Raw genomic sequence first — 89,149 nt, forward strand, 5'->3', positions numbered from 1 at the left:
CCGAACGAACGGCCGCCACGGTCACCGCGGTCGTCACGGTTGAACCCGCCACGCTCGCGGTCACCGCGCTCGCCGCGGTCCCGGTTGTTGTACGCCGGGCGCTCGCTGCGGGCGTCGCGGTAGGACGGGGCGCGCTCCTCGGTCACCGGCTGCTCGGCCTCGGCGGCGGCGACCGCCGCGACGGGGGCCTCGGCGGCGTCGGCCTCGACGGCCGGCTCCTCGTCCTCGATGCCCAGCTCGGCCCGCTCGCGGGCGGCCCGGGCGGACAGCCGGTCGGCCTCCTCGCGCAGCTCGGTCGCGCGGCGCTGGGCGCGCTCCAGCTCACGGGTGAGCTCGGCGACCTCGCGCTCGGCGGCACCGGCAATGCCGGAGGCGCTCTCGGCCTGGACCTCGACCAGCGAGCGGGCGCCGGTGATCCGGGCCACCTCGGCGTCGAAGGCGTGGTCGAGGATGTGGCGCGAGGCGTCCACGCCCGCGTCCTCCATCAGCCGGAACACGCCGCGGCGCTGGTGCGGCAGCACCAGGGTGACGACGATGCCGGAGCGGCCGGCCCGGGCGGTGCGGCCGGAGCGGTGCAGGTAGTCCTTGTGGTCGCCGGCCGGGTCGACGTTCAGCACCAGGTCGATGCCGTCGACGTGGATGCCGCGGGCGGCGACGTCGGTGGCGACGACCACGTTGAGGTAGCCGTCCTTGAAGTCGCCGAGGACCCGGGTACGGGCGCCCTGGGTCATGCCGCCGTGCAGCGCGTCGGCCTTCACCCCGGCTTCCATCAGCTGCTGGGCGACCCGGTCCGCGCCCATCTGGGTGCGGACGAAGATGATGGTGCGGCCCTTGCGGGCGGCGATCGCGTTGGTGATCGGCGCCTTGTCCTTGGGCTTCACGACCAGGATGTGGTGGGTCATGGTGGTCACGGCGCCGGCCGACGGGTCGACCTCGTGGGTGACCGGGTTCTTCAGGTAGCGCTTGACCAGGCTGTCGATCTCGTTCTCCAGGGTGGCGGAGAACAGCAGGCGCTGGCCGCCGGCCGGCACCAGGTCGAGGATCTCGGTGACCTCGGGCAGGAAGCCCATGTCGGCCATCTGGTCGGCCTCGTCCAGGACGGCGATCTCGACCTCGTCCATCTTGGCGGAGCCGCGGTTGATCAGGTCGCGCAGGCGGCCGGGGGTGGCCACCAGGACGTCGACGCCGCGCTCCAGCGCGTAGATCTGGTTCGACATCGAGGTGCCGCCGCAGACCACCTTGAGGCGCAGGCCGAGCACCGAGCCGAACGGCTCCAGCGCGTCGGCGACCTGCATGGCCAGCTCGCGGGTCGGGACCAGGATCAGGCCGCGCGGGTGCTTCGCCTTGGTGCGCTCGCCGTCGGCGAGGCGGGTCAGCAGCGGGAGGCCGAAGCTCAGGGTCTTGCCGGAGCCGGTGCGGCCGCGGCCCAGCACGTCCTTGCCGGCCAGCGCGTCCGGGATGGTCGCGGCCTGGATCGGGAACGGGGTGGTGACGCCGCGCTTGGCGAGGGCCCGGACCACGTCGTCGTGCAGACCGAGGTCGCCGAAGGTGACGGTGGGCTCGGTGTCGGTGTCCGCGTCGGTGTCGTCCGCGGCGTCGGTGTCCGCGTCGAGGTCGCTGTCGACGTCGGTCAGCTCGGCGAGCTCCGCGTCCAGCGTGTCGGTGTCGGTGTCGGTGTCGAGGGAGTCGGCGTCGGACCCGTTCGCGGGCATGGCGAAGCGGGCGTCGTCAACGAGAGACATGCAAAACCTTCCGGAAGTGGCACGCGCCAAAGTCCGGGGGTCTGTTGAAAAACCGCCTCTATGCGGTCAGCCACGGATCGCCGGAACGCGCCAAGGGCGCTCAAAGGTGTATGAGGAGCGCCAGCCAAATAGGATCAAACGAACGATCTACCACCATAGGGGAACCTGGGGATCAGAGGCAAATCCGCTGGTCAGCACCTCGAACGAAGGGCCGATCGGCCCTCCGGGCTTCCCCCGCCCGCTCAGTGCGCCGAGGGCGACTCGCTCGGCCCCTCCGAACCCGCACCACTGGGCGTCGCCGACGGCCCGGCCGAGTGCGCGGGCGCCGACGGGCTGCCCTGCGGGCTCGGCGAGCCGCCCGTCCCACCGCCACCGCTGCCGCCGCCGCTGCCGACGGGCTGACTGGACGGGGCCGAGACCGGCGCGCTCGCCGTCCCGGACGGGGCCGCGCCGCTCACCGACGCCGCCGGCACCTGCACGGGCGCACCCGGCACGCCCTGCGACACCGGCGGCGGCGTGGACCCCGGCGCCGGGGCCCCGGCGGCCGACGACGCGCCCGGTGACGCGCCGTCAAGGCTCAACGCCCCGCCGTGCTCCCCGTGCTGGACGGTCTGCCGCACGCCCTGCCCGCCGCCCGGCCGGGCACTCGCCGGCGCCCCCGTCCCGGACGGCTTCACCTCCGTCCTCCCGCCCGGGGCGTCCGCGCCCACCGCCATGCACCCGCTCAGCCCGAGCACGGCCAGCGCCGCCGCCACCGAACCCGCCGTCGTCCGCCGCCGGCGCACCGGCCAACCCACCACCATCGAGCCACCTCCCGCACGACCCGCCCGGGGCCGCCACCGTTCCCGGTGCCCAACGCGCGTCCGCCCCGCCTGGACACGGGTACCACCCCACCCGCTCCCACTCCCGCCCCACGCCCCCCACGCGCCCCGTCCTCCCCGCCCCGCTCCCCCGCTCCCCGCCCGCCGGACACGCCGCCGTCCCGCGGATGATCTGGCGCGCCGTCAGCGGAACTCCGACAATGGGGGGCGTGGAGATGACCCGGGACGAGTTCGAGGCACTGGTGTCCGACGCGCTGGACCAGATTCCGTCGCAACTGGCCGCGATGATGGACAACGTCGCGGTCTTCGTCGAGGACGAACCCGACCCCGCCACCCCCGACCTGCTCGGCCTCTACGAGGGCATCCCCCTCACCGAACGCGGCGAGTGGTACGCCGGCGTCCTCCCCGACCGGATCATGGTCTACCGGGGCCCCACCCTCCGCCACTGCGACACCCGCGAACAGGCCGTCGACGAGATCCGCACCACCGTGATCCACGAGGTCGCCCACCACTTCGGCTTCGACGACGACGAACTCCACGAACTCGGCTGGTCCTGACCTCCCCCTCGCCCTCCCCTCGCCCACCCGACGTCCGCCACCCCGCCCCGCCGCGCCGACCACCGGAAACCGTTTTGGCGTTCCCGCCCGGCATCCCATATGCTTCTCGACGTCCCCGAACGCCGGATGATCCGGCCGGAAGGGCCGCAAGCCCTCATCGTCTAGTGGCCCAGGACGCCGCCCTTTCAAGGCGGTAGCACGGGTTCGAATCCCGTTGGGGGTACGCAGTACCGTAGTAAGGTCCTGTGCGGAGCAATCCGCACGAGGTCCCGTGGAGCAGTTGGTTAGCTCGCCACCCTGTCAAGGTGGAGGTCGCGGGTTCAAGTCCCGTCGGGATCGCTCGTCTCGCAAGAGGCGGTGCAGTACGGCCAGGTAGCTCAGTTGGTACGAGCGTCCGCCTGAAAAGCGGAAGGTCGCCGGTTCGACCCCGGCCCTGGCCACATAGCCTGACCAGGCATGATGCCCTCGAAGCAGCTCGCTTCGGGGGCATTTTTGTGCCGGTTGACGCCAACGCTGACGCCAACGGCCCCGAATCGCGGCGAATCCGGGCAGCTCAGCCGGGCTACCCGGAGGCCGAGGCAGCGTGACGCCAATCACAATCCTTCGACTTCGACCATGGTGCCGTCAGGGCCGTACGTGAACATCCGGGGTGGCCCCATCCGGCTGATGATGGCCCGCATCGCGGCTTCCTTCTCCTCCGGAGTCGGCCCGTCGGGATCGGCGAGACGGAAGCCCAGGAGGACCACCTCGTACGGATCCATGTCTTCTGGCTCCGGCATACCCTCCAGCACGAATCCGAAGAAGAACCGCAGTGCCTCCTCTCCCAGGTCGAGGGGATGGAACGGCAGCGGATAGGGCCCCTTGGCCGGCCAGCCCGGCACCGGTTCCACCGGGTGCTCCCCAGCCCAGAAGGGCGCCTCGAACGGCAGCGGCTCGCCGATGTTCTCCATCACTCCGCTGTCCGGCGAGAGGCTGAGCGAGCGGACCAGTTGCCCGTCCTCCCAGACCGCGAAGGCCAGGAAGTCCACCACGCTGTGCATCCAGTGCACGACCAGGCGGCGTCCCGCGCTCGCGTCGATCAGGTGCTGAGGCAGCCGCGAGGGGTAGTCGCCCACCCAGTGCCGGTCGCAGACGATGTCGACCCCGGGGAAGCTGCCAAGGTAGGCGGTCCCGTCGGGCGGGTACGTCGCGTCGCCGAGCTCGCACCTGGCCGACTCCGCGACCTCCCACCCGGGGTAGAGACGGCCGACCAGCTCAGCCGTCCGCTCCGGATCCACTTCCGCCGGCAACCGGAGCGGGCCGGACGAGGCCGGATCCATGTAGACGAGCAGCCCGGTCTTGGCTCCCACGTGTCGACCTCTCCTCAGAGCGATGGCCCCCGGTCTGAGGGCAGGCCGCAAACTACCAACCGCGTAAGACACCGGTGCCCGGCAAGACCTGGGTCTTGCCGGGCACCGGACGAACTGATGAGCCAGAGCGCGAGGCTAGGAGAGCGCCTCCCCGAGACGGCTCAGGGCCTTGAGGCGCTCGGCGAGGGAAGCGTGCGCGTAGACCTTCATGGTCACGCCGACGTCGCTGTGGCCGGCGATCTCCCGCACGATGTGCGGGGGCACGCCGAGGTCGAGCAGCAGGGTGATGCAGGTGTGGCGGAGGTCGTGGAAGCGGAGGTCGTCCAGGCCGAGGCGACCGCGGACCGCGTGCCAGCTGCGGCGCAGGTTGTCCGGCTCGTACGGGGTGCCGATCCGGGACGGGAAGACGAGGTCGTTCTCCTGCCAGCCCATTCCGGCGGCGGCGCGCTCGACGGCCTGACGTTCCCTGTGGTCGACCAGGGCGGCGAGGACCGGTGCGGGCAGCGGCAGGGTGCGCTCGGAGGACAGCGTCTTGGGCAGGACGAGCCGCAGCTCGCCGTCGACCCGCTGGAGGTTGGTGCTCACCGTGAGGGTGCCGCGCTCCAGGTCGACCGAGCTCCAGCGAAGGCCGAGCAACTCGCCCCGGCGCATGCCGAGCATCAGCGCGAGCACATACAGGGTGTGCAGGCGATGGCCGCTCAGCTCCTTGAGCACGAGCTTGGCCTGAGCAGTGGTCAGGCCCTTGCCGATCCGGTAGTCGGGTGCGGGGACCTTCACGAGCTTGGCCACGTTCTTGTGGATCAGTTCCTCTCGGACGGCGTGCTCCAGCGCGTTGCGGAGCACGGCGTGCACGGACTGGATCATCCGCGCAGACAGCAGCCGCTTGCAGCACTCGCCTGCGGCACAGCAGATCGGCTTGGGCCGCTGCGTATCCCAGCCGCCCTTGCAGCACTGGCACTCGGCGCGCACCCGGTTCAGCCAGACGCGGACCTCCTGGGCGCGCAGGTCGCGCAGCCGCTTGGTGCCGAGGCCGGGTATGAGGTGGACGCGGACCACGCTCTCGTAGCCCTGGTAGGTCTTGGGCCGGCGGTTGGGCAAGACCTCCTCGGCGAGCCAGTAGTTGAGGTACTGGCCGACGTTGGAGTCGGTGTCGGGCAGCGGGATGCCGTTGATGGCGTCGGCCTGCAGCTCGACGAGGGCGTTGTGGACCTCGTCCCAGGTCTTGCCGTAGATGGAGACCCGCTTGCGGAGGCCGGAGGTGGTGATCACGTACGCCCGGCCGTGGTAGCGGCCGTCCTTGCGCAGGGTGATGCTGCCCGCGCCGTTGGGGTTGCGCTTGGCCATCAGGCCGCCACCTCCGCGAGCTCGGCGACGAACGTACGGACGGCGGCGGCCGGGACGCGGCGGGAACGGCCGATGGTCACCGAGGGCAGGCGGCGGGTGCGGATGAGGTCGTAGACGGTGGAGCGGCCGAGCTGGAGCTGGGCCATGACGTCCGGGATGGTCAGCAGGAGCTGCTCGTGCGGGGCCATGGAGCCAGCCACATCCGCCGGAGCGGCGACGGGGATCGAGACGAGGACCGAACCGCCGAGGGCGCCAGCGGCTTCGGCGGAGGTGAGCGGCGGCTTCTTCGCCGGGACCTTCGGCGAACTAGGGATCGGGAGTGTCATGCTGGGGACAGGACCCTTCTGTTGACGGGCGCGCGAGCGCCCCAGGTGCTGAGGGATCTGGCCCGGCAGGGGCGAAGGTTTGACGACTGGACGCTTCTGCCGGGAGCAGGGGGAGAAGTCCCAACCGGCCCGATGCGGGACGGCAGGTGACTGGGAAGAAGCTGTCGGCCCGAAGGCGACACCGGGAAGTGGTCACCGGCGACAGCGTTGATGGACCGTCAGGTCGGTCTGTGGGCCGCGACGGCAGCGGGCACGGCGGCAGCAGCGGCAAGACGGCCAGGGACCGCCTCGACTTGGGCCAGGTCGGCGGCAGCCTGGTCGGCGGTACGGCGGAGCGTGGACAGCACGCGGTTCCTTCCTCGGTGGCTGGCGGGCTGCAACCCTGCACCGTGGTCGATCGTCGTGGATGGGCGGTCGCGCGGTTGGTGGCCGCGTGGGGTGTGACGTTAGCTCTGGATTCCGGCCGCGCCAAATGGCCGGCGAGCTCGGTGAGCACAGTAGGAACGGTCCGGCCGTTTACCTAAAAAGATCTTGGCCGGAGCCTCGTGGGCAGTCTGCAACAGCCAGCGCAGAGACCCCGTCCGGTCACTCGTCGGTATGGACCGGCTCGGTCGGCATCTTGCCGCCCTTGAGGAACTCCTGGACCAGTGGGGTCGGAGCGTATCTGCGGTACTCGAAGGAGAGGCCGATCGCGATCTTCCCACGCAGCCGCTTGCGGTTGTGGGGGAAGTCCTGGCAGTACTTCTCGGCGGCGGCCAGGGCCTTGGTCGTGAACTCGGCGCCCTGCGCGGTCGTCCGGTACCCGAAGATCACGTGGTCGGCGAGCTGCTGCATGATCTTCTCCTCGGGTGAGGTCGACGGGCCGAGGAAGTCCTCCAGGGTCAGGTCGAAGACCTTGGCGAAGCCGATCGCCTCGTCGAGGTTGATCCGTCGGCGGGGTTCGCCGCTCTCGATGCGCCAGACCGAGGACTGGTTGATCGGGTAGCCGGCCTCGGTCATGCGCTTGGCCAGCTCGCCGGTGCTCCAGCCGCGGAGCTCGCGCTCCAGCCGGACCCGTTCGGCGGCGTTCTCCTCGCTCAGGCCGGCGACAGCGGCTTCACCGGTCGAACCGCCCTCCGGCTCCTCCCGCACCAGTGCGCCGGAGGGGGCCTCCGCGGCCTTGTCCTGTCCGGGCATTCGATTCACCTCGCATCTAGTTCCGAGGCGACTTGCATAACGGCCGCCGGGGTGCCATAGTCATGCATAGCGAAACGCATGTCAAGTCGAACCGCATCGCGGGAGGCTGCCTGCGCCTCGCCCCGAAAAGACCGAAGGCCCCCGGTGCTACCAACACCGAGGGCCTGAAAGGTCCCAAAACCGCCCATCCATGACGATCGACCACGGTGCAGGGTTGCAGCCCATGCGCACCGAGGAAGGACCAGCGTGCTCCAGCGTACGGCGTCGCCCCTGTGCGGCGCACCTGCCTCGCGCCCGTTCGCCCCGCAGGCGGGGCGGTAGGCCATGGCGCGTATCCGCACCATCAAGCCCGAGTACCCCGTCTCGGAGGACCTCGCCTCGGTCTCCCTGACTGCCGAGCGCACGTTCGTCTGCCTGCTCACCCAGGCCGACGACGAGGGACGCCAGCGCGACAACGCGGCCGTCCTCAACGGCGCGCTCTGGTCGCTGCGGCCCGAGCACACCGCGCTCGACACCGAGGACGAGCTGCACCAGCTCGCCGAGACCGGCCTGATCTGCCGTTACACCGGCTGCGACGGCCGCCAGTACCTGCACATCGCCAAGTGGCACGAGCACCAGAAGATCTCCCACCCCACCGCCTCGCGCCTGCCCGCCTGCCTCGTCCACGAGAGCGCGGGCTGGTGCGGCAAGTGCAAGGCGAAGGGCCAGGGCTGCGTGCGTCCGGCTCCGGAGAACTTCCGGAGCCTTCCGGAACCGCTCGCGACCCTCGCGGAGACCGTCCCCGCCCAGCGGCCCTTCCCGGCCGTCGCCGAGTCCGCCCCCGCCGTGGCCCTGTCCGCTCCGGACCCGGCTGCTTCGAGCGAAAGTACAGGTCAGTCGGCTGCTCCGGAGCTCCTCCGGAGGACTCCGGAGAACGTCGTGCCTGGACCATGGACCTTGGACCATGGATCTACCCCTGAAGGGGGCGGCTCCGCCGCGCCCACCCCGGCACCCTCGTCGGCAGCACCCGAGCGGGACGATCCGGTCCTGGTCGCCGCGCCCACCGGCGAGCCGTCGGTGAACGCGGGCGACCTGGTGGCCGAGTACGTCGCCACCTGCCCGAAGCCGGTACCGGCCAACGTGCGGGGGCACCTCGGCAAGGTCATCAAGGGCCTGCTCGACGGCGGTACCAGTGCCGACGACATCCGCGCCGGGCTGCGGCTGTACGCGGCGAAACCGATGAGCCCGAGCGTGCTGCCGAGCATGGTCCACGAGGCGATCAACGCCCAGCCCGCCGGGGCCACCCGCGCCGGGCACAGCGCCGCCCGCGCGCCCTACCAGCCCTTCGCCAACCCCGCCGACGCCCGCGCCTACTACGAGGGGAACCTGTGACCAGCCTGCCCAACCCCCGCCGCGCGGACGAGCGTCGCGAGCCGCAGCCGGCCTCCGGCGCCGTCCTGCGCCTGGAGCGACTCCTGGCCGCCAAGGGCATCGACCCCGACCGGCCGCTGGCCGACACCGACCAGCCGTCCACCGCGCTGGAGCTCGCCGACCGACGCATCCCGCCGCGCTACCGCCTCGCCGAAGCCGACCACCCCGAGGTGGCGACCTGGGTCCAGCAGGTCACCCTGGCCTGCCGACCCGGCCCCGGCGGCACCCCGGGCATCGCCCAGGGCCCATCGCTCCTGATCGCCGGACCCACCGGCTCGGGCAAGACCCACCAGGCGTACGGGGCGATCCGCAGCCTGCTCGCGGCCGGTGTGCGACTGCGGTGGGCGAAGATCACCGCCACCGAGCTGTACGCCTCCCAGCGGCCCCGCCAGGGCATCGACACCGAGCGCGAACTGCGCGAGTTGATGGCCAGCCCGCTGCTGTTCCTCGACGACATCGGCGCCGCGAAGGCGTCCGAGTGGACCGAGGAGCTGACCCTGCGGCTGGTCAACCACCGCTACGAGTACATGCTCCCGACGCTCTTCACCACCAACCTGCCGCTCGGCGAGATCAAGGCCGCCCTCGGCGACCGCACCGCCTCCCGCCTCGCGGAGATGTGCGAGCGCGCCATCCTCACCGGCACCGACCGCCGCCGGAGAAGCGCCGCCTGAGGCCGTTCAGCTTCTGAACGGCCTGGCCGGACCCCCCCCCACACACACACACCTCACCCCATCGTTGCCTCGCCGCATCGCCGCATCGCCGTGCCCGCGCGCGGCGAGGCCACCCCTGGAGCACCACACGTGACCACCGTTGCGATCCCCCCTACCCCCACGCCGTCCGTCCGGGCCACGCTCTTCGACCGCCTCGCCGTCGGTTTGCTCGGCGCCCTCGGCTTCGTCCTGTCCTACGACGCACTGCGGCAGATGGCCGCCGCGACCCACGTCCGCGGCCCGCTCACCTACCTGTTCCCGATCATCATCGACGGGTTCATCGCCTACGGCGTGCGCGCCCTGCTCGTCCTGCGCGACGCCCGCCGGCCCGCCCGCGCCTACGCCTGGACCCTCTTCGCCACAGCGACCGCCACCAGCGTCTGGGCCAACGCCCTGCACGCCGTCCGCCTCAACCAGATGCCCACCGCCGGAAGCGGACTCAGGCTCAGCGACACCGTCGTCGGCGTCCTTTCCACCCTCGCCCCGCTCGCCCTTGCCGGGGCCGTCCACCTCTACATCCTCATCGCCCGCCACGGTGAGCAGAACGACCCGTCGAACGCCACGACCTCCACCGATCCGGTGGTCTCCGGCCACCACGCGGAGTCCCGGCCGGAGCAGGCGGAGGACCGCAGCGACGACAATGCGCTGTTGACGCTGCTGTCCGCGGCCGGTCTTCTGCCCGACGAGTGGAGCGGCGCACTCCCCACTCCCCAGTCGGCAGAAGTCGACGACCAGCCGAACGGCACTCGTGACGCCACAGCCGACGAGCAGGCCGAACCCGCCGAGCCGTCCGACGAACCCCACGTCGAGAAGCCTGCCGCCACCACGCAGGGCAAGCCGATCGGCCGCCCGCCGGGGGCATCCATGGAGCAACTGGTGGAGGTCGGCCTCCAGGCTGCCATCGCCCACGGCCGACTCACCCGCGCGATCGTCGAACAGGGCATCCGGGAAGCCGGCCTGCCGCTCGGCAGTACCCGCTTCACGGAGCTGATGAAGAGGCTCCGCCTCGCATGGGACGCCGAGCACGGCCCTCAGGACCCCGGAACCAACTGACCGCCCGCCCGCCTATTCGGCCAACCGATGCGGTCGGCCGGACACCGGCTTCTGCCGACTCGCACACGCGGTCGGCAGAAGTCCACCGCCCCGGTCACCTCACCCGGCAGAACTCGCCCGCGCCGCCAACCGCCCCTCCCACGCGCCGGTCCACACCCGGCTCGTTCTACCCGGCACGCCGTCCACGCCCGCGAAGTCCAGCGCGGCCGAACCGGCAGCCCGGAAGTCTCCCACCCGTACAGCCACCACCACCGGAAGCATCCCCGTGAACACCACCCGCCAGCCCTTCAACGACCAGCACGGCAGCCCTGTAAGCTCCCTGGGCCGCAACCGAGTTGACCACCTCCAGGCCAACAGCGGAGCAAGCGAGTGCGTCCGGACCCCTGATCGGGGTCCGGACGCGAACGCCCCCGCCCAAGGGGGCGTGGACGGGCCGGTGCTGCCGAGGGCGGCAGCACCGGGGCTTCACCGCGAGGGCGCGGCGAAGCAGGAGGAGACGCACGCCGCCGAGCCGTCCACCTCCGCCCGCCCGGCCGATCGTGCTGAGCGCGCCAGCGTCCACCGCCCCAAGCGCCGCCGCCGCGACGACGAGAACCCGATGCTCGCCAAGGTCTCCTTCCGCGTCAGCCCCGAGACGAAGCAGGAGATCGAGCGACGGGCCGCCTCCGAGAACCTGACCGTCGCGCACTACCTCGCCCGCAAGGCCCTCACCGACGCAGACCCGGGGCCGGGAGGTCGAGACGAGAGCCTGGACGAGGCGATCGACGAGCTGCGGCTGGTGCGGCGCCAGTCCGCCGGCGCGGCCAGCAACCTCAACCAGCTCGCCCGCGACTACAACTCGGGCATCGACCTGCTGCCCGCCGCCGTCCGGGACGCCGCCGACGCCGTCCGTGCCGCGTTCGACGCGGGCCGCCTGGTCATCGCGGACATCGACCGGGTGGCGATGGAGCTGGCGAAGGCGAAGCACCGTTGATCAGCAAGGCCGTCCACGGCAACAACACCCTCGGCGCGCTCCGCTACCTGTACGGCCCGGGCTGGGCGAACGAGCACACCGACCCCCATCTCGTGGCCTCCTGGGATGGCTTCGCCCCCGACCCCGGTCGCGACCCGCACTCCACCCTCGCGCAGCTCCGCGACGGCCTCGACCTGCACGTCGTCCAGTACGGCCGCAAGATCAAGAACCACGTCTACCACCGCATGGTCCGCGCCGACCCGACCGACCGGATCCTCACCGACGACGACTGGGCCACAGTCGCCCGCCGCATAGTGGCCGCCGCCGGCATCGCCCCCGACAGCGACCCGGACGGCTGCCGCTGGATCGCGGTCCGCCACGCCGACGACCACATCCACATCCTCGCCACCACCGTCCGTGCCGACCTCACTCAGGCCCGCCTGCGCGGCGATCAGTACCGCGTCGAAGCCGAACTCACCACGTTTGAAAGGCAGTACAGGCTCAAAGACCTGTCCGACACCCGTACTCGGGACTACCGGGCCTCGATCCCCAAGCGCGCCACGGGCCCGGAGCTGCGCAAGGCCCAGCGCCAGGGCAAGGAGACCAGCGACCGCGACCGGCTGCGCACCGCGGTGCGCCGGGCCTTGGCCGGGGCCGCGAGCGAGGAGGAGTTCGCCGCCAGCCTCGCCGCCCAGGGCGTGCTGCTGGGCGTGCGGCGGGCGCCGTCCGGGGACGTGACCGGCTACAAGTTCGCCCTCCACACCGGCGACGGCACCGCACCGGTGTGGTTCTCGGGCAGCAAGCTCGCCGCCGACCTCACCCGCCCGCAGATCCAGACCCGCTTCACCACTGGCACCGACTTGCCCACCACCAGCTCACCGGTCGCGGCCCGGTACCGGGCCAGCACCACCGTCGACCACACCGTCCGCACCCTCGACGACGCCCCGGACACCGCCCAGGTCGCCGCCGTGGTCAGCGGCGGCATCGAAGCGCTCGACGCCCTCGCCCTCACCAGCCCCGTTCTGTCCCGCAAGGAGATCAACCACGCCGCCCGAGCCCTCGAATACACCGCCATCGCCCGCACCCGCGCCGCCCGTGCCGACCTGCGGGCGATGCGCTCCGCCGCCCGCGAACTCCTCTACACCGGCCCCATCGGCGGCCGAGGCGAAGAGGGCGCGGCCACGGCCACGATCCTGTCCAGCCTGATCCTCCTCGCCGTCGTCGTCGCCAAGTGGCATGCCGCCCAAGGCCATCACCACCAGGCCGACGCCGCCCGCACAGCGGCGATTCACCTGCGCACCGCCTACGGCAGGCACGCCGCCAAGCCGCTCGCCCACCTCTCCCTCGAAGGCGAACGCCTTCCCGGGGAAGTCCGGGACCGGCAGGCGGCAGCGCTCCGCCACGCGCTACCGGCCGACCAGGCCGCGCGGGTGCTCGCCGACAAGGACGGCTGGGCAGCCCTCGCCGCCACCCTCGCCGAAGCCGAAGCAGCAGGACACGACCCCAACGCCCTGCTCGCCCACGCCACCGGGCGGCGCGAACTCGCCAGCGTCGACTCCGCCGCCGCGGTGCTCACCTGGCGCATCCGCCGCGACACCGCCCTCCCCGCCCCCGGACGAGCGGTCACGCCCGAGGACCGCCGCGCGAACGCGGCACTGTCCAGGAGCGCCACCGGCCGCACCACCACTACACCTGCCCCAACACACCAGCCCCACAGCTCTCCTGGCCCTTCGGGAACCGTCCCGACCTCGACAGCCGCACTCCCACCCACCACCTCACAGCCGGCCATCCACCGGCGCTGACCCCTCCTGTAAGGAGCTTCACCACCTTGGCCCAGTCCGACTACCGCACCGACGTCATGGACCTGCTGTTCGACGCGGACTTCAAGTACCGCCCCGACACCAACACCTGGTCCCACAGCGACGGTCGCCCCTTCACCAGGAAGGAGCAGGCCACCGTCCTCGGCGCCACCCGGGAGGAGTTCGAAACGTTCTGCTGGCTGCGGGACCGCAAGATAGAACGCGACCGCGAGATGGCCCACGCCACCCAGGCCGTCATCGCCCTCCTGCACCGGTACTTCGCCGTGCTCCCGGCGGGCAGCACGGCCGCCGACGCCACCGCCGTCATGACCGAGCAAGACCGCACCGAGTACGAGCGCCTGCTCGACATCGTCGCCCCGGACGGCTGGCTCCTCGCACCCAGCGAGGAGTGACCTTCACCGGCACCCTGGCCCGGCAACTCCATGGCCAGGGTGTCGATGTGATGTCTTCAGCGGCGGTCGGGAACTTCCCGACCGCCGCTCGTCTTGTGGTCCCTGCATCACGCCACCAGCACGGGAAAGGACCACATGACCGACCACGACCCCGACTTCCACAACCCTGAGCCCCAGCACCCCGTCGTCCGCGCTGTCCCACACCCTGGTGAACTCGACGCCCGCGGCATCCCCCTCACCTGCGCCCACTGCCACGCCCGCCGCGACTGACTCCTGCTCAACGTCCTCCACCAGGTCTTCGTCCGCTGCCGCTGCGCACACGAGTGGGAGGAATCCGACCTCACCCTCGCCTACTTCGACCAGCACTACACCGAGCCCGAACACGAGTGGGACGACTTCGACACCGCCATGCGCGCACTCGCCTTCGACGGACTCCTCGCCGGGACGATCTGGCCGACAGACTGCTGACGAGAACACCAGAGGCGGATGCTCCGGCTGACTCGCTCGTCGGCCGGAGCGCCGCCTACGCCGGGGGGAGCGCCTTCGCTACGACCTCCTGAATCCGCGAGCGTACTTCGGGGTTGGCAGTTGCCAGAGCCGTCGCGCCGGAGACGATGAGGGACCACATCGCGGTCTGCGCCAAGGCGGGGTGGCGTGCGATGGGAGGAATCAGGGGGACCAGCCAGGCCGCGGCGAACCACAGGGCGGCCGGGACGACCCTGGCCCGTGCACGAGACACGAGGCCGGGAGCGGCGGCAGGTGGAGGAGCTGTCGCCAGCAGCGCAGCCCGGTCACCGTGTGCGACCAGCAGCATGCCTCGCACCAGGGACTCGACCACGGCTGTCACCTCTGCTTCGGACCTCGCTCTCACCAGGTCAGCTTTCAACAACCGGATGCCTTCGGCGATGCGGTCGGCCTCGACACGCAAATCCCTGCGAAGCTGTCCGTCCGCGGCATCGGTCCGATCGATGAGGGCGAGACAGCGAGCGGCGTCGACTGCAAGTGCCTCCACAGCCTCGGCCCATCGGCGGCAAGCAGCCGACGAGCGCCACGTGCTGCGCTCGTTGTGGATCCGGTGGGCGACCCAAACGATCCGGACGACCAGGGCGTCGTACGAATGGCACTCCTGACTGACCTTTCGCCGATGCACAATCAGGCGCCATATCAGTAAGGGAAGTTCGACGACGATGACGGTCAAGAGCGCGGCGCGGCCGATCTGCGGAAACAACCACGGTGACACCCACTGCTTCGGCGCTCTGAACACCATGACCCAGGTGAAGGTGGTCAGGCCGGTGGCCAAGGCGACGGCGATCCGGGCCGTGAGAACCCGGTACCGGACACTGGGCAGCCACAGCGCAGCTCCGAACGTCCAGACCAAGGCGACGATCAAGGCCGAGGCGCGCGCGTTGCCTCCCATCACGACGAGCAACGGCGGCAGGGCGATCGGGACGAGCCAGGGCGACAGCCACTGGTGGTAGAGCCGGTGACCGACCGCGACACGTTTCTCGATCGCCGTTCGGATCGGGGAGAAAGTATCCCGGTCGGAGGCCGAGGAGCCCACCAACGGGACCAGGGCCCGCGCCATCCTCATCACCGAGACCAGTTCCTGGCTGCGGCGCCGCGTCACCGCCCTCCCTGTCGCCCAGCTTCCCGTGGTTGCCCGGACAGTGGTCCAGCTCATCTGATCTCCTTCATCCTCGAACAGCCGCATGACTCTACGGCGCAGGTGCGCCCGGGCATCTTGGTGGACGAACTGCAGGTCGGCGCTGTCGCGAATCGCCGTCCCCGTGGTGCTCGCGCCGGTAGGCTCTCTGCATGGTGACTGCTGAACCGAAGGTGTCGCTCACGGGCATCAAGCCGACCGGAGAACCGCACCTCGGCAACTACATCGGGGCCATCAAGCCGGCCCTGGAGCTGGCCGGCGGGGCCGAGTCGATCTACTTCATCGCCGACTACCACGCGCTGACGTCGGTACGCGATCCGGAGTTGCTCGGCCGCTGGACCCGTTCGGTGGCAGCCACCTGGCTCGCGGCGGGGCTGGACCCCGAGCGCACGATCTTCTACCGCCAGTCCGACGTTCCGGAGATCTTCGAACTCCACTGGGTGCTCTCGTGCTTCAGCGCCAAGGGACTGATGAACCGTGCCCACGCTTACAAGGCGGCGCGGGACCGCAACCGCGAGGCCGGGGTCGAGGATTTGGACGCTGGGGTCAACATGGGGCTGTTCAACTACCCCGTGCTGATGGCCGTGGACATTCTGATCATGGAGGCGGACCTCGTCCCGGTCGGCAAGGACCAGTTGCAGCACGTGGAGTATGCGGCGGACATCGCCGGCGCGTTCAACGCCGTCTACGGAGACGCCTTCCGGCTGAAGATCCCGAAGGCCGTCGTACCGACCGAGGACAGCGGCCGCACCCTGCCCGGTACCGACGGCCGGAAGATGAGCAAGTCGTACGGCAACACGATCCCGCTGTTCGCGCCGGAGGCGGAGCTGCGGAAGACCGTGCGCCGGATTCCGACGGACAGCACGCCAGTTGAGGCGCCCAAGGACGCCGACTCCTCTGCGGTGTTCCAGCTGCTCTCCCACTTCGCCGATCCGGCGACGACGGCCGAGGTCCGCGCGCGGCTGGAAGCCGGGGGCATGGGCTGGGGCGAGCTGAAGGACAAGCTGTACGTCGTCCTGAACGAGCAGCTGGGCCCGCTGCGCGAGCGGTACGACGCGCTGATGCAGCCGGGCAGCGAGTTGGAGGAGCTGCTGGCGATCGGCGCGGCCAAGGCGCGCAGGCGGGCCCAGCCGGTGCTGGAGCAGGTGCGGAAGGCGATCGGGATCGGCGGCTGATCCCCCGGTCTGTCAGCTTCTGGAAGCCACGGCCCGGGCGACCTGGTCGGCTGCGTGCCAGGCGGTGGTCCACTTGCCCGGCAGGCAGACGATCAGGTTCTCGACCTGCCCCCAGCCGGCAGGCGGATGACGGAGATCGACCACGACCGCCGACGGGTCGGGTCCGGTGCCCACCGGCTCCGCGACCTGGCCCCATTGCAGACGGACCCGCTCTGCGGGCAGACCCGGCCACCGCGCCGACAGAGCCGCCGCGATCCGGTAGTGCTCGACGGCGTCCTCAGCAGGACCGCCGGGACGGCCGGGAAGTGCGACACGGAGTTCGTCGCGCTGAGGGCTTACGGCGAGCAGGTCACCGTCGAGCCAGTAGGTGAGCGGGAGTCGGGGAACCGGTCCCTCCAGGACGCCGTACGGCAGGTTGCTGATCGCCAACGGGTGCTGGATGCCGAGCAGGTCGAGCAGATGAACCGTGCGGTGGCCGACCGCCAGTACGAGGGTGTCGGGCCGGTAGTACCCGGTATCCGTGCTCCACAGGACCACTTCGGTCCCGGAGAGGACCGGCGCGCACGAGGCCGGACGGGCGAAGCCGACCCCACGGGTCGCGGCGTGCGCGATGGTCTTGGAGTGCACGGCGGCCACGTCCACCGAGAGGTCGGGCAGGGCGAAGGCGGCGGCAGGGGCAACGGACGGCTGAACTCCGTAGCCGTCCAGTTCTGCGGCGGACAGCGGCCGTGCGGGGATCCCGAGGTCGGACCACGCCTGCGCGTAGCGCTCGACTTCGCCGGGCGAGCCGAAGAGGGCCAAGCCCGGCGCGAGTCGGACGTCCTCGTCGATCAGACCGGACCAGCGGGAGCGGTGCTGCCAGCAGGCGGCCGCAACCTCGGGGAGCACGGGGGCGTAGACGGCTCCCGAGTGGAGTTGGCCGAAGTTCTGCAGGGACGCGCCGACGGCGCCGTCGCCGTGGCAGCGGACGTGGTGCCCTTCCTCGGCCAGCCGGGTGGCGGCGGTGAGTCCGGCGAAGCCGGTGCCGAGAACGACGGTGTCAGGGGTACTGCTCATCGTCTTCCTTCGATCGGGCGGGCTGATCACCCACGATGACGGTCCGGGCGCGGGGCATGTCCAGGTACCTCTCGAAGGCGCGGACGAGCCGCTCGGGCGCACCGTGGTGGTCCACCCCGGCGCGGATACGGGGCGGCAGGAGCGCGAGCCGTTCGCGGCTGGCACGCCGGTGCGCGGTGGGGCTGTTCCGGCCCACCGTGTGGGAGAGGACGAGTGAGCCCAGCGCGCCGGGCAAGCCGGCGATCCCGCGGTGGACGTACGGTTGCGGATCACCTCCTCGAACGACCCACAGCGAGCGTCGCGCCGGGTGGTGGCCGATGGCATGCAGAGCTACCGCGGCAGCCTCGTAGGTGCAGCTGTTGCCGACGACCGCGCCCGGTTGGTCTCCGGACCGGTCGGGCTTGGCGGTGCCGACGAGCTGGGGCAGCAGAACGAGGTCGACGCATTCCAACCGCGCGTAGTGGACAGCCTGTTGGCGCTTGGCCCTGCCGTAGGGCGTCTGGAAACCCAGCGGCGCCAGCGCGGCCGTCGTACCTGCGGCCAGGACCCGGACCGCATGTCCCTCGGCGGCCAGCAGCCGACGGGTTCGTACCGTGAAGGTGGTGGCGGCAGAGATCGACCGTCGCATCGAGGCGACGCTCGTCCGGTCGAGGACGAGATCGACGAGGACGACCTCCCCCGCACCACCCAGCAGGTCCAGCAGCTGGTCCTGCACCGATGCCCACTGGGCAGCCGTAGTCAGGTCCGCGCAGACCCAGCCGTCCGGAGGCGAGTCGTCGGCAGGGCTTCGGGAAACGCCGATGACTCGGTGCCCCTGCGCGCGGAGCACCGGCAGGAGGTGCCGACCGAGACGGCCGGCACCTCCCAGCACGACGAACGTCTGACCTGCGGTCACCGGCCGCACTCCCGCCAGATCCTGGCGAAGGTGGAGAACGTCTCGGCGAACCGGTGTTTGGCCAGCTCCCACCCGGCGGCCTCCTGTCGCCTGCGCCGGAATGCCGCCCGTGCCTGGTCGATCTCCACCATGGTCCAGCCGCTGCTGAGTTCGATCGCCGAGAGCAGGGGACGCTGGCTGGCCTCGTCGTCGGCGAGGACGCGGGCGGCGATCTCCTCGTCCGCCATGCCGAGGTGGATGCCCGAGGCGGGGATGCTCTTAGACATCTTGGGGTAGCCGCTCAGGCCCTCCAGGACGCGGAAGTAGAGCGCCCCGAGCTGGACCTGCCAGCCGAGGCTCAGCTCGCCGGCCTCCCGCTGCCGGTCGAGGACGAGTCGGGACAGCTCGGTGAAGTAGCTCTCCTCCAGACCGGAGAGCATCAACACGCGGGCGGCGCCCTCCTCGGCGGGGCCGAGGATGTCCGCGACGGTGTAGAGCGCGTCCACGGTGAGGCCGACCTCGCTCCCGAGCAGACCGTGGTCCTGGTAGAGCTCGACCAGGTCCTCGTGGTGGTCGAGGAAGTCCTGGCGGCTGAGGAACCGGGCGATGCGCCCGCACCGCACGAGGTTGGCGGTGTCGGTGTGCGAGCGCATCCGGACCGGCGCGAACTCGGCCTGCGAGTCCAGGCCGATCGCCCGCATGAAGCTGAACATCTGGTCGCGGACGGCGGTGAGCTGGTTCCATGGCACGTTGCGGGAGTTCCACGCGCCCAGCTCGGAGACGACCACGGTCATCGGCACCCGCAGGTGGCGCTGCAGCTCGATCACTCCGAGCATCACCGACAGGGTGCCGGCGGTCGGGGCGTTGGTCGGTCCGAATCCGGTCACGACGGCCAGCGGGCGGTCGGAGTCGAGGGGGAGGACGTCCTGCAGCCGGTCGTGGTGGGTGAACCGGCGGGTGAGGGGGCCGAGCGTCCTGCCGACCCAGTTCTCGTTGACGGGCAGCGGTTGCGGAGTCATCGGAGGCCTTTCGAGGCGGCGGTGCGGAGACGGGGAAGGAGCCGCTCGGCGCGGCCGTCCAGGCGGGCCTCCCGGACCAGTTGGAGGGCCTCGTCGTCAGCGACTCCCGGACGCGCGGTGGCGAGGATCGCGGCGGCGTTGCGCTCGACCAGGTTCGTGACGGCCGGGTCGCCGTCCGGGCGGAGGGACTCGACCAGGGCTGCCGCGTTGGTGGCGTGGTCGGTGCGGTGCCTCACGGCCCGCCGCCACGGACCGGTAGCACTGTCGCTGTGCTGACTGACGAGTTGGACAGCTCCGTGTTGCAGTACCGCGCTGGTGCTCGTCCCGAACGAGGCGAGTTCGTCGATCCGTTGCCCGGGCCCGATCCAGGTCGTGACGACCCGGCCGCGGGCGATGTCCGGGCGCGCCGAATGGATGCCCGACGCGGCGGTCCGCACGTCGTCGTGGGCCAGCCCGTGGAGGAACGCGTCGGCCGAAACGGCCAGGGTCGCGGCCGGCATGAAGAAGCTCATCGGGCTGAGGAAGTCGAACCGGCCGTCGTAGCGGGCCGCGTAACGCGGGCAGAAGGACGCGTAGTCGACGAAGGCGATGCCGTACGTGGCCGTGAACTCGGGGATGCGGGCGGGATCGGTCAGCGAGGGCAAGCCGAGCGCGGCCAGGACGTCGGACGCGCCCGAGACGGCCGAGACCGACGACGAGGTGCCCTTGACGACGTTCGCACCGCTGGCGGCGGCCAGCAGAGCGGCGGCCGTGGAGACGTTGAACGTCTTGAAGGTCTCCTTCCCGCTGCCCGAGACGGTCACCGTGCCGTCCGGCACGACCACCGGATCGGCCAGGAACTCGGCGAGCGTGTCGTCGAACGCGACGACCTCGGCCCAGACCTGGGTGAGCAGGGCCGGGGTGAGGCCGTCGCCGTCGAGCAGGCGGCGGGCCCAGTCGCGCCAGCTCTCGTCGGCCTCGTCCCCCTCACCGCGAAGGGCCTCCGCGAACTGCTGCGTGTCCACCGAGCAGGAGCCGTCGGAGGCTCCGGGAGGGGTGGTCGTCCTGCGAACCTGACGTGGGATGAAGGGATTTGACTGTACATCTGAGCGTGATGCGGGATGGAACATGGTGCGGCCTCCAGTTCGTTCGTACCGGTGGGCACTGTTGCCACGGACATCACAGCGGGCCTAGCGTGATCGCTGTATCACTCCGAGTTGTCGAGGCCGTTCGCTGTCCCGCTCAACGTGACTTCAACATCCGCTTACACACGGGATCGCCGACCTCGGACCTAGGCTCGGAATCATGCTGACGAACCGTGAGCTGGTGGGGAACTTGAGCAGGGACCGATCGGGCTGGCGGCCCGAGAAACTGCGGGAGATGCGAGAAGCCCACGGGCTCACCCTGGAGGCGGCCGGCGAACGCCTCCGTGAGACCGCGCGCCGCGCAGGACTCTCCGCGCCCGCCGCCAACTTCCAGACGCTGTGGCAGCACGAACAGGGCGAAGTCTTTCCCGGGCCGCACTACCGGCGCGCGTACTGCCTGCTCTACCGGGCGACCGAGCCAGAGCTCGGCTTCCGCAAGGCACTCCCGGCCGAGCAAGTCGATCATCAAGTCGCCGACTCCAAAGAGCAGCTGGAGAGCGAGCACGTCCAGGCCGTCACCCGGGCGCTCAAGCACCTGGTGCCCACTTCGGCGAAGGGCGGCATCCAGGGTGCCCAACAGCGAATCCTCGATGCCTGGCGCCGCCGGCACACCGGTGGCGACCCGAACCAGCCCTCACTCCTGCTGATCGGTGGATTCGCTGGAAGCGGTAAGTACGAATTCGCCAAGTTCATATCCCAGTTGACCGGTTGGCCGCTCCTCGACAAGGACCCGCTCACCCGGCCGTTGGTGGAGCGCCTGCTGACCGAGCTCGGTTGCGACCCCAACGACCGGCAGTCCGAGACCTACCGGACCGAGGTCCGGCCGCTGGAGTACCAGTGCCTCATGGAGTCGATCCTCGCCAACGTCGAGTGCGGCATCTCCACCGTAGCCACCGCCCCGTTCATCAGCGAGATGACCGATCCGGTGTGGATGCGGCGCCTGACCAACCGCTGTGCGGCGCACCAGGTGGAGGTCACGCCGATCTGGCTGGAGTGCGACGCGGACTCCATGCGCGAGTACATAGCCTTCCGTTCCGCCGCCCGTGACGCCTGGAAGCTCAGCAACTGGACGGACTACGTCGAGGGGATCGACCTCGACCTCCGCCCAGTCGTCCCGCACCTCGTCGTCGACAACCGCTACGGATCGGCCATCGCGGTCGCCGACCAAGCCCGATACGCCCTGGGAGTGGCACGCGCATGAAGACCGGGATCATCCTGTACGGACCGCCGGCCAGCGGCAAGGACACCATCACCGCAGCCCTCATCGAGCAGGACCCACGGCTGGCCCAGTTCGCGCGGCTCAAGATCGGCGGCGGCCGCAGCCAGGGCTACCGGATGGGCACCCCCGACCAACTCCACCAGCTCGAAGCCAGCGGTGGCGTCATCTACCGCAACGACCGCTACAACAACATCTACCTGATCGACCGGCCGGGCCTCGACGCCGTCTTCGCCGCCGGTCGAACCCCGATCATCCACCTCGGCCAGATCGCCGGCATCGGCGCACTCACGACGGGCTACCCGGCATCCTGGCTCACCGTGCAGCTCTCGTGCCCACGGCACGTGACCGAGCAGCGGTCCGCCCTGCGCGGCGACACCGACACTCCAGCCCGCCTCGCCGCCTGGGACGCCACCGAAGCCGACGTCCTGGCCCACCCCTCCGTAGGGTGGGACCTCCGTCTGCGGACTGACCGGCAGTCGATCGAGGAGTCCGCGCAGGTCATCATCGAGGCGCTGAAGCCAGCCGATGAGCTGGCCTTCTAACGGTGTTCGTGGAGACGGGCCAGTGCGTCCACCAGGCTGAGTTCCGCATCCCGCGCGCCCTCCCAACGGAGAAGGGCCTCGGCCGCGCCGCGCATCGGCTCACCCGGCAGCCCGCACTCCTCCAGCAGTTCGGCGGCCTCCGCCAGTTCAGGCGCCCAACGCCAGGCCCGGCCAGCGGTCTTGGGGATGTAGCCGGTCTCCACCAGGTAGCTCCCCGAACGACCGGAGGCGATCTCCAGCAGCTCGTCCTCGACACCGTGGTCGGCCGCCAGCGCGTACGACAGCGCCGCAAGCACCCGGGACGCCTTCTGATAGCTCGTGTACGAGAGCTTGAGCGCGCTGGCCTGTCCGAGCTCGGCTCCAAGGACACGGGCGCGCACATCGGTACCGGCGAAGAGCTGCACCACCTGGTCGACCGCCTGCTCAGGGCCGGACAGGAACAGGCGAGGCTGCTTGCCGCCACGCGGAGGCGAACCCACCACCGAGCCGTCCACGACCGTCGCTTCAGGCAGCGCCGACGCGATCCGCTTGACCCGTTCCGGGGTCACGGCGTTCGCTTCGACGTAGACCCCTCCGTAGCCGTGCTCCGCGACCTCGGCGGCAAGCTGCTCGGCAGCGGCAGGTGGGCAGACGGAGAGCAGGATCTCGCACCGCGGAACCAACTCGCCGAGGCTCGGAACCTCGGTGAGGCCGGCCTCGACCGCGCGACTCCGGGTGGCCTCGCTCCGACCCGCCGAGCACCAGAGGACAGTCGTCCCTGCCTGGCGGATCTGCGCTGCGACCGCTGCACCCATGCTGCCCGGGTGCAGCATTCCGACCACCGGCCGACCGCTGTTCATGCGCGAACCCCGTTCATCCCCAGCAACAACTCGATGGCTTCGCCGGCGTCCGAGACGACGTGATCCGCTTCGACAGCGTTGCCGTTACCACCGGACACCCAGATCGTCCTCAGACCGGCAGCCCGCCCACCGGCCACGTCCTTCTCGGGGCTGTCGCCGACCATCCACCCGCCGGAGAGCCCGTCCACTCCCAGAAGGCGGGCCGCCTCGGTGAAGATGCCGATCTCCGGCTTGCGGATGCCGACCTCCTCCGAGACGCACACGGCGTCCACCCTCCGATCGATCCCGGTCCTCGCGAGCTTGGCCCGCTGTATGTCGCCGGCACCGTTGGTCACGACCGCCAACCGCCAACCGGCCGCGCGCAGCTCCTCCAGGCCGGACAGAACCGCGGGTGGACAGGTCACGGCGGCTGCCATGCCGCTGCAGTAGTGCTGCCACAACTCCTCGGTCGGAGCGGAGAGGGCGAACTCGCTGCGCAGGCGGTCGAAGTCGCTGCGGTAGGCACGCTCGTACATCGCGTCCAGCAGCCACTCCTCGACGTCCTCGGCGAAGCCGAGATCGGAGCAGAAGCTGCGGACGCACGCCCGGAACCCCTGCGTGCGATCGACGAGGGTGTCGTCCAGATCGAAGAAGGCCAGTCGCTGCACGGCGGCAACTCTACTGTGGGCAAGGACGGTTATTCGGGTCTGGAGCAACGATGCCCTTCCCGGAGGAGCGCCGGGAACTGGGGCGGCTTTCGGCACGAACGTTTCCTGATTCTCCGATGCGGCCAATGCGTCGGCTGGTACTGCCGCTGGCGTAGTCTGCCGTAGGAGGTCCTGGCCGGCCTGGTCGGGCGGACCGCCGATTGGCTGAGCATGGTCGAGAACAGCCGGATCGAACTCGACCGCCTTACGGTCATCAGGTCACTCGCGGATGCACTCAACGTCCAACTCTGCGATCTGCTGGCCGAACCGTCGATCCTCGACGGAGCCGCCGACTCCCAGGGCGGGGCGGTCGCGAAGCTCCGCGGACCGCAGCACCATCCGCGAGTTCCTCGCCGAGGCGAACAGGGCCGCGCAGCGCCTCGGCCACGACGCCAACCACATGTGGACCGCCTTCGGCCCCACCAACGTGGCCATCCACTGGATCTCGACCGCGATGGAACTCGGCGACATCCAGATCGCCGCCGACCAGGGCCCCCGCGTGGACTCCTCGACCCTCCCACTCGAACGCCGCGTCCGGCACACGCTCGAAATCGCCCGCGCCTACAGCGCGCAGAACCGCATGGACGAGGCGCTCGCCCTCGTCCTGGATGCCGAGGAACTGGCCCCCGAGCAAGTCCGCTACCACTTCATCCCGCGACACCTCATCACCGCCTGGGTTCGCCAACAACGCGGCAAGCCGAGCCACTTGCTCGCTGGCGTCGCCCAACGGCTCAGCATCGTCGCCTGACCGCAGCGGACGACTACAGTCGTTGCCATGAGCGACTCCCAGCCCCAAGAGGTCGTGGCCCAACCCCGCACCGCCGCCGGCGTCCTCTTCTTCGACGAGAGCGACCGCGTCCTCCTCGTGAAGCCGACCTACAAGCCCGGTTGGGAGATCCCCGGCGGCTACCTGCACGCGGGCGAGACCCCGAGCGAAGGCGCCGCCCGAGAGGTCAAGGAGGAACTCGGCATCACCCCGCCAATCGGCCGACTCCTTGTCGCCGACTGGGCACCGCACCCCACCGAAGGCGACAAGCTCCTCTTCGTCTTCGACGGCGGAATCCTCCCGGCCCACGAACTCGACCACATCGCCGTCGACCAGGTGGAGATCGGGAAGTACGCCTTCCACCCCAGCGACCAGTTCGACGAGTTCCTCATCCCGCGCCTCGCCCGGCGCGTCCACGCCGCCTGCGTCGCCAGGAAGCAGTCCGAGACGGTCTACCTGGAACACGGAGCGACCCGCCCGTAGGCCGCCATCTGGTGCAAGTAGTGCCAGAGAAGCAGGCTCGCTAGCTTCCCCTCGTTGTCCAGGCTCAGCACCGAGTCTGCCTCGCAAGTCCGCCTTGGCCTTTTCCCAAGATCGCATTGGTCGCTCAGGCTAACCTCTCTCGTAAACGGACGACTGGGCCGACAGCCCAGGCAGTCGTCTCCTAGGCAGCGGCAGGAAGCGGAGAGCAGTGGCGACTACGGTGCACGAGGTCCTGAAGACGATCCGCGAGACCTCGAAGGACAACTATGAACTCGGTAGTCGCTTCGAGCAGCTCATGGTCAAGTTCCTACGCACCGATCCCCAGTGGAAAGAGCAGTTCAGCCAGGTCTGGCGGTGGGCTGACTGGCCCGGAGCCGCGTCGAACAAGAAGGACCTCGGCATCGACCTCGTCGCACAAGACCGGGAGACCGGCGGTTTCTGCGCGATCCAGTGTAAGTTCTACGAACCCCAGCACACTGTCCAGAAGCCGGACATCGATTCGTTCCTCTCAGCCTCGAGCAAGGGCGACTTCAGCCGTCGGATGATCATCTCGACGACTGAGAAGTGGGGCCCCAACGCAGAGGAAATCATGAGGGGGCAGCAACCTCCGGTCACTCGTCTCGGTCTGTCCGACATCGCAGCGAGCCCGATCGACTGGTTCTTCCCGTCTCCCGGGCCGACCTTCGTTGCGGACCTGAAGCTGCACGACAAGAAGTCGCCGCGACCGCATCAGCGGGAGGCAATCGACGCCGTGTTCGCCGGCTTCACTGGCAACGATCGCGGCAGGCTGATCATGGCCTGCGGCACGGGGAAGACCTTCACCAGTTTGAAGATCGCCGAGCGCCTGCAGCGAGAGCGGGCGGCGGCAGGTCACGAGCACAGCACCATACTGTTCCTGGTTCCGTCGATTGCCTTGCTGTCGCAGACCCTCCGTGAGTGGTCCTCGGAGAGCGAGGTCACACTGCGTCCCTTCGCGGTCTGCTCCGACACGAAGGTCGGCAAGCAGCAGGTCGTCAACGACAACGCGGACATGGCCACACACGACCTGGCGTTGCCGGCCACGACCGACCCAGGCAAGCTGATCAAGCAGATGGCCAGCGTGGCGACCGGTCCGGGGCTGACCGTCGTGTTCTCGACCTACCAGTCGATTGACACGATCGCCGAAGCGCAGGAGAACGGTCTCGGTAGGTTCGACCTGATCCTCTGCGACGAGGCTCACCGCACGACGGGAGTCACCCTCGCTGGCGCGGATGAGTCGGCGTTCGTGCGCGTCCACGACGACACATATCTGGGCAGCGACCGCCGCCTCTACATGACAGCGACACCCCGCATCTACAGCGAGGAAACCCAGCAGCAGGCGAAGGAGTCGAGTGCTGCTGTCGTTTCCATGGACCGCGAGGACCTCTACGGTCCAGAGTTCCACCGCCTCGGCTTCGGCAAGGCCGTGGAGCAGAATCTGCTCACCGACTACAAGGTCCTGATCCTCACGGTCGACGAGGGTGTCGTCGCCAAGACCCTTCAGGAAGGCTTCGCGGGCGGCGCCCCCGAGCTGGACCTGGACGATGCCGCGAAGATCATCGGCTGCTGGAACGCCATGGCCAAGCGCACCGGCACGTTCACCGACGGCACCGGCTTCGGCACCGATGAAGCCCCGATGAAGCGCGCCGTCGCGTTCGCTCGCTCCATCGCCGACTCGAAACTCATCGCCGAGAACTTCAACGCGATCGTCGAAGCCTACGACGACGCGGACGACGAGGTGCTCCACTGCGAGGTGGACCACGTCGACGGCACCTTCAACACCCTGCTCCGCAACCAGAAGTTGGACTGGCTCAAGCAGGACCCAGGGCCGGCTAACGCCCGGATCCTGTCCAACGCGCGATGCCTCTCCGAGGGAGTCGACGTCCCCGACCTCGACGCGGTGCTCTTCCTGCACCCGCGCAACTCGGTGGTCGATGTCGTGCAGTCAGTTGGCCGTGTCATGCGCCGGGCCAACGGCAAGAAGTACGGCTACATCATTCTGCCGGTCGCCGTCCCTGCCGGTACGTCACCGGAGAAGGCCCTGGCGGACAACCAGCGCTTCCGTACCGTGTGGCAGGTGCTCCAGGCTCTGCGCGCCCACGATGACCGGTTCAACGCGACAGTCAACCAGATCAGGCTCAACCAGGAGGCGCCGCAGAACATCGGCATCGGCCACGTTGGCCCTGGCGACGAGCAGATCGGCGACCAGGACGGATCCACCACTTCCGCGGACGCCCAGAACGCGCAGCAGCAGGAATCCCAGGCGGCTCAGTACATCCAGGAGGCCCTGCTCAAGGTCGAAGACTGGCGCCAAGCCATCTACGCCCGCATCGTCGAGAAGGTCGGCGAGCGCACGTACTGGGAGAAGTGGGCAAAGGACGTCGCGTCGATCGCGCAGGCGCACGTCACTCGGATCAAGGCCGCGCTGAAGCTCAGCGACAAGCGGGCCGCGTTCGAGGAGTTCCTCGACGAACTTCGGGCGACGATAAACCCCGGTGTCACCGAGTCCGATGCGATCGACATGCTTGCCCAGCATATCGTGACCAAGCCCGTGTTCGACGCACTGTTCGGTAGTTACGCGTTCACTGAGCACAACCCTGTCTCGCAGGCCATGCAGAAGATGCTTGACCAGCTCGGCGACCAGGGGCTGGAGGCAGAGAGCAAGGACCTGGCCGGCTTCTACGATTCGGTGCGGGTACGCGCCGAGGGCATCGACAACCATGCCGGCCGCCAGCAGGTCATCGTTGAGCTCTACGACAAGTTCTTCAAGACCGCCCTGCCGAAGACCGCTGACGCGCTTGGAATCGTCTACACCCCGGTCGAGGTGGTCGACTTCATCATCCGCTCCACGGAACAGGCACTGGTCAAGCACTTCGGTCGCTCGCTGACGGGCGAAGGGGTACATATTATCGACCCGTTTGTGGGGACTGGCACCTTCCCGGTACGCCTTCTGCAGTCTGGGCTCATCAAACCCGAAGACCTGCTGCGCAAGTACACTAGCGAGCTGCACGCAAATGAGATCGTCCTGCTCGCTTACTACATCGCTGCCGTCAACATCGAAGCGGCATTCCATGACCTCACCAACGGTAGCGACTATCAGCCGTTCGAAGGCATCGTTCTGACCGACACGTTTCAGCTCGCCGAAGGCGGGGCCGCGAAGCTCGATGGCATGGACGTGTTGGAGGGGAACAGCGAACGGGCGAAGAAGCAAAAGACCCAGCCAATCATGGTCGTCGTCGGCAACCCGCCGTATTCGGTGGGACAGGACAGCCAGAACGACGACAACCAGAATCTCAAGTACGAGACACTCGACACTCGAATTAAGGACACGTATGCCGCGTATTCCACGGCAACCTCTGTCCGCACTCTGTACGACTCGTACATCAGGGCAATTCGCTGGGCATCAGACCGAATCAGCCATGAAGGGATCGTCGCCTACGTCTCCAATGGCGGGTATATCGAAGGCAACACTTACGACGGCCTGCGCAAGGCTCTCGCCGACGAATTCGATGCCATCTACTGCTACAACCTCCGCGGAAATCAGCGGACGGCCGGCGAGCAGGCGCGGCGAGAGGGTGGGAAGATCTTTGGATCCGGGAGCCGCAATACTGTTGCCGTCCTGATCCTTGTCAAGGGTAGCAAGGTCGCTTCCCCCGGCGGACTCCACTACCGGGATATTGGCGACTACCTGAGCCGCGAGGATAAGCTCCAGATCTTGGCGCGGCAGAGCCTCGACACGGTCGAATGGCAGTCAATCGTTCCCAACGCCGACGGGGACTGGATCGACCAGAGGAACGAGGATTTCTCCGGCTATCAATCCCTCGTTGCGGGCAAGGGGGATCCCGCTCCCGCAATTTTCTCGACCCACTCACTCGGCCTCGGAACAAATCGCGACGCCTGGGTGTACAACTATTCCGCCCAGCGAGTCGCCGAGAATGTCGAATCGACAATCGAGTTCTACAACGAGCAGGTAGACGGATTTTCCCAGCACTGCACTGCCCATGGAATCATCGATCCGAAGGCTGCCGACGCAGAGAAGTTCATCGACCGCGACGAAAAGAAGATCAGCTGGTCTTCGAGCCTGATCCCCAAGGTTGCACGCGGGAAGAAGATCTCGTTCTCTTCGGATCGAATCGCGCCCAGCACCTACCGGCCATTTAACCGACAGATGGTCTACTTCGACCCGGACCTGAACCACAGGCCCGGAAAGCTGCCGCTGATGTTCCCGACTCCCCAGCAGGAGAACTACGGCTTCTACATCAACGGCTTCCATGCAACCGCCGAATTCGCACTGCTGGCGACCGACGGCATTCCCTGCCTTGACGTATTCGGCAAGGGCGGATACTTCTTTCCGCGCTACACCTTCCGAGAGGTCAGCGCAGGTGACGACCTGTTCACCGCTGCCGACGATGAGGCCACCGAAGGCTTTGAACGGGCAGAGAACGTTACTGATGCGGCACTGTCCTCATACCGCAAGGCCTACGGCGACGATAGCATCTCTCGGGATGACATCTTCTTCTACACATACGCCCTGCTCCACTCCCCGACTTATCGTGAGAAGTATGCAGCAGATTTGAAGAAATCCCTGCCGCGTATCCCCATGGCCCAGGACTTCTTTGGTTTCGCTGCGGCTGGACGTTCGCTCTTCACTCTCCACCTCGGCTATGAGCACGTCGAGCCGTACCCCGGCATCATCGAGAAGATCTCGGGCGCAACCTCGGCAACCTCACCGAGCGAGCTGTACCGAGTCGGCAAGAAGATGAAGTTCCCCCGCTTGAAGGGCCAGCTCGACCGCACCACCATCATCTTCAACCCCCGGGTTACCCTCACCAATATCCCGGAGGAGGCATACCGTTACCAACTCGGCGCCCGGTCAGCGATCGAGTGGCTCATGGACCGGTACTGGCTGAAGACGGACAAGGACTCGGGGATCGTCAACGACCCGAACGACTGGTCCGACGACCCTCGCTACATCGTCGACCTGATCAAGCGCATCGTCACGGTCAGCCTTGAGACGATGAAGATCGTCGATGCGCTCCCGCCACTCGACATCGTCGAGTAGCGGGAGCGCTGATCCCTCACCCGTTCCGGTCGGCGTTCTGTCGAGGCTGCGGGCCCGCCAGAGCGTCGACCGGTCACACCCCGGTTGACGCCAACAGTGACGCCAACCGACGCGGCCAGCGGCGGTCGGCAACGGCCTTCCGCGGACGGCAGAAGCTCTCAAACTGGGTCATATCACCACCCCGGCTTGGCCTGAAAAGCGGAAGGTCGCCGGTTCGACCCCGGCCCTGGCCACCGTTCGACAGAGAGGCCCCGGAGCGCAGGCTCCGGGGCCTCTCGCGCTGCCCAGACCGTCCGGCCTCCGCCGCTCCGGGGCAGGCTGCGGGGAGAGCGTGGTGCCTTCACTTCCGGGCCTACCCTGGAACCGTCGATCGGCCCGTCCGTGAGGAGCCCTCGTGAACCCGGAGCACTTCGCCCTGTTGGAGGAGGCCCGTCGGAGCCTGCCGGAGGGCTTCAAGGTGGAGCTCTCGGGGGACACCCTCGTGATGACGGTGGGCCCCTCGGGCATCCACCAGCGCAACCTGCTGGTGGTCCGGAGGCAGTTCGACGCGCACGCGCCGCTGGAGTTGCTACCCAGCGAGAACACCGACCTGGTCTCGCCGAACGCGGGCAAGAGCCGCAACCCGGACCTGACCTACCTGCCGGACGAGGCACTGGAGACGTCGGAGAACCAGGTGCCGGCCGAACTCGCGGCGATCGCGGTCGAGTTGGTGTCGCCTTCGAACCCGGAGAACGACTGGGTGGGGAAAGTCCGCGACTACCCGTTGATGGGCATCCCGCTGTACCTGCTGGTCGACGCCCGACAGCGGACCGTCACCCTCTTCAGTCGGCCCGACGGTACGAGGTACCACCGCCGCGAGGACATCGAGTTCGGCGAGACGCTGTCCATCCCCGAGCCGTTCGGCTTCGACCTGGTCACGCGCGACCTGCTGCCGTACTGACCCCACCCCGGCTCGGCCTGAAAAGTCATGTGCCCGCCTCTCGTGGCGTCCGGGCAGGGTCGCGTTCGGCCGGAGCCTCCTCCCGGGGAGGGCGGCTTCCCGGGGCGATCGCGACCGCGCGCGCCCTGGCGGGGCGGCGGTTCGATCAGGGCGGCCAGGCCGTCGAGGACGCGGGGGAGGCCGAACTGGCAGGCGTGGTCGGCGTGGTGGGCGCCGCCCTGGGCCTGGCCGGCGGCGGTGCCGACGCGGGTGGCGACGGCTTCGTCTCGCTCGGCCACCCGGACGCCGGCATGAACGTGGTCCTCCCGCGCCGGGGCCTGGAGGTGCTGCCGGCGGGGCTCCGCGACCAGCGCGCGGACGGGCTGATCCCGGCGTTCACCGTGGACGACGCGGCCGGCACCGAGGCCCGGTTGCGGGGGGCCGGGGTGGAGACCACCCTGCCGCTGCTCGACGAGCCGTGGGGCGAGCGGCTGTTCCAGGTCACCGACCCGAACGGGGTGACCGTGCAGTTCACCGAGTGGCGGGCCACCGCCGCGGCGTGACGGGGAGGGCAGGACGGCGCGGTGCCCCCGGAGCGGCCTTCGCTCCGGGGGCACCGGCGAGCGGGGAGGACGGACGCCGGCCGGTCAGGCGTTCGGGAGGGAGCCGGCGACCGCCTGCCGGGCGAACTCCACCACGTGGGCGCGCAGGTCGATGTCGGGGTCGGCGCCGACCAGCAGCCGGGCCATCCGGGGCACCGCGACCGGCCAGGCGGCCAGGCCGATCAGGCTGAGCAAACAGGCCCCGACCCGGGGGGACGCCTCGGTGCCGAAGGTCTCGGCGAGCGCGGCGACCTTCCGCTCGTAGTGGGTGGAGCGCCGCGCCTCGCCGGGCAGGGCGTCGTCGCGGTAGTGCAGGCCCTCCCAGAGGAAGAGCCGCACCAGGGCGGGGTTGGCCCGGTGGAAGTCGTACACCCGGCCCACGTACTCGGCGGGGTCGTCGCCGGGCTGGAGCGGGACGGCTTCGGCGAGTTCGTCCAGGGCCCGGGCGACGACCTGGTCGAAGAGTCTCTGCTTGCTGCCGAAGTAGCCGTAGATGCGCTCCTTGTTGACGCCGGCCAGTTCCGCGATGCGGTCCACGCGGGCGCCGGCGATGCCGTGGGCTGCGAACTCTTCCGTGGCGGCGGCGAGCAGCCGTTGCTTGGTGGAGGGCGGGTCCTGGGTCATGCCGACAGCGTAGGGCGCGAGGTCGCCACCCTCCAACCAACTGGATAGTTGACTGCCAACCAATCGGTTGGATACCTTCGGGCCACCCCCGGTCCGACCTCCGGACCCCGCACGCTCCACCGACCGCCCACCGACCGGACAGGAAGTGCACCATGCCGACCACCGCGACCACCGCCACCGCGACCACCGCCGCCACCGCTACGGAGCCGCCGCGCCCCGCGCTCCCCTCCGTCCACGTCCGCGCCCTGATCACCTGGCTGGCCGTCTACCCGGCGATCACGCTCGTCCAGGTCCTGCTCGGCCCCTCGCTGGCGGGCCTGGCCGTGCCGCTGCGGGTGCTGGTCCTGACCGGGCTGGTCGTCCCCGCCGTGGTGTACCTGTTCGTCCCGGTGCTGCTGAAGGCCCGCGCGGCCCTGCTGCGGCGGCGGTGAGCGCGTCCGACGGCGGTAAGCGCGTCCGGCTGCGGTGAACGCGTCCGGCGGCGGGACGGCCGCTACCGCCGGCGCATCGCCTTGCGGGTGTTGCGCACCCGCCGGTGCATCCGCTGGACGTTGGCCAGGGTGTGCACCCGGCCGGCCACGGTCAGCCGGTACTTGAGGCGCAGGAAGGACGGGAGGGCGTCGATCCGGTCGGCCCCTATCGCGCTGACCAGCCGGGTGACGTGGCGGTGGTAGGCGTAGCGGTACTCCTGGTCGCCGTCTGGGACGGTCCAGAAGAACATCGGGATCTCCTCGACCAGGGTGTTGTGGTCGTAGGCCCGCAGGTGCTCGCGGAAGACGGGTTCCGGCCGGTCGAGCAGCCAGGCGCGGACGAGTTCGATGGAGCGGACCCGGTCGGCGAGGCCGCGCGGGTCGGTGCGGCGCTGGGTGATCGAGCTGTCGCCGTCCTCGCGGATCCGCCAGTGGTAGACCGGCTCGGACAGCACGTCGACGCTCTCGGCCAGGAAGTGGTGCGGGACGCTGACCGGGGCGTCCTCGTAGAGCATGCCCTCGGGGTAGTCCAGGCCGGCGGCGGCGTAGAAGGAGCGCCGGTAGACCTTGTTCCAGGCGGTGCGGTCGGTGACCAGGCCGGGCAGTTCGCTGACGTGGGTGCGCAGCCGGGTCTCGGCGAACGGGCGGACGTGGACGTGCGAGGGCTCCAGCCCGGCGGTGCGCAGCCGCAGCACGTTGCCGGTGGCGAAGTCGGAGCCGGTGGCGTCCAGGGTGTCGACCATCAGCCGGTAGGCGTCCGGCGGCACCACGTCGTCGCTGTCGACGAAGGCCAGGTAGCGGGTGCCGGGCGCGAGGTGGCGGACGCCGGTGTTGCGGGCGGCGCCGAGCCCCTGGTTCTCCTGCCGGACCAGTCGGAACCGCGGGTCGCGGGCGGCGTACCGCTCGGCGATGGCGGCGCTGGTGTCGGTGGAGCCGTCGTCGACCATGACGCACTCGAGGTCGCTGAAGGTCTGGTCGGCGATCGAGTCCAGGCAGGCGGCGAGGTAGCGCTCGACGTTGTACACCGGGACGACGACGGAGAGGCGGGGTGCCATCGGCTGCACGGCCTTTCGGAACGGGCACCCTGATTGGCCGACCGGAGTGCCGCCGGGCGCGAACGCGCGAAGCGTATCCGGTCCCGACGACGTTGCGGGGAACGCCAGATGGCGCGGAAGTGGCGGAGGAGTTCGCTCCGATTCTGCGCCCGCGGCACGCCCGCGAGGAGGAGGGCGGAGGAGCGCGACAGAACGGACGGCAGAGCGGAGGGCAGCACCGACCGACCGGACGGAGGGCGCCGCGACGGGCAGCCGAACAACCGAGCGCCGCTGCCCACCCCCGTGGGGCAACGGCGCCCGAGCATCCGGATGCCGATCCTGCCGACCGAGTCCACGGTGTGTCAACTATCGTGGATTTTTCAACGACGGCCCGGAGCGTCGGACGGTCGACCGCCGCGGTTCGGGCGCCGATTCCCCAACGATCGTGCAGAACAGGACGGACGAGGGATACGCCCGGGGGTAAGGAGCCTCTATGATCCGGCACATGCCCCAGGAAACCCCCCGCGCCGAAGTCCCGGACTTCGCCAGCCGCTTCCGGCGCCTGATAGCGGTGATCTACCCCAAGGACCTCGGCCGTCCCTGGCGGGACAGTGAGATCGCCGAAGGCACCGGCCTGAGCGGCACGTACATCGGCAACCTGCGCAAGGGCTCCCAGAAACCGAGCCTGGAGAACGCCGTCCGGATCGCCCGGTTCTTCGGCGTCCCGCTCGACTACTTCTCCGATTCGGAGACCGCCCGCGCGGTGGAGCAGGACCTGCGCAAGATCGAGGCGCTGCGGGACGCCAGGGTCGAGCGGATCGCCATGCGGGCGGCCGGGCTGCCGCCGGAGATGCAGGACGCCGCACTCACTATTGTGGAGCAGTTGCGGCGGGCCGTGGGCCTGACCGACGGGCAGCCGGACGAGGCCGGCCCGGTGACGTGACGGAGCGCCAGCAGGTGCCGCTGGGACACTGGCGGCTGCCGGAAGGGGTCGACGTGCGGGGTGTGGGAAGCGGACTGGGCCGGACCCGGCGCCGGATGCGGGCGGTCGCGCGCGACCTGCGCCTGCCGCCGCTGAGCACCGTCGAGGAGCTGTGCGACGCGGTCTCCGCGCACCTGGGGCGTCCGATCCGGATCGCCCCGCGCCGGATGCGGGTCGGCGAGCCCTCCGGTTTCGTCGAGCGCCTGCCCGTCGAGGACGTCGTCCACGTCGAGCAGGAGACCTCCGGACTGCACCGGGCGCACATCGTCTGCCACGAACTGGCCCACCTGCTGTGCGGCCACCTGACCGAGCCCGCGCTGCTCGACCCGGACACCGCCCGGGTCGAACTGCCCACCATCGACCCGGAGATGCTCCGGCTGGTGCTCGGCCGCTCGCACTACGACGACGCCGCCGAGGAGGAGGCCGAGGTGCTCGGCGCCGAGCTGATGCGCCTCCTGGTGCTCGCCCCGGGCGCCGGCACCACCTCGCAGCTCGCCCCCGCGTTGGAGCACCGCAAAGGACAGCATGTCTGAACTGCCGTACAACCTGGTCTACTTGGGTATCGGCAGCGCCGCCTGGCTGGTCGCCGCACTGAAGCTGCGGGCCTGGCGGCGCGACCCGTCGTTCGGGCTGCTGGTGGTCGCCCTGGCGATCGCCTCCCCGGCCACCGCCTTCCTGCTGGCCTCCCCGCTGCTGTACCGGGCGGTCGGGCACCTCACCGGCGTCGGCAACCTGGCCACCCTGTTCGTCTACCTCGGCATCGTCGGCTTCTCCGCCGCCGCCGTGGTCCTCGCCCTGGTCTGGACCCCGCCCGAGGAGCGCGCCGGCGCCCTGATCTGGGCGCCGCTGGACGACCGGCTGCGGCAGCTGGTGCGCCGCCGCGCCGCGGTGTTCGCCGCGCTCGTCCCCGTCCTGGCCGCGCTCTTCCTGGCCGGCGGCCCGTACCGGCCCGAGACCCCGCTCACCTTCGACACCACCTTCGCCCCGCGCACCGCCACCGCGCTGTTCCTGGCGCTCTACCAGGGCCTGTTCGCCTACGCGCTGATCGACATCGGCCGGGTCTGCCTCGGCCACGCCGCCCGGCTCCCCGAGGGCTGGCTGCGCCGCGGCATCCGGCTGCTCGCCCTCGGCGCGCTCACCGCCTGCGGCTACGTGCTGTGCAAGCTCGCCGCGATCGCCCTCGCCTACGCGGGCGTCGGCGGCGCCGAGTGGCTCAGCACCGCCCTCGGCCCGGCCTTCGCCGCCCTCGGCGCGATCGGCATCACCTGCGGTTTCGCCGGCCCGGCCGGCGCCGCCTGGGCCGCCCGCCGCCGCGACTTCCGCGCCCTGCGCCCGCTCTGGGACCTGGTCTACCGCGCCGACCGCCGCCTCGCCCTGGAGGGCCCGCCCTCCCCCGCCTGGCGCGAACGCGCCGCCCTGCGCGACCTGGAGTGGCGCACCACCCGGCGCGGGCTGGAGATCCGCGACGGCCAGCTGACGCTCCGTCCGTTCGTCGACCCCGCCGCCGTGGACGCCGCGCGGCGGCTGGCCCGCCGGGCCTCGCTCGCCCGGAGCCACCGGGACGCCCTGGTGGTCGCCGCCGCGCTGCGCTCCGCCGTCGCCGCCCTGGCCGCCGGCACCCCGCCCCGCCCCCGCGAGGAGCAGGCCGCCCTGCCCGGCCTGGACACCGACCCGGCCGAGGAGCGCGCCCACCTGGTGCTGGTCGCCTGCTACCTGCGCTCCCCGCTGCTCGACCGGGCCCTGGAACCCCTCCCGTGACCACCCCGCCGCCACCGGCCCGGGACGCCTTCGCCGCCCTGGTCCTGCACCGGCGCCCGCAGCGCGCCCGGGTCGGCCTGACGCTCGGCTTCGTCCGCACCTTCGCCGTCCCCGAGATCGCCGAAGTCCTTTCCGGCACCGGGAAGTTGGCGTCCGCACCGAAGGCCCGGGCGAAGGCCACCGGCGCCATGATGTTCGCCCTGATCGGCCACGGCGTGGACAGCCCGGCCGGACGGGAGACCGTCGCCGCGCTCGCCGCGCTGCACCGCCTCCCCGGCGTGGACGCGGAGCTGATGCGCTACGTGCTGGCCTGCTTCACCGTCTGCCCGGTCACGTACGCGGCCGGGACCGCCGCCGAACGCGAGGCCGCCGCCGCCTTCGCCGCCGCGCTCGCCGGAGCACTCGGCCTGCCGCCGCTCCCCGGGCCCACCCTGGCCGAGACCGCCGCCTGGATGCGGGAGTTCGAAACCGCCCGGTTCGCCCCCAGCGAGGCCGGCCGGCGGCTCTGGCGGGCCGTCGCCCCGGTCTTCGCCGCCCGCCTCCCCGGCCCGCTCGCCCGCCACGCCCCCGCCTTCGCCGCGGCCCTCCTCGACCCCCCGCTGCGCGCCGCCTTCGCCGTCCCCCGCCCGCCCCTGCCGCTGCGCGCGGCCGCCCGGCTCGCCTTCCGCCTGCTGCGCTGACGGGACGGCACGCGCGCAGGCGCCCGGCAGCGGGCCGGGCAGCACCGCGCGGTCGCTCAGCGGCGCGGGCCGTGCACCCGGCGGTAGCTCCAGGCCAGCAGGCCGAGCAGGATCAGGCCGGACAGGATCAGGCTCGACCCGGTCGCCCAGCCGGCCAGCGGCAGCGAGGGCACCAGCCCGGCGACGACGCCCGCGGCGATCAGGCCGAGTCCGGCCAGGACCGAGCCGGCGATCCGCCAGCCGGAGGCGACGCTCGCCTCGACGCCCTGCATGGCCTTGACCCGGACCGGCTCCACGAAGCGGGCGAAGGCGGGCACCGCGCGGGCGACCAGGACCATGCCGGCCAGCAGGAGCAGCATCCCGGGGCCGGGCAGCACCAGCAGCACCACGCCCACCACGATCAGGACCGCGCCGACCACCGCGAAGAGCACCCGGGCCACCGGGTGGACCTCCGTCGGATCCGCTTCGAATCCCGGCCGCTGCTGCTGGTTCATCAGGCCACCCTAACCGGACGGCCCGCGGTTCCCGGTGCCCCGACACCGCCCCCGGCCGCCCGGGCACGCGTCGGGACACGCGTCGGGGCGCTCCCGCCCGGCCGAACGGACGGCCGGTCGTCCGGTCGTCCGTTCATCCGGGAGAAGCGCCCCGACGGCGGGTCACATCCCGTTCTTGCGGATCGGGGTGTACTCGGCCAGCTTGGAGATCGGCTCCTCGTGCGAGACGCAGCCCTGGCTGCCGGAGTCCTCCAGGATGATCGCCCGGGTGTGCGCCGCGTCCGCCCAGCCGCCGAACAGCACCACGTGCTGCTCGTGGTCGCCGCTGGTGTGGTGGACGACCAGGGCGTCGCCCGGCTGGAGGTCCTTGCGGGCGATGTGGTGGGCGATGCCGGCCGACTCGCTGATCAGCGGGCCGGTGGTGGTGCCGGGGCCGGGCAGGCCCCAGGCGGCGGAGAGGAAGCCGGAGCAGTCGACCCGGTAGCCGTTGGTGACGGCGCCCTGGCTGTAGCCGAGCCTGCGCTTGACCCGCTCCATCGCCCGCTCGACCATCGCCTTGCGCTCGTCGGAGACCCCGTCCAGCTTGGGCTGGGCCTTGGCGCCGCCGCCCTCGCCGTTGCGCGGGTGCCGGTGGTCGGACCAGGCGTCCCAGCTGTTGCCGTTGACGATCCTGGTCTTCCAGTCGCCGGTCGAGCGGTCCTTGAGCTTCGGGCCGTCGTGCTTGCCGCCGGGGCCGCTGACGATCCCGGAGCCGTCGTTGCCGCTGGTGTCGTGGCCGCCGCTGCCGCCCGTCCCGCCACCGCCGCCGTCGGTCCCGGTGTGCGGCGAGGAGGGCTGCCCGGTGTGGCCGCCGCCGCCTCCGCCGCCGCCGCCCTTGCCCCGGTCGGCGCTGTCGATCCCGGTGCCGGGCGACTTGGGCCCGGTCTCCTCGGAGTGCTTGCGCTTGAGGTCCTCGGCGATCTTCCGCTCGACCTCCTCGTACGAGGCGATCAGCTGCCTGATCTTGGCCGCGTCCTCGGCCAGCTCCTCGGTGAGCTTCTCCTTGGTCTTCATCAGGGCCTCGGCCCGCGCGTTGATGGCCTGCACGTCGCGGGCCACCTCCGCCAGGATCGGGCCGGCCCCGAGGACGCCCATGATCCCGCCCGAGAACACGTCGGTGGCGGCCGCCTTCGCGACGGTCGCCTTGATGTGGCCGAGCTGCCCGGCCATCTCCTGCATCCGCTGGTTGACCTGTGTGAAGTCCTGCTGGATCTTCAGCAGTTCGCCCGGCTGGAAGCCGAACTCGTTCCCCGCCATCGTGTTGTTCCCCCTGTGGTCGGCCCGGCCCGTAGCGGCCGGGCCCGGTGCGGTGCGGTCGGTCGACGCCCGGTCGGCGCTACAGGACGTTGGCGAGCTGCTTGACCGAGTCGCCGAGCTGCCCGAGCTCGTCCGCGACGGAGTTCAGCTCGCGGACCCGGCCCTGCGCGTGCGAGACGAAGGCGTCTGCGGCCGCACCGTGCCAGGTCAGCCCGCCGAGCACCGCGCTGACCTCGCGGCCGAGGCCGTCGACCTGCTTGCCCAGCTCGGCCAGCTCCTGGGCGATCTTGTTCAGCTCGGCGTCGGCGTCGCCGAACATCTTGCCGAGCGCCCAGTGCGCGATCTCGGCCGGAGCCATGACGATGTCCTCGCCGACCTTGACCACGTCACCGGCGAGGTGCTTGACGTCTCCCCACAGATCCATGACCGTCCCCCTGTTTCCCCGTGGATTCCCCGAAAGCCTGTTCCCCCAAGGCTAGTCAGTGCGGGCCCCCGGGGAAACGGGCGGGTACGGGGTGGAAGCGGGCGGGTGCCGGCGGAACCGGCGCGGCGGCCGGGCGGCGGCGGGCCGGGCGCGGGCGGCGGCGGGCCGGGCGCGGGCGGCGACGGGCCGGGCGCGGGCGGCGGCGGGCCGGGCCGGCTGTTCGCGGTCCGGCCGCCGGGCCTGTGACACTGGATGTGCTCGAAAACCGAGGTGCGCCCCGGCCCCCACTTTTTGCAACCTAGAGGGATGCCCGCAGTGAGTTCTCCCGTAGCCCCGCAGCCCGCCCCCACGTTCGCGGAGCTGGCCGCCCGGCTGCCCGGCGTGATGCTGCGCGACGCGCAGCGCCTCGGCCGCCGCCTGGAGGGCACCCGCAAGGTCAGGTCGGCCGAGGGCCGGCAGCAGGTGCTGACCGAGCTGGCCTCCGACTTCGACCGCTCCGAGTCCCGGGTGGCCGCCCGCCGGGCGGCGGTGCCGGTGATCCGGTACCCGCAGGAGCTGCCGGTCGCGCAGAAGAAGGACGAGATCCTGGCCGCCGTCCGCGACCACCAGGTGGTGATCGTGGCGGGCGAGACCGGCTCCGGCAAGACCACCCAGATCCCGAAGGTCTGCCTGGAGCTGGGCCGCGGCGTCCAGGGCCTGATCGGCCACACCCAGCCGCGCCGGATCGCCGCCCGCACGGTCGCCGAGCGGGTCGCCGAGGAGCTGGACACCCCGCTGGGCGGGGCGGTCGGCTGGAAGGTCCGGTTCACCGACCAGGCCGGCCAGGACACCCTGGTGAAGCTGATGACGGACGGCATCCTACTGGCCGAGATCCAGACCGACCGGGACCTGCGCCAGTACGACACCCTGATCATCGACGAGGCGCACGAGCGCAGCCTGAACATCGACTTCCTGCTCGGCTACCTCAAGCAGCTGCTGCCCCGCCGCCCCGACCTCAAGGTGGTCATCACCTCCGCCACCATCGACCCGGAGCGCTTCGCGGCGCACTTCGACGGCGCCCCGATCATCGAGGTCTCCGGCCGCACCTACCCGGTCGAGGTCCGCTACCGGCCCCTCGTGGAGGACGACGAGCCGGACTCCGACGACGCGGACGACAACGACCGGGACCGCGACCGGGACCAGATCCAGGGCATCTGCGACGCCGTCGAGGAGCTCCAGGCCGAGGGGCCCGGCGACATCCTGGTGTTCCTCTCCGGCGAGCGCGAGATCCGCGACACCGCCGACGCGCTGACCAAGCTGAGACTCCGGTCCACCGAGGTCCTGCCGCTCTACGCCCGGCTCTCCTCGGCCGAGCAGCACCGGGTCTTCCAGCGCTCCTCGCAGCGCCGGGTGGTGCTGGCCACCAACGTCGCCGAGACCTCGCTGACCGTCCCCGGCATCAAGTACGTGATCGACCCGGGCACCGCCCGGATCTCCCGCTACAGCCACCGCACCAAGGTGCAGCGGCTGCCGATCGAGGCGGTCAGCCAGGCCAGCGCCAACCAGCGCAAGGGCCGCTGCGGCCGCACCTCGGACGGCATCTGCATCCGGCTGTACTCGGAGGAGGACTTCCTCTCCCGCCCCGAGTTCACCGACGCCGAGATCCTGCGCACCAACCTGGCCTCGGTGATCCTGCAGATGACCGCGGCCGGCCTGGGCGACATCGCCGCCTTCCCGTTCCTCGACCCGCCGGACTCCCGGAACATCAAGGACGGCGTCAACCTGCTGCACGAGCTGGGCGCCCTCGACCCGGAGGAGAAGGACCACCGCAAGCGGCTGACCGAGCTGGGCCGCAAGCTCGCCCAGCTCCCGGTCGACCCGCGGATGGCCCGGATGGTGCTGGAGGCCGACCGCCTCGGCTGCGTCCGCGACGTGATGGTGATCGCCGCCGCGCTCTCCATCCAGGACCCGCGCGAGCGCCCGGCCGAGAAGCGCCAGGCCGCCGACGAACGGCACCGCCGCTTCCAGTCGGAGACCTCCGACTTCCTGTCCTACCTGTCGATCTGGCGCTACGTGCGGGAGCAGCAGAAGGAGCTGTCCTCCTCGGCGTTCCGCCGGATGTGCAAGTCCGAGTTCCTCAACTACCTGCGGATACGGGAGTGGCAGGACGTCTACGTCCAGCTGCGCACCATCGCCAAGCAGCTCGGCGTGACCATCGACGAGCCCCTCGACGACGCCGAGCCGGACGCGGACCGGATCCACCAGGCGCTGCTGTCGGGCCTGCTCTCCCACCTGGGCCTGTTCGACGCGGAGAAGCGCGAGTACGCGGGCGCCCGCGGCGCCCGGTTCGCGGTGTTCCCGGGCTCGGGGCTGTTCAAGAAGCCGCCGCGCTGGGTGATGTCGGCCGAGCTGGTGGAGACCTCCCGGCTGTGGGCGCGGATCAACGCGAAGATCGAGCCGGAGTGGGTGGAGCCGCTGGCGGCGCACCTGATCAAGCGCAGCTACAGCGAGCCGCACTGGGAGAAGAAGGCCGGCGCGGTGCTGGCGTACGAGAAGGTCACGCTGTACGGCCTGCCGGTCGTCGCCCAGCGGAAGGTCAACTACGGCCGGATCGACCCCCAGCTGTGCCGGGAGCTGTTCATCCGCTCGGCGCTGGTGGAGGGCGACTGGGAGACCCACCACCGGTTCTTCGCGGAGAACCGCAAGCTGCTCGACGAGGTCGAGGAGCTGGAGAACCGGGCCCGCCGCCGGGACATCCTGGTGGACGACCAGACCCTGTTCGACTTCTACGACGCCCGGCTGCCCGAGGACGTGGTCTCCGGGCGGCACTTCGACGCCTGGTGGAAGAAGGCCCGCCGCGAGCAGCCCGACCTGCTCAACTTCGAGAAGTCGATGCTGATCAACGACTCGGCGGACGGCGTCACCGAGGCCGACTACCCGGACTTCTGGCAGCAGGGCAAGCTGCGCCTCCCGCTGACGTACCAGTTCGAGCCGGGCAGCGACGCGGACGGCGTGACGGTGCACATCCCGCTGGCGGTGCTCAACCAGGTGGTGTCGGAGGGCTTCGACTGGCAGATCCCGGGCCTGCGCGCCGAGCTGGTGACGGCCTGGATCCGCTCGCTGCCGAAGGCGGTGCGCCGCAACTTCGTCCCGGCCCCGGACTACGCCCGGGCCGCGATGCGCGAACTGACCGACCGGCAGGAGCCGTTGCTGCCGACGCTGGAGCGGGTGCTGCACCGGATGTCGGGCCTGCCGGTCCCGCCGGAGGCGTGGGACGAGGAGCGCGTCCCGGACCACCTGAAGGTGACCTTCCGGGTGGTGGACGGCAAGCGGAAGCTCGCCGAGTCCAAGGACCTGGAGGAGCTGCGGCTCGCGCTCCGGCCGAAGCTGTCCGCGACGCTCTCCAGCGCCGCCTCCGGCCGGGGCATCGAGCGCACCGGCCTGACCGCCTGGCCGGATGACCTGCCGGTCCTCCAGCGCACCTTCGAGCAGCGTTCCCGGGGCCACTCGCTGCGCGCCTACCCGGCGCTGGTGGACGAGGGCGCCTCGGTGGGCATCAAGCTGTTCGACACCCCGGAGGCCCAGCAGCGGGCGATGTGGGCGGGCACCCGCCGGCTGCTGATGCTCCGGGTGAACTCCCCGGCCAAGTCGATCCAGGGCCGGCTGGGCAACCAGGCCAAGCTCGCCCTGTCGTACAACCCGCACGGGTCGGTCCCGGCCCTGTTCGAGGACGTCGTGGCGGCGGCGACCGACCGCCTGATGGAGCTCAACGGCGGGGTGGTCTGGGAGGCGGAGGCGTTCGGGGCGCTGTACGACAAGGTCCGGGCGGACCTGTACGAGCTGTCGGCGGACACCACGCTGAAGACGGCGTCGGCGCTGATCGCCTTCCACAAGGCGTCGACCCGGCTGAAGTCGGTCTCCAGCCCGGTGCTGCTGTCCGCGGTGAACGACGTCCGGCTGCACCTGGCCTCGCTGGTGCACCCGGGCTTCGTGGCCGACACCGGCTGGCAGCGGCTGGGCGACCTGAAGCGCTACCTGCTGGCGGTGGACCGCCGCCTGGAGGCGCTGCCCAACCACCCGCAGCGGGACCTGCAGAACCTGGTGAAGGTCCAGGCGGTGCAGCAGGCGTACGGGGAGCTGCTGGCGCAGGTGCCGGCGGGCCGGGAGCCGTCGCCGGAGATCAGGGCGGTGCGCTGGATGATCGAGGAGCTGCGGGTGAGCTTCTTCGCCCAGGGGTTGGGCACGCCGAGCCCGGTGTCGGAGAAGCGCATCCTCAAGGCGATGGAGGCCGCCGCGGCGACCCTCTGAGGCGGGTCGGGAGCCGGCTCCGGGGGCCCTCGGAGCCGGTTCGACCTGGGGGGTCGCCATGCAGTACAGTCTGTCTTGTTCGCAGGCGAGAGCAGGCGGGCAAGGATCAGAACACTGGTCCCGTGGAGCAGTTGGTTAGCTCGCCACCCTGTCAAGGTGGAGGTCGCGGGTTCAAGTCCCGTCGGGATCGCAGTAGCGTAAGGCCCGGAACCGTATGGTTCCGGGCCTTATCGCGTTTCCGGAGCCCGGCGCAAGGCGCACGACTGTGACGACCGTCACTGAACGGCTTTTGAGATGCCACTTCGGGAGCATCTCCACAAAGCGCCCTGATTTAATATATAAAATTGCACTGCCTTTCCGGGCTACGCCCCCCCTGCGATGATCATCCGAAAGGGAATGCCGGATTCCGCCCGGCACCCCTTCCGGAGCACCCGCACCCCCTCCCCCGCCCGCCCCACGGACCGGCCCCGGACACGCCGGAGGGCCGCCCCTTCCGACCCGGCGGAGTCGGAAGGCGGCGGCCCTCAAGCTGTCGGTCGCGCCCCGACCCGGCGGAGTCGGGGGGCTGCCGGTACGAACGGGGGGATCAGACCTCGGTGCGCTGGGCCGGAATACCGGCCAGCAGGGCACGCACCTCCGCCTCGCGGTAGCGGCGGTGGCCGCCGAGAGTCCGGATCGACGTGAGCTTGCCTGCCTTGGCCCAGCGGGTCACGGTCTTCGGGTCCACACGAAACATCGTGGCGACCTCTGCCGGCGTCAGCAGGGGCTCGGCGTCAGGGGTACGAGCGGTCATGAGCGGCCTCCTCGGGAGAACCGAACCAGGGCGGTTCTATCCTTCAAATTCTGCACCTTGGCCCCCGATGCCCGAAATGGCACGGACGGGCCGAGTCGGTTATAGGACGAACGGCTTGTCCTGGTGTCTACAACTACACCATCCGTCCAGCCCCATCGGCCAAACCGCCAAAATTGACCCCTCACGGGTTCAAGAGCGACGGAAGGCCCCGGACCACCCCATAGCGGACAGTCACGCAGCGGTGACGTCCGGTCACGGTGCGGCACGCCTGAGTGAGCTTGGGCTGGTTGTCCCATTTTGGCATATAGGTCTGAGTTCGCGTCAACGGTGAGTAGTATCACGTTCCGTGGGGATTGACCCGATCCGGGACCATGGTCCCGGTAACCGCGCCAATGGTATGGACCATCCTCCCTTGGACGCCGGAGTTCGGCCAGAGGCAATTTTCTGACGCCCCGTCACCTCCCCCGTCCGCCCCGCGCCCACACCGTCCCCGCGCCACCCGGACCCGCCCGAACCCGCCCGGACCCGCTCAGGACGCCTGCCGCAGCGCCAGCACCCGCCGCCAGCGCGCCGTCAGCTCCTCGTAGGCCCGCAGCGCCGCCGCGGTGTCCCCGGCCCGCAGGGCGCCCAGCCCGTCCGCCAGTTCGCCCACCGAACGCTCCTCGGCCAGCGCCCGCGGACCCAGCAGCCGGGCCAGGCCGCCGTAGTCCAGCTCGACCAGCGAGCGCGGGTGGAACTCCTCCAGCCAGCGCCCGACCTCCTCCGCGCCGTCCGCCAGCGGCCCGCCCGGCGCCCGCCCCCGGCCTTCGGCCGGGGACGCCCCCTTCCGCAGCAGCCGGTAGGCCCGGGCCACCCGGCGGCGGGCCTGCACCATCGGCGTCAGGTAGAACAGCGCGGCCGGCTCCGGCCGCTCGCCCTCCCCCGACGAGCCGTACTCCCCCGCCGGCACGTGCCGGCGGTCCTCCTCGCCGAACGGCAGGAACCAGCGCAGCGGCACCTCCCAGCGGCTGGAGGCGATCCACGGCCGGGCGTCGGGGTGCTCCTGCTGCCACCGCGCCCGGTCCGCCTCCGCGGCCGTCCGCAGGGCCGGCGGCAGCACGGTGTCCACCAGGTGCGCGGGCAGCGTCCGCTGCAGCTCCTGGAGCGCCAGCCAGCTGCGCAGCCGGGTCGTCCAGGGGCAGACGTAGACCACCCCGTCCAGCGCCCGCACGAAGGCCCGCCCGTCCTCCCGGGCGGGCAGCGGACGGGGCGTCAGGGCCGCCAGGCCCGCCAGCGCGGCCCGCTGCTCGGCCAGCGCCGCCGCGGTCACCGGCCGCCCCGGCCCCTCGGCGTCGGGGCCGTGCTCGGCGGCGTACGCCTGCCAGCGGGCGCGGTCGGGCTCGGGGAAGGCGGCCAGCGGCTCGTAGACCCGCAGCTGCGCGGTGTACGGAGGAAGCACGGTCGTGCGCCAGACGGTCACGCCCGGCATCGTCGCACGCGCCCGCGGGAACCGTCAGGGTGTCGCGGGGACGGCTTCGGTCGTTGTCCTCCGGGGGCCCCCGAAGGGCGGATTCGAAGGTGTTCCCGAGACTAGGCTTCCACTCAGACGCCCGCACCACCGCCGCGGGCCATCCTTACTGGAGTCACCACCGTGACCGACGTACACACCACGCACACCGCACCAGGCGTGCTGAGCCGGGTCTTCGGCACCGACCGGGACGGCGAGGGGCACGAGCAGGTCGTGCTCTGCCACGACCGCTCCTCCGGCCTCAAGGCGATCATCGCCATCCACTCCACCGCCCTCGGCCCGGCCCTGGGCGGCACCCGCTTCTTCCCGTACGGCACCGAGGAGGAGGCGCTCCAGGACGCGCTGAACCTCTCCCGCGGGATGAGCTACAAGAACGCCCTCGCCGGGCTCGACCTCGGCGGCGGCAAGGCCGTGATCATCGGTGATCCCGAGAAGGTCAAGAACGAGGCGCTGCTGCGCGCCTACGGGCGCTTCGTGCAGTCCCTGCGCGGCCGCTACATCACCGCCTGCGACGTGGGCACCTACGTGCGGGACATGGACGTGGTGGCCCGGGAGACCGAGTTCGTCACCGGCCGCTCGCCCGAGCACGGCGGCGCCGGCGACTCCTCGATCCTGACCGCCTTCGGCGTCTTCCAGGGCATGCGCGCCTCGGCCCGGGCCCGCTGGGGCCGGCCCACCCTGCGCGGCAAGCGGGTCGGCGTGGCCGGCGTCGGCAAGGTCGGCCACCACCTGGTGGGCCACCTGGTCGCGGACGGCGCCACCGTGGTCGTCACCGACGTCTCCGAGGCCGCCGTGAACCGGGTCCGGGCCACCCACCCGGAGGTCGAGGTGGTGGCCGACGCCGGCGCCCTGCTGGCCTCCGCGCTGGACGTCTACGCCCCCTGCGCGCTCGGCGGCGCGCTCACCGACGACACCGTCGCCGCGCTGGGCGCGGCCGGCACCGCGGTCGTCTGCGGCGCGGCCAACAACCAGCTCTCCCACCCGGGCGTCGAGAAGGACCTCGCCGACCGCGGCATCCTGTACGCGCCCGACTACCTGGTGAACTCCGGCGGCGTGATCCAGGTCGCCGACGAGATCGAGGGCTTCAACTTCGACCGGGCCAAGACCAAGGCGACGGGGATCTTCGACACCGCCCTGGAGATCTTCACCCGGGCCGCCGCCGACGGCGTCCCGCCCGCGGTGGCCGCCGACCGGCTCGCCGAGAAGCGGATGCGGGAGATCAGCGCGCTGCGCTCGGTGCTGCTCCCGAAGGCCCGCCGGGGCTGACCCGGACCGCCCGTGCGCGCGGGGCCGGCGCCGCCCGGCCCCGCGCATCACGATGTGGAACCGGATTCTCAGTCCGTCCCCCGATCGGGCGATACCGCGCCCCCTTCGGGGGATAATCTCTGCAGGAACGACGGGACCGGCCCTGGGTCGGACAGCCTGCGAAAGCCCCGTAATTCCCCTCTGACCTGGGCGGACCTGGTTCGGGGGAGTTCGGGTGCGCGCCACGTCACACCGGCGACGTACCGTCCGGCGGCGGAAACAGGTACCGTTAATGCTCCAAGGGACGGTCTCCCACTTCGGGCGGGCCGGACCTGATCATCAACACGTGTCAGACTCGGGGCCGTGAGCCCCACCGTTGAGGGGGTCGACCCATGGGGCGCGGCCGGGCCAAGGCCAAGCAGACGAAGGTCGCCCGCGAGCTGAAGTACAACAGCGGCGGGTTCGACGCAAACCGTCTGTCGAATGAGCTGGGTGTATCTCCGTCGACCGCGATCGAGCCTGAGCCGATCGAGGACGACGACGAGGACGACCCCTACGCGGCGTACGCGGACAAGTACAACCACGACGACGAGGAAGAGGACACCCCTCCGGCTCGTCGTCGCGCGTAACGCCCTCCGACCCGGCCGGTCCGAGCGCTCCCCGTGAGCGCCGGGCCGGTTTTCGGCGTCCCGCCGCGGCGCACCGAGGCGGCAGGGCGCCGCGGCGCGGGGCGGGCAGGGCGTGCGAAGGGGCCCCACCGCGGCGTGCGGCGGGGCCCCTCACCGTGCCTCGGGTCAGAACGACTCGTAGGAGTTGTACAGCGCGGCGCCGCCGTCGTGCTCGTCGGTGCGCTCGACCACGTCGCCCAGCAGCCAGGCCTCCACGTCGCGGTCCTCCAGGACGGCGAGGACCGCGTCGACCGACTCCGGCGGGACGACGGCGACCATGCCGACGCCCATGTTCAGGGTCTTCTCGATCTCCAGGGTCTGCATCGCGCCGACCTTGGCGACGGTGCGGAACACCGGCAGCGGCGACCAGGTGCCGCGGTCGAGGCGGGCGTGCAGGCCGTCCGGGATGACCCGGGCCAGGTTGGCGGCCAGGCCGCCGCCGGTGACGTGCGAGAAGGCGTGGACCTCGGTGGCCCGGGTCAGCGCCAGGCAGTCCAGCGAGTAGATCCGCGTCGGCTCCAGCAGTTCCTCGCCCAGGGTCCGGCCGAACTCCTCGACCCGGCGGTCCAGCGACCAGCCGGCCCGCTCCAGCAGCACGTGCCGCACCAGCGAGTAGCCGTTGGAGTGCAGGCCGGAGGCGGCCATCGCGATCACCACGTCGCCCGCCCGGACCCGGTCCGGGCCGAGCAGCGCGTCGGCCTCGACCACGCCGGTGCCGGCGCCCGCGACGTCGTACTCGTCCGGGCCGAGCAGGCCCGGGTGCTCGGCGGTCTCGCCGCCGACCAGCGCGCAGCCGGCCAGCGTGCAGCCCTCGGCGATGCCCTTGACGATCGCGGCGACCCGCTCCGGGACGACCTTGCCGACGCAGATGTAGTCGGTCATGAACAGCGGTTCGGCGCCGCACACCACCAGGTCGTCGACGACCATGGCGACCAGGTCGTGGCCGATGGTGTCGTGCTTGTCCATGGCCTGAGCGACGGCGACCTTGGTGCCGACGCCGTCGGTGGCGGTGGCCAGCAGCGGGCGCTCGTAGCGCTTGAAGGCGGAGGCGTCGAACAGTCCGGCGAAGCCGCCGAGCCCGCCGACCACCTCGGGCCGGTTGCTCTTCCTCACCCACTGCTTCATCAGCTCGACGGCACGGTCGCCGGCCTCGATGTCGACACCCGCGGCGGCGTAGGTCGCCCCGGTCTCGTTGCTGGTCACCTGGTGTGGCCCTTTCGAAGTGGTGGTGCTGCCTCCCCGGCCGGGGCCGGGACGGGGTGCCCCCGGCGTCCGGCGCCGGGGGCGGTGCGCGCGGTTACGGGCGGCGCAGCGCGTCCGCCGCGCCGGCGCCGCCCAGCAGCGACTGCACGCCGTCGAGGTCGCTGGTCTGCTTGCCGCCGCGGACGGGCTGCTTGGCCTGGCCGCCGGCGATCTCCGCCTCCAGCAGCAGCTTGCCGAGCAGCGCCGGGTCGGGCAGCTCCATCGGGTACTCGCCGTCGAAGCAGGCCCGGCAGAGCTGGTCCTTGGGCTGCTTGGTGGCCTCGATCATCCCGTCGATCGAGATGTAGGCCAGCGAGTCGGCGCCCAGCGAGCGGCCGATCTCCTCGACCGAGAGGCCGTTGGCGATCAGCTCGGCGCGGGTGGCGAAGTCGATGCCGAAGAAGCACGGCCACTTCACCGGCGGGGAGGAGATCCGGATGTGAACCTCGGCGGCGCCGGCCTCGCGCAGCATCCGCACCAGCGCGCGCTGGGTGTTGCCGCGGACGATCGAGTCGTCCACGACCACCAGGCGCTTGCCCCGGATGACTTCCTTGAGCGGGTTGAGCTTGAGCCGGATGCCGAGCTGGCGGATGGTCTGGTTGGGCTGGATGAAGGTGCGGCCCACGTAGGCGTTCTTCACCAGGCCGGAGCCGAACGGGATGCCGCTGGCCTCCGCGTACCCGATCGCGGCGGGGGTGCCGGACTCGGGCGTGGCTATCACCAGGTCGGCCTCGACCGGGGCCTCGGCGGCCAGCTTGCGGCCCATCTCCACCCGGGAGAGGTGCACGTTGCGGCCGGCGATGGTGGTGTCCGGGCGGGCCAGGTAGACGTACTCGAAGACGCAGCCCTTGGGCTTGGCCTCGGCGAAGCGCGAGGTGCGCATGCCGTTCTCGTCGATGGCGATCAGCTCGCCGGGCTCCACCTCGCGGATGAAGCTGGCGCCGACGATGTCGAGGGCGGAGGTCTCGGAGGCGACCACCCAGCCGCGCTCGATCCGGCCGAGCACCAGCGGGCGGATGCCCTGCGGGTCGCGGGCGGCGTAGAGGGTGTGCTCGTCCATGAAGACCAGCGAGAAGGCGCCCTTCACCCCGGGGAGGACCTTGCGGGCCGTCTCCTCGATGGTGAGGTCCGGGTGGCCGGCCAGCAGGGCGGTCAGCAGGTCGGTGTCGTTGGTGGCCGCGGTCCGGCCGGAGCGGGAGACGTGCTCCTCGCCCGGCAGTCCGGCGACCATCGCCGCGAGTTCGGCGGTGTTGACCAGGTTTCCGTTGTGGCCGAGGGCCAGCGAGCCGTGGACGGTCGCGCGGAAGGTCGGCTGGGCGTTCTCCCAGACCGAGGACCCGGTGGTCGAGTAGCGGGCATGTCCGACGGCGATGTGCCCGTGCAGCGACCCCAGGGAGGTCTCGTCGAAGACCTGGGAGACGAGTCCCATGTCCTTGAAGACGAGAATCTGGGAGCCGTTGCTCACTGCGATGCCCGCGGATTCCTGTCCGCGGTGCTGCAGGGCATAGAGGCCGAAGTACGTGAGCTTCGCGACTTCCTCGCCGGGGGCCCAGACCCCGAAGACGCCGCAAGCGTCCTGGGGGCCCTTCTCGCCGGGGAGCAGGTCGTGATTGAGTCGTCCGTCACCACGTGGCACGTCTCCGAGTCTAGGGCAGCCCGGGCGAACGGCCTGATGGCAGCCTCCTGGTACGCGCGTAGATACCGCCTCTTACCAGCTTTCCGCACAGCGGGTGGCCGCCTTCACGCCCTTGTCATCAGGCTTTCGCACAGTGGACGGGCGGCCGAACGTGAGCCTGCTCACGCTGGGTGATCGCGGGGCGGGCGGGGGGCCGCGGAGGGTCGGTCGGCGGCGGGGGCGGGCGCTCAGGCGGCGGGCAGCAGCAGCCGCCAGGAGGCCGGGCGGACCGTCCAGGTGCGGTGGCGGACCGGGCCGACCGGGCAGCCGTCCGCCTCGTAGCCGAAGCCGCGCCCGGCGACGGTGAGCCGGTCGGTCCGGTGGCGCAGCGGGCTGCCGTCGAGGTCCAGGGCGAGTTCCATGGCGCCGTCGACCACGGCCACCCGCAGGTGGCGCACCCGCTGGTGCACGTCGGCCAGCAGTCGGCCGTCGGCCTCGATGCGCAGTTCCTCCGGGCCGGTGGGGCTCGCCTGCTCGGTCGCAGCCAATTTCGCCCATAGCGAACGCCAGCCGCCCTCCCCCGCCCGTCGGCCGTGCGGGCCCCCGCGGCCCGGGCGGCCCGGGCCGGTGAAGCGCACCTCGGCGAGCACCACGCCGCCGCCGTCGTCGAGCAGCAGGTCCAGCCGGCGGGCGGTGCCGGCCAGCACCGCGCGGGCCGCCGCCACCGGCTCGGCGGGCACCCCGAGCAGCCGGGCGGTGGCGGTGGCCACCGGGCCGCCGACCGGGACCAGCCCGACCGGGTCGGCGTCCAACTCCCGCTGCCGGTGCAGGGCCTGGAGCACCCGCTGGAGCGCCTGGTCGGAGCCGATCACCACGGCCCGGCGCCGGCCCCGGTGGGCGAGCACCCGGTCCAGCTCGGACGGGCTCTCGGGCAGCGCGACCTTGACGTCGGCGCCGCCGCACAGCACGTCCTTGGCGATCCGCACCGATTCGCCGTCGGCCTCCCGGGCCGACGGATCGAGCAGCACCAGCAGCGGCCCGGGGCGCTCGGCGCCCCCCGGGGGGCGGGATACGGGCGTGGACAGCGACGACACGACCGGTCCTTCCTCAGGTAATCTCTCGGTGCAACAGCCCCTTGCGCCATTGCGCCAGGGGCTTCGTCCATCTCGGGCCAGACTGCGGTCTACGCAGGATGCCCCAACCGGAAGGGGTGTACGCCTGTGCCGGCACTCGTGCTCGTTGGCGCCCAGTGGGGAGACGAGGGCAAGGGGAAGGCCACCGACCTCCTCGGCGGCTCCGTCGACTACGTCGTCCGCTACCAGGGCGGCAACAACGCCGGACACACGGTGGTCATCGGCGACCAGAAGTACGCCCTGCACCTGCTGCCCTCCGGCATCCTCAGCCCGAACGTGGTGCCGGTGATCGGCAACGGCGTGGTGATCGACCCGGGCGTGCTGCTCTCCGAGCTCAAGGGCCTGGACGAGCGCGGCATCGACACCTCGAAGCTGCTGATCTCGGGCAACGCCCACCTGATCACCCCGTACCACCGGACGCTGGACAAGGTCACCGAGCGCTTCCTCGGCAAGCGCCGGATCGGCACCACCGGCCGCGGCATCGGCCCGGCCTACGCCGACAAGATCAACCGGGTCGGCATCCGGGTCCAGGACCTGTTCGACGAGTCGATCCTGCGCCAGAAGATCGAGGCGGCGCTGCACGACAAGAACCAGCTGCTGGTCAAGCTCTACAACCGGCGCGCGATCCCGGCCGAGCTGGTGCTCGAGGAGTACCTGGGCTACGCCGACAGGATCAAGCCGTACCTGGCCGACACCACCCTCGTCCTGGACGAGGCGCTGAAGGCCGGCAAGGTCGTCCTGCTGGAGGGCGGCCAGGGCACCCTGCTGGACGTGGACCACGGCACGTACCCGTTCGTCACCTCGTCGAACCCGACCTCGGGCGGCGCGTGCACCGGCTCCGGCATCGGCCCGACCAAGATTGACCGGGTCATCGGCATCCTGAAGGCGTACACCACCCGCGTCGGCTCGGGCCCGTTCCCGACCGAGCTGCTGGACGCCGACGGCGACGCGCTGCGCCGGATCGGCGGCGAGCGCGGCGTCACCACCGGGCGCGACCGGCGCTGCGGCTGGTTCGACGCGGTGATCGCCCGCTACGCGACCCGGGTCAACGGCCTGACCGACTTCTTCCTCACCAAGCTGGACGTGCTGACCGGCTGGGAGCAGATCCCGGTCTGCGTGGCGTACGAGATCGACGGCCGGCGGGTCGAGGAACTCCCGTACAACCAGTCGGACTTCCACCACGCGAAGCCGGTCTACGAGAACCTGCCCGGCTGGAGCGAGGACATCTCGAAGGCGCAGACCTTCGCCGACCTGCCGAAGAACGCGCAGGCGTACGTGAAGGCGCTGGAGGAGATGTCCGGCGCCCCGATCTCGGCGATCGGCGTCGGCCCCGGCCGGACCGAGACCATCCAGATCAACTCCTTCCTGTAGGACGCGCGCGAGAGGCCCGGCACCCCGTTCGGACGGGGGTGCCGGGCCTCTCGCGCGCGGTGGCGGCCGGACGGGCCGTCAGTAGATGGCGGCGGAGACGACCGCCGCCACGGCCAGGTTGGTGGAGGCGGTCACCCAGACCGCCGGGTGCGGCTCGCGGTCGACCAGCAGCTCGCCGAGCCGGCCGGGCGTCACCAGGTCCAGCACCCAGAACGAGACGGCCATCAGCACCAGGCCGAACAGGCCGAACACGGCCGCCGCGGCCAGGCCCTTGGCGAACTCCTGGTAGGTCGACATCACCGCGGTGAACACGATCGCGCCGATCGCCAGCAGCGCCGAGCTGAGCACCACGGCGGCGTTCCGGTTGCGCTCGATCCAGATCTGCCGGCGCAGCTCGCCGGGCGTCAGCAGGTCGACCAGCAGCACGCCGAGCAGCAGCAGGACCAGCCCGACCGCACCGTACGCGGACGCGTATCCCAGCTGGTGAAGGATGTCGTTCATGCGTCCCGCCCCTCCTGCCTGTCCGGCCGCCGGCCCCGTGCCGAGGACCGGCACAACATAGCGCACGGGGCGGGCGGCCGGACGGGGCCGAGGCTCAGTCGTTGTGCTCGACCAGGCGGTCCAGGCAGACCGCGACGGCGATCATCAGCGGGACGTCGACGCCGTCCTCGATCTCCACGCCGTAGGTGTCGCGGATCCGGAACCACTTGCGGGAGACCTGGGCGAGCCGGTGGCCGTCGCCCTTGACGGTGTACTCCTTGTCGATCAGGTCGCCGTGGACCTCGTACTCGCCGCCGTTCTCCAGCTCCACCTGGTACTTGTCGTGGAACGGGGTGAACAGCTTCTTGCGGACGGTCGCCACCACGTCCCCGTCCGCGTTCTCGATCTTCATCGCGTCGCGGACGGTCAGCACCTTCTCCCGGATGGTGGCGACCGTGTTGCCCGCGGTGTCCCGCAGCTCGAAGGTGTCGCGCATCCGCAGCACCTTGCCGTCCACCAGGAACGCCTTCTCGCCGTGCTCGTCCTCGACCCAGTAGTCGTCGCCGACCGCGAAGAGGCGCTCCTTGACCACGAACTTCCGACCCATGTCCCCGACTCCTCGTCTGGTGCCCGCCGACCCGCCGTCGGGCGGCACCCGACATGGTGCCACCGGCCGCTACGCCAGGTCCCACAACAGGCGGTAGTAGGCGAGCCGCTCGGCGTCCGGCGCGACGCCGTACGCCTCCAGCAGCGGACGCTCCCAGCCCGGGCCGTAGTTCCACACCGTGCTCCAGGTGGCCACCGCCAGGTCCGCCCAGCGGTCGGCCGTGCCGAGGGCGCCCAGGTCGACGTGGCCCGAGGGGCGGCCGTCCGCGCCGACCAGGGTGTTGGGCGCGCAGGCGTCGCCGTGGCAGACCACCTCGACGTCCACCGGCGGCGGGTCGGCGAGCACCGCCAGCGCCCGCTCCGCGGTGCCGTGGTGGCGCAGGTCCGGGTGCCAGTCGGCCGGGTCGCGGCGCAGCGCGGCGGCGCGGGCCACCCGGCCCGGCGCGGACCAGTCGTACGGGCAGCCGGCCACCGGCAGCGCCTCGTGGAAGGCCCGCAGGCCCGCGCCGACCGCCCGGACGGCCGTCGCCGGGTCCCGCTTCCAGACCTCGTCCACGGCCGACCGCCCCGGCAGCCCCGCCGTCAGCAGCCAGTGGCCGCCCGCGGCCTCGCCGCCGCCCAGCGCGAGCACCTCCGGGACGGTGGTGAACCGCCGCGCCCAGCCCAGCCGTTCGGCCTCCACCGCGAGGTCCGCCGGGCTGCCGGCCGGCGCCCACTTCACGAACCGCCGCCCCGGCCCGTCGCCGAGCCGGAACGTCAGGCCGTGCAGCTCGTTGCGCCACACCGCGACGACCGGTTCACCGGCCGCCAACTCGGCCACGGCGGGCGGTACTTCGACGTCGTCCCCGGGTACGTAGGCGATCATCCGGCCATTGTCGCGCGCGGGCGGCGCGGCGTCACCCGGGTTCCGGCCGGGAACCGGCGCGGGGCGCCGGACGTACCTACCGGCACGAGGAACGGGGGAACCACGTGTCCGAAACGACCGGCGGACCCGTCGGAGCGGGCGCAGCGGGCGCACCGGGCGCACCGGGCGCACCGGGCGAGCTGCTCGGCACCGGCCGCACCGCAGACGTCTTCGCGCTGCCCGACGGGCGGGTGCTGCGCCGCTACCGCGCCGGGGCCGACGCGTGGGCCGACGCGCGGGGCGAGGCCGACCTGATGGCCCACCTCGCCCGGCACGGCTACCCCGTACCGGCCGCGTGGCCCGGCGAGCGGTCCACCGACCTGCTGATGGAACGGCTCGACGGCCCCACCATGGCGCGGGCCGTCACCACCGGCGCCCTCGCCCCCGACGCCGCCGGCCGGATGCTCGCCGACCTGCTGCGCCGCCTGCACGCCGTCCCGCCCCGCACCGCCGCCCGCCCCGGCGACCGGGTGCTCCACCTCGACCTGCACCCCGAGAACGTCCTGCTCACCCCGCGCGGACCGGTCGTCATCGACTGGGCCACCGCCACCGAGGGCGACCCCGGCCTGGACACCGCGATGAGCGCCGTCGTCCTCGCCCAGGCCCTGCTCGGCATGCCCGCGCACACCGCCGCCGCCCCCGCCGTCCTCGTCCCCCTCCTGCGCGGCCTCCCCCCGCTCGCCGACCACCACCTCACCGCCGCCCGCGCCCGCCGCGCCGCCGACCCGGTGCTCGACGCCGCGGACCACGGACGGCTGGACGCGGCCGTCGCCCTGGTCCGCGCCTGCGCGGCGAAGGCGGCGGCCGACGCCTGACCGGCGCCTGACCGGCGCCTGACCGGCGGCCGGACGGTCAGACCGGGGAGCGCTCCTGCGGGAGCGGGGCCCGGGACTCCGGCTCCACCGGGACCGGCGCCGCGGCTCCCGCCGGGTCGGCCGGGGAACGGCGCCCGGGCGGGTCGGCGGCCCGCACCTGTTCCAGGGCCCGGTCCAGGCCGCGGCGCAGCACCGGCGCGAGCGGCCTCTCGACCAGCCGGTGCACCAGCCAGGCGACCACCAGCATCGCCGCGGTGACCGTCCCGACCGCCGGCCACGGGCCCATCCCGCTGCGGTGCAGCCAGCGCAGCGCCGTCCAGCCGATGGCTTCGTGCAGCAGGTACAGCGGGTAGGTGAGCGCTCCGGCGACGGTCAGCCAGCGCCACTGGATCCGCGCGGTCCACCCGAGCGCGACCGCCAGCACCGCCAGGTACGCGAGGGTGACCAGCAGGGCCACCGGCCAGTGTTCGAGGCGCAGGCCGGCGGCGTCCAGCGGCGCGACCCGCGCGTCGCCCAGCGAGGGCTGCACCTCCGCCTGGTGGCGCAGCCCGTTCTCGACCGACAGCGCCCAGTTGAACCCGACGATGCCCCACAGCAGCAGGTTCGGACCGAACCTGTGCATCAGGTACATCGCCATTCCGGCCACGAAGAACGAGGAGTACTCCGACATGCCGAGGGAGTCGACGAGGGGGGTCGACCACGCCGAGGCCGCGGTCCACAGCACGCAGAAGACGACGACCCTGCGGTACGTCAGCCCGCGCCACACCAGCGGGGCGAACAGCAGGTAGAAGCGCATCTCCACCCACAGCGTCCAGTAGACCGCGTCCACGCTGTCCAGGTTCAGCCCGAGGTGGAACATGGTCAGGTTGGCCAGCACCGCGTCCACGGTCAGCGGCTTGCGCCGGGTCGGCCACAGCGCCAGGAACGCCGTGGTCGTGAGCACCGCGAACCAGTAGGCCGGGTACAGCCGGACCACCCGGGAGCGGACGAAGTCCCCGAGGCCGCGCCCCAGGAGCTCATGCAGATCACGAAGCCGCTGATGACGAAGAACAGGCACACCCCGGTCCAGGTGTACGCGCCGAGTTCCGCGTAGCCGTGGAACACCTCCACCGCCGGCCGCTCCCAGGCGCTCTCCGCCGGCTTCGTGCCCCCGCCGTAGCCCACGTAGTGGTGGAAGAGCACCATCAGCGCGGCGACCAGCCGCAGTCCGTCCAGGGCCGCCAGCCGGCCCCGGGATCGCGGTTCCCGGGGCGGGTCGCCGCCCGGGCGACGCAGGAGAAGTTCCACCGGTCATCCTTCCGGGACGCTGCCAGGAGTGGAACTCCGGCGCCGGTCAACGCGCAGCCCACCGGTCGTGCCCCGCACGACCCTCCCCCGCAGGATGACCCGCCACCGACCGGACCGCCGTGGTCCACGTCTCCTGACACCGGATCCTGACGACAGTTTTCCGAAGCCTTTACCGGCCGCCGGCGCCCTCGCCCGAGCTGGTGGGCAGGGGCGGACGGCTGAACACCGGCGGCAAGGACCTGTCGCCGGCCGACTTCCGCGGCAAGTTCGCGATCGTGGGCTTCTGGACTCTCTGCTACTAGGGATCGGTCCGTGGCAACTGTCGCTGCCGGCCGAAGTGCGCAGGCGGAAGGATCGCCCCTCGGGGTGACACCGGGGCGACCGGGCAGAGTCCCCCGCTCGGAGTTGATAAGTTCAATTAGCCGTCGTCGGCACGTATCAACTCCAGAGGAGGAAGTTCGTGGCAGGCAGGGGCAGGCCCAGCCGCAGCACGGTGTACCAGCGGCTGAGCGGGGCCCTGGCCGAGCTGAACGAACGCTTCGGCGGGCTGCCCAGCCCCCAGGAGGCCCAGGAGGTCTGGGACGACATCTGGCACCAGGAAGCGCACCACTCGACTGCGCTCGAAGGCAACACCCTCGTCCTTCGCGAGGTCGAGGCGCTACTCGACCGGGGCCGGGCTGTCGGCGCCAAGCCGCTGAAGGAGTACAACGAGGTCCGGGGCTACGCGGATGCCGCCCGCTGGGTCTACGGGCAAGCCCTCGAACCGGACGCGTGGCACGACGGACGGCTGATCACGCTCGGCGAGGTCCGCCACATCCACCACGTCACCATGTCGCCGGTCTGGAACGTCGCACCTCATCCGGAAGCCACCGATAGGGAGGGCCCTGGCAGCTTCCGGGAGCACGACATCCACCCGTTCGCGGAGGGGATGACGCCTCCGAAGTGGCCGCTCGTTCCCGCTCACGTCGAGCAGTGGGTCAGCGAGGTCTGCGCCTTCGGCAAGCAGATCGAGGGCGGTGAGGAACTGGACCGGCCGCTCCCGGAAGTACTGGCCGGGATCCACAACCGGTTCGAGCGCATCCATCCGTTCCTCGATGGCAACGGGCGAACAGGACGGCTGGTGATGAACCTGGTTCTCGTCCGCCTGGGCTATCCGCCGATCATCATCCTCAAACGGCAGCGGGAGGCTTACCTGGCCGCCTTGCGCCGCGCGGACGCGGGTGACTACGGAGCCCTCGGCGAGCTGATCGCCCGGGCCATGGAGGACAACCTCAACCGCTTCATCGTGCCGAACGTGGCCGGCCCCGCGCGGCTGGTTCCGCTTGCCGCGCTCGTGGACGCGGAGCACTCCCTGGCCGCACTGCGGCAGGCGGCCCAGCGGGGTCGGCTCAACGCCGTGCAGGGGCCGGACGGGGTGTGGCGCTCGTCCCGCAAGTCCGTAGCCGCCTACAAGGCCGGCAAGCACCGGCGCAGGCCCAAGTCCGACGGTGTCTGAGCGCAGGAGCGGATTGCTTCCCGACCCGATGGGGTTGGATGCAGGTATGGCTTCTCGTGCACGTGTCCGCGCCCCCGAGCTGGTGGGCGCCGGTGGATGGCTCAACACAGGCGGCAAGGATCTGTCCCTGGCAGACTTCCGAGGTCGCATTCTGGTACTGGACTTCTGGACCTTCTGCTGCATCAACTGCCTCCACGTCCTGGACGAGCTCCGGGAGTTGGAGGAGCGGCACCGGGACACCGTGGTGATCGTCGGCGTGCACTCGCCGAAGTTCGTCCACGAGGCCGACCACCGGGCGGTGGTGGACGCGGTGGCGCGGTACGAGGTGCACCATCCGGTGCTGGACGATCCGGAGCTGGTGACGTGGAAGCAGTACGCGGTGCGGGCCTGGCCGACGCTGGTGGTGATCGACCCGGAGGGGTACGTGGTCGCGCAGCACGCCGGGGAGGGGCACGCGCACGCGATCGCGAAGCTGGTGGAGGAGCTGGAGGCCGAGCACGCGGCGAAGGGGACGCTGCGGCGCGGCGACGGGCCGTACGTGGCGCCCGAGCCGGAGGCGGGGGACCTGCGCTTCCCGGGGAAGGCGGTGCGGCTGCCGGACGGGCACTACCTGGTCGCGGACTCGGGGCACCACGCGCTGGTGGAGCTGGCCGAGGACGGCGAGCGGGTGGTGCGGCGGATCGGTGACGGCGTGCGCGGGCTGGTGGACGGGGTCGAGCCGCGGTTCAGCGAGCCGCAGGGGCTGGCGCTGGTGCCGGCGGGCCTCGACCTGGGCTACGACGTGGTGGTGGCCGACACCGTCAACCACGTGCTGCGCGGCGTCCGGCTGGCGGACGGCCGGGTGACCACGCTGGCCGGCACCGGGAGGCAGTGGTGGCAGGGCTCGCCGACCGCGGGCCCGGCCCGCGAGGTGGAGCTGTCCTCGCCGTGGGACGTCGCGTTCTTCGACGGCCGGGTGTGGATCGCGATGGCGGGCGTGCACCAGCTGTGGTCGTTCGACCCGGCGGTCGGGACGGTCGCCGTCGCGGCGGGCACCACCAACGAGGGCCTGGTGGATGGCCCGGCCGCGGAGGCGTGGTTCGCCCAGCCGTCCGGCCTGGCGGTGTCCGCGGACGGCGAGCGGCTGTGGGTGGCGGACTCGGAGACCTCCGCGCTGCGCTGGGTCTCGCGTGGAACCGGCGAGGTGCGCACCGCCGTCGGCACCGGCCTGTTCGACTTCGGGCACCGGGACGGCGCGGCCGGGCAGGCGCTGCTCCAGCACCCGCTGGGCGTCACCGTGCTCCCGGACGGTTCGGTGGCCGTCAGCGACACCTACAACCACGCGCTGCGCCGCTACGACCCGGCGACCGGCGAGGTCAGCACGCTGGCCACCGACCTGCGCGAGCCGTCCGGCGCGGTGGTGGTGGACGGGGACATCGTGGTGGTGGAGTCCGCCCGGCACCGGCTGACCAGGCTGCGGCTGCCCGAGGAGGCGGTCCGGGTCGAGGCCGTCGCGCACCGCACCCGGCGGGCCGCCACCGAGGTCGCTCCGGGCGCGTTCCGGCTGGACGTGGTGTTCTCCGCGCCGTCCGGCCAGAAGCTGGACGAGCGCTACGGCCCGTCCACCCGGCTGCTGGTCAGCGCGACGCCGCCGGAGCTGCTGGTGTCGGGCGCGGGCGCGGACAGCGCGCTCGGCCGCGAGCTGGTGCTCTCCGGCGAGGTGGCCGAGGGCGTGCTGCACGTCTCGGCGATGGCGGCGTCCTGCGACGACGACCCGGCGGTCGAGTACCCGGCCTGCCACGTGCACCAGCAGGACTGGGGCGTGCCGGTGAAGCTGGTGGCGGGCGGCGCGAGCCGGCTGCCGCTGGTGCTGGCCGGGATGGAGTGAGACGCGGACGGGGGCGGGCCGTCGGCCCGCCCCCGTCGTCCGGGATGCCGTTCAGCCCTCCAGGAACGCCTTGATCGCGCTCGCCAGGTAGTGCGGGTCCTCCGCGCCGCACAGCTCGCGGGCGGAGTGCATGGACAGCGCCGCGATGCCGCAGTCGACGGTGGTGATGCCGAGCCGGGCCGCGGTGATCGGGCCGATCGTGGTGCCGCAGGGCATCGCGTTGTTGGAGACGAAGGACTGCCACGGCACGCCGGCCTTCTCGCAGGCGGCGGCGAACACCGCCCGGCCGACCCCGTCGGTGGCGTACCGGTTGTTGACGTTGACCTTGAGGATCGGGCCGCCGTTGGGCATCGGGTGGTGGCCGGGCTCGTGCCGCTCGCTGTAGTTGGGGTGCACCGCGTGGCCCATGTCGGAGGAGAGGCAGACGGTGCCGGCCAGCGCCCGGGCGCGGTCCTCCAGGGTGCCGCCACGGGCGTGGCAGGAGCGCTCCAGCACGTTCCCCAGCAGCGGGCTCTGCGCGCCGGTGTCGGACTCGCTGCCGGTCTCCTCGTGGTCGAACGCGGCCAGCACCGGGATGCACGGCAGGTCCGCGCCGGCCTCGGCGACGGCGGCCAGCGCGGCGGTGGCGGCGTGCACGGACAGCTGGTTGTCCAGCCGCGGCCCGGCCAGCAGTTCGCGGTCGCGGCCCAGGTAGGCGGGCGGCTGCACGTCGTGCGCCATCAGGTCCCAGCCGGCCACGTCGGCGGCGTCCAGCCCGGCCTTCCCGGCGACGTACTCCAGCAGGGCGCCCTCGGTGGTGCCGCCGATCCCCCAGATCGGCGTCAGGTGGCGCTGGCGGTCGAGCTTGAGGCCGTCGTTGACCCCGCGGTCGAGGTGGATGGCCAGCTGCGGCACCCGCAGCAGCGGCTCGTCCAGGTGCACCAGGCGGGTGGTGCCGTCGCGCAGCGCGAGCCGGCCGGAGATCCCGAGGTCCCGGTCGAGCCAGGTGTTGAGCGGGACGCCGCCGTAGATCTCCACGGCGACCTGCCGCCAGCCGGCCGAGCTGGTGTCCGGGACCGGCTTGACCCGCAGGTTCGGCGAGTCGGTGTGGGTGCCGACCACCCGGTACGGGGTCGCGGCCGTCGCGTTCGGCGGCACGTACCAGGCCATCAGGGCGCCGCCGCGCACCAGGTAGCGGCCCCCGCCGTCGCCGTCCCACGCGTCCGTCTCGTTGACCCGGCGGAAGCCGACCCGCTCCAGCCGCTCGGCCGCGCTCGCCACCGCGTGGTACGGCGAGGGGGAGGCCGCGAGGAAGGCGATGAGGTCGTCCGTGTGCTTCCGGTCGAAGTGGGCCGTTCGGGCGACGGTCGACATTTTGCTCCTGGGTAGAGGGCGGGGCGGGCCTGGTGGGGTTGCCGGTCCGCACCATGAGCATATGCCCGTACACGGACAGGGCCGCGGGAAGTCCGCAACGGTGACACAACAGTGAACGGGCCGCGACCCGGCGCCGCTTCCGGGGTGCTCCGGGGCGGCTCGGAGCGGCCCCGGAGCGCCCCGGGAGCGACTCCGCGCGCCCCCGGAGCGGACGACGCCGCGGGGCCCGGTGGAGTACCGGGCCCCGCGGCGTGAGGGTGGGTCGGGCGGTCCTGTGGCGGGCGCCGGGTCAGAACGCCTCTTCGGCCAGCTCCATCAGCTCGTTGTCGATGTGCTCGGCGATCTGGCGCTGCGCGGCGGTGGTCGGCAGCACGGTGCGGGCGAAGTGCTTGGCCGCGGCGACCTTGCCGCGGTAGAACGGCACGTCCTTCTCGGAGGCGCCGGCCTCCAGCTTGGCGAGCGCGACGGCGGCCTGGCGCAGCAGCAGCCAGCCGACCACCACGTCGCCGGAGACCAGCAGCAGGCGGGTGGTGTTCTGGCCCACCTTGTACATGTTCTTGACGTCCTGCTCGACGGACGACAGGTCGGCGATCAGGGTGCCGACGATGGCCTCCAGGTCGCCGGCGGCCTTGGCCAGCAGGTCGCGCTCGGCGGCCAGCTCGGCGCCGCCCTCGCCGGCGGCCAGGAACTTGGTGATCTGCTCGTTGACGGCGGTCAGCGCCTGGCCGCCGTCCTTGACGATCTTCCGGAAGAAGAAGTCCTGGCCCTGGATGGCGGTGGTGCCCTCGTACAGGGTGTCGATCTTGGCGTCCCGGATGTACTGCTCGATCGGGTACTCCTGCAGGTAGCCGGAGCCGCCGAAGGTCTGCAGCGACTGGGCCAGCTGCTCGTAGGACTTCTCCGAGCCGTAGCCCTTCACGATCGGCAGCAGCAGGTCGTTCAGGCGCTCGGCGGCGGCGTCGTGCTCGCCGCGCAGGCGGGCGGCCAGCATGTCGTCCTGCACCGAGGCGGTGTAGAGCACCAGGGCGCGCATGCCCTCGGCGTACGCCTTCTGGGTGAGCAGCGAGCGGCGCACGTCGGGGTGGTGGGTGATGGTGACGCGCGGCGCGGTCTTGTCCATGAACTGCGAGATGTCGGCGCCCTGCACGCGCTCCTTGGCGTACTCCAGCGCGTTCAGGTAGCCGGTGGACAGGGTGGCGATGGCCTTCGTGCCGACCATCATCCGGGCGAACTCGATGATCTTGAACATCTGGCGGATGCCGTCGACGGTCTCGCCCAGCAGCCAGCCCTTGGCCGGGTGCTTGGCGCCGAAGGTCATCTCGCAGGTGTTGGACGCCTTGAGGCCCATCTTGTGCTCGACGTTGGTGGCGTAGGCGCCGTTGCGCTCGCCGAGCTCGCCGGTCTCCCAGTCGAAGTCGAACTTCGGCACGATGTACAGGCCCAGGCCCTTGGTGCCCGGCTTGCCGCCCTCGGGGCGGGCCAGCACCAGGTGGATGATGTTCTCGGACATGTCGTGCTCGCCCGAGGTGATGAAGCGCTTGACGCCCTCGATGTGCCAGGAGCCGTCCTCCTGCTTGACCGCCTTGGTGCGGCCGGCGCCCACGTCCGAGCCGGCGTCCGGCTCGGTCAGCACCATGGTGGCGCCCCAGAGGCCCTCGACCATCCGCTGGGCGACCTTCTGCTGCTCCTCGGTGCCCTCGTCGTAGACGACGCCGGCGAAGGCCGGGCCGGAGGAGTACATCCAGATCGCCGGGTTGGAGCCGAGCACCTGCTCCGCGTACGCCCAGACCAGGGAGTTCGGGGTGACCTGGCCGCCGATGCCCTCCGGGATGCCCAGGCGCCACCACTCGGCGTCCATGAAGGTCTGGTAGCTCTTCTTGAAGGTCTCCGGGATCGGAGCCGTGTTGGTCTCCGGGTCGAACACCGGCGGGTTGCGGTCGGCGTCGACGAAGGAGGCCGCGAGGTCGTTCTCGGCCAGCCGGGAGATCTCGCTGAGGATGTTCTTCGCGGTGTCGACGTCCATGTCGGCGAACGGACCGGTGCCGTACACCTGGTCGCGGCCGAACACCTCGAAGAGGTTGAACTCCACGTCCCGCAGGTTGGACTTGTAGTGACCCATGACCGTTTCTCCGGTTCGTCTGCTCCACGGGCGGCCGCTTCCGGCGCACCGCTTACCCACCAGTACGCCCCATGATGCTACCGGTTGGTAACTTGTTCAAGCCCCCTGACGTGACGGAGCTATGAACGTGGTCACGTCCCACAATGGCCCCCCGGGCCGGATTGTGCGGATCACCCGCCCCCAAGCGGGGCGCGGCCCGATAGCCTTGTCCCCGTGTACGGCTACGAGCAGAGCGCCTACCAGGACCCCTACCAGCAGCAGATGCAGCAGGGGATGTCCGGCATGCCCGGCCCCGGGTACGGCGACCCGCAGGCCGCCCAGCAGTCGCTCTACCCCGAGCCCTCGCCGCCCTCGCTCGCGGACGCGGTGCGCGCCTTCACCACCGGCGCGATGCCCGTGGAGGACTTCCAGGCCATCTTCATCACCTCCAAGGTGTACTGCCCGCGCGGCGACCGCCCCGGCTTCCTGGCCCTGCACAACACCCCGACCCCGGTCATCCCGATGTTCAGCTCGCTCAAGGAGCTGAAGCGGTACGCGGGCAAGGAGTCCAAGCACTTCACGGTGACCGGCGCGGAGATCCTCGACCTGCTGCCCACCGGCTACGGCTTCGCCCTCGACATGGAGGGCGAGCACCGGATGGTCTTCGACGCGCGGGCGGTCGAGCAGATGGTGGACTTCACCATGCGCCGCATGTACGGCTGACCCCCGCCCTCCTTCCCCACCCCCGCCCCCTCCTCCCGCACTTCCGGCCGGACGGGAATGCGTCCAAGTAGTTCAACGTTCAACCTTGCGAGTGGTTGATGATTGAACTACTGTGGTGGACGTAGGCCACAGACCCGCCTAAGGAGGCCGACATGCCCGCCGTGACCGTCGAGAACCCGCTGACCCTGCCGCGCGTCACCAGCCCCGACCCGGCGCACAGCACCGCCCGGCCGGTCCTCACCGTGGCCACCGCCCCCGAGGGCTACGAGGGCGAGGGCTTCCCCGTCCGCCGGGCCTTCGCCAAGATCAACACCAAGTTCCTCGACCCGTTCATCATGATGGACCAGATGGGCGAGGTCGACTACGAGGCCGGCGAGCCCAAGGGCACCCCCTGGCACCCGCACCGCGGCTTCGAGACGGTCACCTACATCATCGACGGCACCTTCATCCACCGGGACTCGCACGGCGGCGGCGGCGTCATCACCGACGGCGACACCCAGTGGATGACGGCCGGCTCCGGCCTGCTGCACATCGAGACCCCGCCCGAGTCGCTGGTGATGTCCGGCGGCCTCTTCCACGGCCTCCAGCTCTGGGTCAACCTGCCCGCCTCGGACAAGATGATCACCCCGAAGTACCAGGACATCCGCGGCGGCAGCGTCAAGCTGCTCACCTCCGAGGACGGCGGCGCGCTGATCCGCGTCATCGCCGGCGAGGTCGACGGCCACCGGGGCCCCGGCGCCACCCACACCCCCATCACCATGACCCACGTCTCGCTCACCCCCGGCGCCCAGCTCGCCCTGCCCTGGCGCGCCGACTTCAACGCCCTCGCCTACGGCCTGGCCGGCAGCGGCTCCGCCGGCCAGGAGCGGCGGCCCTTCCGCACCGGCCAGGCCGTCGTCTTCGGCGACGGCGACAGCCTGACCGTCCGCGCCGACGAGAAGCAGGACTCCCGCTCGGCCACCTTCGAGTTCGTCCTGCTCGGCGGCCTCCCCATCCGCGAGCCCGTCGCCTGGTACGGCCCGTTCGTGATGAACAGCCACCGCGAGCTCCAGCAGGCCATGGAGGACTTCCAGGCCGGCCGCCTCGGCACCGTCCCGGCCGACGCCAACTGACCGGTCGCCGGCACGACGCCCGCGCGAACCCTCTCCGGAGCGGTTCGCGCGGGCGTCTCCCGTTCCGGACCGAACGGGCCCTGGACGGCTTCCGTTCGGTCACAGCTCCGCCGAACACGGCCGGAGGAGCGGTGCGGGACGCGATGATGTTCACGTCTCGTCCACATCTGCTCATCCGAGGAACGCGCCGTGAATCCGTACCAGACCCCCTCGCCCCGATCCGGCCGACGGACGGCAGGAAACCGGTGGGTGCGGATCGCCCTGCTGGTCTTCCTGCCGCCGGTGGCCGCCGTGATGGTGTGGCGGTCGCGCCGGGTGCACCTCGCGGCCAAGGCGCTCCTGACGGTGTGGTGCCTGTTCATGACCCTGTTCTGGTTCGCGGTCATCGTCGGCCCGGAGAAGAAGGGCAACGTCCCCGCGCCCGCGGCCACTACCGCCTCGCCCAGCCCCGACGACAGCCCCACGCCGGAGGCCGCCACCAGCGCGCCCGAGCCGACGCCGACACCCGCGTCGACCCCCACCCCGACACCGGAGGTCCCGACGCCCGAGGTCCAGGTGCCGACGCCGACCCTGCCGCCCGCCGTGACGCCCGAGGCGTCGGAGCCCACCCCTGGGCCGGAGCACACCACCGAGCAGGCGTCGGCGTACTACAAGAACTGCACGGAGGCGAAGGCCGCCGGCGCCGCGCCGCTGCACCGCGGGGAGCCCGGCTACCGTTCCGCGCTCGACCGGGACGGCGACGGAATCGCCTGCGAGAAGTAGCCGCGGGGAACCCCTCCGGGTGCGGAGCGCGTCCGGAGGGGTGGTGCGCGGGGCGTCCGCGCGGGTGCGGGGAGGGTGGCGGGCATGGCCGGGGACGACTACCTCAGCGGGACGATCCGGGCGTACGACCGGGACCCGGAGCGCTACGAGCGGGCCACCGCCGGGATGCTGCCGGACGCCGAACTCGACGCGTTCGTCCGGCTGTTGCCCGACCCGGCCGGGCGGGTGCTGGACGTCGGCTGCGCCTTCGGACGGGACACCGGGCTGCTCGCCGCCCGGGGGCTGCGGGCGCGGGGCGTCGACCTGTCGCCCGCGTTCGTGGCCCGGGCCGCGGCGCGCCACCCGGAGCTCGACTTCCGGGTCATGGACGCCCGGCGGCTGGCCTTCCCGGACGGGCACTTCGCGGGCGTCTGGTGCCAGGCCACGCTGCTGCACCTCAAGGACCACGACGTCGGCGCGGCGCTGGCCGGGTTCCGCCGCGTGCTGGCCCCCGGCGGGGCGCTGTTCGCCAGCTTCAAGGAGGGCGAGGGCGAGGAGGAGGTCGTCGAGCGCTTCAGCAGCGACGCGTCCCGCTTCTACCGCTACCAGTCCGCGGCCCGCGTCACCGCGCTGCTGGAAGCCGCCGGCTTCCGGGTGGTCGCCGTCGAACGGTCCCACGAGGCCGAGCGGTACGGCCCCGGCCACCGCGACCTGACCTGGCTGCACGCCTTCGCCACCGCCCCCGTCCGGGACGGGGGTCCGTAGGGTGGGGGTGACGTTGACCGCAGGACCGGGAGGACGGCATGGCGACGATTCACCGCACCACCTTGGAGCCGGGCAAGTTGGAGCTGCTGGCGAAGTGGCTGCCGGAGCAGGAGTGGTTCCGTCCGGGGGGCGGGGAGCTGGTGCGGGCCGGGGGGTTCCGGCTGGACGATCCGGCGGGGGCGGTGGGGATCGAGCTGATGGTGGTGGCGGACGGCCGGGACGCCTACCTGGTGCCGATGGCGTACCGGGGCGCGCCGCTGGAGGGGGCGCCGGCCGGGGCGCTGATCGGGGTCTCGGAGCACGGGGTGCTGGGGACGCGCTGGTTCTACGACGGGGCTCAGGACCCGGTGGTGCGCGAGGAGTTGGCCCGGCTGCTGCGCGGTGAGGCTGTGCCGCAGATGCAGGGCGAGAGCGACGCGGTGGACGGCAGCGTGGCGGTGGCGCCGGTGGCGGGCTGGGCCGTGCCGGTGGTGCGCCGGGTGCTGGAGCCGGCCGGGGGGCCGGTGGCGGGCCAGGTGGTGGCGGGGTACACCGCGCCGGACGGGTCGGCGCTGCGGGCGGTGTTCGTGGCGGACGGGCGGTCCTGACGGTGGTTCAGAGCGCGGCGTAGAGCGCGGCGGCGTCGTCGTGGGCCTTGCTGCGGGGCCAGCGCAGGCAGGCGGCGTCGGAGCGTTCGGCGGCCCGGACCTGGGCGATCAGCTCGGCCGGGCCGTCCTGGGCGAGCAGCCGGAGCGCGTCGGCCCAACTGCCCAGTTCCAGGCGGTCGGTGTAGCGGGCGGCGCCGTCCGAGAGGGCGGCCACGCCGTGCAGGTCGGCGCGGGCGACGGCGCCGGTCTCGGCGTGCGCGGCGGCGTGCGGGGTGGCGGCGGCGATCCACGGGCCGCGGCCGGTGTTGCGGGCGGCCCGGACGGCGACCGCGTACCGCAGGTAGAGCGCGGCGCGTTCGGCGGTGCCCGGGACGGTGGACCAGATCTGCCGGCGCAGCGCCTCGCCGTCGGGGAAGCGCTGGTTGTCGCCGATCACCCGGGGCGGGCCGTCCTTGAGGTGCAGCACCAGCAGGGAGTCGCCGAGCGCCAGGTACTCCAGGGTGTCGCCGCGCAGCCGGGCGGCGACCACCATGGCGGCGGGGGTGGCCGGGTCGGTCAGGTCGCAGGTGTCGTCGTGCAGGGCTGCGGTCCCGGCGATCGCGTCGGCCAGGCAGTCGGCCATCGGGCGGTCGGTCCGGTCGGTGAGCCCGGTCAGCAGGTGGACGCCGAGGCGGCGCACGTACCAGGCGATGCCGTGGGTGCAGCCGGACCGCAGGGTGGCCGGGGCGCTGGAGCCGTCCAGCAGGACCAGGGCCTCCGGGGTGGCGGCCGCGAAGTCCTCGTTGGCCCGGTCGGGGCGGCGCGCGTCGACTGCCAGCTCTACCCGCATGCCCACCAGTCTGCGGCCGGGGCCCGGCCTCGAACAGGGGACGGCCGTGATCGCTCCGCGGAATGATTCGGACATAATGGTACGAAAGTGTGCCAATCAGTCGCAGTGTCCCGGCCTCCGGCCCCGGCAACAGGAGCACCCCATGGTCTGGCAGTTCTTCGTCCTGGTGATCGCCTCGATCGGCTTCCCGGTCCTCACCCTGCTGTTCATGATGGGCGGCCTGGAGTACCGCGAGGACCGCCGGTCCGGGCACGGCGCGGCGCGCCAGGGCTGACGGACACCGATATCGGCTGACAGCACCCCCCGTCGGCATGGCAGGGTGGGCACTCAGCACACCCGTCTTCCGCCCAGGAGGTCCCCCCATGAGCAGCGACACCGCCCCGGCCGCCGAGCCCTCGCCGGACGCCACCGCCGGTGCCGAGGCCGCCGCCCCGGACGACCAGAAGGCCAAGTTCCTGGCCGCGCTCCAGCGCAAGGGCAACGAGAACCGGAACGCCGCCGGCGGCCCCGGCGGCGACTCGAAGATCCACGGCACCCACGGCGCGGCCGGCGGCAAGCGCACCTTCCGCCGCAAGAGCGGCGGCTGAGCGGACCCCGCCCGGCCCCCGGACGGCCGGTCCAGCGCACGGAGCGCGGGGCCGGCCGTCCGGCGTTCCCGACCGGGCCGCGGTCAGGCCGCGGTCAGGCCGCGGGCGCGGTCGGCGGGACCGGCAGCGGCGCCGACACCGGTGCCGGTAGCGGTGTCGGCAGCGGCTCGGCGAGGAAGGCCAGCGCGTTGTCGACCACCGTCGGCTCGGAGAGCACCCGGCGGTGCCCCAGGCCCCGGGTGGTGATCAGGCGCAGCTGCTCCTCGCCGTACGCCGCGCGCAGCAGGTGCGCCTGGCGGAGCGGGACGACCTCGTCGCCCTCGTCGTGCACCACCAGGATCGGCGCGCCGACCCGTTCGGGGCGGTGGGTGGCGTCGAAGCGCCGCCGGACGTCCCCGGCGTCCGGCAGCAGGACCTGTTCGACCCGCCGGGCGAGGTCCGCCCTGAGGCGGTCGTTCAGGCCCAGGCCGGCGGCGAACCCCTCGACCAGGAAGCCGAATTCGGCGACCCCGGCGACGGCGACCAGGCGGCCGACCGGCACCCCCTCGGCCATCGCGAGGAAGGTGCAGCAGACCCCGAAGGAGTGCGCGACGGCGCCCTCGAACGGACCGTGCCGCTCGGCGAGCCGGCCGATCAGCTCGCGGTACTCCAGGATCGTGGTGGCCCGCCCCGCGGAGTCGCCGTGGCCGGGCGCGTCGAAGGCGACCGGGCTCATCCCGAGGTCGAGCAGGCCCCGCACGTACGGCGCGAACCGGGACGCCCGGGACTGCCAGCCGTGCACCAGCAGGACCGGCCGCCGGCCGTCGCCCCACCGGTAGGCGCGCACCCGCTTGCCGTTCACCGTCAGCTCCTCGGTGGTGGCGCGGTCGTGCAGTTCGCGCTCCGCCGTGCGCACCCGGCTGCGGCGGAGCGGGCGGCGGAAGAGCTCGTAGGCCACTCGGCCCGGCGGGGCGGTGGCGACCAGGGAGGTGGCGTTCAGCGCGGTGCGCAGGAGGGCGGTTGCTGCCATGGGCGGGATATTAGCACGACCGTTCGTGCAGTTTCGTGGGTGAGCAGAAGCCCCGCGCCGGAACCGGACGGGGCGGTCGCGCGGCGGGGCGAGCCGGGAGGGGCGGGCCCGCCGGTCAGGCCGGGGGAAGGCCGAGCAGGCGGCGGATCGTCCGCGCCGCCCGGTCGTAGCGGGACGGGTCGTCGTGCAGCACCGCGAGGCTGTTCGCGCTCTCCATCAGGGCGGTCAGCAGCAGGGCCAGCTCCGCCGGGTCGGTGCCCGCCGGCAGTTCGCCGGACGCGTCGGCCGCCCGGGCCAGGTCGGCGACCAGGCCCTCCCACTCCAGCGCCGACTCGGCCAGCGCGTCGCGCAGCGGGCCGGGCCGGGCGTCGAACTCGGCCGTCACCGCGTAGAAGAAGCAACCGCCCGCGAAGACCCGGCCGCGCGAGTAGTCCAGCCAGTGCTCGCACAGCGCCAGCAGCCGGGCCGCCCCCTCCGGGTGCTCCAGTGCCGGGGTGACCACCTGGTCGTAGAAGATCCGCCGGGCCGCCCGGACGGTGGCCAGCTGAAGCTCCTCCTTGGAGCCGAAGCCCGCGAACACGCCGCTCTTGCTCAGCCCCAGGTCCGCCGCCAGCCGCCCGATCGACAGCGCCTCCAGGCCCTCGACCGACGCGATCTGCACCGCCCGGCCGAGCACCGCCCGCCGGGTCTCGTTGCCGCGCTGGACCCGGCCGTCGGTGGAGCGGGCCTCCGGGGAGACCTCGAAGGGGACGGCCGCGGCCGGGGCGGTCGCGGCGGGGGCGGCCTTGGTGGAGGGGCTGGCGGCCACGGGAACACCTCCGGCGGGGCGGGTCGGGGACACCCGCCAGCGTACGCCGGGGCGGCCGTCAGCCGGTGTGCTCGCCCGGCAGGTACGGGGTCTCGCGCAGGAAGAGCGCCCCGCAGGTGTGGCAGTTGCGGTCGGGGTCGAGGGTCCAGCGGGCGGCGTCCTCGACGGGGGCGGTGGCGGCGAGCTCCTTGCCGCACAGGGAGACGAGGTCCGCACCGCGGACGATGTGCCAGCTGACCACGGAGTCCGTGGCACCGTCCGGACCGGTCTCGGCGCGCATCTGATGCATCATGATCACCATGGTCCGCCGCCCGGACCGCTCCGGCAATTCGTGATCCGGGCGGTACCGCGCCCGGGCCCCTCCCCCGTGCGCCCGGGCCCCTCCCCGGCGGGCGCGGCTCAGCCCCCGGCCGGGGGCTCCGGCAGCACCTCGCGGACCTCGACCGGCATGTTCATCGGCCGCCCGTCGTGCCCGGGCGCGGCGGAGACCAGGGCCGCGAGCTCGACCGCCCGCGCCTCGTCCGCGCAGTCGACGATCCACCAGCCGAACAGGAACTCCTTGCGGTCCGGGAACGGCCCGCCGGTGACGGCGGGCGCTCCGTCGGCGGCCCGCACGATCCGGGCGGTCTCCGGTGCCGCCAGGCCGCGGGCCTCGACCAGTTCGCCGGTGGCGGTCAGGTCGGCCACCGCCCGCCGCATGTACGCGACGTGCGCGGCGGCGGCCCCGGCGTCCCAGGTCGGGATCGGCGGGACGGGGGTGTCGTCCTGGCTGAAGTGCAGTTGCAGCATGTACGTCACGGCGGGGCTCCTCGGGGCGCGGCTGGTTCGTCGTCCTCCGTACCGGGGTCGGAGCCGGGGCGCCGCTCTCGACATCCCGGGTCCGCGACGTCCCGGCCCCGCCGTGCCCGCGGGGGCTCAGTCGGTGGCGCGCAGGGCCCGCCAGGCCGCCAGGGTGGCCAGCAGCAGGGCGGTGCCGGAGACGCAGAAGCCGACCCGGGCGCCGACGTGCTGGGCGACGAAGGTGACGGCGAGTCCGGTGAAGGGGAGGGTGCCGGTCATCGCGCTGCCCCACAGCGACATCACCCGGCCGCGCATCCCGGGGGCGGAGCGCAGCTGGGCCAGGGTGTTGGCGGTGGCGATGAACCAGATCGAGGTGAGGCCGACGGCGGCCATGCCGATCACCGCGACGAGGGCGTCGGGCGACAGCGCGGTGCCGAGGACGGCGACGGAGGTGGTCAGCGCCAGGGTGCGCACCCGGCGCGGGGTGGGTTCGGGCGCGGAGGCGGCGAGCAGCGCGCCGGGCAGGCCGCCGATCCCGAACGCGGCCATCAGCAGGCCGTACCCGCCGCCGCCCATCTGGAGGGAGCGGCTGACCAGCGGCGGGAGGGTGAGGTTCATCGCGAAGATCAGGCCGCTGGCGGCGGACATCGGCAGCAGGCCGCGGACGATCGGCGAGCGCCGGGCGTAGGCCAGCCCCTCGCGGGCGCTCGCCCGCGGGCCGCGGACGACCTCGCGGCGCGGGCCGCCGTCGCCGGGGCGGAGCTTGATCAGGGCGATCATCGGGGCGGCGTAGGCGAGGCCGTTGAAGGCGAAGCAGAACGCCGGGCCGTTGGTGGCGAGCAGCGCGCCGGCGATGCTGGGGCCGATCACCCGGGAGGCGTTGAGCGCGACCTCCCAGAGGCCGACCGCGCTGGCCACCGAGCCGGCCCCGACCAGGTCGACCACGAAGACCTGGCGGGCCGGGGAGTCGACGGTCGCGATCAGGCCGGTGCAGGTGGCGAGCGCCAGCAGCACCCACAGGTGGACGCCGCCGACGGCGGTGACCAGGGCCAGGGTCAGGCCGACGGCCATCATCAGGCCCTGGGTGAGCAGCAGCAGGCGGCGCCGGTCGGAGCGGTCGACCAGGGCGCCGGCCCACGGGCCGAGGACCAGTGTCGGGCCCCAGGTGCAGGCCGTCAGGACGGTCAACCAGACGGCGTTGTGGGTGAGTTCGAAGATCAGCCAGGACAGTGCGACGCCCTGCGCGAGGGTGCCGGACGCGGACGTCAGCTGGCCGTAGAACCAGATGCGGAAGTCCCGCCCCTGGAGGGCCTGACCCATCCGGGACAGCGCGCGACGAGGTGCGGAGCGCGGCTCCGCGGCAGTGGTGGTCATGGTCCCTCCGGTGGCCGGTCTAGACCTTAACCGGAGTTCCGGGGCGCTCGGCCGGCGGTTTCGGACCGTGGGACGGGGCCCGCGTCGGCCGGACGGGGCCGCAGCGGCGGCTGGGCGCGGCGGGACGGGGCGGGCCGGACGGGCCCTCAGGAGGCGGTGCGCAGCAGCGGGGCGGTCGGGCGCGGGGTGAGGATCTTGTCGAAGCTGACGGTGGCGCCGCGCAGGGGGTGGGTGCGCAGCTGGACGCGGTCGGCCAGGGCGTGGATCAGGAACAGGCCGCGGCCGCACTCGGCGTCCAGGTCGGGGACGGCGTCGGCGACCGGGGCCGGCAGCGCGGGGCGCAGCGGGGGCAGCACGTGGGTGTCGTAGGGGGCGGGGCGGTCTGCGGCGGGACGGCGGACGGCGAGCACCCGGGCCGGGACGGAGGCCCGACCGCGGCGGGTGCGGCAGCGCGGGCCGGGACGGTCGGCGGCGGGGCGGCGCGGCGCGGCCGGGCGCGGGCCGGGGCGCTCGGCGGCCACGGGCCCGGCGGCGGACGCGGAGGCGGCGGGCGCGGAGGCGGCGGACGCGGAGGCGGCGGACGCGGAGGCGGCGGGCGCGGAGGCGGCGGGCGCGGAGGCGGCGGGCGCGGTCGGGCAGGCGTTGGCGACCTCGATCCGCAGCAGGTCGCCGCTGAGCGAGGCGGTGACCTGGAAGGTGTCCCCGGGGTGGGCGGGAGCGGCGTGCTCGACCGCGTTGGCGCAGGCCTCGGTGAGGGCCAGTCCGAGGTCGAAGGCGATCTGCGGGTCGACTCCGGCGGAGTCCATGGCGCCGAGCAGGATGCGGCGGGCGAGCGGCACGCTGGCCGGGTCGCGCTTGAGGTGCAGAGTCCACCAGATGTCCACGGGAGATCCCTCCTGGCTGCGGCTCCACATACAACTAGCTATCTCCTCGGCCGTGCGCGGTGAACCGTCCGCACGAGCGAAGCCCGCCCGTTCGGCGGATGGACCGGCCCCGCCGGGTGTGCCGATCAGCGCGTGGCCGGGTGAGTGCGCCGGGCGGTTTCCCGCCATTCGCGACGGGTTGCCGACCCTGCCCCGGTAGCGGGTGTAGGCGGTGAGATGATGGCCCGGCCATGACCGACCCCACCGCCGCCGCCCGCCGGGCCGCCGCCGCGCCCGCTGGACGGGTGCCGACGGCCGCCTGGGACCTGCGGCTGCTGCGGGCGGTGCCGTTCGCGCTGGTGTGCACGCTGGTGGCGGCCTTCGGGCACGTCCGGGCGGGCGGCGCGGTGGCACCCGACACGCTGGTGCTGGGGTTCGCCGCGGTGTGCGCGGCGGCGGCGCTGGCCGGCGGGCGGGAACGTCCGCTGGGGGCGATCGCGGCCGGGCTGGGCGCCGGGCAGCTGGGCCTGCACCTGCTGTTCCACTCCTTCGGGAGCGGGCTGGGCGGCGGTCAGGCGATGGCGCACGCGCAGATGGCCGGAAACAGCTCCACGGACCCGCTGGTGGTCGCCGCGGGCCGGCTGCTCTGCGACGACACGCCCGGCAACGGGCTGACCGTCGTCCCGCTGGACACCACGCCGGAGCAGGTGGTGAGCGCCGCGGGCCTGGACCCGCAGGCGGTGGTCGCCGCCGCCGCGCCGCACGCGTCCGGCTGGCTGGGGCTGACCCCCGGCATGCTGCTGGGGCACCTGGCGGCGGCGCTGGTCGCGGGCTGGTGGCTGCGGCGCGGCGAGGCCGCGCTGTGGCGGCTGGTGCGGACGGCCGCGCTGACCGCCCGGGAGTGGGCGGCGCCGGTGCGCCGCGCGGTGGCGCTGCTGTCGGCGCTGCTGCTGGGCGCCGAGCGCCCGGCCGCGCCGCGCCGGGCCGGGCGTCCGGAGGACTGGCCGCTGCCGGTGGCGGCGGTGCTGCGGCACAGCCTGCCGCGCCGGGGACCGCCCGCGGTGGCGTTCGCGCGCTGACCGGGCCCGGGGGAACCGGGGCTCGGGCGCGCGCCGCTGCCGCCGTGCCCGCGCCCTGAGCGGGCCGGCCGAGTCTCCCGCACCTCCCCACCGTGCCGACGCGCACCGCCGCGCGGCCCCTCTCCTCCAGGAGTCCCCTGATGCGTTCGCTTCCCGCCCGTCGTTCCCTCGGCGCGCTCGTGGTGGCGGCCGGCGCCCTGCTGGCGTCCGCCGTGCCCGCCTTCGCCCACGTCACCGTCCAGCCGGGCAGTGTCCAGCAGGGCGGCTACAGCGCCGTGGCGTTCCGGGTGCCGAACGAGAGCGACACCGCCTCCACCGTGAAGGTCGAGGTCAACCTGCCGCTGGACCACCCGATGGCCTCGGTGCGCACCCAGCCGGTCCCGGGCTGGACCGCCGTCCTGGAGAAGTCGAAGCTCGACAAGCCGCTGGACTCGCACGGCCAGCAGATCACCGAGGCCGTCTCGAAGATCACCTGGACCGCCGGCGAGGGCACCAAGATCGCGCCCGGGCAGTACCAGGACTTCGCGGTCTCGCTCGGCGCGCTGCCGACCGACGCCGACACGCTGGTCTTCAAGGCGCTCCAGACCTACGACAACGGCGACGTGGTCCGCTGGATCGAGGAGGCCAAGGACGGGCAGCCCGAACCGTCCAAGCCCGCCCCGGCGCTGAAGCTGACCAAGGCCGCGGGCGCCACCGCCGCGGCGGCCGACCAGCACTCGGCGGACTCCACCGCCAAGCAGGAGGCCGCGTCCGGCGGGAAGTCCTCCGACTCGGCCGCCCGCACGCTGGGCGTGGTCGGCATCGTGGTCGGCGTGGTCGGCGCGGCGCTCGGCGTGGCCGGGCTGCGCCGCCGTTCCGCGCAGTCCTGACGCCCCGCCGGGGCGGGGCCGCCGCACGTCCGGCGGCCCCGTCCCGGCCCCCCGGCGCACCCGGCGCCGCCGCGCGCCCGCTCCCGCGCACCACCCCGCTCCCCGTACGAACAGGAAAGTCCCTTGGTCTCCCTCCGCCGCACCCGCCCCCGGCTCCTGACCGCCGCCGCCCTCGTCCTGGGCGCCTCGCTCGCGCTGTCCGCCTGCTCCTCGTCCGGGGGAGGCGCGCAGGACACCGGGGCGGCCAAGGTCAGCCGGAAGGCGTCGACCAGCCCGTACCAGGGCACGGTGCTGAGCAAGAACTTCGAGAAGCCGGACCTGGTGCTGGACGACACCTCCGGGCAGCCGTACGACCTGCGGGCGCGGACCGCGGGCAGGACGGTGCTGCTGTTCTTCGGGTACACCAGCTGCCCGGACGTCTGCCCGACCACGATGGGCGACATCGGCGTGGCGATGTCGAAGCTGACCCCGGAGCAGCGGGCGAAGCTGGCGGTGGTGTTCGTCTCCACCGACCCGGAGCGGGACACCCCGCAGGTGCTGCGGACCTGGCTGGACTCGATGGGCAAGGACTTCGTCGGGATGACCGGCGACCTGGCGAAGGTGAAGGCCGCGGCCAAGCCGCTGGGCATCCTGGTCGAGGACCCGGTGGTGGACGCCAAGGGCGCGGTGACCTCCACCCACGGCGCGCAGGTGCTGGCGTTCCTGCCCGGCGACGACAGGGCGCACCTGCTGTACATGGCGGGCACCTCGATCGACGTCTACCGGCACGACCTGGAGCTGATGGCGAACGGGGTGGCGGTGTGAGCCGGGCGTTCCGGCGCGGCGCGCTGGTCGGGGCGGGGCTGGCCGCCGCCCTGGCGGTGGGCGCGGTCGCGGTGGCGCACCAGTCCGGCGGGTCGGACGGCGCGCCGCGGCTGACCGTCGCGGACCCGTACATACCGCTGCCCGCCACGCCCGACGGGATGGGCGCGGGCTACCTGACGGTCCGCAACAGCGGCGGCGCGGACACCCTGGTGGGGGTGAGCAGCCCGGCCGCCGGGTCGGTGACCATCCACCGCTCGACCGAGACCTCGATGGAGCCGGTCGCGGCGATGGACGTGCCGGCCGGCGGCACCCTCGACCTGGCCCGCGGCGGCGCCCACCTGATGATCATGGACTGGGCCAGGCGGCCCGCGCTGGGCGACGAGCTGGAGCTGGACCTGGAGTTCGCCAAGGCGGGCCGGGTCGTGGTCAAGGTCCCGGTGAAACCGCTGACGTACCGTCCGGGTAGCTGATCGGCGATGGCGACGAGAAGGGGCACGCACGTGGTGACAGGGGCGAGGCGGCGGCTGGGCGCGCTGCTGGCGGTGCTGGTGGCGGCGCTCGGGCTGGTGCTCGGCGGGGCGACGGCCGCGTCCGCGCACGCCAGCCTGGAGGGCACCGACCCGCAGCGGGGCTCGGTGGTGGCCACCGCGCCCGCCGCGGTGACGCTGACCTTCAGCGAGGGCGTCTCGCTGGCCGCGGACTCGGTGCGGGTGCTCGACCCGCAGGGCAAGGCGGTCGACGACGGGAAGCCCGCGCACGTCGACGGCAAGGAGTCGACCGCCCGGGTCGGGCTGCGCCCCGGCCTGGCCGACGGCACCTACACGGTGGCCTGGCGGGCCGTCTCGGAGGACTCCCACCCGGTGGGCGGCGCCTTCACCTTCTCCATCGGCGCCCCCTCCGACACCTCGGTCAACGCCGCCGCCGTGCAGGGCGCCAAGGCCGACGGCGCGGTCGCCTTCGCCTACGGCACCGCCCGCACCGTCGCCTACCTCGGGTTCGCGCTGCTGGCCGGCGCCGCCGCGTTCGTGATCGCGGTCTGGCCCGGCGGCGCGGCCGTGCGCGGCGTGCAGCGGCTGCTGATGACCGGCTGGATCGGGCTGCTGCTGTCCACCGTCGCCGTGCTGATGCTGCGCGGCCCGTACGAGCGCGGCACCGGCCTCGGGCAGTCCTTCGACCTGTCGCTGGTGCGCGCCACCCTGGACGAGCGGATCGGCACCGCGCTCGCCGCCCGCCTGCTGCTGCTCGCCGCCGCGGGCGTCTTCCTGTCGCTGCTGGTCGGCCAGTTGGGGGTGCAGCAGCCGAAGCCCGCCGCCGCCCCGGAGCCCGAGGACGAGGAGGAGGCGGAGCTGCGCCGGCTGGAGCGGGCCGCCGCCGAGCGCCCGCAGCGCGACACCCGGCTCGGCCTCGGCCTGGCCGGGCTCGCCCTCGCCCTGGCGCTCTCCGCGACCTGGGTCGGCGCCGACCACTCCTCGGTCGGCATCCAGGTCGCCCTCGCGCTGCCGCTGGCCGCCCTGCACCTGCTGGCGATGGCCGGCTGGCTCGGCGGCCTGGCCGTGCTGGCCGTCGGCCTGCGCCACGGCCTGCCCGCCGCCGCCGTCGAGCGCTTCTCCAGGCTGGCGTTCCGGCTGGTCGCGGTGCTCGTGGCCACCGGCGTCTACCAGTCCTGGCGCGGCCTCGGCTCGTGGAGCGCGCTGGTCGACACCTCGTACGGGCGGCTGCTGCTGGTCAAGGTCGGCTGCGTGGCCGCGATGCTCGGCGTGGCCTGGATCTCCCGCGCCTGGACGGCCCGGCTGCGCACCGCCGACGAGACGCCGTCCGTCGCGGCCGTCGGCGGGCCCGCCGACACCGACGCGGTGGACGCCGAGCCGGTGGACGCCGAGCCGGTGAGGGCCGCGGTCGGCGGCGGCGACCCGGAGCGGGCCGCCCAGCTCGCCCGGCAGCGGGCGCTGCGGGTGCGCGCCCGGGGCGAGCGGGCCGGCGGGGGCTCCCCGGCCCGGGCCGGGCTGCGGCGCAGCGTGGTGGTGGAGACCTCGGTGGCCGTGCTGGTCCTGGTGGTCACCACCCTGCTCACCAACTCCCCGCCCGGACGCGTCGCCCGGGCCGCCGCCGACGCGCCCGCGACCGCCCCCTCCGCCGGGGCCCCGGCGGCGCCCGGGCGGACCGAGGAGCTCAGGCTCCCGTACGACACCGGCGGCCGCACGCCCAACGCCAAGGGCACCGCGACCGTCACCGTCGACCCGGTCGGCACCGGCCCGAACGCGGTCACCCTCAAGCTCACCGACTCCGCCGGGCAGCCGGCCGAAGTCCCGGAGCTGGAGCTGGCGTTCACCCTCCCCGACCGCGACCTCGGCCCGCTCCCCGTCACCCTCCAGCCGCAGGGCGCCGGCAGCTGGAGCGGCACCGCGCAGCTCCCGCTGGGCGGGGTGTGGGTGGTGTCGGTGACCGTCCGCTCCTCCGACATCGACCAGGTGACGGCCACCCAGCAGCTCAAGGTCGGCCCGTGAGCACCGCCGAGCGGCCGGGCACCGCCGAGCGGCCGCCCGCCGCCGCGCCGGAGCGGGCCGCCGCGCCGGGGGCGGCGCGGGGGCCGTCCCGGCGGGCGGTGCTCGGCGGGGCCGGGGCCGGGCTCGCGGTGGGCGCGGCCGGCGGGGCGTGGGGCGGCCGGGCCTCGGCGCAGGCCCCGGCGGCGGGCGCCGGGGCCGCGCTGGGCGGGGCCCGGGTGCCGTTCCACGGGGCGCGGCAGGGCGGGATCGTCGAACCGGCCCAGGCCCGGGTCGAGTGGGCGGCGTTCGACCTGCTGTCCAGCACCCGCCGGGACGGGCTGGCCGCGCTGCTGCGCGGCTGGTCGGCGGCGGCGGCCCGGATGGCCGCGGGCGAGCCCGCCGCGGAGGGCGAGAACCAGATCGCGCTGGACGCCGGGCCCGGTTCGCTGACGGTCACCTTCGGTTTCGGCGCCACCCTGTTCGACAAGGCCGGGCTGGCCGACCGCCGCCCCGAGGCGCTGGCCGCGCTGCCCGCCTTCCCCGGCGACGCGCTGGACCCGGCCCGCTCCGACGGCGACCTGTGGGTGCAGGTCGGCGCCGACGACGCCCTGGTCGCGGTGCACGCGCTGCGGGTGCTAGTGCGGCTGGCCACCGGGCTGGCCGCGCCGCGCTGGCTGATGTCCGGCTTCGCCCGGACGCCCGGCGCGACCCCGCACCCGATGACCGGCCGCAACCTGATGGGCCAGGTCGACGGCACCAACAACCCGCGCCCGCAGGACGAGGGCTTCGCCGCCACCGTGTTCGCCACCGGCCCGGACTGGATGGCCGGCGGCAGCTACGCCGTGCTGCGCCGGATCAGGATGCTGCTGGAGGGCTGGGACACCCTGCCGCAGGAGCGCCAGGAGCGGATCGTCGGCCGCCGCAAGAGCGACGGCGCCCCGCTCTCCGGCGGGCCGGACGCCGTCGAGCGCACCCCCGTCGACCTGGCCGCCACCCACCCGGACGGCACCCTGGCGATCGCCCCCGACGCGCACGTCCGGGTCGCCGCGGCGGCCTCCAACGGCGGGGCGGCGATGCTGCGCCGCGGCTTCTCCTTCCACGACGGCCTGCTGCCGGACGGCTCCCCCGACGCCGGGCTGCTGTTCGCCGCGTACCAGGCCGACCCGGCGCGCGGCTTCGTGCCGGTGCAGCAGCGGCTGGCGCGCGGCGACGGCCTCTCCCGCTACCTGCGGCACGAGGCGTCCGCGCTGTTCGCGGTGCCACCGGGCGCGCCCGAGGGCGGGTACGTGGGGCAGCCGCTGCTGGAGGGCTGAGCCCGCCGGGGGTGCGGGCCGCCGCCCGGGGCAGCCGGGCCGGCTGCCCGGAGTGCGGAACGGGGCCGGGCGGGGCGGCGGAAGTGGCTAGGGTGAGGGCGGATCGGCCTTCGGGCCGCGCAACACTCGCTGCTCGTTCGGAGGCGGTCATGTCGGCGACCCGTTACACCTACCTCGGGCCCGCGGGCACGTTCACCGAGGCCGCCCTGCGCACCCTGCCGGAGGCCGGGACGCGGGAGCTGACGCCGATGGCGTCGGTGTCGGCGGCGCTGGACGCGGTGCGGGCGGGCGAGGCCGCGGGCGCGATGGTGGCGATCGAGAACTCGGTGGACGGCGCGGTCACCACCACCAGCGACGAGCTGATCAACGGCAGCCCGCTGATGATCTACCGCGAGGTGCTGCTGCCGATCTCGTTCGCGGTGCTGGTGCGGCCGGGCACGGCGCTGTCGGACGTGAAGACGGTCAGCGGCCACCCGGTGGCCCAGCCGCAGGTGCGGCACTGGCTGGCCGCGCACCTGCCGGACGCGCAGTGGGAGTCGGCGGCGTCCAACGCGGAGGCGGCCCGGCTGGTCCAGGACGGCCGCTACGACGCGGCGGTGGCGGGGGCGTTCGCCGCCGAGCTGTACGGGCTGGAGGTGCTGTCCGACGAGATCCACGACGCGGCGGCGCCGACCACCCGGTTCGTGCTGGCGGGCCGTCCCGGGCGGGTGTCCTCGGCGACCGGCTGGGACAAGACCTCGATGGTGGTGTGGCTGCCGGAGGACCACCCGGGCGCGCTGCTGGAGCTGCTCCAGGAGTTCGCGGTGCGCGGGATCAACCTGATGCGGATCGAGTCCCGGCCGACCGGCGAGGGCATGGGCAACTACTGCTTCCTGATCGACTGCGAGGGGCACCTCAGCGAGCGGCGGGTCAGCGAGGCGCTGATGGGCCTGAAGCGGATCTGCCCGCAGGTGCGCTTCCTCGGCTCCTACCCGCGGGCCGACCAGGGCACCTCCGCGCCGCTGCGGGCCGGTACGTCGGACCTGGATTTCGCGAACGCCGCGGACTGGCTGTCGCGCTGCCTGGACGGGCGCGGGGAGCTCTGAGCGCGCCCCCCGGCGCGGGGGTGCGGTTCCGGCCGGACGGGACGGTGCGCCGTCCCATCCCGTTCACTTCCGGCCCGCCCGCACGTCACCTGCCCGGCCGAGCGCCGTTCACCGGCGGTGCGGCCGGGCGCCGCGCGGGCCGGGGCGGGCGGGGCGGTTCATCCACAGGACGGTGGTCGGCGTCCACAGGGGCGGTTGTCCCCAGCTGACGGGCAGTTATCCACAGGGTCCGGGGTGAGTCGACAAAACGGCAAAGAAACCCCCAGTACCGGTCAGATCATCTGCTAGGGGCGCGGAGTGGACTTATCGGACCAGAGTCGCCCTCGCGCCGACAAATCACCTGGGCGAGCGAGCGAATTCCCTCACTCGGGAAGCCGAATCGAGGTTTGAAACCTGGAATTCCCGGTTCGGACGCCTGCGGACCTTCGGTTTCCCACTATCCACAGGACCGGCCCGAAACCTGTGGATAACCCGCCCCCGGCGGAGTTGTCCACCGGGGTTATCCACAGGCGGGGCCGGGTTATCCCCAGGCCGGGCGGGGCCGCCCCGGCCCCTCCCCCGGCGGCCGGGGGCAGGATGCCGCATTCCCGGCCGGAACGCCACGGACCACCGCACACCGCGCACCGGCCGGAACCCGCCCCCGGCCGGGCCGGGCGGCGTCCCGGAGCGCCCCCCGCCCACCGGTAGGCTGGAGCCCGTGATCGACCTTCGCCTGCTCCGTGACGACCCCGAGCGAGTGCGCACCTCGCAGCGCTCCCGTGGTGAGGACGTCGACCTGGTCGACGCCCTGCTCTCCGCCGACGAACGCCGCCGCGCGTCCGGCACCCGCTTCGACGAACTGCGCGCCGAGCAGAAGCAGCTGGGCAAGCTGGTGGCCGCCGCCAAGGGCGAGGAGAAGGCCGCCCTGCTGGCCCGCACCAGGGAGCTGGCCGCCGAGGTGAAGGCCGCCGACGCCGCGCAGGGCGAGGCCCGGGAGGAGGCCGAGCGGCTGCAGCGCTCGCTGGCCAACCTGATCGACCCGGCCGCCCCGGTCGGCGGCGAGGAGGACTTCGTCACGCTGGAGGAGATCGGCACCCCGCGCGACTTCGCCGCCGAGGGCTTCGAGCCCCGCGACCACGTCGAGCTCGGCCGGCTGCTCGGCGCGATCGACACGGAGCGCGGCGCCAAGGTGGCCGGCGCCCGCTCCTACTACCTGACCGGCCCCGGCGCGCTGCTGGAGCTGGCCCTGGTCAACATGGCGATGGCGCGGGCCACCGCGGTCGGCTTCACCCCGATGATCACCCCGGCGCTGGTGCGCCCCGCCGCGATGGACGGCACCGGCTTCCTCGGCCAGGCCGCCGAGAACGTGTACTACCTCGCCGACGACGACCGCTACCTGGTCGGCACCAGCGAGGTCCCGCTCGCCGCGTACCACATGGACGAGATCCTGGACGCCGAGCGGCTCCCGCTGCGCTACGCCGGCTTCTCCTCCTGCTTCCGCCGCGAGGCCGGCACCTACGGCAAGGACACCCGCGGCATCATCCGGGTCCACCAGTTCGAGAAGGTGGAGATGTTCGTCTTCACCACCCCCGAGGACGCCGAGGCCGAGCACCGCCGCCTGCTCCAGTGGGAGAAGGACTTCCTGAACGCGCTGGAGCTGCCCTACCGGGTGATCGACGTCGCCTCCGGCGACCTCGGCGCCTCCGCCGCCCGCAAGTTCGACATCGAGGCGTGGGTGCCGACCCAGGGCAGGTACCGCGAGGTCACCTCCACCTCCAACACCACCGAGTACCAGGCCCGCCGGCTCTCCATCCGGATGCGCGACGCCGACGGCGTCCGCCCGCTCGCCACCCTCAACGGCACCCTGGTCGCCGTCCCCCGGGTGATCGTCGCGCTGCTGGAGAACCACCAGCGGGCGGACGGCTCGGTGGTCCTCCCCGAGGCGCTGCGGCCCTTCCTCGGCGGCAGGGCCGTGCTGGAGCCCGTCACCAAGTAACCCCCTCCCCCAGGAGCACCCCGCGCCATGAGCACCGCACCCCTGCCCTACCGGCTGGTCGCCACCGACCTCGACGGGACGCTGCTCACCAGCGCCGAGAACGTCTCCGCCCGCACCCGCGCGGCCCTGGGCGCGGTCACCGCGCTCGGGGCGAAGCACATCATCGTCACCGGCCGCTCGGCCGGCTGGACCAGGCCGGTGCTCGACGAGATCGGGTACGACGGGATAGCGGTGTGCGGGCAGGGCGCCCAGGTCTACGACGCGGGCGCGCACAGGCTGATCACCTCCGTCACCCTGGACCGGCGGCTGGCCGCGGTCGCCCTCGCCAAGATCGAGGCCGAGGTCGGCCCGCTCGCCGTCGCCGCCAACCAGGACGGCCTGGACGGCGAGGTGCTCGCCGGGCCCGGCTACCGGCTGCGGATCGGCGCCGAGCTGCCGCTGCGGCCGGTCTCCCCCGACCAGCTGCTCGCCACCCCCGTCAGCAAGCTCTACATCCAGCACCCCGAGCTGACCGACGACCAGCTCGCCGAGGCCGCCTGGTCGGTGGCCGGCCAGCTGGTCGGCATCACGATGGCCGGTGCGGGCATCGTCGAACTCCTCCCGCTCGGCCTGACCAAGGCCACCGGCCTCTCGCTGGCCGCCCGTCGGCTGGGCGTCACCGCCGCCGAGACGATCGCCTTCGGCGACATGCCCAACGACGTCCCGATGTTCCACTGGGCCGGGTACGGCGTGGCGATGGGCAACGCGCACGAGCGGCTGCGCGCGGTGGCCGACGAGGTGACGGTCGGCAACGACGAGGACGGCGTGGCCGTGGTGCTGGAGCGGGTGTTCGGGCTGCGCTGAGCCGCACCGCCCCGCGGGGACGGCGAGGGGGCCGGGCGTCCGCCCGGCCCCCTCGCCCTTCCGTGACCCGCCGTCACCTGCCGACCGGTCAGCCGTAGCTGACGTTGGAGCAGGCGTCGTCGTCCGCCGAGCGGGCGTTCTCGGCGACCTGGGAGGCGACCGGGCCCGGGTCGGTGGCGCCGGCGGCCGTGCCCGCGTAGTCCTTGCCGAGGATCAGCGTGACGCCCGCGCCGCCGCCCGCCTCGACGGTCGAGCCGGGGAACAGCGCGGACACCGCCTCGGCGTGCGCCTTCTGCCCGGCGGAGCCGTACTGCACCACCGTGGTGGCGTGGTTCTGGCTGGCCGCGTTGCCGGTCGCGGTGATGGTGTAGTTGGCGGCCTTGAGCGTCGCGGCGGCCTTGGTGCCGAGGCCGCCGGTGGTGGTGCCGTTGTAGACGGCGACCTTCACGCCGGTGCCGTCCGCGGGCGGGGCCGGGGTCGCGGGCGGCGTGGCCGGGTCGGGGCTCGGGGCGGCGGTGCCCGCGCTGGCGTCCTTCCCGTCCAGGGTGCGGTCGGCCTTCAGCGCGGCCCAGAGCTGGTCGACCTCGGGGTGGTTGAGGCCGATCCGCTCGCCCTGGTAGTGCCAGGGGGTGGTGAGGAACTTGATGTCGTGCAGGTCGATGTTCTTGAGCGTCATCGCCAGGTCGGTCAGCTTCTGCACGCTGCCCAGGTCCTCGTCCACCGTCAGCGACTTGGTGGCGGCGTCGGCCAGCGGGAACAGGCTGGTCGGGCTCATCCCGTTCGCCTTGACCTGCTTGATCAGCGAGGAGAGGAACGCCTGCTGGCGCTGCATCCGGCCGACGTCGGAGCCGTCGCCGATGCCGTGGCGCAGCCGGACGTAGTCCAGCGCGGCCTGGCCCTCGACCTTCTGGACGCCCTTCGGGTAGACCAGGTTGCCCTTGCGGGGCAGGTTGGGGTTGATGTCGCGCTCGTAGATGTCGTTGGGCAGGCAGACCTCGACGCCGCCGACCGCCTTGGTCATCGCGGCGAAGCCCTCGAAGTTGACCACGATGGTGTGGTCGACCCGGAGGTTGGTGAGCTGCTCGACGGTGTTCTGGGTGCAGGCCGGGTTGCCGGCCTCGAAGTTGCCCACCGAGAAGGCGCTGTTGAACATGGCGTCGCCCTGGGGCTTGGTCCAACTCTTGTTCGCCAGCATGCACTTGGGGATGTCGACCAGGGCGTCGCGGGGGAACGAGACGCCGACGGCGTGCTTGTGGTCGGCGTAGACGTGCAGCAGGATCGTGGTGTCGGAGCGGGCGCCGCCCTCGTCGCCGCCGCCGAGGTCCTTGTTGGCGCCGTCGCGCGAGTCGGAGCCGATCAGCAGGATGTTCATCGGCTTGTTGCCGTTGGCGTCGGCCTGCGCCTCCGGCGGGCGGCTCTCGCTGACGCCGGCGCTGTCCCAGGAGGAGAGGTTGGCGTTCAGCCGCCAGTAGAGGAAGCCTCCGGTGCCGACCACGGCGAGGCTGGTGCCGACCAGGCTCCAGACGACGATCCGCTTGGTCCGGCGGGGCGGCTTGCGGCGGCCCTGCGCGGCGGCCCGGCCGCCACCGCCGCCCTGCGCGGCCCGGCGGGCCTCCGCCCGTCCACCGCCGCCACCGCCACCGGTGCCACTGGCGCCGCCGGCGGCCCCGGTGCGGCCCTGGGCGGCCCGGCGGGCCTCGGCGCGGCCCCGGGCGGGGGCGGGGCTGTCGTGGTCGGGGGAACGGCGGCGCGGAACGGTCGGCGCGGGCGCGTCGTCGCGCCGGGGGGCGTCCTGCCGGTAGGTGTCCCCCTGCGGCGGGAGGTTCTCCCACCAGCCGGGGTCCTCGCCCGACGACCCCGCCCTGTGGCCTGTCATACCTGCACCCTTCACCGGAGGCTGCCGTCGGGCGCCTCTGCCACCGCGCCGTCCGCCCGGATCGGCGCGGCGGACGGATGAAGCCGGAGAGCGGAGCATACAAAGGGATCATTTCCGGGTCACTGCCCGGGGCACCACTCCGAGCAATGGAACGCCGGTACGCGGACCGCCGGTTCCCGCCCCGGGGTGTGAGACGCACAACGCCGCGCACGACCCACCCGCCCCGGTGGCGGGTGCGCGGGGCCGGGGGGCGCGGGGGCGGCCAGTTGTAGGATGACCGGGCAAGGGGTTGTAGGATGACTGGCGTCGGTCGGTCGGTGCGTACGGAGAGGAGCCCGGGCGTGGAGGGGTTGCAGGCGGCGGGGCGGCGGTCGTTGGTGGACGCCGCGATCGAGCAGCTGCGGGAGCAACTGGCGTCCGGGGTGTGGCCGGTGGGGGCGCGGATTCCGACCGAGCACGAGCTGGCGGAGCGGCTCCAGGTGGGGCGCAACACCGTGCGGGAGGCGATCCGGGTGCTGGTGCACGCGGGGATGCTGGTGTCGCGGCAGGGCGAGGGGACGTTCGTCCGGTCGACGAGCGACCCGGCGTCGGTGCTGCGCGGGGTGCAGCGGTCGGGGGTGCGGGACGTGCTGGAGGTGCGGGCCGCGCTGGAGACCGAGGCGGCGCGGCTGGCCGCCGAGCGGCACACCGCGGAGGACCTGGCCCGGATGCGGGCGGCGCTGGAGCGGGAGGCCGCCGTGATGGCGGCGCACCCCGAGCGGGCCGGCCGGGAGGCCACCGTCGAGCACGACCTGGAGTTCCACACCGCCGTGGTGGAGGCGGCGCACAACCCGGCGCTGACCGAGGTCTACCGGTACTTCGGGGCCTCGGTGCGGGAGTCGATGCGCACCGCGTTCGGCGACCACGGGATGCCGGAGGTGGCGATCGCCACCCACGCGGCGCTGGTCGACGCGATCGAGAGCCGGGACCCGGAGCGGGCCGAGGCGGCCTGCCGGGCACTGCTGGCGGAGCCGACGGCGGCGGTGGAGCAGCTGCTCGCCGAGATCGCCGCCCGGAAGTAACGCCCGGCCGGCCCGGTCGACCCGGCTCCACCCCTTCACCGTCCCGTTCCCCCCGCACCGTCCCGTTCCCCCGCACAGAGAGTCAGCCCCGCCATGTCGGTCACCCGTGCCGTGCCGCCCGTCCTCGACCAGGAGGCCGGCGGCCGAACCGCCGCCCCGTACGCCCACCCCGCCCTGCTGCTGGCCGGGATCGTGCTGGTGGCCCTGAACATGCGGGCCTGCCTGGCCGCGGTGTCGCCGATGGTCGCGGAGATCCAGCGCGCCTTCGGCCTGTCCGCCACCGCGAGCGGCCTGATCACCACCGTGCCGGTGCTGTTCCAGGGCGTGGGCGCGCCGCTCACGCCCCGGCTGACCCGGCGGTTCGGCACCGAGCGGGTGGTGCTGGGCGCGGTGCTGGCGCTGGGCGCGGGCGTGCTGCTGCGGGTGCTGCCCTCGGTGGCGGCGCTGTACGCGGGCTGCGTGGTGATCGGCGTGGCGATCGCGGTGCTGAACGTGTCGATGCCGGGCCTGGTGAAGCGGGAGTTCCCGCAGAGGGCCGCGGCGATGACCGGCGTCTACTCGACCACCATGCTGGTCGGCGCGACCCTGGCCGCCGGGCTGTCGGTGCCGCTGGAGCACGCGCTGGGCGGCGGCTGGCAGGCGTCGCTGGGGGCCTGGTCGGTGCTGGCGCTGGTCGCCGCGGTGGCCTGGCTGCCGCAGGTGCTGAAGGCCCGTCAGGAGCGGACGGCGCCCCTGCGGGTCGCCCCGGTGACGCCCGTCCCCGGCTCCGGCACCAGCCCGTGGCGGTCCGGGCTGGCCTGGCAGATCAGCGTGTTCATGGGCATCTCCTCGCTGCTGGTGTACACCCTGGTGGCGTGGATGCCGACCATCCTGGCCGACCACGGGATGCCGCGCGGCGAGGCGGGCCTGGTGTTCGCGTTCAGCAACCTGGTGCAGGTCGCCGGCGCGTTCCTGGTGCCGCTGCTGGCGGGCCGGATGACCCGGCAGCGCGGGCTGGCGCTGGTGATGGCCGGGCTGAACGGCGCGGGCGTGCTGTGGCTGCTGCTGGCGCCGGTGTCCGGGGCCTGGTTCTCGGCGACGGTGCTGGGCCTGGCGCAGGGCGGTTCGCTGGGCCTGGGCCTGGCGTTCATCGTGCTGCGCACCGACAGCGTGCCGGGCGCGGCCCGGCTGGGCGGGATGAGCCAGGCGGTGGGCTACCTGGTGGCGGCGGTCGGCCCGGTCGGTGCGGGTGCGCTGCACCAGCTGACCGGCGGCTGGGACGCGACGCTGCTGGTGATGCTGGTGCTGGCCGCGGTCGCGGCGGTGGCGGGCTGGGGCGCGGGCCGGAACCGGACGGTGTAGCGGGCGGACGTGCGG

At 72.5% G+C, this 89,149-nt stretch carries 82 protein-coding genes, 4 tRNA genes and 2 pseudogenes; 52 read left to right on the forward strand and 36 right to left on the reverse strand.

Annotated elements, in window-relative coordinates:
• A partial coding sequence (locus K353_RS20890) for a DEAD/DEAH box helicase (protein WP_111555081.1) occupies positions 1 to 1,742 on the reverse strand: 1,742 nt, incomplete at its 3' end.
• Between the two features lie 1,036 nt (positions 1,743 to 2,778).
• On the opposite strand from K353_RS20890, the gene K353_RS20900 reads away from it, so the two are divergent.
• The 4 genes from K353_RS20900 (at position 2,779) to K353_RS20915 (ending at position 3,560) form a co-directional block, all read left to right on the forward strand.
• Positions 2,779 to 3,120, forward strand: a complete 342-nt coding sequence (locus tag K353_RS20900) for a metallopeptidase family protein (RefSeq protein WP_100838566.1) — start codon at positions 2,779 to 2,781, stop codon at positions 3,118 to 3,120.
• A 150-nt stretch (positions 3,121 to 3,270) separates the two neighbouring features.
• Positions 3,271 to 3,343 (forward strand) — tRNA-Glu (locus K353_RS20905).
• A gap of 42 nt (positions 3,344 to 3,385) precedes the next feature.
• Positions 3,386 to 3,459: transfer RNA gene (locus tag K353_RS20910), tRNA-Asp, on the forward strand.
• 27 nt (positions 3,460 to 3,486) lie between these two features.
• Positions 3,487 to 3,560 (forward strand) — tRNA-Phe (locus tag K353_RS20915).
• A 153-nt stretch (positions 3,561 to 3,713) separates the two neighbouring features.
• Here the strand turns inward: K353_RS20915 and K353_RS20920 are convergent.
• The 4 genes from K353_RS20920 to K353_RS20935 form a co-directional block, all read right to left on the reverse strand.
• Positions 3,714 to 4,469 carry a hypothetical protein gene (locus K353_RS20920; RefSeq protein WP_111555083.1) on the reverse strand — a complete coding sequence of 252 codons (756 nt, stop codon included), beginning with the start codon at positions 4,467 to 4,469 and terminating at the stop codon, positions 3,714 to 3,716.
• 135 nt (positions 4,470 to 4,604) lie between these two features.
• Positions 4,605 to 5,813 (reverse strand): site-specific integrase, encoded by a 1,209-nt coding sequence (locus K353_RS20925; RefSeq protein WP_111555084.1) that lies wholly within the window; start codon positions 5,811 to 5,813, stop codon positions 4,605 to 4,607.
• Complete coding sequence (locus K353_RS20930; RefSeq protein WP_030459204.1) at positions 5,813 to 6,001, reverse strand: helix-turn-helix domain-containing protein; 189 nt, start codon at positions 5,999 to 6,001, stop codon at positions 5,813 to 5,815. The genes K353_RS20925 and K353_RS20930 overlap by 1 nt, the downstream gene beginning before the upstream one ends.
• Positions 6,002 to 6,724: 723 nt before the next feature.
• Positions 6,725 to 7,315, reverse strand: a complete 591-nt coding sequence (locus K353_RS20935) for a helix-turn-helix domain-containing protein (RefSeq protein ID WP_051816744.1) — start codon at positions 7,313 to 7,315, stop codon at positions 6,725 to 6,727.
• A gap of 324 nt (positions 7,316 to 7,639) precedes the next feature.
• Between K353_RS20935 and K353_RS20940 the strand changes: the two genes are divergently transcribed.
• From K353_RS20940 to K353_RS36595, 7 genes are all read left to right on the forward strand, one after another.
• Positions 7,640 to 8,686, forward strand: a complete 1,047-nt coding sequence (locus K353_RS20940) for a hypothetical protein (protein ID WP_111555085.1) — start codon at positions 7,640 to 7,642, stop codon at positions 8,684 to 8,686.
• Positions 8,683 to 9,396 (forward strand): ATP-binding protein, encoded by a 714-nt coding sequence (locus K353_RS20945; RefSeq protein ID WP_370447627.1) that lies wholly within the window; start codon positions 8,683 to 8,685, stop codon positions 9,394 to 9,396. The genes K353_RS20940 and K353_RS20945 overlap by 4 nt, the downstream gene beginning before the upstream one ends.
• 129 nt (positions 9,397 to 9,525) lie before the next feature.
• Entirely contained in the window at positions 9,526 to 10,488 is a 963-nt protein-coding gene (locus tag K353_RS20950; protein ID WP_233533715.1) for a DUF2637 domain-containing protein, read from the forward strand.
• A gap of 265 nt (positions 10,489 to 10,753) precedes the next feature.
• Positions 10,754 to 11,461 carry a hypothetical protein gene (locus K353_RS20955; RefSeq protein ID WP_146616528.1) on the forward strand — a complete coding sequence of 236 codons (708 nt, stop codon included), beginning with the start codon at positions 10,754 to 10,756 and terminating at the stop codon, positions 11,459 to 11,461.
• The gene (locus tag K353_RS20960) at positions 11,458 to 13,242 is read left to right on the forward strand and encodes a relaxase/mobilization nuclease domain-containing protein (RefSeq protein ID WP_111555087.1); all 1,785 of its coding nucleotides are present in this window, start codon (positions 11,458 to 11,460) and stop codon (positions 13,240 to 13,242) included. Before K353_RS20955 ends, K353_RS20960 begins: the two co-directional genes overlap by 4 nt.
• A gap of 26 nt (positions 13,243 to 13,268) precedes the next feature.
• A complete protein-coding gene (locus tag K353_RS20965; protein WP_111555088.1) occupies positions 13,269 to 13,652 on the forward strand; it encodes a hypothetical protein in 384 nt (127 codons plus the stop codon).
• Between the two features lie 135 nt (positions 13,653 to 13,787).
• On the forward strand, positions 13,788 to 13,922 hold the full coding sequence (locus K353_RS36595; RefSeq protein WP_255410746.1) for a hypothetical protein: 135 nt from the start codon (positions 13,788 to 13,790) through the stop codon (positions 13,920 to 13,922).
• Positions 13,923 to 14,175: 253 nt separating this feature from the next.
• On the opposite strand, the gene K353_RS20975 is transcribed toward K353_RS36595, so the two are convergent.
• Positions 14,176 to 15,333: a hypothetical protein gene (locus tag K353_RS20975; protein ID WP_111555089.1), complete on the reverse strand. Its 1,158-nt coding sequence runs from the start codon at positions 15,331 to 15,333 to the stop codon at positions 14,176 to 14,178.
• Between the two features lie 134 nt (positions 15,334 to 15,467).
• Here K353_RS20975 and K353_RS20980 point away from each other — a divergent pair, with 134 nt between their 5' ends.
• Complete coding sequence (locus tag K353_RS20980) at positions 15,468 to 16,490, forward strand: tryptophan--tRNA ligase (protein WP_111555090.1); 1,023 nt, start codon at positions 15,468 to 15,470, stop codon at positions 16,488 to 16,490.
• A gap of 12 nt (positions 16,491 to 16,502) precedes the next feature.
• Here the strand turns inward: K353_RS20980 and K353_RS20985 are convergent, their stop codons facing one another.
• From K353_RS20985 to K353_RS21000, 4 genes are read right to left on the reverse strand one after another with little or no spacing between them, the layout of a single operon-like run.
• Entirely contained in the window at positions 16,503 to 17,546 is a 1,044-nt protein-coding gene (locus tag K353_RS20985; protein WP_111555091.1) for an FAD-binding oxidoreductase, read from the reverse strand.
• On the reverse strand, positions 17,530 to 18,441 hold the full coding sequence (locus K353_RS20990; protein ID WP_146616529.1) for an NAD-dependent epimerase/dehydratase family protein: 912 nt from the start codon (positions 18,439 to 18,441) through the stop codon (positions 17,530 to 17,532). Before K353_RS20990 ends, K353_RS20985 begins: the two co-directional genes overlap by 17 nt.
• Positions 18,438 to 19,439: a hypothetical protein gene (locus K353_RS20995; RefSeq protein WP_111555093.1), complete on the reverse strand. Its 1,002-nt coding sequence runs from the start codon at positions 19,437 to 19,439 to the stop codon at positions 18,438 to 18,440. Before K353_RS20995 ends, K353_RS20990 begins: the two co-directional genes overlap by 4 nt.
• Positions 19,436 to 20,443: a hypothetical protein gene (locus K353_RS21000; RefSeq protein ID WP_158585450.1), complete on the reverse strand. Its 1,008-nt coding sequence runs from the start codon at positions 20,441 to 20,443 to the stop codon at positions 19,436 to 19,438. The genes K353_RS20995 and K353_RS21000 overlap by 4 nt, the downstream gene beginning before the upstream one ends.
• A 280-nt stretch (positions 20,444 to 20,723) precedes the next feature.
• On the opposite strand from K353_RS21000, the gene K353_RS21005 reads away from it, so the two are divergent.
• Together K353_RS21005 and K353_RS21010 are read left to right on the forward strand one after the other, a co-directional pair.
• Positions 20,724 to 21,764, forward strand: coding sequence for an AAA family ATPase (locus K353_RS21005; RefSeq protein WP_111555095.1), 1,041 nt, complete (start codon positions 20,724 to 20,726; stop codon positions 21,762 to 21,764).
• Positions 21,761 to 22,324 (forward strand): guanylate kinase, encoded by a 564-nt coding sequence (locus K353_RS21010; protein WP_111555096.1) that lies wholly within the window; start codon positions 21,761 to 21,763, stop codon positions 22,322 to 22,324. The genes K353_RS21005 and K353_RS21010 overlap by 4 nt, the downstream gene beginning before the upstream one ends.
• Here K353_RS21010 and K353_RS21015 read toward each other — a convergent pair.
• Both K353_RS21015 and K353_RS21020 read right to left on the reverse strand, forming a co-directional pair.
• Positions 22,321 to 23,163: a DUF1932 domain-containing protein gene (locus K353_RS21015; protein ID WP_111555097.1), complete on the reverse strand. Its 843-nt coding sequence runs from the start codon at positions 23,161 to 23,163 to the stop codon at positions 22,321 to 22,323. The two genes, K353_RS21010 and K353_RS21015, sit on opposite strands and share 4 nt — an antisense overlap.
• Positions 23,160 to 23,810, reverse strand: coding sequence for an HAD family hydrolase (locus K353_RS21020; RefSeq protein WP_111555098.1), 651 nt, complete (start codon positions 23,808 to 23,810; stop codon positions 23,160 to 23,162). The genes K353_RS21015 and K353_RS21020 overlap by 4 nt, the downstream gene beginning before the upstream one ends.
• Before the next feature lie 439 nt (positions 23,811 to 24,249).
• Here K353_RS21020 and K353_RS35855 point away from each other — a divergent pair, with 439 nt between their 5' ends.
• The 5 genes from K353_RS35855 (at position 24,250) to K353_RS37240 (ending at position 31,660) form a co-directional block, all read left to right on the forward strand.
• Positions 24,250 to 24,597 carry a hypothetical protein gene (locus tag K353_RS35855; RefSeq protein WP_233533716.1) on the forward strand — a complete coding sequence of 116 codons (348 nt, stop codon included), beginning with the start codon at positions 24,250 to 24,252 and terminating at the stop codon, positions 24,595 to 24,597.
• Positions 24,598 to 24,624: 27 nt separating this feature from the next.
• Positions 24,625 to 25,098 (forward strand): NUDIX hydrolase, encoded by a 474-nt coding sequence (locus K353_RS21030; RefSeq protein ID WP_111555099.1) that lies wholly within the window; start codon positions 24,625 to 24,627, stop codon positions 25,096 to 25,098.
• A 220-nt stretch (positions 25,099 to 25,318) separates the two neighbouring features.
• Complete coding sequence (locus tag K353_RS21035) at positions 25,319 to 30,178, forward strand: type ISP restriction/modification enzyme (RefSeq protein ID WP_199528185.1); 4,860 nt, start codon at positions 25,319 to 25,321, stop codon at positions 30,176 to 30,178.
• 394 nt (positions 30,179 to 30,572) lie between these two features.
• On the forward strand, positions 30,573 to 31,118 hold the full coding sequence (locus tag K353_RS21040) for a Uma2 family endonuclease (protein WP_111555100.1): 546 nt from the start codon (positions 30,573 to 30,575) through the stop codon (positions 31,116 to 31,118).
• Between the two features lie 29 nt (positions 31,119 to 31,147).
• Entirely contained in the window at positions 31,148 to 31,660 is a 513-nt protein-coding gene (locus K353_RS37240) for a VOC family protein (RefSeq protein WP_199528186.1), read from the forward strand.
• A gap of 84 nt (positions 31,661 to 31,744) precedes the next feature.
• Here the strand turns inward: K353_RS37240 and K353_RS21055 are convergent, their stop codons facing one another.
• Positions 31,745 to 32,323, reverse strand: coding sequence for a TetR family transcriptional regulator (locus K353_RS21055; protein ID WP_111555101.1), 579 nt, complete (start codon positions 32,321 to 32,323; stop codon positions 31,745 to 31,747).
• A gap of 152 nt (positions 32,324 to 32,475) precedes the next feature.
• Between K353_RS21055 and K353_RS21060 the strand changes: the two genes are divergently transcribed.
• Complete coding sequence (locus K353_RS21060; protein WP_111555102.1) at positions 32,476 to 32,754, forward strand: hypothetical protein; 279 nt, start codon at positions 32,476 to 32,478, stop codon at positions 32,752 to 32,754.
• A gap of 62 nt (positions 32,755 to 32,816) precedes the next feature.
• Here the strand turns inward: K353_RS21060 and K353_RS21065 are convergent, their stop codons facing one another.
• The gene (locus K353_RS21065; RefSeq protein ID WP_111555103.1) at positions 32,817 to 33,848 is read right to left on the reverse strand and encodes a glycosyltransferase; all 1,032 of its coding nucleotides are present in this window, start codon (positions 33,846 to 33,848) and stop codon (positions 32,817 to 32,819) included.
• 484 nt (positions 33,849 to 34,332) lie between these two features.
• On the opposite strand from K353_RS21065, the gene K353_RS21070 reads away from it, so the two are divergent.
• The 4 genes from K353_RS21070 (at position 34,333) to K353_RS21085 (ending at position 37,247) form a co-directional block, all read left to right on the forward strand.
• Positions 34,333 to 34,770, forward strand: coding sequence for a helix-turn-helix transcriptional regulator (locus K353_RS21070; RefSeq protein ID WP_158585451.1), 438 nt, complete (start codon positions 34,333 to 34,335; stop codon positions 34,768 to 34,770).
• Positions 34,771 to 34,865: 95 nt separating this feature from the next.
• On the forward strand, positions 34,866 to 35,342 hold the full coding sequence (locus K353_RS21075) for a hypothetical protein (RefSeq protein WP_146616530.1): 477 nt from the start codon (positions 34,866 to 34,868) through the stop codon (positions 35,340 to 35,342).
• On the forward strand, positions 35,335 to 36,567 hold the full coding sequence (locus tag K353_RS36925; protein ID WP_111555105.1) for an MAB_1171c family putative transporter: 1,233 nt from the start codon (positions 35,335 to 35,337) through the stop codon (positions 36,565 to 36,567). The genes K353_RS21075 and K353_RS36925 overlap by 8 nt, the downstream gene beginning before the upstream one ends.
• Positions 36,564 to 37,247, forward strand: coding sequence for an oxygenase MpaB family protein (locus K353_RS21085; protein ID WP_111555106.1), 684 nt, complete (start codon positions 36,564 to 36,566; stop codon positions 37,245 to 37,247). The genes K353_RS36925 and K353_RS21085 overlap by 4 nt, the downstream gene beginning before the upstream one ends.
• Positions 37,248 to 37,303: 56 nt before the next feature.
• Here K353_RS21085 and K353_RS21090 read toward each other — a convergent pair whose 3' ends face one another.
• From K353_RS21090 to K353_RS21100, 3 genes are all read right to left on the reverse strand, one after another.
• Positions 37,304 to 37,741, reverse strand: coding sequence for a PGPGW domain-containing protein (locus K353_RS21090; RefSeq protein ID WP_111555107.1), 438 nt, complete (start codon positions 37,739 to 37,741; stop codon positions 37,304 to 37,306).
• Positions 37,742 to 37,903: 162 nt separating this feature from the next.
• Positions 37,904 to 39,037 carry a hypothetical protein gene (locus K353_RS21095; protein WP_111555108.1) on the reverse strand — a complete coding sequence of 378 codons (1,134 nt, stop codon included), beginning with the start codon at positions 39,035 to 39,037 and terminating at the stop codon, positions 37,904 to 37,906.
• 79 nt (positions 39,038 to 39,116) lie between these two features.
• Positions 39,117 to 39,461 (reverse strand): WXG100 family type VII secretion target, encoded by a 345-nt coding sequence (locus tag K353_RS21100; RefSeq protein ID WP_111555109.1) that lies wholly within the window; start codon positions 39,459 to 39,461, stop codon positions 39,117 to 39,119.
• 105 nt (positions 39,462 to 39,566) lie between these two features.
• Between K353_RS21100 and K353_RS34445 the strand changes: the two genes are divergently transcribed.
• The 3 genes from K353_RS34445 to K353_RS21115 all read left to right on the forward strand — a co-directional run bounded on the left by K353_RS34445 (position 39,567) and on the right by K353_RS21115 (position 43,938).
• On the forward strand, positions 39,567 to 39,707 hold the full coding sequence (locus K353_RS34445) for a hypothetical protein (RefSeq protein WP_158585452.1): 141 nt from the start codon (positions 39,567 to 39,569) through the stop codon (positions 39,705 to 39,707).
• A gap of 60 nt (positions 39,708 to 39,767) precedes the next feature.
• Positions 39,768 to 43,748 carry an ATP-dependent RNA helicase HrpA gene (gene hrpA / locus K353_RS21110; RefSeq protein WP_111555110.1) on the forward strand — a complete coding sequence of 1,327 codons (3,981 nt, stop codon included), beginning with the start codon at positions 39,768 to 39,770 and terminating at the stop codon, positions 43,746 to 43,748.
• Positions 43,749 to 43,864: 116 nt separating this feature from the next.
• Positions 43,865 to 43,938 (forward strand) — tRNA-Asp (locus tag K353_RS21115).
• A gap of 396 nt (positions 43,939 to 44,334) precedes the next feature.
• Here K353_RS21115 and bldC read toward each other — a convergent pair.
• Positions 44,335 to 44,541: a developmental transcriptional regulator BldC gene (gene bldC / locus K353_RS21125; protein WP_030459248.1), complete on the reverse strand. Its 207-nt coding sequence runs from the start codon at positions 44,539 to 44,541 to the stop codon at positions 44,335 to 44,337.
• Between the two features lie 529 nt (positions 44,542 to 45,070).
• The gene (locus K353_RS21130; RefSeq protein WP_111555112.1) at positions 45,071 to 46,009 is read right to left on the reverse strand and encodes a hypothetical protein; all 939 of its coding nucleotides are present in this window, start codon (positions 46,007 to 46,009) and stop codon (positions 45,071 to 45,073) included.
• Between the two features lie 162 nt (positions 46,010 to 46,171).
• On the opposite strand from K353_RS21130, the gene K353_RS21135 reads away from it, so the two are divergent.
• Positions 46,172 to 47,314 carry a Glu/Leu/Phe/Val dehydrogenase dimerization domain-containing protein gene (locus K353_RS21135; protein WP_111555113.1) on the forward strand — a complete coding sequence of 381 codons (1,143 nt, stop codon included), beginning with the start codon at positions 46,172 to 46,174 and terminating at the stop codon, positions 47,312 to 47,314.
• 371 nt (positions 47,315 to 47,685) lie between these two features.
• Positions 47,686 to 47,922 (forward strand): DUF3073 domain-containing protein, encoded by a 237-nt coding sequence (locus tag K353_RS21140; RefSeq protein ID WP_100837092.1) that lies wholly within the window; start codon positions 47,686 to 47,688, stop codon positions 47,920 to 47,922.
• A 165-nt stretch (positions 47,923 to 48,087) separates the two neighbouring features.
• On the opposite strand, the gene purM is transcribed toward K353_RS21140, so the two are convergent.
• The 3 genes from purM to K353_RS21155 all read right to left on the reverse strand — a co-directional run bounded on the left by purM (position 48,088) and on the right by K353_RS21155 (position 51,912).
• Entirely contained in the window at positions 48,088 to 49,164 is a 1,077-nt protein-coding gene (gene purM / locus K353_RS21145; protein ID WP_111555114.1) for a phosphoribosylformylglycinamidine cyclo-ligase, read from the reverse strand.
• Positions 49,165 to 49,258: 94 nt separating this feature from the next.
• Complete coding sequence (gene purF / locus K353_RS21150) at positions 49,259 to 50,839, reverse strand: amidophosphoribosyltransferase (protein WP_111555115.1); 1,581 nt, start codon at positions 50,837 to 50,839, stop codon at positions 49,259 to 49,261.
• 227 nt (positions 50,840 to 51,066) lie between these two features.
• A complete protein-coding gene (locus K353_RS21155) occupies positions 51,067 to 51,912 on the reverse strand; it encodes a diacylglycerol kinase (RefSeq protein WP_370447628.1) in 846 nt (281 codons plus the stop codon).
• A gap of 126 nt (positions 51,913 to 52,038) precedes the next feature.
• On the opposite strand from K353_RS21155, the gene K353_RS21160 reads away from it, so the two are divergent.
• Positions 52,039 to 53,322 (forward strand): adenylosuccinate synthase, encoded by a 1,284-nt coding sequence (locus K353_RS21160; protein ID WP_111555116.1) that lies wholly within the window; start codon positions 52,039 to 52,041, stop codon positions 53,320 to 53,322.
• 78 nt (positions 53,323 to 53,400) lie between these two features.
• On the opposite strand, the gene K353_RS21165 is transcribed toward K353_RS21160, so the two are convergent.
• From K353_RS21165 to K353_RS21175, 3 genes are all read right to left on the reverse strand, one after another.
• Entirely contained in the window at positions 53,401 to 53,823 is a 423-nt protein-coding gene (locus K353_RS21165) for a DUF350 domain-containing protein (RefSeq protein WP_111555117.1), read from the reverse strand.
• Between the two features lie 94 nt (positions 53,824 to 53,917).
• Positions 53,918 to 54,409, reverse strand: a complete 492-nt coding sequence (locus K353_RS21170) for an LURP-one-related/scramblase family protein (protein WP_111555118.1) — start codon at positions 54,407 to 54,409, stop codon at positions 53,918 to 53,920.
• 69 nt (positions 54,410 to 54,478) lie between these two features.
• Positions 54,479 to 55,273 carry an aminoglycoside 3'-phosphotransferase gene (locus K353_RS21175; RefSeq protein ID WP_111555119.1) on the reverse strand — a complete coding sequence of 265 codons (795 nt, stop codon included), beginning with the start codon at positions 55,271 to 55,273 and terminating at the stop codon, positions 54,479 to 54,481.
• 104 nt (positions 55,274 to 55,377) lie between these two features.
• On the opposite strand from K353_RS21175, the gene K353_RS21180 reads away from it, so the two are divergent.
• Positions 55,378 to 56,127, forward strand: coding sequence for a phosphotransferase (locus tag K353_RS21180; RefSeq protein WP_111555120.1), 750 nt, complete (start codon positions 55,378 to 55,380; stop codon positions 56,125 to 56,127).
• A gap of 37 nt (positions 56,128 to 56,164) precedes the next feature.
• Here the strand turns inward: K353_RS21180 and K353_RS21185 are convergent.
• Positions 56,165 to 57,312: pseudogene (locus tag K353_RS21185) on the reverse strand (acyltransferase family protein).
• 196 nt (positions 57,313 to 57,508) lie between these two features.
• Between K353_RS21185 and K353_RS35875 the strand changes: the two are divergent.
• From K353_RS35875 to K353_RS21195, 3 genes and pseudogenes are all read left to right on the forward strand, one after another.
• A pseudogene (locus K353_RS35875) lies at positions 57,509 to 57,710 on the forward strand (hypothetical protein); the annotation flags it as partial.
• A 197-nt stretch (positions 57,711 to 57,907) separates the two neighbouring features.
• Complete coding sequence (locus tag K353_RS21190; protein WP_233533717.1) at positions 57,908 to 58,909, forward strand: Fic family protein; 1,002 nt, start codon at positions 57,908 to 57,910, stop codon at positions 58,907 to 58,909.
• 46 nt (positions 58,910 to 58,955) lie between these two features.
• Complete coding sequence (locus tag K353_RS21195) at positions 58,956 to 60,776, forward strand: NHL domain-containing thioredoxin family protein (protein WP_111555122.1); 1,821 nt, start codon at positions 58,956 to 58,958, stop codon at positions 60,774 to 60,776.
• 51 nt (positions 60,777 to 60,827) lie between these two features.
• On the opposite strand, the gene K353_RS21200 is transcribed toward K353_RS21195, so the two are convergent.
• Together K353_RS21200 and K353_RS21205 are read right to left on the reverse strand one after the other, a co-directional pair.
• Positions 60,828 to 62,129, reverse strand: a complete 1,302-nt coding sequence (locus K353_RS21200) for a M18 family aminopeptidase (RefSeq protein WP_111555123.1) — start codon at positions 62,127 to 62,129, stop codon at positions 60,828 to 60,830.
• A gap of 289 nt (positions 62,130 to 62,418) precedes the next feature.
• Complete coding sequence (locus tag K353_RS21205; RefSeq protein WP_111555124.1) at positions 62,419 to 64,248, reverse strand: acyl-CoA dehydrogenase; 1,830 nt, start codon at positions 64,246 to 64,248, stop codon at positions 62,419 to 62,421.
• A gap of 213 nt (positions 64,249 to 64,461) precedes the next feature.
• Here K353_RS21205 and K353_RS21210 point away from each other — a divergent pair, with 213 nt between their 5' ends.
• From K353_RS21210 to K353_RS21230, 5 genes are all read left to right on the forward strand, one after another.
• Positions 64,462 to 64,950, forward strand: coding sequence for an SseB family protein (locus K353_RS21210; RefSeq protein ID WP_111555125.1), 489 nt, complete (start codon positions 64,462 to 64,464; stop codon positions 64,948 to 64,950).
• A 152-nt stretch (positions 64,951 to 65,102) separates the two neighbouring features.
• Positions 65,103 to 66,062 carry a pirin family protein gene (locus tag K353_RS21215; protein WP_111555126.1) on the forward strand — a complete coding sequence of 320 codons (960 nt, stop codon included), beginning with the start codon at positions 65,103 to 65,105 and terminating at the stop codon, positions 66,060 to 66,062.
• Between the two features lie 249 nt (positions 66,063 to 66,311).
• Complete coding sequence (locus K353_RS21220; protein ID WP_233533718.1) at positions 66,312 to 66,824, forward strand: excalibur calcium-binding domain-containing protein; 513 nt, start codon at positions 66,312 to 66,314, stop codon at positions 66,822 to 66,824.
• An 84-nt stretch (positions 66,825 to 66,908) separates the two neighbouring features.
• Positions 66,909 to 67,568, forward strand: coding sequence for a bifunctional 2-polyprenyl-6-hydroxyphenol methylase/3-demethylubiquinol 3-O-methyltransferase UbiG (locus tag K353_RS21225; RefSeq protein WP_111555127.1), 660 nt, complete (start codon positions 66,909 to 66,911; stop codon positions 67,566 to 67,568).
• A 38-nt stretch (positions 67,569 to 67,606) separates the two neighbouring features.
• Complete coding sequence (locus tag K353_RS21230; protein ID WP_111555128.1) at positions 67,607 to 68,155, forward strand: 1,4-alpha-glucan branching protein; 549 nt, start codon at positions 67,607 to 67,609, stop codon at positions 68,153 to 68,155.
• Between the two features lie 7 nt (positions 68,156 to 68,162).
• On the opposite strand, the gene K353_RS21235 is transcribed toward K353_RS21230, so the two are convergent.
• The gene (locus K353_RS21235; RefSeq protein WP_111555129.1) at positions 68,163 to 68,984 is read right to left on the reverse strand and encodes an integrase; all 822 of its coding nucleotides are present in this window, start codon (positions 68,982 to 68,984) and stop codon (positions 68,163 to 68,165) included.
• Positions 68,985 to 69,126: 142 nt separating this feature from the next.
• Here K353_RS21235 and K353_RS36600 point away from each other — a divergent pair, with 142 nt between their 5' ends.
• Entirely contained in the window at positions 69,127 to 69,258 is a 132-nt protein-coding gene (locus tag K353_RS36600) for a hypothetical protein (RefSeq protein WP_255410747.1), read from the forward strand.
• Between the two features lie 88 nt (positions 69,259 to 69,346).
• Positions 69,347 to 69,571: a DUF5302 domain-containing protein gene (locus tag K353_RS21240; protein WP_100837110.1), complete on the forward strand. Its 225-nt coding sequence runs from the start codon at positions 69,347 to 69,349 to the stop codon at positions 69,569 to 69,571.
• A gap of 94 nt (positions 69,572 to 69,665) precedes the next feature.
• Here K353_RS21240 and K353_RS21245 read toward each other — a convergent pair whose 3' ends face one another.
• The 6 genes from K353_RS21245 to K353_RS36605 all read right to left on the reverse strand — a co-directional run bounded on the left by K353_RS21245 (position 69,666) and on the right by K353_RS36605 (position 74,426).
• On the reverse strand, positions 69,666 to 70,580 hold the full coding sequence (locus K353_RS21245; protein ID WP_111555130.1) for an alpha/beta fold hydrolase: 915 nt from the start codon (positions 70,578 to 70,580) through the stop codon (positions 69,666 to 69,668).
• A 115-nt stretch (positions 70,581 to 70,695) separates the two neighbouring features.
• Positions 70,696 to 71,256, reverse strand: a complete 561-nt coding sequence (locus K353_RS21250; protein WP_233533724.1) for a TetR/AcrR family transcriptional regulator — start codon at positions 71,254 to 71,256, stop codon at positions 70,696 to 70,698.
• Positions 71,257 to 71,446: 190 nt separating this feature from the next.
• Complete coding sequence (locus K353_RS21255) at positions 71,447 to 71,680, reverse strand: hypothetical protein (RefSeq protein ID WP_146616531.1); 234 nt, start codon at positions 71,678 to 71,680, stop codon at positions 71,447 to 71,449.
• Positions 71,681 to 71,787: 107 nt separating this feature from the next.
• Positions 71,788 to 72,177: a YciI family protein gene (locus K353_RS21260; RefSeq protein WP_233533725.1), complete on the reverse strand. Its 390-nt coding sequence runs from the start codon at positions 72,175 to 72,177 to the stop codon at positions 71,788 to 71,790.
• Between the two features lie 126 nt (positions 72,178 to 72,303).
• Entirely contained in the window at positions 72,304 to 73,542 is a 1,239-nt protein-coding gene (locus tag K353_RS21265; RefSeq protein ID WP_111555134.1) for an MFS transporter, read from the reverse strand.
• Between the two features lie 146 nt (positions 73,543 to 73,688).
• Positions 73,689 to 74,426, reverse strand: coding sequence for an ATP-binding protein (locus K353_RS36605; RefSeq protein ID WP_255410748.1), 738 nt, complete (start codon positions 74,424 to 74,426; stop codon positions 73,689 to 73,691).
• Positions 74,427 to 74,656: 230 nt separating this feature from the next.
• On the opposite strand from K353_RS36605, the gene K353_RS21275 reads away from it, so the two are divergent.
• The 9 genes from K353_RS21275 to K353_RS21315 all read left to right on the forward strand — a co-directional run bounded on the left by K353_RS21275 (position 74,657) and on the right by K353_RS21315 (position 84,856).
• Positions 74,657 to 75,484 carry a hypothetical protein gene (locus tag K353_RS21275; RefSeq protein ID WP_111555135.1) on the forward strand — a complete coding sequence of 276 codons (828 nt, stop codon included), beginning with the start codon at positions 74,657 to 74,659 and terminating at the stop codon, positions 75,482 to 75,484.
• Between the two features lie 140 nt (positions 75,485 to 75,624).
• A complete protein-coding gene (locus K353_RS21280) occupies positions 75,625 to 76,353 on the forward strand; it encodes a YcnI family protein (protein ID WP_111555136.1) in 729 nt (242 codons plus the stop codon).
• Between the two features lie 123 nt (positions 76,354 to 76,476).
• Positions 76,477 to 77,157 carry an SCO family protein gene (locus K353_RS21285; RefSeq protein WP_111555137.1) on the forward strand — a complete coding sequence of 227 codons (681 nt, stop codon included), beginning with the start codon at positions 76,477 to 76,479 and terminating at the stop codon, positions 77,155 to 77,157.
• Positions 77,154 to 77,627: a copper chaperone PCu(A)C gene (locus K353_RS21290; protein ID WP_111555138.1), complete on the forward strand. Its 474-nt coding sequence runs from the start codon at positions 77,154 to 77,156 to the stop codon at positions 77,625 to 77,627. Before K353_RS21285 ends, K353_RS21290 begins: the two co-directional genes overlap by 4 nt.
• Positions 77,628 to 77,633: 6 nt before the next feature.
• Entirely contained in the window at positions 77,634 to 79,661 is a 2,028-nt protein-coding gene (locus K353_RS21295; RefSeq protein ID WP_111555139.1) for a FixH family protein, read from the forward strand.
• On the forward strand, positions 79,658 to 80,953 hold the full coding sequence (efeB, locus tag K353_RS21300) for an iron uptake transporter deferrochelatase/peroxidase subunit (RefSeq protein WP_111555140.1): 1,296 nt from the start codon (positions 79,658 to 79,660) through the stop codon (positions 80,951 to 80,953). The genes K353_RS21295 and efeB overlap by 4 nt, the downstream gene beginning before the upstream one ends.
• A gap of 149 nt (positions 80,954 to 81,102) precedes the next feature.
• Positions 81,103 to 82,038: a prephenate dehydratase gene (gene pheA / locus K353_RS21305; RefSeq protein ID WP_100837121.1), complete on the forward strand. Its 936-nt coding sequence runs from the start codon at positions 81,103 to 81,105 to the stop codon at positions 82,036 to 82,038.
• Between the two features lie 697 nt (positions 82,039 to 82,735).
• Positions 82,736 to 84,013 (forward strand): serine--tRNA ligase, encoded by a 1,278-nt coding sequence (gene serS / locus K353_RS21310; protein ID WP_111555141.1) that lies wholly within the window; start codon positions 82,736 to 82,738, stop codon positions 84,011 to 84,013.
• 27 nt (positions 84,014 to 84,040) lie between these two features.
• On the forward strand, positions 84,041 to 84,856 hold the full coding sequence (locus K353_RS21315; protein WP_111555142.1) for an HAD family hydrolase: 816 nt from the start codon (positions 84,041 to 84,043) through the stop codon (positions 84,854 to 84,856).
• 88 nt (positions 84,857 to 84,944) lie between these two features.
• Here the strand turns inward: K353_RS21315 and K353_RS21320 are convergent, their stop codons facing one another.
• Positions 84,945 to 86,732, reverse strand: coding sequence for an LCP family protein (locus K353_RS21320; RefSeq protein WP_199528187.1), 1,788 nt, complete (start codon positions 86,730 to 86,732; stop codon positions 84,945 to 84,947).
• Between the two features lie 341 nt (positions 86,733 to 87,073).
• Between K353_RS21320 and K353_RS21325 the strand changes: the two genes are divergently transcribed.
• Positions 87,074 to 87,793 carry a FadR/GntR family transcriptional regulator gene (locus tag K353_RS21325; protein ID WP_111555143.1) on the forward strand — a complete coding sequence of 240 codons (720 nt, stop codon included), beginning with the start codon at positions 87,074 to 87,076 and terminating at the stop codon, positions 87,791 to 87,793.
• Positions 87,794 to 87,886: 93 nt separating this feature from the next.
• Positions 87,887 to 89,134, forward strand: coding sequence for an MFS transporter (locus tag K353_RS21330; protein ID WP_111555144.1), 1,248 nt, complete (start codon positions 87,887 to 87,889; stop codon positions 89,132 to 89,134).
• Positions 89,135 to 89,149 lie beyond the last annotated feature (15 nt).

The sequence above is a fragment of the Kitasatospora sp. SolWspMP-SS2h genome (assembly GCF_003259315.1).
In the GTDB taxonomy this organism is placed as follows: Bacteria; Actinomycetota; Actinomycetes; order Streptomycetales; family Streptomycetaceae; genus Kitasatospora; species Kitasatospora fiedleri.

Excerpts from the sequence above, each read along its gene's own strand:
- K353_RS20900 (WP_100838566.1), top strand. The coding sequence starts at position 2,779 with ATGACCCGGGACGAGTTCGAGGCACTGGTGTCCGACGCGCTGGACCAG.
- K353_RS20925 (WP_111555084.1), bottom strand. The coding sequence starts at position 5,813 with ATGGCCAAGCGCAACCCCAACGGCGCGGGCAGCATCACCCTGCGCAAG.
- K353_RS20930 (WP_030459204.1), bottom strand. The coding sequence starts at position 6,001 with ATGGCCCCGCACGAGCAGCTCCTGCTGACCATCCCGGACGTCATGGCC.
- K353_RS20935 (WP_051816744.1), bottom strand. The coding sequence starts at position 7,315 with ATGCCCGGACAGGACAAGGCCGCGGAGGCCCCCTCCGGCGCACTGGTG.
- K353_RS20940 (WP_111555085.1), top strand. The coding sequence starts at position 7,640 with ATGGCGCGTATCCGCACCATCAAGCCCGAGTACCCCGTCTCGGAGGAC.
- K353_RS36595 (WP_255410746.1), top strand. The coding sequence starts at position 13,788 with ATGACCGACCACGACCCCGACTTCCACAACCCTGAGCCCCAGCACCCC.
- K353_RS20975 (WP_111555089.1), bottom strand. The coding sequence starts at position 15,333 with ATGAGCTGGACCACTGTCCGGGCAACCACGGGAAGCTGGGCGACAGGG.
- K353_RS20980 (WP_111555090.1), top strand. The coding sequence starts at position 15,468 with ATGGTGACTGCTGAACCGAAGGTGTCGCTCACGGGCATCAAGCCGACC.
- K353_RS20985 (WP_111555091.1), bottom strand. The coding sequence starts at position 17,546 with ATGAGCAGTACCCCTGACACCGTCGTTCTCGGCACCGGCTTCGCCGGA.
- K353_RS20995 (WP_111555093.1), bottom strand. The coding sequence starts at position 19,439 with ATGACTCCGCAACCGCTGCCCGTCAACGAGAACTGGGTCGGCAGGACG.
- K353_RS21005 (WP_111555095.1), top strand. The coding sequence starts at position 20,724 with ATGCTGACGAACCGTGAGCTGGTGGGGAACTTGAGCAGGGACCGATCG.
- K353_RS21010 (WP_111555096.1), top strand. The coding sequence starts at position 21,761 with ATGAAGACCGGGATCATCCTGTACGGACCGCCGGCCAGCGGCAAGGAC.
- K353_RS21015 (WP_111555097.1), bottom strand. The coding sequence starts at position 23,163 with ATGAACAGCGGTCGGCCGGTGGTCGGAATGCTGCACCCGGGCAGCATG.
- K353_RS35855 (WP_233533716.1), top strand. The coding sequence starts at position 24,250 with ATGTGGACCGCCTTCGGCCCCACCAACGTGGCCATCCACTGGATCTCG.
- K353_RS21030 (WP_111555099.1), top strand. The coding sequence starts at position 24,625 with ATGAGCGACTCCCAGCCCCAAGAGGTCGTGGCCCAACCCCGCACCGCC.
- K353_RS21055 (WP_111555101.1), bottom strand. The coding sequence starts at position 32,323 with ATGACCCAGGACCCGCCCTCCACCAAGCAACGGCTGCTCGCCGCCGCC.
- K353_RS21060 (WP_111555102.1), top strand. The coding sequence starts at position 32,476 with ATGCCGACCACCGCGACCACCGCCACCGCGACCACCGCCGCCACCGCT.
- K353_RS21065 (WP_111555103.1), bottom strand. The coding sequence starts at position 33,848 with ATGGCACCCCGCCTCTCCGTCGTCGTCCCGGTGTACAACGTCGAGCGC.
- K353_RS21070 (WP_158585451.1), top strand. The coding sequence starts at position 34,333 with ATGCCCCAGGAAACCCCCCGCGCCGAAGTCCCGGACTTCGCCAGCCGC.
- K353_RS21075 (WP_146616530.1), top strand. The coding sequence starts at position 34,866 with ATGCGGGCGGTCGCGCGCGACCTGCGCCTGCCGCCGCTGAGCACCGTC.
- K353_RS36925 (WP_111555105.1), top strand. The coding sequence starts at position 35,335 with ATGTCTGAACTGCCGTACAACCTGGTCTACTTGGGTATCGGCAGCGCC.
- K353_RS21090 (WP_111555107.1), bottom strand. The coding sequence starts at position 37,741 with ATGAACCAGCAGCAGCGGCCGGGATTCGAAGCGGATCCGACGGAGGTC.
- K353_RS21095 (WP_111555108.1), bottom strand. The coding sequence starts at position 39,037 with ATGGCGGGGAACGAGTTCGGCTTCCAGCCGGGCGAACTGCTGAAGATC.
- K353_RS21100 (WP_111555109.1), bottom strand. The coding sequence starts at position 39,461 with ATGGATCTGTGGGGAGACGTCAAGCACCTCGCCGGTGACGTGGTCAAG.
- hrpA (WP_111555110.1), top strand. The coding sequence starts at position 39,768 with ATGCCCGCAGTGAGTTCTCCCGTAGCCCCGCAGCCCGCCCCCACGTTC.
- bldC (WP_030459248.1), bottom strand. The coding sequence starts at position 44,541 with ATGACCGCTCGTACCCCTGACGCCGAGCCCCTGCTGACGCCGGCAGAG.
- K353_RS21130 (WP_111555112.1), bottom strand. The coding sequence starts at position 46,009 with ATGCCGGGCGTGACCGTCTGGCGCACGACCGTGCTTCCTCCGTACACC.
- K353_RS21140 (WP_100837092.1), top strand. The coding sequence starts at position 47,686 with ATGGGGCGCGGCCGGGCCAAGGCCAAGCAGACGAAGGTCGCCCGCGAG.
- K353_RS21165 (WP_111555117.1), bottom strand. The coding sequence starts at position 53,823 with ATGAACGACATCCTTCACCAGCTGGGATACGCGTCCGCGTACGGTGCG.
- K353_RS21170 (WP_111555118.1), bottom strand. The coding sequence starts at position 54,409 with ATGGGTCGGAAGTTCGTGGTCAAGGAGCGCCTCTTCGCGGTCGGCGAC.
- K353_RS21175 (WP_111555119.1), bottom strand. The coding sequence starts at position 55,273 with ATGATCGCCTACGTACCCGGGGACGACGTCGAAGTACCGCCCGCCGTG.
- K353_RS21195 (WP_111555122.1), top strand. The coding sequence starts at position 58,956 with ATGGCTTCTCGTGCACGTGTCCGCGCCCCCGAGCTGGTGGGCGCCGGT.
- K353_RS21200 (WP_111555123.1), bottom strand. The coding sequence starts at position 62,129 with ATGTCGACCGTCGCCCGAACGGCCCACTTCGACCGGAAGCACACGGAC.
- K353_RS21205 (WP_111555124.1), bottom strand. The coding sequence starts at position 64,248 with ATGGGTCACTACAAGTCCAACCTGCGGGACGTGGAGTTCAACCTCTTC.
- K353_RS21215 (WP_111555126.1), top strand. The coding sequence starts at position 65,103 with ATGCCCGCCGTGACCGTCGAGAACCCGCTGACCCTGCCGCGCGTCACC.
- K353_RS21225 (WP_111555127.1), top strand. The coding sequence starts at position 66,909 with ATGGCCGGGGACGACTACCTCAGCGGGACGATCCGGGCGTACGACCGG.
- K353_RS21230 (WP_111555128.1), top strand. The coding sequence starts at position 67,607 with ATGGCGACGATTCACCGCACCACCTTGGAGCCGGGCAAGTTGGAGCTG.
- K353_RS21235 (WP_111555129.1), bottom strand. The coding sequence starts at position 68,984 with ATGCGGGTAGAGCTGGCAGTCGACGCGCGCCGCCCCGACCGGGCCAAC.
- K353_RS36600 (WP_255410747.1), top strand. The coding sequence starts at position 69,127 with ATGGTCTGGCAGTTCTTCGTCCTGGTGATCGCCTCGATCGGCTTCCCG.
- K353_RS21240 (WP_100837110.1), top strand. The coding sequence starts at position 69,347 with ATGAGCAGCGACACCGCCCCGGCCGCCGAGCCCTCGCCGGACGCCACC.
- K353_RS21245 (WP_111555130.1), bottom strand. The coding sequence starts at position 70,580 with ATGGCAGCAACCGCCCTCCTGCGCACCGCGCTGAACGCCACCTCCCTG.
- K353_RS21255 (WP_146616531.1), bottom strand. The coding sequence starts at position 71,680 with ATGATGCATCAGATGCGCGCCGAGACCGGTCCGGACGGTGCCACGGAC.
- K353_RS21260 (WP_233533725.1), bottom strand. The coding sequence starts at position 72,177 with ATGCTGCAACTGCACTTCAGCCAGGACGACACCCCCGTCCCGCCGATC.
- K353_RS21265 (WP_111555134.1), bottom strand. The coding sequence starts at position 73,542 with ATGACCACCACTGCCGCGGAGCCGCGCTCCGCACCTCGTCGCGCGCTG.
- K353_RS21275 (WP_111555135.1), top strand. The coding sequence starts at position 74,657 with ATGACCGACCCCACCGCCGCCGCCCGCCGGGCCGCCGCCGCGCCCGCT.
- K353_RS21280 (WP_111555136.1), top strand. The coding sequence starts at position 75,625 with ATGCGTTCGCTTCCCGCCCGTCGTTCCCTCGGCGCGCTCGTGGTGGCG.
- K353_RS21295 (WP_111555139.1), top strand. The coding sequence starts at position 77,634 with ATGGCGACGAGAAGGGGCACGCACGTGGTGACAGGGGCGAGGCGGCGG.
- pheA (WP_100837121.1), top strand. The coding sequence starts at position 81,103 with ATGTCGGCGACCCGTTACACCTACCTCGGGCCCGCGGGCACGTTCACC.
- K353_RS21315 (WP_111555142.1), top strand. The coding sequence starts at position 84,041 with ATGAGCACCGCACCCCTGCCCTACCGGCTGGTCGCCACCGACCTCGAC.
- K353_RS21320 (WP_199528187.1), bottom strand. The coding sequence starts at position 86,732 with ATGACAGGCCACAGGGCGGGGTCGTCGGGCGAGGACCCCGGCTGGTGG.
- K353_RS21330 (WP_111555144.1), top strand. The coding sequence starts at position 87,887 with ATGTCGGTCACCCGTGCCGTGCCGCCCGTCCTCGACCAGGAGGCCGGC.